96 protein-coding genes and 1 pseudogene (2 of these 97 running past the window's edge) are annotated in these 115,343 nt (G+C 60.7%); 49 read left to right on the top strand and 48 right to left on the bottom strand.

Going from position 1 to position 115,343, the window contains the following annotated elements:
* Positions 1 to 1,501, top strand: the 3' portion of a protein-coding gene (paaZ, locus tag ACZ5J0_RS15245; protein ID WP_464093443.1) for a phenylacetic acid degradation bifunctional protein PaaZ. Its footprint begins 599 nt before the window's first position; only the last 1,501 of its 2,100 coding nucleotides appear in the window; the start codon falls outside the window, past its left edge; the stop codon is at positions 1,499 to 1,501.
* Positions 1,502 to 1,742: 241 nt separating this feature from the next.
* On the opposite strand, the gene ACZ5J0_RS15240 is transcribed toward paaZ, so the two are convergent.
* The 3 genes from ACZ5J0_RS15240 to ACZ5J0_RS15230 are packed head-to-tail and all read right to left on the bottom strand — an operon-like array spanning position 1,743 to position 4,198.
* Complete coding sequence (locus tag ACZ5J0_RS15240; RefSeq protein ID WP_062071921.1) at positions 1,743 to 2,345, bottom strand: TetR/AcrR family transcriptional regulator; 603 nt, start codon at positions 2,343 to 2,345, stop codon at positions 1,743 to 1,745.
* Between the two features lie 37 nt (positions 2,346 to 2,382).
* On the bottom strand, positions 2,383 to 3,732 hold the full coding sequence (gene paaK / locus ACZ5J0_RS15235) for a phenylacetate--CoA ligase PaaK (protein WP_464093442.1): 1,350 nt from the start codon (positions 3,730 to 3,732) through the stop codon (positions 2,383 to 2,385).
* A 7-nt stretch (positions 3,733 to 3,739) separates the two neighbouring features.
* Positions 3,740 to 4,198, bottom strand: coding sequence for a hotdog fold thioesterase (locus ACZ5J0_RS15230; RefSeq protein ID WP_464093441.1), 459 nt, complete (start codon positions 4,196 to 4,198; stop codon positions 3,740 to 3,742).
* A 108-nt stretch (positions 4,199 to 4,306) separates the two neighbouring features.
* Between ACZ5J0_RS15230 and ACZ5J0_RS15225 the strand changes: the two genes are divergently transcribed.
* Complete coding sequence (locus ACZ5J0_RS15225; RefSeq protein WP_142938137.1) at positions 4,307 to 4,885, top strand: GNAT family N-acetyltransferase; 579 nt, start codon at positions 4,307 to 4,309, stop codon at positions 4,883 to 4,885.
* Here ACZ5J0_RS15225 and ACZ5J0_RS15220 read toward each other — a convergent pair.
* Entirely contained in the window at positions 4,878 to 6,431 is a 1,554-nt protein-coding gene (locus ACZ5J0_RS15220; protein WP_142938138.1) for a putative bifunctional diguanylate cyclase/phosphodiesterase, read from the bottom strand. The genes ACZ5J0_RS15225 and ACZ5J0_RS15220 overlap by 8 nt on opposite strands.
* A gap of 2 nt (positions 6,432 to 6,433) precedes the next feature.
* Positions 6,434 to 7,486 (bottom strand): hypothetical protein, encoded by a 1,053-nt coding sequence (locus ACZ5J0_RS15215; protein WP_464093440.1) that lies wholly within the window; start codon positions 7,484 to 7,486, stop codon positions 6,434 to 6,436.
* Positions 7,487 to 7,593: 107 nt separating this feature from the next.
* Here ACZ5J0_RS15215 and ACZ5J0_RS15210 point away from each other — a divergent pair, with 107 nt between their 5' ends.
* Positions 7,594 to 7,764 (top strand): hypothetical protein, encoded by a 171-nt coding sequence (locus tag ACZ5J0_RS15210; protein ID WP_017199100.1) that lies wholly within the window; start codon positions 7,594 to 7,596, stop codon positions 7,762 to 7,764.
* Positions 7,765 to 7,932: 168 nt separating this feature from the next.
* Here ACZ5J0_RS15210 and ACZ5J0_RS15205 read toward each other — a convergent pair whose 3' ends face one another.
* Positions 7,933 to 9,576 carry an ATP-binding protein gene (locus ACZ5J0_RS15205; protein ID WP_142938140.1) on the bottom strand — a complete coding sequence of 548 codons (1,644 nt, stop codon included), beginning with the start codon at positions 9,574 to 9,576 and terminating at the stop codon, positions 7,933 to 7,935.
* Between the two features lie 218 nt (positions 9,577 to 9,794).
* Between ACZ5J0_RS15205 and ACZ5J0_RS15200 the strand changes: the two genes are divergently transcribed.
* Positions 9,795 to 10,178: a DUF7793 family protein gene (locus ACZ5J0_RS15200; protein ID WP_166841768.1), complete on the top strand. Its 384-nt coding sequence runs from the start codon at positions 9,795 to 9,797 to the stop codon at positions 10,176 to 10,178.
* Between the two features lie 19 nt (positions 10,179 to 10,197).
* Positions 10,198 to 11,007, top strand: coding sequence for a class I SAM-dependent methyltransferase (locus tag ACZ5J0_RS15195; protein WP_223940805.1), 810 nt, complete (start codon positions 10,198 to 10,200; stop codon positions 11,005 to 11,007).
* Between the two features lie 60 nt (positions 11,008 to 11,067).
* Here the strand turns inward: ACZ5J0_RS15195 and ACZ5J0_RS15190 are convergent, their stop codons facing one another.
* Entirely contained in the window at positions 11,068 to 13,287 is a 2,220-nt protein-coding gene (locus ACZ5J0_RS15190; protein ID WP_464093439.1) for a S9 family peptidase, read from the bottom strand.
* Between the two features lie 192 nt (positions 13,288 to 13,479).
* On the opposite strand from ACZ5J0_RS15190, the gene ACZ5J0_RS15185 reads away from it, so the two are divergent.
* From ACZ5J0_RS15185 to ACZ5J0_RS15165, 5 genes are read left to right on the top strand one after another with little or no spacing between them, the layout of a single operon-like run.
* Entirely contained in the window at positions 13,480 to 14,277 is a 798-nt protein-coding gene (locus ACZ5J0_RS15185) for a glycosyltransferase (protein WP_464093438.1), read from the top strand.
* A complete protein-coding gene (locus tag ACZ5J0_RS15180; protein WP_464093437.1) occupies positions 14,274 to 15,737 on the top strand; it encodes a glycosyltransferase family 4 protein in 1,464 nt (487 codons plus the stop codon). Before ACZ5J0_RS15185 ends, ACZ5J0_RS15180 begins: the two co-directional genes overlap by 4 nt.
* 40 nt (positions 15,738 to 15,777) lie before the next feature.
* Positions 15,778 to 18,810 carry a hypothetical protein gene (locus ACZ5J0_RS15175; protein ID WP_464097200.1) on the top strand — a complete coding sequence of 1,011 codons (3,033 nt, stop codon included), beginning with the start codon at positions 15,778 to 15,780 and terminating at the stop codon, positions 18,808 to 18,810.
* Between the two features lie 2 nt (positions 18,811 to 18,812).
* Complete coding sequence (locus tag ACZ5J0_RS15170; protein WP_464093435.1) at positions 18,813 to 19,958, top strand: glycosyltransferase family 4 protein; 1,146 nt, start codon at positions 18,813 to 18,815, stop codon at positions 19,956 to 19,958.
* On the top strand, positions 19,959 to 20,777 hold the full coding sequence (locus ACZ5J0_RS15165; RefSeq protein WP_464093434.1) for a PIG-L deacetylase family protein: 819 nt from the start codon (positions 19,959 to 19,961) through the stop codon (positions 20,775 to 20,777).
* On the opposite strand, the gene ACZ5J0_RS15160 is transcribed toward ACZ5J0_RS15165, so the two are convergent.
* Positions 20,769 to 21,689, bottom strand: coding sequence for a GGDEF domain-containing response regulator (locus ACZ5J0_RS15160; RefSeq protein WP_142938147.1), 921 nt, complete (start codon positions 21,687 to 21,689; stop codon positions 20,769 to 20,771). The genes ACZ5J0_RS15165 and ACZ5J0_RS15160 overlap by 9 nt on opposite strands.
* Positions 21,686 to 25,162, bottom strand: coding sequence for a hybrid sensor histidine kinase/response regulator (locus ACZ5J0_RS15155; RefSeq protein ID WP_464093433.1), 3,477 nt, complete (start codon positions 25,160 to 25,162; stop codon positions 21,686 to 21,688). The genes ACZ5J0_RS15160 and ACZ5J0_RS15155 overlap by 4 nt, the downstream gene beginning before the upstream one ends.
* 218 nt (positions 25,163 to 25,380) lie before the next feature.
* Between ACZ5J0_RS15155 and ACZ5J0_RS15150 the strand changes: the two genes are divergently transcribed.
* The 3 genes from ACZ5J0_RS15150 to lepB all read left to right on the top strand — a co-directional run bounded on the left by ACZ5J0_RS15150 (position 25,381) and on the right by lepB (position 27,292).
* Complete coding sequence (locus ACZ5J0_RS15150) at positions 25,381 to 25,803, top strand: VanZ family protein (RefSeq protein ID WP_464093432.1); 423 nt, start codon at positions 25,381 to 25,383, stop codon at positions 25,801 to 25,803.
* A 96-nt stretch (positions 25,804 to 25,899) separates the two neighbouring features.
* Positions 25,900 to 26,541 (top strand): hypothetical protein, encoded by a 642-nt coding sequence (locus ACZ5J0_RS15145; RefSeq protein ID WP_464093431.1) that lies wholly within the window; start codon positions 25,900 to 25,902, stop codon positions 26,539 to 26,541.
* A gap of 28 nt (positions 26,542 to 26,569) precedes the next feature.
* Complete coding sequence (lepB, locus tag ACZ5J0_RS15140) at positions 26,570 to 27,292, top strand: signal peptidase I (RefSeq protein ID WP_142938151.1); 723 nt, start codon at positions 26,570 to 26,572, stop codon at positions 27,290 to 27,292.
* A gap of 13 nt (positions 27,293 to 27,305) precedes the next feature.
* On the opposite strand, the gene ACZ5J0_RS15135 is transcribed toward lepB, so the two are convergent.
* Complete coding sequence (locus ACZ5J0_RS15135) at positions 27,306 to 28,262, bottom strand: LCP family protein (protein WP_464097199.1); 957 nt, start codon at positions 28,260 to 28,262, stop codon at positions 27,306 to 27,308.
* 524 nt (positions 28,263 to 28,786) lie between these two features.
* Between ACZ5J0_RS15135 and ACZ5J0_RS15130 the strand changes: the two genes are divergently transcribed.
* Positions 28,787 to 29,800 carry a LysM peptidoglycan-binding domain-containing protein gene (locus ACZ5J0_RS15130; protein ID WP_464093429.1) on the top strand — a complete coding sequence of 338 codons (1,014 nt, stop codon included), beginning with the start codon at positions 28,787 to 28,789 and terminating at the stop codon, positions 29,798 to 29,800.
* Positions 29,801 to 29,810: 10 nt separating this feature from the next.
* On the opposite strand, the gene ACZ5J0_RS15125 is transcribed toward ACZ5J0_RS15130, so the two are convergent.
* On the bottom strand, positions 29,811 to 30,407 hold the full coding sequence (locus tag ACZ5J0_RS15125) for an arsenate reductase/protein-tyrosine-phosphatase family protein (RefSeq protein ID WP_464093428.1): 597 nt from the start codon (positions 30,405 to 30,407) through the stop codon (positions 29,811 to 29,813).
* Positions 30,408 to 30,596: 189 nt separating this feature from the next.
* Between ACZ5J0_RS15125 and paaA the strand changes: the two genes are divergently transcribed.
* The 6 genes from paaA to ACZ5J0_RS15095 are packed head-to-tail and all read left to right on the top strand — an operon-like array spanning position 30,597 to position 35,532.
* Positions 30,597 to 31,592 carry a 1,2-phenylacetyl-CoA epoxidase subunit PaaA gene (gene paaA / locus ACZ5J0_RS15120; protein WP_024817856.1) on the top strand — a complete coding sequence of 332 codons (996 nt, stop codon included), beginning with the start codon at positions 30,597 to 30,599 and terminating at the stop codon, positions 31,590 to 31,592.
* The gene (gene paaB / locus ACZ5J0_RS15115; protein WP_142938155.1) at positions 31,592 to 32,023 is read left to right on the top strand and encodes a 1,2-phenylacetyl-CoA epoxidase subunit PaaB; all 432 of its coding nucleotides are present in this window, start codon (positions 31,592 to 31,594) and stop codon (positions 32,021 to 32,023) included. Before paaA ends, paaB begins: the two co-directional genes overlap by 1 nt.
* A 26-nt stretch (positions 32,024 to 32,049) precedes the next feature.
* Positions 32,050 to 32,967 (top strand): 1,2-phenylacetyl-CoA epoxidase subunit PaaC, encoded by a 918-nt coding sequence (paaC, locus tag ACZ5J0_RS15110; RefSeq protein ID WP_142938213.1) that lies wholly within the window; start codon positions 32,050 to 32,052, stop codon positions 32,965 to 32,967.
* Positions 32,968 to 32,972: 5 nt separating this feature from the next.
* On the top strand, positions 32,973 to 33,530 hold the full coding sequence (gene paaD / locus ACZ5J0_RS15105; RefSeq protein WP_166841754.1) for a 1,2-phenylacetyl-CoA epoxidase subunit PaaD: 558 nt from the start codon (positions 32,973 to 32,975) through the stop codon (positions 33,528 to 33,530).
* 8 nt (positions 33,531 to 33,538) lie between these two features.
* Positions 33,539 to 34,744, top strand: coding sequence for a 1,2-phenylacetyl-CoA epoxidase subunit PaaE (gene paaE, locus ACZ5J0_RS15100; protein WP_464093427.1), 1,206 nt, complete (start codon positions 33,539 to 33,541; stop codon positions 34,742 to 34,744).
* Positions 34,745 to 34,752: 8 nt separating this feature from the next.
* Positions 34,753 to 35,532: an enoyl-CoA hydratase/isomerase family protein gene (locus tag ACZ5J0_RS15095; RefSeq protein ID WP_464093426.1), complete on the top strand. Its 780-nt coding sequence runs from the start codon at positions 34,753 to 34,755 to the stop codon at positions 35,530 to 35,532.
* Positions 35,533 to 35,587: 55 nt separating this feature from the next.
* On the opposite strand, the gene ACZ5J0_RS15090 is transcribed toward ACZ5J0_RS15095, so the two are convergent.
* Both ACZ5J0_RS15090 and ACZ5J0_RS15085 read right to left on the bottom strand, forming a co-directional pair.
* Positions 35,588 to 36,037: a hypothetical protein gene (locus ACZ5J0_RS15090; protein WP_464093425.1), complete on the bottom strand. Its 450-nt coding sequence runs from the start codon at positions 36,035 to 36,037 to the stop codon at positions 35,588 to 35,590.
* Positions 36,038 to 36,049: 12 nt separating this feature from the next.
* Positions 36,050 to 37,609, bottom strand: coding sequence for a chitinase (locus ACZ5J0_RS15085; protein WP_464093424.1), 1,560 nt, complete (start codon positions 37,607 to 37,609; stop codon positions 36,050 to 36,052).
* A gap of 157 nt (positions 37,610 to 37,766) precedes the next feature.
* Between ACZ5J0_RS15085 and ACZ5J0_RS15080 the strand changes: the two genes are divergently transcribed.
* A complete protein-coding gene (locus ACZ5J0_RS15080; RefSeq protein ID WP_464093423.1) occupies positions 37,767 to 40,136 on the top strand; it encodes a glycosyltransferase family 2 protein in 2,370 nt (789 codons plus the stop codon).
* A gap of 74 nt (positions 40,137 to 40,210) precedes the next feature.
* Here the strand turns inward: ACZ5J0_RS15080 and ACZ5J0_RS15075 are convergent, their stop codons facing one another.
* Positions 40,211 to 42,679, bottom strand: coding sequence for a choice-of-anchor L domain-containing protein (locus ACZ5J0_RS15075; protein WP_464094737.1), 2,469 nt, complete (start codon positions 42,677 to 42,679; stop codon positions 40,211 to 40,213).
* A gap of 446 nt (positions 42,680 to 43,125) precedes the next feature.
* A complete protein-coding gene (locus ACZ5J0_RS15070) occupies positions 43,126 to 44,652 on the bottom strand; it encodes a GmrSD restriction endonuclease domain-containing protein (RefSeq protein ID WP_464093422.1) in 1,527 nt (508 codons plus the stop codon).
* A 94-nt stretch (positions 44,653 to 44,746) separates the two neighbouring features.
* Here ACZ5J0_RS15070 and ACZ5J0_RS15065 point away from each other — a divergent pair, with 94 nt between their 5' ends.
* Entirely contained in the window at positions 44,747 to 45,211 is a 465-nt protein-coding gene (locus ACZ5J0_RS15065; protein ID WP_464093421.1) for a hypothetical protein, read from the top strand.
* A gap of 131 nt (positions 45,212 to 45,342) precedes the next feature.
* Here ACZ5J0_RS15065 and ACZ5J0_RS15060 read toward each other — a convergent pair whose 3' ends face one another.
* Positions 45,343 to 46,152: a hypothetical protein gene (locus ACZ5J0_RS15060; RefSeq protein WP_464093420.1), complete on the bottom strand. Its 810-nt coding sequence runs from the start codon at positions 46,150 to 46,152 to the stop codon at positions 45,343 to 45,345.
* Between the two features lie 251 nt (positions 46,153 to 46,403).
* Here ACZ5J0_RS15060 and ACZ5J0_RS15055 point away from each other — a divergent pair, with 251 nt between their 5' ends.
* Positions 46,404 to 47,867: a protein adenylyltransferase SelO gene (locus tag ACZ5J0_RS15055; protein ID WP_464093419.1), complete on the top strand. Its 1,464-nt coding sequence runs from the start codon at positions 46,404 to 46,406 to the stop codon at positions 47,865 to 47,867.
* A gap of 73 nt (positions 47,868 to 47,940) precedes the next feature.
* Here the strand turns inward: ACZ5J0_RS15055 and ACZ5J0_RS15050 are convergent, their stop codons facing one another.
* The 5 genes from ACZ5J0_RS15050 to ACZ5J0_RS15030 all read right to left on the bottom strand — a co-directional run bounded on the left by ACZ5J0_RS15050 (position 47,941) and on the right by ACZ5J0_RS15030 (position 51,329).
* Positions 47,941 to 48,120 (bottom strand): hypothetical protein, encoded by a 180-nt coding sequence (locus tag ACZ5J0_RS15050; RefSeq protein ID WP_464093418.1) that lies wholly within the window; start codon positions 48,118 to 48,120, stop codon positions 47,941 to 47,943.
* A 153-nt stretch (positions 48,121 to 48,273) separates the two neighbouring features.
* Positions 48,274 to 48,690, bottom strand: coding sequence for a MarR family transcriptional regulator (locus ACZ5J0_RS15045; protein ID WP_464093417.1), 417 nt, complete (start codon positions 48,688 to 48,690; stop codon positions 48,274 to 48,276).
* Positions 48,691 to 48,792: 102 nt separating this feature from the next.
* Positions 48,793 to 50,010, bottom strand: a complete 1,218-nt coding sequence (locus ACZ5J0_RS15040) for an FG-GAP repeat domain-containing protein (protein ID WP_464093416.1) — start codon at positions 50,008 to 50,010, stop codon at positions 48,793 to 48,795.
* A 99-nt stretch (positions 50,011 to 50,109) separates the two neighbouring features.
* Positions 50,110 to 50,622 carry a hypothetical protein gene (locus ACZ5J0_RS15035; RefSeq protein ID WP_142938169.1) on the bottom strand — a complete coding sequence of 171 codons (513 nt, stop codon included), beginning with the start codon at positions 50,620 to 50,622 and terminating at the stop codon, positions 50,110 to 50,112.
* A gap of 125 nt (positions 50,623 to 50,747) precedes the next feature.
* A complete protein-coding gene (locus tag ACZ5J0_RS15030; protein ID WP_464093415.1) occupies positions 50,748 to 51,329 on the bottom strand; it encodes a DUF1349 domain-containing protein in 582 nt (193 codons plus the stop codon).
* 159 nt (positions 51,330 to 51,488) lie between these two features.
* Here ACZ5J0_RS15030 and ACZ5J0_RS15025 point away from each other — a divergent pair, with 159 nt between their 5' ends.
* On the top strand, positions 51,489 to 52,151 hold the full coding sequence (locus tag ACZ5J0_RS15025) for a hypothetical protein (protein WP_142938171.1): 663 nt from the start codon (positions 51,489 to 51,491) through the stop codon (positions 52,149 to 52,151).
* 2 nt (positions 52,152 to 52,153) lie between these two features.
* Positions 52,154 to 52,381, top strand: a complete 228-nt coding sequence (locus ACZ5J0_RS15020) for a helix-turn-helix domain-containing protein (protein ID WP_142938172.1) — start codon at positions 52,154 to 52,156, stop codon at positions 52,379 to 52,381.
* Here the strand turns inward: ACZ5J0_RS15020 and ACZ5J0_RS15015 are convergent.
* From ACZ5J0_RS15015 to ACZ5J0_RS14990, 6 genes are all read right to left on the bottom strand, one after another.
* Complete coding sequence (locus tag ACZ5J0_RS15015; protein WP_464093414.1) at positions 52,283 to 52,876, bottom strand: nucleotidyl transferase AbiEii/AbiGii toxin family protein; 594 nt, start codon at positions 52,874 to 52,876, stop codon at positions 52,283 to 52,285. The genes ACZ5J0_RS15020 and ACZ5J0_RS15015 overlap by 99 nt on opposite strands.
* Positions 52,843 to 53,349, bottom strand: coding sequence for a hypothetical protein (locus tag ACZ5J0_RS15010; protein WP_142938174.1), 507 nt, complete (start codon positions 53,347 to 53,349; stop codon positions 52,843 to 52,845). Before ACZ5J0_RS15010 ends, ACZ5J0_RS15015 begins: the two co-directional genes overlap by 34 nt.
* Positions 53,350 to 53,567: 218 nt before the next feature.
* Positions 53,568 to 54,575, bottom strand: a complete 1,008-nt coding sequence (locus tag ACZ5J0_RS15005; protein WP_464093413.1) for a hypothetical protein — start codon at positions 54,573 to 54,575, stop codon at positions 53,568 to 53,570.
* A gap of 127 nt (positions 54,576 to 54,702) precedes the next feature.
* Positions 54,703 to 55,701 (bottom strand): class C sortase, encoded by a 999-nt coding sequence (locus tag ACZ5J0_RS15000; protein WP_464093412.1) that lies wholly within the window; start codon positions 55,699 to 55,701, stop codon positions 54,703 to 54,705.
* Positions 55,702 to 55,710: 9 nt separating this feature from the next.
* Complete coding sequence (locus ACZ5J0_RS14995; protein ID WP_464093411.1) at positions 55,711 to 57,213, bottom strand: SpaH/EbpB family LPXTG-anchored major pilin; 1,503 nt, start codon at positions 57,211 to 57,213, stop codon at positions 55,711 to 55,713.
* A gap of 91 nt (positions 57,214 to 57,304) precedes the next feature.
* On the bottom strand, positions 57,305 to 61,312 hold the full coding sequence (locus ACZ5J0_RS14990) for a DUF7933 domain-containing protein (RefSeq protein ID WP_464093410.1): 4,008 nt from the start codon (positions 61,310 to 61,312) through the stop codon (positions 57,305 to 57,307).
* Between the two features lie 716 nt (positions 61,313 to 62,028).
* Between ACZ5J0_RS14990 and ACZ5J0_RS14985 the strand changes: the two genes are divergently transcribed.
* Positions 62,029 to 62,454, top strand: coding sequence for a hypothetical protein (locus ACZ5J0_RS14985; protein WP_464093409.1), 426 nt, complete (start codon positions 62,029 to 62,031; stop codon positions 62,452 to 62,454).
* Positions 62,455 to 62,969: 515 nt separating this feature from the next.
* Here ACZ5J0_RS14985 and ACZ5J0_RS14980 read toward each other — a convergent pair.
* The gene (locus ACZ5J0_RS14980; protein ID WP_464093408.1) at positions 62,970 to 64,169 is read right to left on the bottom strand and encodes a glycoside hydrolase family 26 protein; all 1,200 of its coding nucleotides are present in this window, start codon (positions 64,167 to 64,169) and stop codon (positions 62,970 to 62,972) included.
* A 71-nt stretch (positions 64,170 to 64,240) separates the two neighbouring features.
* Between ACZ5J0_RS14980 and ACZ5J0_RS14975 the strand changes: the two genes are divergently transcribed.
* The gene (locus ACZ5J0_RS14975) at positions 64,241 to 64,699 is read left to right on the top strand and encodes an SRPBCC domain-containing protein (protein WP_464093407.1); all 459 of its coding nucleotides are present in this window, start codon (positions 64,241 to 64,243) and stop codon (positions 64,697 to 64,699) included.
* Positions 64,700 to 64,790: 91 nt separating this feature from the next.
* Here ACZ5J0_RS14975 and ACZ5J0_RS14970 read toward each other — a convergent pair whose 3' ends face one another.
* Positions 64,791 to 65,162, bottom strand: a complete 372-nt coding sequence (locus tag ACZ5J0_RS14970; protein WP_464094760.1) for a hypothetical protein — start codon at positions 65,160 to 65,162, stop codon at positions 64,791 to 64,793.
* Between ACZ5J0_RS14970 and ACZ5J0_RS14965 the strand changes: the two genes are divergently transcribed.
* Positions 65,080 to 65,913: a potassium transporter TrkG gene (locus ACZ5J0_RS14965; RefSeq protein ID WP_464094736.1), complete on the top strand. Its 834-nt coding sequence runs from the start codon at positions 65,080 to 65,082 to the stop codon at positions 65,911 to 65,913. The genes ACZ5J0_RS14970 and ACZ5J0_RS14965 overlap by 83 nt on opposite strands.
* Positions 65,914 to 66,703: 790 nt before the next feature.
* Positions 66,704 to 68,725, top strand: a complete 2,022-nt coding sequence (locus tag ACZ5J0_RS14960) for a putative Ig domain-containing protein (RefSeq protein ID WP_464093406.1) — start codon at positions 66,704 to 66,706, stop codon at positions 68,723 to 68,725.
* 306 nt (positions 68,726 to 69,031) lie between these two features.
* Here ACZ5J0_RS14960 and ACZ5J0_RS14955 read toward each other — a convergent pair whose 3' ends face one another.
* Positions 69,032 to 69,358, bottom strand: a complete 327-nt coding sequence (locus tag ACZ5J0_RS14955) for a helix-turn-helix transcriptional regulator (RefSeq protein ID WP_464093405.1) — start codon at positions 69,356 to 69,358, stop codon at positions 69,032 to 69,034.
* Between the two features lie 109 nt (positions 69,359 to 69,467).
* Entirely contained in the window at positions 69,468 to 70,559 is a 1,092-nt protein-coding gene (locus ACZ5J0_RS14950) for a TerC family protein (RefSeq protein WP_464093404.1), read from the bottom strand.
* A 205-nt stretch (positions 70,560 to 70,764) separates the two neighbouring features.
* On the opposite strand from ACZ5J0_RS14950, the gene ACZ5J0_RS14945 reads away from it, so the two are divergent.
* From ACZ5J0_RS14945 to ACZ5J0_RS14935, 3 genes are all read left to right on the top strand, one after another.
* The gene (locus tag ACZ5J0_RS14945) at positions 70,765 to 71,595 is read left to right on the top strand and encodes an alpha/beta fold hydrolase (RefSeq protein WP_464093403.1); all 831 of its coding nucleotides are present in this window, start codon (positions 70,765 to 70,767) and stop codon (positions 71,593 to 71,595) included.
* A gap of 475 nt (positions 71,596 to 72,070) precedes the next feature.
* Positions 72,071 to 72,892 (top strand): alpha/beta fold hydrolase, encoded by an 822-nt coding sequence (locus tag ACZ5J0_RS14940; protein WP_464093402.1) that lies wholly within the window; start codon positions 72,071 to 72,073, stop codon positions 72,890 to 72,892.
* A 1,232-nt stretch (positions 72,893 to 74,124) separates the two neighbouring features.
* Positions 74,125 to 74,391 (top strand): alpha/beta fold hydrolase, encoded by a 267-nt coding sequence (locus ACZ5J0_RS14935; RefSeq protein WP_464093401.1) that lies wholly within the window; start codon positions 74,125 to 74,127, stop codon positions 74,389 to 74,391.
* 503 nt (positions 74,392 to 74,894) lie between these two features.
* On the opposite strand, the gene ACZ5J0_RS14930 is transcribed toward ACZ5J0_RS14935, so the two are convergent.
* The 5 genes from ACZ5J0_RS14930 to ACZ5J0_RS14910 form a co-directional block, all read right to left on the bottom strand.
* Positions 74,895 to 75,101, bottom strand: a complete 207-nt coding sequence (locus ACZ5J0_RS14930; RefSeq protein ID WP_464094735.1) for a VanZ family protein — start codon at positions 75,099 to 75,101, stop codon at positions 74,895 to 74,897.
* A 504-nt stretch (positions 75,102 to 75,605) separates the two neighbouring features.
* Positions 75,606 to 76,226 (bottom strand): LPXTG cell wall anchor domain-containing protein, encoded by a 621-nt coding sequence (locus ACZ5J0_RS14925; protein ID WP_464093400.1) that lies wholly within the window; start codon positions 76,224 to 76,226, stop codon positions 75,606 to 75,608.
* Between the two features lie 176 nt (positions 76,227 to 76,402).
* Positions 76,403 to 78,262, bottom strand: coding sequence for a DUF4012 domain-containing protein (locus ACZ5J0_RS14920; protein WP_464093399.1), 1,860 nt, complete (start codon positions 78,260 to 78,262; stop codon positions 76,403 to 76,405).
* 3 nt (positions 78,263 to 78,265) lie between these two features.
* On the bottom strand, positions 78,266 to 79,579 hold the full coding sequence (locus ACZ5J0_RS14915; protein ID WP_464093398.1) for a UDP-glucose dehydrogenase family protein: 1,314 nt from the start codon (positions 79,577 to 79,579) through the stop codon (positions 78,266 to 78,268).
* 42 nt (positions 79,580 to 79,621) lie between these two features.
* Positions 79,622 to 81,064, bottom strand: a complete 1,443-nt coding sequence (locus tag ACZ5J0_RS14910) for a sugar transferase (protein ID WP_464093397.1) — start codon at positions 81,062 to 81,064, stop codon at positions 79,622 to 79,624.
* 349 nt (positions 81,065 to 81,413) lie between these two features.
* On the opposite strand from ACZ5J0_RS14910, the gene ACZ5J0_RS14905 reads away from it, so the two are divergent.
* The 3 genes from ACZ5J0_RS14905 (at position 81,414) to ACZ5J0_RS14895 (ending at position 84,359) form a co-directional block, all read left to right on the top strand.
* Positions 81,414 to 82,463, top strand: a complete 1,050-nt coding sequence (locus ACZ5J0_RS14905) for a glycosyltransferase (protein WP_464093396.1) — start codon at positions 81,414 to 81,416, stop codon at positions 82,461 to 82,463.
* A gap of 164 nt (positions 82,464 to 82,627) precedes the next feature.
* Positions 82,628 to 83,011, top strand: coding sequence for a thiol-disulfide oxidoreductase DCC family protein (locus ACZ5J0_RS14900; RefSeq protein ID WP_464093395.1), 384 nt, complete (start codon positions 82,628 to 82,630; stop codon positions 83,009 to 83,011).
* Between the two features lie 565 nt (positions 83,012 to 83,576).
* The gene (locus ACZ5J0_RS14895) at positions 83,577 to 84,359 is read left to right on the top strand and encodes a hypothetical protein (RefSeq protein ID WP_464097198.1); all 783 of its coding nucleotides are present in this window, start codon (positions 83,577 to 83,579) and stop codon (positions 84,357 to 84,359) included.
* A gap of 107 nt (positions 84,360 to 84,466) precedes the next feature.
* On the opposite strand, the gene ACZ5J0_RS14890 is transcribed toward ACZ5J0_RS14895, so the two are convergent.
* The 9 genes and pseudogenes from ACZ5J0_RS14890 to ACZ5J0_RS14850 all read right to left on the bottom strand — a co-directional run bounded on the left by ACZ5J0_RS14890 (position 84,467) and on the right by ACZ5J0_RS14850 (position 95,239).
* Positions 84,467 to 85,780 (bottom strand): O-antigen ligase family protein, encoded by a 1,314-nt coding sequence (locus ACZ5J0_RS14890; protein WP_464093392.1) that lies wholly within the window; start codon positions 85,778 to 85,780, stop codon positions 84,467 to 84,469.
* Positions 85,780 to 87,264: a lipopolysaccharide biosynthesis protein gene (locus ACZ5J0_RS14885; RefSeq protein ID WP_464093391.1), complete on the bottom strand. Its 1,485-nt coding sequence runs from the start codon at positions 87,262 to 87,264 to the stop codon at positions 85,780 to 85,782. The genes ACZ5J0_RS14890 and ACZ5J0_RS14885 overlap by 1 nt, the downstream gene beginning before the upstream one ends.
* Before the next feature lie 56 nt (positions 87,265 to 87,320).
* The gene (locus ACZ5J0_RS14880; RefSeq protein ID WP_464093390.1) at positions 87,321 to 88,457 is read right to left on the bottom strand and encodes a polysaccharide pyruvyl transferase family protein; all 1,137 of its coding nucleotides are present in this window, start codon (positions 88,455 to 88,457) and stop codon (positions 87,321 to 87,323) included.
* Complete coding sequence (locus tag ACZ5J0_RS14875; protein WP_464093389.1) at positions 88,442 to 89,344, bottom strand: glycosyltransferase family 2 protein; 903 nt, start codon at positions 89,342 to 89,344, stop codon at positions 88,442 to 88,444. Before ACZ5J0_RS14875 ends, ACZ5J0_RS14880 begins: the two co-directional genes overlap by 16 nt.
* A gap of 8 nt (positions 89,345 to 89,352) precedes the next feature.
* Positions 89,353 to 90,399 carry a polysaccharide pyruvyl transferase family protein gene (locus tag ACZ5J0_RS14870; RefSeq protein ID WP_464093388.1) on the bottom strand — a complete coding sequence of 349 codons (1,047 nt, stop codon included), beginning with the start codon at positions 90,397 to 90,399 and terminating at the stop codon, positions 89,353 to 89,355.
* Positions 90,396 to 91,424, bottom strand: coding sequence for a glycosyltransferase family 4 protein (locus tag ACZ5J0_RS14865; protein ID WP_464093387.1), 1,029 nt, complete (start codon positions 91,422 to 91,424; stop codon positions 90,396 to 90,398). The genes ACZ5J0_RS14870 and ACZ5J0_RS14865 overlap by 4 nt, the downstream gene beginning before the upstream one ends.
* A 143-nt stretch (positions 91,425 to 91,567) precedes the next feature.
* Complete coding sequence (locus ACZ5J0_RS14860) at positions 91,568 to 92,983, bottom strand: tyrosine-protein kinase domain-containing protein (RefSeq protein WP_464094734.1); 1,416 nt, start codon at positions 92,981 to 92,983, stop codon at positions 91,568 to 91,570.
* A 489-nt stretch (positions 92,984 to 93,472) separates the two neighbouring features.
* Positions 93,473 to 94,616 (bottom strand): annotated as a pseudogene (gene wecB / locus ACZ5J0_RS14855) (non-hydrolyzing UDP-N-acetylglucosamine 2-epimerase).
* A gap of 158 nt (positions 94,617 to 94,774) precedes the next feature.
* On the bottom strand, positions 94,775 to 95,239 hold the full coding sequence (locus tag ACZ5J0_RS14850) for an Lrp/AsnC family transcriptional regulator (RefSeq protein WP_043806261.1): 465 nt from the start codon (positions 95,237 to 95,239) through the stop codon (positions 94,775 to 94,777).
* Positions 95,240 to 95,410: 171 nt separating this feature from the next.
* Here ACZ5J0_RS14850 and pdhA point away from each other — a divergent pair, with 171 nt between their 5' ends.
* From pdhA to ACZ5J0_RS14820, 6 genes are all read left to right on the top strand, one after another.
* Entirely contained in the window at positions 95,411 to 96,628 is a 1,218-nt protein-coding gene (pdhA, locus tag ACZ5J0_RS14845) for a pyruvate dehydrogenase (acetyl-transferring) E1 component subunit alpha (RefSeq protein WP_166841700.1), read from the top strand.
* Positions 96,625 to 97,713: an alpha-ketoacid dehydrogenase subunit beta gene (locus ACZ5J0_RS14840; protein WP_464093386.1), complete on the top strand. Its 1,089-nt coding sequence runs from the start codon at positions 96,625 to 96,627 to the stop codon at positions 97,711 to 97,713. The genes pdhA and ACZ5J0_RS14840 overlap by 4 nt, the downstream gene beginning before the upstream one ends.
* Before the next feature lie 2 nt (positions 97,714 to 97,715).
* On the top strand, positions 97,716 to 99,209 hold the full coding sequence (locus ACZ5J0_RS14835) for a dihydrolipoamide acetyltransferase family protein (RefSeq protein WP_464093385.1): 1,494 nt from the start codon (positions 97,716 to 97,718) through the stop codon (positions 99,207 to 99,209).
* A 281-nt stretch (positions 99,210 to 99,490) separates the two neighbouring features.
* On the top strand, positions 99,491 to 99,895 hold the full coding sequence (locus ACZ5J0_RS14830; protein WP_464093384.1) for a VOC family protein: 405 nt from the start codon (positions 99,491 to 99,493) through the stop codon (positions 99,893 to 99,895).
* Positions 99,892 to 100,173: a winged helix-turn-helix transcriptional regulator gene (locus ACZ5J0_RS14825; protein ID WP_464093383.1), complete on the top strand. Its 282-nt coding sequence runs from the start codon at positions 99,892 to 99,894 to the stop codon at positions 100,171 to 100,173. Before ACZ5J0_RS14830 ends, ACZ5J0_RS14825 begins: the two co-directional genes overlap by 4 nt.
* 65 nt (positions 100,174 to 100,238) lie before the next feature.
* Positions 100,239 to 100,898 (top strand): maleylpyruvate isomerase family mycothiol-dependent enzyme, encoded by a 660-nt coding sequence (locus tag ACZ5J0_RS14820; RefSeq protein WP_464093382.1) that lies wholly within the window; start codon positions 100,239 to 100,241, stop codon positions 100,896 to 100,898.
* Between the two features lie 16 nt (positions 100,899 to 100,914).
* Here ACZ5J0_RS14820 and ACZ5J0_RS14815 read toward each other — a convergent pair whose 3' ends face one another.
* Positions 100,915 to 101,703, bottom strand: a complete 789-nt coding sequence (locus ACZ5J0_RS14815) for a hypothetical protein (protein ID WP_464093381.1) — start codon at positions 101,701 to 101,703, stop codon at positions 100,915 to 100,917.
* Positions 101,704 to 101,935: 232 nt separating this feature from the next.
* The gene (locus ACZ5J0_RS14810; protein ID WP_223940734.1) at positions 101,936 to 102,403 is read right to left on the bottom strand and encodes a MarR family winged helix-turn-helix transcriptional regulator; all 468 of its coding nucleotides are present in this window, start codon (positions 102,401 to 102,403) and stop codon (positions 101,936 to 101,938) included.
* A gap of 62 nt (positions 102,404 to 102,465) precedes the next feature.
* Here ACZ5J0_RS14810 and ACZ5J0_RS14805 point away from each other — a divergent pair, with 62 nt between their 5' ends.
* The gene (locus ACZ5J0_RS14805; RefSeq protein ID WP_142938207.1) at positions 102,466 to 102,834 is read left to right on the top strand and encodes a VOC family protein; all 369 of its coding nucleotides are present in this window, start codon (positions 102,466 to 102,468) and stop codon (positions 102,832 to 102,834) included.
* 72 nt (positions 102,835 to 102,906) lie between these two features.
* Positions 102,907 to 103,119 carry a DUF4177 domain-containing protein gene (locus tag ACZ5J0_RS14800; protein ID WP_142938208.1) on the top strand — a complete coding sequence of 71 codons (213 nt, stop codon included), beginning with the start codon at positions 102,907 to 102,909 and terminating at the stop codon, positions 103,117 to 103,119.
* Positions 103,120 to 103,137: 18 nt separating this feature from the next.
* Here the strand turns inward: ACZ5J0_RS14800 and ACZ5J0_RS14795 are convergent, their stop codons facing one another.
* Entirely contained in the window at positions 103,138 to 106,101 is a 2,964-nt protein-coding gene (locus ACZ5J0_RS14795; RefSeq protein WP_464097197.1) for an RCC1 domain-containing protein, read from the bottom strand.
* Between the two features lie 90 nt (positions 106,102 to 106,191).
* On the opposite strand from ACZ5J0_RS14795, the gene ACZ5J0_RS14790 reads away from it, so the two are divergent.
* The 6 genes from ACZ5J0_RS14790 to ACZ5J0_RS14765 form a co-directional block, all read left to right on the top strand.
* A complete protein-coding gene (locus ACZ5J0_RS14790; protein ID WP_464093380.1) occupies positions 106,192 to 107,877 on the top strand; it encodes a polysaccharide pyruvyl transferase family protein in 1,686 nt (561 codons plus the stop codon).
* Between the two features lie 93 nt (positions 107,878 to 107,970).
* Entirely contained in the window at positions 107,971 to 108,843 is an 873-nt protein-coding gene (locus tag ACZ5J0_RS14785; RefSeq protein ID WP_464093379.1) for an MBL fold metallo-hydrolase, read from the top strand.
* 114 nt (positions 108,844 to 108,957) lie between these two features.
* Positions 108,958 to 110,043, top strand: coding sequence for a hypothetical protein (locus ACZ5J0_RS14780; RefSeq protein ID WP_464093378.1), 1,086 nt, complete (start codon positions 108,958 to 108,960; stop codon positions 110,041 to 110,043).
* Between the two features lie 98 nt (positions 110,044 to 110,141).
* On the top strand, positions 110,142 to 112,004 hold the full coding sequence (locus tag ACZ5J0_RS14775; RefSeq protein ID WP_464093377.1) for an LPXTG cell wall anchor domain-containing protein: 1,863 nt from the start codon (positions 110,142 to 110,144) through the stop codon (positions 112,002 to 112,004).
* 749 nt (positions 112,005 to 112,753) lie between these two features.
* Entirely contained in the window at positions 112,754 to 113,971 is a 1,218-nt protein-coding gene (locus ACZ5J0_RS14770) for an MFS transporter (RefSeq protein ID WP_223940721.1), read from the top strand.
* A gap of 257 nt (positions 113,972 to 114,228) precedes the next feature.
* Positions 114,229 to 115,343, top strand: the 5' end (the start) of a protein-coding gene (locus ACZ5J0_RS14765; RefSeq protein WP_464093376.1) for a S8 family serine peptidase. Its footprint extends 1,669 nt past the window's final position; 1,115 of the gene's 2,784 nt are visible here — the first part of the coding sequence; it begins with the start codon at positions 114,229 to 114,231; its stop codon lies off the right edge, out of view.

Below are 115,343 nucleotides of genomic sequence, written 5' to 3'. Positions count from 1 at the left end.
GGGCTACGTTGCCGCCGCAGCGGTCAAGGCAATCGTTGAGTCCGGCATCCTGCCCGCAGGTTCGCTCCAGTTGATTTCCGGTTCCGCCCGCACCATCCTGGACGAGCTCGACTACCGTGACCTCGTCTCCTTCACGGGCTCGGCATCCACTGCCAACTCGCTGAAGGGCCACAAGAATGTGGTCCAGGGCGGCGTCCGTTTCACGTCCGAAACCGACTCCCTGAACGCCGCAATCCTCGGACCAGACGCCGTTCCGGGCACCCCCGAGTTCGACGCTTTCATCAAGGCAGTTGTCACTGAGATGACCGTCAAGGCGGGCCAGAAGTGCACGGCCATCCGACGCGTCATCGTCCCGCAGGAGCTGACGTCCGACGTCGCAGCCGCCATCGGCGCGCGCATCAACGAGCGCGTCGTGATTGGCGATCCCCGCGCCGAGGGCGTCACCATGGGCGCCTTGGCGTCGCTGGAACAGCTCGCTGACGTTCGCGCCGCCGTTCAGTCCATGCTCGACGCCGGTGGTGAGCTTGCGTACGGATCTCTCGATTCGCCGTCGGTCACTTCCGTCGGCGGCACCGTAGGCGTAGTGGAAGACGGCGCGTTCATGTCCCCGGTCCTCCTGAGCTGGGCAGACGCCGAAGCCGAAGAAGTTCACTCGTTGGAGGCCTTCGGGCCGGTTTCCTCAGTGATCGGGTACTCGGATCTTTCCGACGCCATTCGCTTGGCAGCCCGTGGTTCCGGCTCGTTGGTGGCATCGGTCTGCACCAACGATCCCGCTGTTGCTCGGGAGCTGGTGCTCGGCATCGCTGCCCACCACGGACGCGTCCACATGCTCAACCGTGAAGACGCCCGGTCATCCACGGGCCACGGATCCCCGGTCCCGCACTTGGTCCACGGCGGCCCCGGGCGTGCCGGCGGCGGTGAGGAGCTTGGCGGTATCCGCTCTGTCATGCACCACATGCAGCGCACAGCCATTCAGGGATCACCGAACATGCTGACCGCAGTTACCGGTCTTTGGCACACCGGCGCTGACCGGAACTTCACCGTGGAGACCGAAGGCGAGCACCCCTTCCGGAAGCACCTGTCCACGTTGCGGATCGGTGATGCCGTGCGTTCGGAACTCCGTGAGGTCACTCTCGAAGACATCACTGCCTTCGCCAACTCCACTGGTGACACGTTTTACGCGCACACCAACGAGGAAGCCGCAGAAGCCAACCCGTTCTTCCCCGGCATCGTGGCCCACGGCTACCTGCTGCTGAGCTGGGCTGCCGGACTCTTCGTTGAGCCCGCTCCGGGTCCCGTGCTGGCCAACTATGGCCTGGAGAACCTTCGCTTCATCACCCCTGTTGCCGCCGGCGACTCCATTCGGGTCACGCTGACAGCCAAGAAGATCACGCCTCGCGAGACCGACGAATACGGAGAGGTAGCCTGGGACGCCGTCCTGACCAACCAGAACGACGAAATTGTGGCCACCTACGATGTCCTGACCCTCGTGGAGAAGTAACCCTCTCGCACATCCCTCGGGTTTGGGCGGGTCCCTCTCTCAGATCCCTCGGGTTTGGCCGGGACGCTCTAGCAGCAACGACAAAACGCCTTTCCGCTTCAATGCGGAAAGGCGTTTCGTCGTTCCGGAGGAGGGCGGCCGATACGAATTTCACGACGACGGCGGCACAGGGCATCGTCACGCCCGCCACCGTGGGATGTGAGAGAGGGGTGGCCGAGAGGGGGTGGGATGTGAGAGAGCGTCAGGCGGCCGTGTGGAGGCCGTCGAAGGCCATGGTGATCACGTCGTCGGCGAGCTTTTCCGGGGACAGCGAGCCGCCGGGCTTGTACCACTCCACGATCGAGTTGATGGTGCCGAACAGCAGGCGTGTAACGGTGCGGGGATCAATGTCCTGGCGCAGGGAGCCGTCTTCCCGGGCAGCGGCAATCAGCTCGGCCACTTTGTGGTCGAAGGCGCGGCGGCGTTCCAGGGCGTTGCGCTCGATCTCCGTGTTGCCCCTCAAACGCAGGAGCAAGGTCACGAACGGCAACCGGTCCACCAGCACGGCAATGGTCTGGCGAAGCACGAACTCCAGCCGCGCATCAGCAGGCCCGGATGTAGCGGACGGCTCCTCCAGGATGGCTTCCAGGCCACCCAACGCGTGGTCCAGGGCGAGCTTCAGCAGATCGCCCTTGGACGGCACGTGGTGGTAAATGGCTGACTTTGAGATCCCGAGGTTCTCAGCCAGGATGCCCATGGACGTTGCGTCGTACCCGTGGCGGTTGAAGACGTCGACGGCGATGCGGAGCACCGACTGCTGGTCATAACCGGGCCGTCCGCGCTTGGTGGTGGTCTCAGTAGGCATGCTGGCATTTTCTCACGATCTCAGTGGTGGAAGGTGCTCAGCCCTTGGGTCGCATGTCGTAGATCCGGCGAAGCTTGCCGTTGGACCGTTCCAGGGAACCGGGCTCTACAACGTCTACTACGCAAGATGACCCAACGTGAATCTTGATCTGCTCGCGCAAGGTGTGTGCCGCCGTCGTGCCTGCCTCGGACGGGACGTTCTCGCGGCGCTCGATCTTGACGGTCAGCGAATCCATGCGCTTGCCTTCGGGGCGGGTGATTTCCAGCTGGAAGTGCGGGCTGAGCTCCGGGATGCGGAGCGCGATTTCCTCGATCTGTGACGGGAACAGGTTCACGCCTCGAAGAATGATCATGTCGTCGCTGCGGCCGGTGATGCGGCCCATGCGGCGGTGCGCGGGACGTGCGGTACCGGGGAGCAGGCGGGTGAGGTCCTTGGTGCGGTAGCGGATGATCGGCAGCGCTTCCTTGGTGAGGGAAGTGAAGACGAGCTCGCCGGGTTCGCCGTCGGCCAGGACTGTGGAGTGGTCGAACGGATCGATGATTTCCGGGCGGAAGTGATCCTCCCAGATGTGGCAGCCGTCCTGCGTTTCAACGGCTTCGCCGGCCACGCCAGGGCCCATGACTTCGGAGAGCCCGTAGATGTCCGAGGCCTTGATGTTCATGGTGGTTTCCAGCTCGTGGCGCATCTCTTCAGTCCACGGTTCGGCGCCCAGAACGGCGTACTTGAGCGACGTGGACGTGGGGTCGATGCCTTGGTGCTGCATGGCATCGGCGATGGTCAGCAGGTATGTGGGTGTGGCCAGAATGGCGTCCGGCTTGAAGTCCTGGATGAGCTGGATCTGGCGTTCGGTCTGGCCTCCGGAGATGGGAATGACGGTGCAGCCGAGCGCTTCAGCGCCTGCGTGCGCGCCCAGGCCGCCGGTGAACAGGCCGTAGCCGTAGGCGTTGTGGACCTTCATGCCGGGGCGGACACCGGAGGCGCGGAAGGAACGGGCCACCAGGGTTGCCCAGTTGGCGAGGTCGTTCTTGGTGTAGCCAACAACGGTGGGCCGGCCGGTGGTTCCGGAGCTGGCGTGGATGCGTGCCACTTGGTCCTGCGGGACGGCGAACATGCCAAAGGGGTACTCCAGGCGGAGGTCTTCCTTGGTGGTGTACGGGAATTTTCCAAGGTCGCTGAGCTCGCGGAGGTCCGAGGGGTGCACGCCGGCCTCATCGAACTTCCGTTTGTACAGCGGCACGCGATCGTAGGCGTACGCCACCGTGTGCTGGAGGCGCGTGAGCTGCAGGGCCTCGAGTTCGTCGCGGGAGATGGTCTCTTCACGGTCCAGCACGGCGTCGGCCTCCTTGGAGGAGGAAGCTGCGGGTGCGGCCACGGTGTTCTGCGTCATGGGATTCCTACTTCCTGGAGATGGTGCGGCTGCGGCCACGGAACTCAGCAATGAGTTCTCCGGGCTCGGTGTCGGGGGCGGCGTCGGCGTTGGTCGCGTAGATCTGGATGTCGTAGAGGCCGCTTCGGCCGGTGCTCGCACGGCGGTTGGCGACGGCGGTGATCACCTGGCCTTGGAACGCGGGCTTGATGAAGTTGATGTCGACGCCGGACGCCACCGTGATGTTGGCGGCTTGCTTGGGCGTGGGGTTGGCCGGGTTGCAGGCCAGGGCGAAGGCTGTGTCACCGAAGGCGAAGATCATTCCGCCGTGGGCCATGCCGAATCCGTTGAGCATTTCCTGACGGAGGTGCATGCGGATGGTGGCGTGGCCGTCGTCGAGTTTGAGGACCTCAATGCCCATCCATTCAGACGCGTAGTCGTTCGTCAGGATGTGGTGCTGTGCACCGGAGAGGGTTGTTTCAACCATGCGTCATTGCCTCCAGCTTTATTTACCGAATGTTCATTAGGTAATCCCAGATCGCGCCACGTGTCAAGGCTGGACCACGAATCGCCTGCACCTAGTAGCCTCGGAAGCATGCCCGAAATTGAGCTTCCCATCACCACCGATCGACTCATCCTGCGGCGCTTCGAGGCCGAGGACCTTGAGCGGTTCCATGGATACCAGTCCCTTCCCCAAACTGCGCGGTTCCTCCTACGTAACGAGCTGAGCAAAACCAAGTCCATGGAAGTCCTTGGCCGCTACGCGAACTTCGAGTTCCAGCAGGAAGGGGACTGGGTGTGCCTTGCCATCGAGCGCCAGGACCATCCGGGTCTGATGGGCGAGGTTGTGCTGAAGTGGCTTGAAGGAACCGGGCAAGCTGAGCTGGGCTGGATCCTCCACCCTGATGCCCAGGGCCACGGAATCGCCACTGAGGCAGCGGAGGCCGTGCTAAGGCTGGCCTTTGAGAAACTGTCATTCCACCGCGTGGATGCCAAGCTGGATGCCCTCAATGAAGGATCTGCCGGCGTCGCCAAACGCCTGGGTATGCGGCTTGAAGCAACTCTGGTGGACAACTGGCACTACAAGGGCAAGTGGGCCACGGAGAACATCTACGCCATCCTGGACTCCGAATGGCGCACCCGGCACCACCCTTGGACGCGGACCATCAGCTGACGGGCCAGGTCTTGTGGTGCTTTAGTTGTTCGGTCAACTGCGCCTCAGGCAGCGGACGGCTGAAATAGTATCCCTGGCCGCTGGTGCAACCGATGCTCAGCAGATACTCCGCTTGCTCAGCGCTTTCGATGCCTTCCCACACTGCCGCCAGTCCGCAGGCGCGGATCAATTGCAGGACAGCAGCCAGGAGAGCCGGTTGTGCGGGGTCGCTGCCCAAGGCCGAAAGGAGCGTCCGGTCCACTTTGACCGTGTCCACGGGCAGTTGGCGCAAGTAACTGATGGAGGAGTAGCCCGTGCCGAAGTCGTCGATTTCCAACCCCACTCCGAGGCGCCGGAGGCTGTTGAGCGTGTAACGGTCCAGGTCGTTTCCTTGAATAACAGCACTTTCGGTCAGCTCCAGGACCAGCAGCGACGGGTCCAGTCCGGCTGAAGAGAGGGCCTCGCGTACGTCCTCAATGAACTCCAGCCGCTGCAGGTCCGCCGCTGAAACATTGATGCGCATGCTGAAGTCGTGGGCCGAGGTCAGGGGGTCGCTGCGCCATTGTTTCAACTGCTCGACGGCGGTGCGGAGCACCCACCCGCCCAGATCGGAAATCATGCCCGTTTCCTCGGCAATGGGGATGAACTCGTCGGGCATGATGATCCCACGGGTGGGGTGGTTCCACCGGACCAAGGCTTCCACGCCCTCAATCCCGCGGGTGTCCAGCCTGATGATCGGCTGGTAATAGAGCACCAACTGAGAACCGGCGATCGCCTCTTTGAGTTCGCCCACCATCTGATTCCGCATTTGCCGGGCAAGCAGCATGTCAGGTTCGAACACCTTGAGCTTGCCGCGTCCGTTGGCCTTGGACTCGTACATGGCAATGTCCGCTTCCATCATGAGTTCCTCCGCACGATGGCCAGGATCGGCCATTCGAAGACCCATGCTGACCCCGCAGCGAAGGTGTTGGCCCTCAATCTCCATCACATCCGCCACAGCGGTGAGGATACGGCTGCCGATGGCGCTGGCCTCCGAAGGCGTCACGCCGGGAAGCAGGACAGCGAACTCGTCTCCGCCCATGCGCGCCACCATGTCCTGTTCGCGAACCGCGCCGCTGATACGCGTGGCTACTGTTTCCAGGACCTTGTCACCGATGGTGTGCCCCAGGGAATCGTTGATGGCTTTGAACCCGTCCATGTCCAGCAACAGGATTGCGGGCCGTTGGTTGCCCAGCACGCCATGAGCCTGGGCCTCGCTCAGGGCGTTGGCGAAAGCGGAGCGGTTGCTCAAGCCTGTCAGGGGATCGGTCATTGCCATCCGCTGCATTGCCAGATGGGCTTCATTGAGCTGCCGTGTGCGGGCCTGCACCCTTTGCTCGAGTTCTTCGTAGACGATCTGCAGGTCTTCGGCCAAGAGGTTGGTCCCCATGATCACGGCGTCAATTTCGTCCCGGGCATCGGACACTTCAATCCTGGTGTGCAGGTCACCCGCGGCCAACCTCACAATGCCCTCAAGAAGTAGCCCCAAGCGGGGGTCGTTCGCGGAGTACGATTCTGCGTCAGGCATGCTCACTTCCCGTGTGGCCCGCCCCGGCGACTGACACTTTGCCGAAGGTGTTCGCGGACGGCTGCGCTGCGCTCCGGCAAGGCGGCCTGTTCGAAGAGTATGGCTGCTTCTTCGAATGCCGTGAGGCTTTCTTCAAGTCGTTGTGATTCCAGCAAAGTCCGCCCAAAAAGAAAATGCGCTTCGGCGGATGTTTGCGTAGCCAAAATAGAGGAGCGGGCACACAGCGGTTCCAGGATGGCCAAAGCTTCATGCATATCACCGGCCAGGTAATTCCAATGAGCGCGGACCAAGGACATTTCCAGGTGGTCCCGCTCGGATCCACCCACAATGTCGGTAGCCAGTTCTGCCCGCTCAATGCAGCGAAGTGTGGCCGCGTCACCGAGTTTTGCCTGCAGGCGCATTTCGGCTGAAGCGCGGTTGAAACGTGCCCACAAATCAACATCTTTGGACGGTGAAAGCCTTTCGGCGGCCAGATCGTGGTACCGGCCCCCATCCGCTACCCGGTCCGCCAGAAAAGCAACGTTACCGATCACCCAATAACCCTTGCCCGCTGTGTCTTCATCAACGTCGTCGGTAATCAAGGTCTCCAGGACAAGACATTCCCGCCATGCATCATCCAGCAGCCGGCTCTCCGCCAAGGCCGCGATCAGGGCGCGCTGGGCCAGGACCTGGACGTAGAGGAGATCGGGGTCCGCGGCAGCGAGTTTTGCCGCGTCTGCTGCCACGGTTGCAGCTTCGGCAAGCCGGCCTAGGCCTTGCAACCCAATGGCCACCATCGTTCCAGCCTTGGCCCCGAGCTCGGGGGAGGTAGCGGTAAGACTGTGCTCATTCAGTGTGATGGCCAGTGCCAGATATTCTTCGATGCTTCCTTGATCGCGCAGGCACTCCGCCTGCAAGTAGCGCATGTTCCACCAAGCGGTTTCGTCGCCGGCGTCGCGGGCCAGTTCGGCAGCCTCTGCAGCCAGACTGAAGGCCTCGTCAAAGTCCCGCACCTTCCATTTGGCGCGTGCATTGAGTCCGGCAACAAGGTGGGGGGCCAGGTGTGGACTTTGCATATGCCCATTATCCATGTCATTGCGGAAGAAAAGCTCGTATAGTTTGCCCCGTGACTTTATTCAAGTCACGGTCAACAAATTCGCATCAGTACGAAAGGGCATAGCGGATGAAAAAATTTGCGGCAACCCTGCTCATGGCGGCGGTTCTGGCAGTCACCGGTTTCGCTGCCCCGGCCAATGCCGAGCCTACGCAGGACAGCACGGCAATTGGCTGGTGGCCGAACAGCACCACCACAGGTAAGACGAACACCACCAGCATCGGTTGGTGGCCGAACTAAACATTGGGGGAGCGCCTCTCAAGGCCTCATTAGCTGAATTGATGCCCCGGGCTGCTGCCCGGGGCATCAGTTTTGTTTCGCCAGATGTCGACTATTAGTGACGGGAGCCCAAATTTTTTGGGCCCCGCGTTGACTCGGATGTCACAGCCGCTGGCTCGCAATTCACAACTACGGCCCGCCCACCGGCAACTCCACCGACACCGTGGTCCCGGACCCAAGGATGGAGTCGAAGGCCATACGTCCCATGTGACGGCTGATGATGTCATTGGCGATTGCCAGCCCCAGTCCGCTCCCCGGCACTGCCGCTGAGGTGGCGTTGGAAGCGCGGTAGAACCTGGTCAGGATGTGGGGGAGGTCGTGCTCAGGGATGCCAAGGCCGTTGTCCGCTATCCGGACGAGGGCTGCGGGGCCGCCATCCTCGAACGCGGACATGGCGCTGGTGATGCCAACGCGGCCGCCCTCGGGGGTGAACTTGATGGCGTTGGCCACGATGTTCGTGAACACCTGTTCCAGCTTGGCTTCGTCTGCCGTGACCTCAATATCCTCGGCGGCCTCCGTGAAGGACACGGAAACGTGGCGGGATTCGGCCAGGGGACGGAGCGTTGCCACCACCACTTGGAGGAGTTTGTCTATATCAACCGGTTTGAGGTCCAAGTTGCTGCCGTCCTGCATGGAGACGGTGAGCATGTCCTCAATGAGCCTGCGCAGGCGGTTTGAGTTCCGGGCTATGACTTCCAGCATTTTCCTGATGCCGTCGGGAACCGGGCCGCCGGAACCGTCCTGGATCATGTCCAAGTAGGCGGTGATGGACGTCAGGGGCGTCCGCAGTTCATGGTTTACGGTGGCCAGGAAGTCAGTCTTGGCCTTATCGAGCTGCCTTAGCTGGTGCAGGACGCGCTGTTGGGCGCTGATGAGGTGGCCTTGGATGAGCCCGTGGGCTACGTTTCCGGCGACGTGCTGCATCAAGGCGATTTCCGGACGGGTCCAGTCGTGCCGCTCCTTCACCGTGGACAAGAGGATGATTCCCATGGCGGAGGCGCCTTCGCCCACGGGAAGCAGCACAGTGGAGACCGGCTTGAGCTCTCCGGACCATCCTCTCAGTGCCTTTGCGATTTCTGAATCGGGGAATTCGCGGTGGTCCTCCACAGCCAGGACATCGGCGTCGGACCATAGCTTGTTGGCCGTCTGGGTGATGATGTCCCCGCTCTCGCCTAACTTGGCGGGCAGGAGCGGCAGACCGGGCCGGTTCCATTGTGCCCGGATACTGGGTACCCGTTCATCACGGAAAGTGGCGAACCAGACGTGGTCCACGTCCAAGGCCTCACCAAATCCTCGAACCACGTGCTCTGCGATGAGTTGCGGATCGTTGGTCTGCCGGATTGCCGAAGAGACGTTGCGGAGGCTTTCCCGCAGCGCTTCGACTTCGCCCCGGGAACGTGAGCGTTCCCGTGCCCGGCCAATCAGGGTCTCCACCCGGTGGACCAGTTCCCCTGGACGCGGGGGGTTGATGACGTAGTCCGCTACGCGCCAGGACTCCACTTCTTCAAGGTCCACCGACTCCTGCTCATCAAGAAGGAGCAGCACGGGAGCTCCAAGGATGCCCAGTCCATGAGCGAGAGCGTTCTCCGCCACCACCACCGAGGGGTGTTGCTGTTGAAGGTGGTGGGCCATGGACGCAGAATCCTTGGCAGAAAAGACCTGGAAACCCGCGGCGTGTAGCGCGGATGTAGTGGCCGCCATGCGGTCATGGTTGGAGTCCGCTACGACTGCCGAACGCGAGGCATGCTGTTCCCCGGCAACGGTCTCGCCCACTGAGCCCCTTCCGTTCCACCACTTGTGCGCATTATTTCAGGATTTGGCAACACACTATCAGCGGCATCGCGGCCAGCGGCCGCCCAACCGGAAATGTGCTTTTGAGTCGCGGGTCACACCTTTACTTTGGCTCCGGGATTAGACAGCCTTGAGGGAATGAGCGAGGGGCGATCCATTCCGGGTTTCCCTGCAGCTGCCTTGAATGTGCGAGGAGAATTGTGGACCACCCAGCTACACCGCAAGACCACCAGGAAGTGATGTTCGAATTGGAGCTCGAACAGCCAGGGATACTGCGCCTGACATGGCCGCGTGGCGCCCGGATCCAGGAACGGGACGCGCAGAGGGCCATGGACAAGGTCAACGAACTCTGCGGAACGGACAGGCACCCCATGATTGTTGACATGGCAACAACGGACGATGTCACCAGGGGTGCCCGATCAGTTTTTGCCAAACCCTGCCAGGCGTCCCGGATCGCTCTCTGGGGTTCATCCCCGGTGGACAGGGTTATTGCCAATTTCTTCCTGGGCATCATGAAGCCGCCATGCCCTACCAAGTTCTTCACGTCCGAAACAGAAGCGTTGGAGTGGCTGGTGGAGGCGTAGCGCCCCATATATTTGGAGCATGATCTCCGCTCTCCGAAAGTACCTGCTGATACCCCGGCTCATCAGGCTTTCCTCGGCCGCCCCCAAGGATCCGCTCACGGCCTGGGACCAGTATTGGGGCAGAATCCGTTCCACCGGTGCCGCCGGCGATGTCCTGTGGGACTCGGGAAGCGCTCATGAATTGAACAGCTATCTTCCCCACCTGCAGCTGTTGGATCCTACGATCCCCATAGTGGATGTTGGGTGCGGGAACGGCAGTTTCACCCGGCTACTGGCCCAGCATTTCCCGCACGCATTGGGGCTCGACTACTCCGCCAACGCAGTGGACCGCGCACGGCAGGAAGCAGCAGGAATCACGACGGCGTCGTTCGCCGTGTGCGACATGACGGCACCTGACGCTGCGCAGACGGTGGGAAAGGCCCTTGAAGCTGCGGGCTGGACGGGAAACGCAAACGTGTTCATCCGAGGTGTTCTGCACGTACTGGACCGCAATGGCCAGGCCGCTTTGGCCGCAAACCTGCTGCCCGTCGTCGGGGCCCGCGGTGGCGTTTTCCTGGCCGAGACCAACTTCCCGGGCACCCCCGTGGACTATGTCAGCCACCTCGGGGCCACACGGAAATTCATTCCGGCTCCGCTTGAGGGAGCCATCCGGGGACTGCCTATGCCTGGCCGCTTCGGTGCTACGCAACGGGCAAAGGCCTTCCCGACGGCGGATTGGAACCTCGTGCGGGACGGTTCAGCGAGCATCGAGACACGCCCGTTGAGCAACCCAACGTCTCCGGATCTCATCCCTGGCTACTACGCACTGCTCAGGGCGCACCAAAGCTGAGGTTAGCGCAGCTGATGCCCCCGGACAGGCTTCATGAGGGCATCACCTGTACTAAAACTCTTATTTGAGTCCGGCCCCGGGGAGCAGCTCCGTGGCACCGAGGGAATCGGCGATGAATGCGTAATCCCAAGCCCGCTCGCGCCACTGAACGTACCGGCCCGATGCGCCGCCGTGGCCACCATCCATTTCGATCTTCATGACGATCGGCTCGGAACCGGTGGATGCGGAGCGCAGTGCCTGGACCCACTTGGCCGGTTCAACGTACAGCACCCTGGTGTCGTTGAAGGACGTCACGGCAGCGATCTTGGGGTAGGCCGCAGCCTTCACATTCTCGTACGGAGTGTAGGACTTCATGTACGCGTACGCCTCGGGGTCCGTGATGGGGTTGCCCCATTCCTCCCACTCCAAGGCTGACAGCGGAAGCTCAGGGTCCAGGATGGTGGTCAGAGCATCCACGAACGGTACCTGCGCCACCACGGCAGCGTACTTCTCCGGCGCCATGTTGGCCACCGCACCCATGAGCAGTCCGCCGGCGGATCCACCCATTGCAGCAATACGCGAAGGATCAACCCAGCCGGAGCCTGCCAGCCAGTCCGTGGCCGCAATGAAGTCGGTGAACGTGTTCTTCTTGGTGAACTTCTTGCCATCCTCATACCATGTGCGTCCCAGTTCACCGCCCCCGCGGATGTGGGCAATAACCATGACGATTCCGCGGTCAAGAAGGGACAAGCGGGCCACGCCGAAGCCGGGATCCATGCTCATTTCGTACGAGCCGTAGCCGTATACCAACCCTGCGGCTGTGCCATCCTGCTTGACCGAAGCGTGACGAAGCACTGACAGCGGGACCTGGGTGCCGTCGTCGGCCGTTGCCCATTCGCGGGTGGCGACGTAATCCGCTGCCGAGTAGCCACCCAAAACAGGGCTTTCCTTGCGGAGCAGCAGCTCGCCACGGGGCTGTTCGGCTGTAGGCAGGACGAAGTCGTAGACGCGGGACGGCGTGAAGTACGAGGTATAACCCATGCGGATCACCGGGGCTTCGTAATCAGAGCCGGCAACACCTGCAGTGTAGAGCTCTTCATCGAAGGCAGGCTCCACGGGCGTCCCCTGAGCCGCCGTGCCCAAGCCTGCCAGCGGGATCACCTGCACGCGCTCAATGGTGTCCTTGCGGACGGACAACACCAAGTGCGTGGACGTCACTCCCGCGCCGTTGACACGAACGGCGTCGGAGTGCTCGACGACGGTGCGCCAGTCCTGCTCAGCCAGCGGCTTGGTGAGGTTGGCCGGGTCCACCAGGCTCACCATCGAGTTGATGGCGTCTTTGTTGTGGGTGAGGAGCAGTGTTTCCTTGCCGTCCAGCAGGAAGGGCTCAGCCTCGTAGAGAACCTTGTGGTCGCGGGAGATGACGGTGGTGAGTCCGGCGTCGTAGTCCTCGAAGCGGAGCAGCCGCGTTTCGCTGAACTCGGAGCAGCCGACGCTCAGCACCAAGTGCCGGCGGTCGGAGGAGAGGTCGAAGCCGAGCCACATGGCGACGTCGTCCTCCTGATAGATGACTTCATCCTCGGCCACTGGCGTACCCAGACGGTGTGCTTTCACCTGGTAGGGGCGCCACGAATCATCCACGACGGTGTAGAAAAGGCGGGTTCCGTCCGGGGAGAAAGCAACCCCGTAGAAGATGTCCTCGATGATGTCCGGGAGGAGCTCGCCAGTGCGCAGATCCTTGATCCGCAAGGTGAAGCGTTCGTCTCCGGAGTTGTCCACCGCGTAGGCGTACAGGTTGCCGTCGACGGTCACGGCGGCACCGCCGACGCTGAAGAACGGCTGGCCTTCTGCCTCGATATTGCCGTCCAGGAGTACCTCCTCACCGGGAAGCGCGACGCCTGCGTCAACTGCCGGGGGAGTCCAGTCCGCCACAGGATCGCCGGTGTTGTTGGCCAGCACACGGCACTGGATGCTGTACTCCTTGCCCTCCACCGAACGGCTGTGGTACCACCAGCCATCCTTGCGGCTGGGTACGGAGAGATCCGTTTCCTGGGTCCGGCCTTTGATCTCCTGGAACATGGCCTCCCGCAGTGGCTCCTGGTGCGCCGTGACCGCTTCCTGGTAGGCGTTCTCTGCTTTGAGGTGGTCAACAACCTCGGCTGATTCCTTGTCCCTGAGCCACTCATAGTTGTCCACGAAGACATCGCCGTGATGTTCGCGGCGGGTGGGAATCTGCTGGGCGACAGGAGGCTGGAGTGTAGTTTCCTTGGCAGCGGCAGGGACGGAAGAAGTGTGGCTCATGTGGCCACTCTATAGACGGGCTCTGACACAGAACCAGCAATTTCGCTCAGAGCGGCCGGGGTGCGGGCGAATTGTGAGAGTGGCCCATGACTTGGAGCACAACACGCCGGACCAGCGTCATGACTTGCCTAGTGGCAACACTCCATAGTGCGAGCACGATTTACGCCCCGTTCCCGGATATTGGAGATTCAAATGGTTCCGCTTCACGCGCATAGTGTTCAGATCGGCAGGAGGGAAAGTTTTCAGGCAACGCGGCATCCAGACTCTTTGCGTCGCTCCTACGTAGATCTCGAAGTCATTATCCCGGCTTACAACGAGGCCTCAAGGATCTCCGGCACCCTGACTCAAACCGTGGATTTCCTGGCAGTTCAGCCATGGTCTTCGCGCATTGTGGTGGTTGATAACGGCAGTGTGGACGACACCGCTTCGGTTGTCCGCCGGATCTCCCGGGAGAAGGGAGACTCTGTGCCTATCTCGCTGGTGGGCTGCTCCCGTCGCGGAAAGGGGGCGGCTGTCCGGCGCGGCCTCCTGAGCGGGACGTCCAAGTACACGGGTTTCTTTGACGCCGACCTCGCCACTCCTTTGGAAACGCTCACATTGGCCATGTCTTACCTTGCCGGCGGCGCGGCGGCGGTGATCGCCTCCCGCTACGCCCCGGGTTCCACCCTTGTTGTGCCTCAACACCTTGGGCGCCGAATGGGTGGCACGGCTTTCCGGGCACTGACCAAGTCAAAGGTCAAAGGCATCCAGGACACCCAGTGCGGGTTCAAGTTTTTTGAACGTGACGCGCTCACGACTGCCATGGTGCAGTGCCGCAGTATCGGATTTGCCTTCGATGTTGAACTGCTCCTCAGGCTTCAGGACAACGACGCCGGCATTGTGGAACTGCCCGTGGCCTGGACCGATGGGGCAGAGTCCACGTTCCGCCCCTTCCAGGACGGAGTAGCCAGCTTTGCCTCGGTGATCCAACTTCAGAAAGCAGCATCATGACGGACTCCCCAACTGACATGAATTCACCCACCATGCTCGCTGGAAAGCACGTGTTGGTTCTGAATTGGCGCGACGTCATGCACTCCCAGGCCGGCGGTGCCGAGCAGTACATGCATGAAATCTCACGCCGATGGGTGAACAGCGGAGTTCGTGTCACGTGGTTTACGGGGCGCGATGCCGGTCAGGCGGCCGAGGAGATCATTGACGGCATTCGCCTTCTGCGCGGCGGCGGAGCGCTCTCCCTTTATGGACAGGCAGCACTGAGGCTCCTGCGCACCAACGGACGGTTCGATGCTGTGGTGGATTGCCAAAACGGAATCCCGTTCTTCTCTCCGTTGTTCCTGCGCAGAGACATCCCGATCGTCCAGCTGGTCCACCACGTTCACCAGGATCAGTTCCGCACCCGGTTTTCTCCGCCCATGGCCGCCGTGGGCCGCTTTCTCGAAAGCACCGGCGCCAAGACGGTCTATGGGCAGCGAGCCATGGTGGCAGTATCCCCTTCCACGCGCATGGAATTGCGGAAGCTCGGATTCTCGGCCCCCATCCATGTGGTGCCGAACGGAACCATCGATATCCCACCGGCTGTTTCCACGCGGGCCGCTGAGCCCACCATCGCCGTCGTGAGCCGCTTGGTGCCCCACAAACGGTTGGACCTCCTGCTCGGCCAGTTTGCTGTTGCGGCGCGGAAGCTTCCGCACCTGCGCATGGACATCGTCGGTGACGGGCCGGAGCGGGCACGGCTGCAGCAACTGGCAATGGATCTCGGCCTGGTCCACGCCGTCACCTTCCACGGATACCAATCCGACGACGTCCGTGATGCTTTGCTGAGCCGCTCCTGGATGACGGCTTCCACGTCCGCTTCCGAAGGCTGGGGTTGCTCGGTGATTGAAGCAGCAGCCTGGGGAGTGCCCTGTTTGGCTTTGAGGGTTCCGGGTATCAGGGATTCCGTGGTGGATGGCCGTACCGGATGGCTGGTAGACAATCCCAAGGATTTTGGCGCCGCCATAGTTGATGCAATGACCGAGTTGGCTGCGCCGGAGGCCGCCATCATCGTCTCCGGTGAGTGCCGTGAATGGGCCCGTTGCTTTACATGGGATCGCAGCACCAAGCTGCTCACCGGGGTGCTGTTGGAGGAAATCATGATGCAGCGGGACGGCGGGGACCCCCTGGCCCGCCACTCGGATCTTTCCACTCTGGTTCAGTTCGAATTACCGGTTCAGTTTGAGGAATCCGGCGATGCCCATTTCGCCGCCGCACTGAGGCCGACTGATGAGTATGCAGTGGCTGACGGCAACGTATCCATCATCATGAAAGGCCGCGATGAATTCGAGGCCTCCGCTGCGATGAAACGGCTCGGGGTGGTTTCCGCGGAGATCCACTCCGCGGGCCGCAGTACTCTGCTTGCCGGGCCAGGGAGTGTCTTCGCCCCGGCCGATGCCCTCGATGGTCGGCAACGGTAACTGATCAGTGGTTGTATCCGATCAGACAATGACCCCGATAGTGAGCTTGAGACCCAGGGCGGAAGGTAGGAAGGGGACTCCGCATCAGGACGTCAACATAGCCCAAAACAGTGGCTTCCTTGCTGTGTCAGCCGGCCTCGTGGGAGTGGTGAGCTATGCGTGTTCCCTGCTCATGGCCAACATGCTGGGCACAGCGGACTACACACAATTTGCGGCCGCCGCCATGATCCTTGGCGTGGTGGGAATCGTTGCCAACGCGCTGGTGCCGCTGCCTCTGTCACATGTGGTGGCCGTACACCGGCAGGGGTCCCGGGAGCGGCAGGACGGCGTGGCCTTCTCGGTGTTCGTGTCCTGCCTGGCCGGACTGGTCGCCGCCACCATCACAGGCAGCGTGACGCTAGCCATTGCTACGCCGGAGCTGGCTGCTGCGGTGGCTCTCGCCGCTTTTGCCATTTTCGTGGTGAACGCGCCCGCCGGTTGGCTTCAGGGGGAGCTGCGCTTCACGTGGTACGCCGTGTCCACCATGGGCGAGGTGGTCCTGCGGTTGCTCTTCAGCCTGCTGGTCATTCTGATGGCATGGGGCGCAGGGGGAGCGGTCCTCGGCTTTGTGGTGGGTTGCCTGGCACCGTTGGTGGTGCCGTGGGGCTTCTATCAGGATCTCCGCTGGCGTCCCCGGGTGTTGCTTCAGAAGTGGCGATGGGCTGAAACCAGTGATATCGCGTCGGTCCTGTGTGTGGTGTCCGTGCTGGTGGGTGTGGATGTGGTGGTGGTCGGCTTCCTGGATAACGGCTCTGTTGACGCGGCCGGATTCCAAGCGCTCGCCACCATCGCCAAGGGCCCCGTCTATGTGGCCGCGGGCACGGCATTGGTAGCATTCCCGCTTTTGCGCGCCCCCGGCGTGAAGCCTGGCGAGGTGCTTGGTGCTTCCTTTGCCTCCTTCGGGCAGCTTGCGGTGGTGGCCTTCGCCATCATCGCTACTGCTCCGCCCATGATGTCCGGGCTGATTGTTCCGCTGAAGTACCACGGATCGCTCCACCTCCTGCCATGGCTGGCGGCTTCCGGCCTCGGCTACGCCGTCCTGATGGTGCTTTCCACCATCCTCCTTGCCATGCGCGCTTACCGTCGCTGCCAAATAGGTCTGGCGTGTGCCTGTGCCCTGGTGATTGGCGGGCTGTGGATTGGTTGGCAGTTGAACGCTGTCACGGGCATGGCCGTTGGCTCGGCTGTTGGGGCGGTGATGGCTGGCGTGGTCCTCGCAGTCCTGGCGCGTCCTGTCCTGGTTGCGGCCCGCCCCGGACGTGGTGCCGGCACGTTCCTGGTCCTGGCCGGCGTCCTGATCGTGATCCTGGCATTCGTCGGGCAGGTGCAGCCCCTGGTCTGGTTTGCTGTCGCCGCCATCAGTGGCATCACCGTTCTTGCCTACCAGCGCGGCATTTTGCCGCACAGGAATGACTTAAGGATTTCCCGACGGCGACAGGTTGGCAGGCGCAGCAAGGCTTCAGGCCGCCGGGCCAAGCCTCAACCGCTGTCCCCTGGCCCTGTGCGCGGGTGGAGGCTCCGGGGGCGTTCCAGCAACCTGACAGCATTCATCGCTGTGGTTGTTGTGGCGTTCGGCGTCCGTGCCCTGGGCCTCGAGCGCGGCTTCGAGCTGTGGGTGGACGAGATGTTGTACGTCCGGCTCGGTGAGTCCGTGGCCGCCGGAGAGTTCCCTACTTTGCCGGACGGGCCTTTCTTCCTCCACCCGCCCGGGTACTTCCTCCTTGAAGCCGGGGTGGTGAAGATTTTTGGGATTACCGGCCAGATAATTGAGGTGACGCTTCAGTTACGTTGGCTCAATGCGGTGATGGGTGCTGTAACAGTGGGTCTCGGCTTCCTGCTGGTCCGGAAACTGGCAACTCCTACCGCCGCCTGGCTCACGGCGGTGCTGCTGGCGTTCGAGCCGTTTATTTTGCGGAACAACAGCCATGCATTCCTTGAAACCACGGCCATGGTGCCGGGACTGGCTGGGCTGCTGCTCCTGGTCTCACCCCGGGGTTCGCAGCACAAACCGTTTTCCTTCCTCAGGCTCGCAACGGCTGGGCTCTTGCTGGGGTATTCCATCCTTTGCAAGGACTTCTTTTTGATCTGCACGGTGGCGCCGGTGGTTGCGGCAATGGTGTGGAAGAAGTCGTTCCCTTGGCGGAAGGGTCTGATGGTCACGGGCTTTGGCTTTCTGCCTTACGTGGCCTATTTGGTGGTGGTGGCCGCACACGGGCACTTTCCAAGCTGGGTGTGGGCCAAGAGCAATGGTCTGGTGCGCATGTCCGGCGTGGAGAAGACCACCGGGTTCACTTCCGAGGGCTCGCCGAGCATCGTGTCCAGGCTCATCGAACAGAGCGGGCATTTTGGGACCAGCTATTTCTTGTTGGGTCTTTGCCCGGTGGTGGGTTTGCTCTTGTGCTTCAGCCACCACCCCGGCCGCCGTCTCATGGGGTTGGCCGGCGCGGCTCTGGGTGCAGCGGGCGTATACAGCGCAGTGTTCGGCACTTTTGAGGAACAGTACGGTTACGGCGTCATGGTGGCCGGAGCCATTTGTTCTGTGCTGGTGGTGGTGGAAATCCGGGAGAGGTACCCCAAAACCCGTCGAACCCTGGCCGTTATCAGTGTCTGCTACGTCATGCTGACCGTGATCTTGGGGCTTCGCACGGCACTAACCCTGGATAACGGCTTCGTCCGGGCAAATGATTGGATCCAGGCCAACCTTCCTGCCGACGCCAGGATCAGTGTTACCAACAGCACCGGTCACTTTGCGTATATGCATGATTCCCGGTTCGGGATATGGCCCTCCGCACCACTAATGAAACAGAACGGCGTGAGTTACATCCTCACCCAGTCCAAGCCCACCAGCCAAGGTTACGGCTATGCAAACCCCACCATGCTGGCCTGGCTGAAAGAGCATGCGACTCCCATGGTCACAACGGCCGGCCCCACCAATGGGGAAACCACTATCTGGTTGGTGGATCCCGCCGCCCTTGATGTGGCAGCTGAGGATGGCATCGGCGAGCCTTCGAAAGAATTCGGGACGGAAAAATAGCGATGAAAGTTTTGCATCTGGGCTTCGAGGATCCCCGCATGCCCGGGGCAGGGGGAGGGTCTGTTAGGACCCACGAAATCAATCGCCGCCTGGCGGCACAGGGCTTCCGCATCACTGTCCTGACCACCCGGTATCCCGGCTGGCAGGAGCGTGTGGAGGACGGCGTGCATTATGTCCCCATCGGCATCGGATCGGGAAAGAACCGTTTGACCAGGTTGGTTGCCTATGTTGTCCGGCTGCCGTTGGAGGTACGGAAACGCCGTCCGGCTGCCGAGCTGGTGGTGGAGGATTTCTTTGCGCCCTTTTCCACCATGGCCGCACCCCTCTGGACCAAACGCCCCACCATCGGCGTTGTCCAATGGCTTCACGCGAGGGACAAGGCGCGGCAGTACAAGCTACCTCTGCACTGGATAGAGCGGCTGGGCGTCCGGAAATACCGCAGGCTCATCTCCGTGTCCCAGGGCATCGCGGCCCGGCTCAAGCAACTGAACCCGGACGTGCAGGTGGATGTGATCGGTAACGGCGTGGACCCAGGTATATGGAACACTCAGCCGCACCTGGGACAAGATGTCCTCTTTCTGGGGCGCTTGGAGTACGGGCACAAGGGCCTGGACCTCCTTCTGGAAGCCTGGGCTATCGCCTGCGAGCAGGTGGAGGGTAACTTGCTGATTGCCGGCACGGGCCCGGACGAAGAACGGTTGCGCACGTCCATTCAGCAAGCGGGTCTCTCCGATCGCGTGCGGATGCTCGGATGGCTGTCCGGCGACAAGAAGTTTCAGGCACTCAGCGACGCCCGTTTGTTGGTTGTGCCGTCCCGGCACGAGACCTTCGGACTGGTGGCCATCGATGCCCTTGCGGCAGGCACTCCGGTGATCGCCTTTGATATTCCCTGCCTCAAGGAGATCGTCCCGCCGGGCACGGGGTGGATCGTGGAAGCGTTCGATGTTAAGGCCCTGGGAGAAGAGATTGCCCGCCGCTATTCACAGGCGGGGTTGGCGCACGTGGCTGAGCAGGGACGAAAATTTGCCGCCGGTTATAACTGGGATGCGCTCGCCGGGATGCAGGCGCGGACCTACCACAGCGCGCTTGCCCACCTCAATGAACTTCAAACCCGGCAGCAGCCTGTCCGCCACGTTGAAGGGTCCTGAATGCCGTTTCCGTCACGAGTTGAACGTTCCATGGCAGGCGACGCGCCGTGGCTGTTTTTGTCACCCCATCTTGATGATGCTGTGTTGTCATGCGGTGCGCTGATTGAAGCACAGGCCCGAGGACGCGAGATTATCGTGGCCACGATCTTCACCGAGGCAACACCGGCACCGCATACGCGCGCAGCACGGTCCTTCATGCGCCAATGCACCGTTCCGGACGCCGGGGAACTGTTCCAGGCGAGACAGTCCGAGGACCGCGCCGTCTTGGAGGACATGGGAGTGCAATCCATACATTTGGGGGAGGTGGACGCCCTGTTCCGACGCCGACGCAAGCCATTAGCGATGGGGAGCAGCGCATGGGACCGCCTGCTCCCGGAGCTGACTCACCGGTACCCCACCTACAGGTTTGATATCGCGCACGGAAGGGTCGCCAAAGGGGATCGGACACTCATCCGCCAGCTCCGCACCGACGTCGCAGTTCTCATGGCGCAAACCCAAGCCGAACTGCTGTTTTGCCCGGCGGGTGTGGGGAAGCACGTGGACCACCTCATCACCCGCGAGGTAGGCAAAGGACACCCGGAGAACCTGGTGATGTATTCAGACTTTCCCTACGATCTGACGGCCGGCCCGGATGAACGGTGCTTGTCCGCTATGGGATTCGTTCCGTGGACCTGGGACGAGGGCCTTGACGCAAAACCCGGGCGCATCAGGCAATACCCCACACAGGTAGATGCACTGTTTCCCGGCGGAGTGATCCCACTGAAACCGGAAACATACTTTGTGCCCGGCCGTGGCGGGCCTAGGGCGCGGTCATTCTGAGCGGAGGGCACCAGCCAAGGACACCCGGTTCCGGCCGGAGGCCTTTGCCGCGTAGAGCGCCAGGTCAGCTTCACGCAGGAGTTGTTCGGTTCCTGCCCGGTGACCGGCGGTAAAGGCGGAGATTCCAGCGCTGATGGTCAGGACGCCGTCGGGATCGCCGGAATGTTCAATCCTCAAGTCCTGCACTGCGGACCGGACACGCTCCATGACAGTCCTTGCGCCGTCCACATGCTGATCGCGCAGGACAAGGAGAAATTCCTCGCCGCCAAACCTGTAGACGGCATCGGACTTTCGTACCGCGCCGGCCAGCGTCGACGCAATGGCAATCAGTGCGGCGTCGCCCGCCTGATGGCCGTAGATGTCGTTGTAGCTTTTGAAATTGTCCACATCCACCATGGCCAGGCAATAGTCGTGATCCTTGTTGCCCCCGCCGTGCAGCGTGCCGAGGTCTTCGGCCAGCTTCAGGCGGTTGTGCAGTTTGGTGAGGGGATCGGTCCGTGCCTGCTCTGTCAGCGCCGAACGGTACCGGGCAAGGTCCGCGTGCAAGGAGGTAATGCGGTGGGCCGCAAGGAGACGGATGTGAAGGCTGAACGGATCCAGTGGTTTGGTGACGTAGTCGTCAGCTCCGGCTTCCATTCCGGCCAGAACGTCTTTCCGTGAACCGTGGGAGGTCACCAGGATCACGTAGGTGTAGCTGTCGGCCTCGGCCGCACGGATGGCGCGGCAAAGATCCAGCCCGTTGAGGCCGGGCATCATGAGGTCTGTCACCACAGCTTCGGGGCTGTGTTCCTTGTAGAGTTCCCAGGCCGAGTCGCCGTCCACGGCCACGATGCACTCATGGCCGGACTGTTCCACGGCGGCTTTGGTGATCATCCTGGAGATCTGGTCGTCGTCAGCGATGAGGATTTTCATGACGTTTCCCGCAGTGGTGCTTCCCGCACGTGTGCCCCCGTTAGTGTTCGTTCCAGTGCTTCGTCCACGCGCGTGAGTTCGGCGCGCAATTGGTCCAGTATTGGCAATCCGCTGGCTCCAAGGTCTGGTCCCGCAACGTGGCCCAGCCGTTCCAGTTCCTTGCACAGGCCGGCGGCACCGGCTGCTCCTATATTGGCGGCCGCACCGGCAAGCTTGTGCGCTGCGGACTCCACACTTGCGGCGTGCCCGGTGTCCAGCGCCCATCGCAAGGTCTCCAAAGCTCCTTGGGAATCCTGCCGGAAAGCCTTCACGGCTTCAGGCAACAAACCCAAACCGTCGGCGGGCCCGAGCTCGCGGAGGATCTCCAGTCGCGCCAGGTCAAGGACAACAGAGCCCGACGCCGGTGCTTCCGCCGGCTGCTGCGCTGCCTCCACCACGGCGTCCGTCGCCGCAATAGCGTTCACCCCGCCAGCCGCCGTCGACTCTTGCTCTTGTTGCGGTACCCAGCGCGAGAGGACCTCAGAGAGTTTGGCCAGATCCACGGGCTTGCTGATGTAGTCATCCATGCCAGCAGCGAAGCAGCGCTCGCGGTCCTCGTCCAGGGCTCCGGCCGTCATGGCGATGATGGGGATTCTGGCGGCGTGGCCGTTGCGGGCACGGATGGCCCGGGTCGCGTCGAAGCCGTCCATGACCGGCATGTGGCAGTCCATGAGGACCGCTGCGTACTTGCCGGACAGTGCCGCGGACACGGCTTGCTCGCCGTCGTCCACAATATGTACTTCGTAGCCGAGGCGGTTGGCCATTCCGCGCGCCACCAACTGGTTTACTTCGTTGTCTTCGGCCACCAACAGCGTCCCGAGGCGGGGCCTGGGATCCGAAGTTTCAACAACGGCAAGCACCGGCGGTGAAGCCGCACCAGCGCTCTTGGTGGCCAGCACGCGCAGGAGGCGGTTGTAGAGCTCGGAGCTGCGGACGGGTTTGGTGAGGTATTCGCGGATTCCGGCTGAGGTGAGGTCGCTTCTTTCCACCTGCATGGTGGAGGTTAACAGGATGATTCCCGGGCCGCCGGAGCCGTTGGCGTCGTTCTTGATGTTGCGGGCAAGTTGGAGCCCATCGGTGTCGGGCATGCACATGTCCACCACCGCGATGTCGTACGGGTGGCTTGTTAGGGCAGCGGCACGGTATTCGTCCAGGGCGGACGCGGCGTCGGCAACGGAGACGGGAAGCATGCCCCAACTGGCCAGTTGTGTTTCCAGCACCAGACGGTTGGTGGCGTTGTCGTCCACCACCAACACCCGGCGGCCGGCCAGCGTGGCAGGTAGGTTTTCCGTGTCGGAGGAGGCCGGGCCAAGGGGCAGTTCAAGGTCGAACCAGAACCGGCTGCCCACTCCGGGCTCACTGTCCAGTCCGATCTTGCCGCCCATGACTTCGGTGAGGCGCCGGGAGATTGCCAAGCCGAGTCCGGTTCCTCCGTAGCGGCGGGTGGTGGAAGCGTCTGCCTGGGCGAAGGATTCGAAGAGCCTCTGATGATTCTCGGCGCTGATGCCAATGCCGGTGTCCCTGACCTCGAAGCGCAGTGATGCGTTGTTCGCGTCTTGGGCGAGGACTGAGACCTGGACTTCCACTTCGCCGGTGGGGGTGAACTTGACGGCATTGGATGACAGGTTCAGCAGAATCTGCCTGATGCGGCCGGCGTCGCCCATCAGACGTGCCGGCACGTCCGGGTGGCAGTAGGAAATGAGCTCCAGGTTTTTCCCCTGTGCAGCTTCCACCACCAGTCCCGCTACTTCCTCCACCAGCGCCCGGGGGTCGAAGACGTTGATGTCCAGGTCCACTTTCCCGGCTTCCAGCTTGGAGAAGTCAAGGATGTCGTTGATCAAGGTCAGCAGGACCTCGCCGGCGCCTTTGACTCCTTGGGCGTACTGCCTTTGTCCTTCGCTGAGGGGCGTGTCCATCATGAGCGAGGTCAGGCCGATCACCGCGTTCAGTGGGGTGCGGATCTCGTGGCTCATGGTGGCCAGGAACTCGGACTTGAGGCGGCTGGACTCCAACGCTGCCTCGCGGGCTGTCAGTAGTTCTTTCTCGGCAGCTTTGCGTTCGGTGATGTCGCGGGAGATGGTGGCCACGCCGCGGATGCCGGATTCACCCCGCACCGGGGACAACGTCACGGACACCGGAATGACTTCGCCGTCGCGGCGTCGCCTCTGGCTTTCGTAGTTCTGCACCTCACCGCTTTGTGCGGTGCTTTCCAAGGCGAGGCGTTCGTTCTCCATCAGTTCCTGCGGAACGAAGAAGTCTCCCTTCCGTCCGATTGCTTCAGAAGCTGGGTAGCCGAAGATCCTCTCGGCACCGGGGTTCCAACTGGTGATCACGCCGTCGGGGGTTTCGCCGATGATGGCGTCGCCGGAGGAATTCACGATCGCCCCCAGCCCCTCCAGCTCTGCGGTGCGTTCGGCCACTTTCGATTCGAGGTCACGGGTCAGCGTCACATTTTCGACGACGATCAGCACCTGCCGCACCATCACAAAGACAATCACCACCAGCCCGGTGAGCAGCAGGACGCGGTCCTCCCCGATGGGGCGGCTGCGGGAGAAGAACACGGCACTGAACACGGGCAGGTAGGGAAGCAGCTCAAGGGCTGCGGCGTAAACCCGCCCGTCTTTTTGCGTGGTGCCGGCTTCCGGAAGCAAGGGGCTCAGGGCCACCAACAGGAAGGCCAGTACCCACCCCAACGCCAAAGGGGATCCCGTGACACCGGATACGCCTTGGAGCGTGAAACTCATATACGCCATATCCGTGATGGCGAGGACCCAGAAGCCAATTCCCAGGCTCAGCCAGGGAAGCCTGCGGCCCCGGGCTGCGCGCATGGTCAGGACGATCACCACGGAGACCATGAAGACGTCTGCGATGGGATAAGCCATCTGTGTGGCCTGGGCAAAAGCGTCCTGGCCGGTGGCCCCGGCCAAGGGTCCCAGCACGGAGCTCCACGCAATGAAGAACGTAGAGCTTGCCACTACTCCTGCGTCCAGGATGGTGCGACGCAGCGGGATGCGGCGCCCTTGGCCTTTTAGCAGCAGCACTAATCCGATGGAGGTGGGCAGCGCGTACCAAACAAAGCCGACATCCGCGAAGGACGGGAAAGGGTACTGGTGGTTCAGGGTGATGCCGTTGATGGTCCAGACTGTTTGACCGGCGCTCCAGATGGCCAGGCCGGCCACGATGAACCAGCGACCCGGATTGTTGTCCGGGTTTCTCCGGCCAGCAAGGGCAGCGAGGGTATGGGTTGAGAGCGCGGTGAGTGCAGCCAGAAGGATTGCCAGGTCGCCGGCGAGTTGCGCCGTCGTGGTTCCTGATCCGCTTGCCAGACCGAAAGCCAGCAAAACCAAACAGACCCCAACAGGCACCAGGAAGAGCGGCCAACCATGCCGCAAAGCCGGGCGCGTATGAAGAACCCCGTGCTTCACTCCTGCCACTGAACCCCCGCCTTCAAAAGTGGCCCCACCAAAAGCGAACAAACGCGTTTATCCAGCGCTGAGGAGAGCATACGCCGAAAAGCCCGGTTGAGGGATGGATCACACTCATAGTCCATGCGTGTTGGGCCACCAGGGCGGCAGCCCGTTCACTCCTATAGTTGGTGTAGTTCACTGCCGCAAACCCCAGACGGCGCCGGAAGCCTCAGGAAAGGCCAGAAGTGCTTGTACGGCAGTACGCCACGTGGTGGCTAAAGACCCTTTTCGTCGCCTACCTGGTTGCGCTCGCATTTGTTGTCTTCCTGCCCGCACGCGAAGCCAGCACGGTCACAGGTTTTGTGGGGGTCATTGCCGGCTGGCTTTCGGTTCTCGGCATTCCACAGGAGGCGGCGGGCATCGGAGTGGAATTCATGGCGAACATCGTCATGTTTGTCCCTTTCGGGGTGTTTGTCCGGCTGCTGAAACCAACGCTGTGGAAGTGGTGGCCGCTTGCCCTTCTCGCTGCTGCATCGTCCGGGACCATCGAAGTCGTTCAATTGCTGATACCTGGGCGGGTGACTGCTTGGTCGGACATCGTTGCCAACACCTTGGGGGCCTTGGCGGGCCTGGTGGTAGCCAAGAGGCTCGCGTCCACTATCCGGTAGAAGTGGGCTGGACAGCCTAGCCCTTCCTACTACAGCAGCTGTTGCCCTGCGTCCCGGGTATCGTAACGTCGGCTCAAAATGAGTGAAAGAAGAGCGATGAGCAACGAAGGTACCGTTTCCAAGCCGCATGCCCGTCGCGCTGTGGTTAAGGGTGTGGCATGGTCCATGCCCGTCATTGCTGCCGCCGTTGCGGCCCCCGCTGCGGTAGCCTCCGTGAATACCTTGGGCCTTGCCTTCACCGCTTCCTCCACATCGCTGCTCAGCCTCCGGCTACTGGACGGAGCCAGTGCACTCACAGCCCAGTCATTGGTCACCGTCCCCACCATCCTTACCCTCACCAACGGCCCCGGAGCGGTCACGGACAACGCTCTGGTGACAGTGTCGATTTCCCGCCCTACCGGCATCAACATCCCGGTTGGCCGGGCTCGCGGATTCGGTGTGTACTCCTTCAACGGGACAGCCACCACCGCCGGCCAGCGCACTACGACGTACCAGTCCGCGCCGGTCATCGGACAGTACGGCTTTCCCTCCACCACGTGGAGCAACAGCGTCCCCATTACGGTGGCGAGCAACGGCACACTGAATCTGCCGATTGTTTTCGGATTGGCAGGCACCAGCACCGGCGTGTCCGTCAGTTTGCTGGCCTTATTCCCGGTCACCGTGACCGTGGTCATTGGGGGTCGCACCCTGATCGCAACCAGTAGCATCTCCGTTCCGATCGGTGCGGGCATCCTCTAGACCTTCAACGCTGATCCTTTCCGCAAACATGACTCCCAAGACGGTGAAAGCCCGTACGCTGCTCCGCTCGCCATGGATTCACGTCCTGCTCGCACTGATGGCGGTGTCGCTGGTTCAGGGATTCCTTGTGAAGGTCTACTCGGTGCCGTCGGGCTCCATGGAACAGACACTCAACGTCGGTGACCGGGTGCTGGTCAACCGCACCGCTTACACCGGCTCGGAACCCAAACGCGGCGACGTCGTTGTTTTCAGGAAACCGGCGGGATGGGGGCCAGCGCCCCAACGCGGCACCCTGCGCACAGGAGTTGGCTGGTTTGGTGAGGTGACCGGAATCGGCCCCGCCAACACCGAATACCTGGCCAAGCGGGTGGTCGGTTTGCCCGGCGATGCTGTGGAATGCTGTGACGTCGGCGGACACGTCACAGTCAATGGTGGGGCCGTTGCGGAACCCTACGTTTTCGAGGATCTCGCGTTCATTACCGGCAGCACGGACTGTTCGACGACGGTGAGGTCGCCGCGCTGCTTCGGGCCCATCCTTCTTGGCGAGGATCAGTACCTGCTCTTGGGCGACCACCGCTCCCGGTCCGAGGATTCCGTTACCGCCTGCCGGGCCGCGGGGTCAACGGGTAGCTGCGTCAAGACTGCCGGCCGCGCAGACATTATTGGCCGTGTGGACGGATTCCTGTTTCCGTTCACCAAGTGGGGAAGCGCCCACACCATCACACAGCCCCTCACCAGCGCCCAGCGATGAGGGCCCGATTTGCTCACTGTCCTTTATCAAGGGCATGCGCCACGATGTACGTGCCCAATTGGTCCTTGGAGAGTGCGGTGGCGATGTCCGCGATCGCCGTGGTGTCAGCCAGGACAATCGACTGCCCGTCCGCTGAGGTTCCCGTGCCAAGGGTGGGAAGGGTAAACATCACTATGTCCTGGGCCCGGACATCCTTCATGGACAGGGAGAGACTGCCGATCGCAGCAGCATCAAAGTTCTTATCCACGCTCACGAACGGGGACACCGCCGTGACCATGTTGCTGATGGTCACCGGATTGGTCAGTGTTTCGCGGGCAATGATTTTGCCCATCACGGACTTGAGGTATCCCTGTTGGTTTCGCACACGTTGGTAGTCGCCATCACTGAACGCCAGTCGCTCACGGACGAAGGCGAGGGCTTCATCTCCATCAAAGGTCTGCTTGCCAGCCTTATAGGCCTGTCCGGCCATGGGTCCTGAGCTTGGCGCAAACGGAATCTGCACGTCCACCTCCACGCCGCCAAGAGCATCGGTGAGGCCCTTGAAGCCCTCGAAATCGATCATGGCTACGTGGTCGATGCGTTGATCAAAAAGCGTCTCCACAGTTTGAACCATCAGGGGGACACCACCGTAGGCGAGGGCGGCGTTGATCTTTGATTCGCCTTTTCCGGGAATATCAATCCACAGATCCCGCATCAGGGATATTGCATAGGCTTTTTTTCGGTCGGCGGGAAGGTGTACCAACATCAGAGTGTCGGCGCGCTGGTTAGTGGCGGCATTGGTTTCAACGTCCATGTCAGAACCGCGTGTATCACTGCCCATCACAAGAATGTTCATTGCCGTGTTGCCGTCGGCTTTCTGCGGCCGGGTGGACTCTTCAGGAAAGGCATTCTCAATCCTGGTAGAGCCTGAGTTGAAAGTTTGTATCAGCGTGAATACATAGGCCCCGGCAATAAGCCCAACAACAAGCACTGCCGCCGCGAATCCTAAAAGCACATTCCTGGCGGTCTTCCTACTCTTTGGACTGTGTGAACGTCGTTCCGCGGAGCGGTTTTGGGCAGGGGTGGGGAGCGTCATGTGTTCCTTGGTGTTGGCAGCAGCAGCGAGGGCTTGGCCCAACGTACTGCGGCGGAGCGCTGACGAGCCGATTGCTGATCCGTTTGATCCATGCCCGGGAATCAACGATTACTGCCTGCTGGACGACGTTCCAGGCCGGTTGGAGCAAGTAGTCCATTTCCGGAAACTGCGTAATGCCCAAGTAACCGTTCCGGCCCTTGGGAGGAAAGTCGAGTAGTTCCTACTCGTGCACCGGGAACAGCCCATTCCTACTATTGAAATTCGTAGGGTTATTGCACTTCCGTTCCTCCGGCTCAGCGGTGGACTGCACCCCCGCCCTTTGTGGGTGGTGCTCCTCCCAATACGTAGCTGCGCTTTCTCATTTGGGCCAAGATCGGCCTGCATTGCGCGGTCCAGAGCCATGGATTCCGGGGTTTCCCATGAATATGAATGACTTAGATCTTCAAACTTCCCTCACAACCAAGAGCGGTGGCGATGTTCGGCAGCCGCAGTCCACAAAATCCAAGCTGTTGATTGCCGGCGCAGTGCTCGCAATATTAGCTCTGATTCCCTTGCTTTTCGGCGTGGTGAACTGGGCGACGCAACCGGCAGGTGATGTTGACCAAACTGTTTCGCAGGACCAAGTCCCGTTCTCCAAAGGCGACGGGGCCCAACCGCCTGCAGCCCTGCCTGTCCAGGACGTGGAAGCAGAAGCTGCGCCGCCCGCAGCTGCAGTGCCCGCAGCGGTTCCTGCACCCGCAGCCCCGGCGCCGGAACCCGCAGCGCCGGCTCCGGATGCTGTGGAGGCACCGATAGTGGCGGCCGTCCCTGCAGCGCCGGCTGGTGACCCCAACCTCTACACGGTTGCTTCGGGGGACACGGTTGGTTCCATAGCTTCCCGCTACGGTGTGGATGTTACTGCCATGTTGGCTGCCAACGGCCTCAGCGCCTATTCGGTGATCGTGCCGGGACAGGTCTTGAAGCTCACCGGACCGCCTGTGGCGGTAGTCGCACCAGCACCAGCACCAGCACCGGCTGCTCAGGCTGCACCTGTCCAGGCACCAGCCGCGGCCGCTCCCGCTGCTCCAGCCCCAGCTCCGGCACCCGCTCCCGCTCCGGCGCCCGCCGTCAGGACCATCTACGTAGCAGGAGCCGGCGGGCAGTCCATGGTGGACGCGTGCATCGGGCCGATTCACTACACGCCAACCAACGCCTACGCCACGTTCATAACGGAGCATGATTTCTGTGGAGGATGGGGCCGGTTCTCCGGCATCAGCGTGGGGGAAACCGTCTCCATTCCGGGTTACGGAACCTTCACGGCCACCGGCAGGGGCCAGGTACCCAATCCGGGAAGCACCAATGACGTGGCAGCAGTCTTCGGCGGATTTCCCGCAGTGGTCCTGCAGACCTGCATCCCGGGCACCAGTCAGATGCTGGTGATTGCGCTCAACTAATCAGGAAATACTAGGCCGGCGCCGTCAGGCGCGCGAACCGGAGGATGCCCAGGATGGCCGGGGCCAGCTCATCCTCCATCTGGTGGTAGACCTCTTCCGATCGTCGGTAGGGGTCTACCACGTCGTTGTCTGCAGGATCGGAGGGCAACGCGAGGTGGCGGACGGAGGCCGCGCGGCTGGGAAGTGCGCGCCAAAAGTCCGTGATGTCTTCGGCCGGGGTAGTATCGCCACGGTTCTCCAGCACAGCCAGCATGCGGGCAAATTCGCGGACGGTGAAGGTGCGCTTCAACAGGGACGCATCCAGCTGAAGGACCTCGCCGCGGTGCTTGGATGTCATGGCCAGCACCAGGTCGGTTTCTTTGAGGATCCGGGGGGTCAGTTGCCTGGCTGCGAAGTCGTCCGGGCTGCCGCGGAATGTGCTGATGATTTGGGCTGAGAGCGGCTGGATGGGTTCTCCCACCATGGCCCGCGTTCCGGCACTGCGAACCTCAAAGGAGCCGGGGCGTACCTGGTTGAGCCCCGTTTGCAGCAACCGTTCGGCCACGGGGGAGCGGCAGATGTTCCCTGTGCAGACGGTGAGAATCCTGAACGGCTGGGGCGATTCCACGTAAGGCTCTTTTCTAGCGTTGATGGGGGACAACTGAGGTCCCACCCCAAGTTAACACGGCGGGCAGCACGGATCTTGTCAACAACGCGGAGCCGCTGAATCAAGTCCAAACGCGGGAACGAACGCTTGACTGAAATCACCCGCTCCGCATATTCTGAACGAACGGTCGGTAATTTATTAGGAGCAACCATGGCATCGCAGAATCTGCAGTCAGTGCCCGCTGAGCTGTCCCCGGAAGAGCAGGAGCGGGAGGCGGCCGGTCAGGCGTATTTTGATCGCATCATTTCGGAGGACTCGCGCATTGAACCGCGCGACTGGATGCCGGCGGCTTACCGCAAGACTTTGCTGCGCCAGATCTCGCAGCACGCACACTCGGAAATCATCGGCATGCAGCCGGAAGCCAACTGGATCACCAGGGCGCCGAGCTTGAAGCGCAAGTCAATCCTCATGGCCAAAGTTCAGGACGAGGCCGGTCATGGCCTGTACCTCTATTCGGCCGCTGAGACCCTGGGCCAGTCCCGGGACCAGATGATGGAAGACCTGATCGCCGGTAAGGCCCGGTACTCGTCCATCTTCAACTACCCCACGATTTCCTGGGCAGACATGGGAGCCATCGGTTGGCTTGTTGATGGCGCTGCCATCTGCAACCAGGTGCCCTTGTGCCGTGCCTCGTACGGTCCTTACGGTCGCGCAATGGTGCGCATCTGCAAGGAAGAGTCGTTCCACCAGCGCCAGGGTTTCGAAATCCTGCTTGAACTCTCCAACGGCACGCCTGCGCAGAAGCAGATGGCCCAGGATGCAGTGAACCGCTGGTACGCACCATCTCTGATGATGTTCGGCCCGCCGGATGACGATTCACCTAACTCCAAGCAATCCATGGCCTGGAACATCAAGCGCTTCAGCAATGACGAGCTGCGCAGCCGGTTCGTGGGCATGATGGTGGAGCAGGTCCGGGTACTCGGCCTGACCCTGCCTGATAAGGACATCCGTTTCAACGAAGAAACCAAGAAGTGGGAGCACGGACCTTTGGACTGGAACGAGTTCAAGGAAGTCCTGGCCGGCCGCGGTCCCTGCAACTCGCAGCGCGTCGAGCGCCGCCGCGAGGCACACGAAAATGGTGCCTGGGTTCGCGAAGCCGCCGTGGCCTACGCCCGCAAGCAAGCACAGAAAGAGAACGCAGCATAATGGCTCCTCACGGTAACCCGGAAGCACCGGCCAGCGCCGCCAGCGAAATCAACCGCGAGGCCCCCAAGGTTGCGGCCACCACCAACGTTGAAAGCACGACGACGGCACCAGCCTCAGGCCCGGACGTCGCCTCGCATGGGGCAAAGGAAGAGTCTCCCTGGTCACTCTGGGAGGTTTTTGTGCGCTCCAGCCGCGGCCTGTCCCACGTGCACGCCGGTTCCTTGCACGCACCGGATGCGGCCATGGCCCTCCGGAATGCCCGGGACCTCTACACCCGCCGCAATGAAGGTGTCTCCATTTGGGTTGTCCCGGCCGAGGCGATTTCCTCCAGCGATCCCGATTCCAAGGGTTCCTTCTTCGAATCCCCGCAGGGCAAGGATTACCGCCACGCAACGTACTACACCAAGAGTGAGGGCGTGAAGCACCTGTGACTACCGAAGACGTGAGCACCAAAGACGTGACTACCAAAGATACTGACTTCGCAATCGAAGGCCACGGCGACATCTCCGTTGGCGTGCACGGAGCAGGTGCGTCCGGTGACGGTTCGGCAAGCGCCACCCGCATCACGCCGGGCAACGCATTGCGCCCGGAGGACATTGCCCTTGAGATCAGCCGGGGACAGGTCAAGCCCACCGACGATGTTGCAGAGTTTGCCCTGCGCATCGGCGACGATGGCCTGATCCTCGCCCAGCGCCTGGGCCACTGGATTTCCCGGGCCCCCGAGCTTGAGGAAGACATTGCCCTCGGCAACATCGCACTGGACCAGTTGGGCCATGCAAGGTCGTTCCTGACCTATGCCGGTGCCGCCTGGGGCAAGTCCGAGGACGACCTCGCGTACTTCCGCCGCGAACACGAATTCCGTTCCGCCCACCTGTTTGAGCAGCCCAACGGCGACTTCGCGGTGACCATCGCCCGGCAGTTCATTGTGAGCTTCTACCAGTTCGAGCTCTACACCAAGCTCATGGAGTCCACCGATCCCACCATCGCTGCCATCTCCGCGAAGGCCGTGAAAGAGGTGGATTACCACCGCGACCACAGCGCACAGTGGGTGCTTAGGCTCGCCGGCGGCACTGATGAGTCCCGTGCACGCATCATCCAAGGCTTCAAGCTGGTGTGGCCGTATGTGGACGAACTCTTCGAGGATGACGATCTCACCACCCGCCTGGCTGAAGCTGGAGTTACTGTTCAGCCTTCCAGCCTCCGTGCGGAATTCGATCGCCTCACCGGCAACATCATGGCCGAGGCAGAGCTGGAAGTTCCCGGTGTCCCGCAGTCATTGGGCGGCGGGCGGCACGGCAAGCACTCCGAGTTCCTGGGCTACATTCTGGCTGAAATGCAGGTCCTGGCCCGCGAGCATCCAGGCGCGAGCTGGTGACCAGCATGGCGATGCAGTCAAAGACGGCTGAGCAGCGGGCCTGGGACATCGCGTCCACGGTCTGCGATCCGGAAATCCCGGTCCTCACCATCGAGGACCTGGGGATTCTCCGCGGCGTTCGGGTTGTTGAGTCGCCTGAGGCGGCCACCGCAGATGGCCAGCACGACGGCGGCACCGCAACTACCGCCGTCGAGGTCACCATCACGCCCACGTACTCGGGTTGCCCGGCGATGGATGCCATTGGTGACGACCTGCGGACAGCCTTCCAAAAGGAGGGTTACGCGAGCGTGCACGTAAACCTGGTGCTGTCCCCGGCGTGGACCACTGACTGGATGACCGAGTCCGGCAAGGCCAAGCTGGAGGAGTACGGGATTGCCCCGCCCAGCGGCATGGCTGCCGCCGGGGGCCACTCCGGTCCTATTCGCCTGAGCCTGGCTGTGAAATGTCCGCAGTGTTCGTCGTTGAACACCAAGGAAATCACCCGCTTTGGTTCCACATCCTGCAAGGCGTTGTTCGTCTGCCAGGACTGCAAGGAACCGTTCGACTACTTCAAAGTCCTCTAAGGAATTCCATGACCACCGAAACCCAGACGGCCAGCCGCCGTCGTGCGTCTTTCCACAACCTGACCGTCGCGGAAGTCCGGCGCCTCACGGACGATGCCATTGAGGTCACGTTTGGTGTTCCGGCCGAGCTTGCCGGGCAATACGACTACCTCCCGGGGCAGTACGTCGCCCTGCGCGCCACGCTGCCGGATGAGAACGGTGAGCCGCACGAGGTCCGCCGCAGTTACTCGATTTGCGCAGAGCCGCGCAGCTTTGACGACGGCAGCAGCGAGATCCGCGTGGCCATCAAAAAAGACCTGGGCGGCCTTTTCTCCACGTGGGCCAACGCCGAGCTCAAAGCCGGGGATGTCCTGGATGTGATGAGCCCGCAGGGTGCGTTCATCTCCCGGCACGGCAGAGACGGCGCCTCGGTTCAGCACAACGTCATGAACTCCATGAACCACCCGGAGGAGCTGGCGGGGGAGCCGGGCAACTTCGTGGCGATCGCCGCGGGTTCGGGCATCACGCCGGTCATCGCCATCGCCCGGACGCTGCTGGCCGCCAATCCGGAGACAACTTTTGACCTGGTGTACGCCAACAAGGCTGCCATGGACGTGATGTTCCTCGAAGAGCTGGCGGACCTGAAGGACAAGTACCCGTCCCGCCTGGCATTGCACCACGTGTTGTCCCGCGAGCAGCGCATTGCGCCGCTGATGACCGGACGTATCGATTCCGAGAAACTTCAGGCCCTGCTCAGCAGTGCCATCCGTGCCGAGGACGTGGACGAGTGGTTCCTGTGCGGGCCGTTTGAGTTGGTCCAGTTGTGCCGCGACACCCTCGCTGCCCGCGGCGTGGAGCCCGAGCATGTTCGGTTCGAGCTGTTCACCACGGGCCGTCCGGATCGTCCCGAGGGCAACGCCGGCCGCCCGGTTGTGGAGGACGAGTCGCAGGACACCTACAAGATCACCTTCACCCTGGATGGGTTGACCGGTGATGTTGCCAGCCCCACCCACGCCCGCGAGTCCATCCTCAACGCTGCATTGCGCGTCCGCCCGGACGTTCCGTTCGCGTGCGCCGGTGGCGTTTGTGGCACCTGCCGCGCCAAGCTGATCACCGGTACGGTGACCATGGATGAGAACTACGCCCTTGAACAGGACGAGCTGGACAAAGGCTACGTCCTCACCTGCCAGTCCCACCCCACCAGCGAAGAAGTTACCGTCGACTTCGACGTCTAAGGAGTCCCATGATCGAGCTCTCCATTGCCAACGGCATTGCCGAAATCGTCCTCAATTACCCGGACAAGCTGAACTCGCTCAACGAGGACGCGCTTGCCCAGCTGGACAAAGCGTACGACGACGCTGCTGCCGCCGCCTCACGCGGTGAGGTGCGGGCGCTGCTGCTTCGCGGAGAAGGCCGCGCCTTCTGTGCCGGGCGCGACATTTCAGGGGTGACACCGGAAACCGATGATGCCCAGGCTTATCTTGGCGGACTTGTTGAACCGCTGCTGAGGAAGATGGCTGCGTTCCCGGCGCCCACGTTTGCCGCCGCGCACGGCGCCTGCCTGGGGGTTGGGCTGGGACTGCTGCTGGCCACGGACGTGGTGTATGTGGCGGACAATGCCAAGTTCGGTTCACCCTTTGCCAAGCTTGGGGCCACGTTGGACTCGGGCGGGCACTGGTACTTCACGGAACGTCTGGGCATGCACCGCACGCTGGACTTGATCTACACCGCGGACCTTATTTCCGGGGCGGAAGCCGTGGAGCAGGGGATGTTCAGCAGGGCAATGCCGGCGGATGTTTTGCTGGACGAGACGCGGGCCATCGTTTCCCGTGTTGCCGTCGGCGCCACCGAAGCCTTCAATGCTTCGAAGGAACTGGTGGCGCACATCCGCGATCAGCGCCTGGGCCTGTGGGCATCCATGGCCGAGGAAAACTCGGAACAGGCACGGCTCTGCAAAACCGACGATTACGCCGAGGGTTTCCGTGCGTTCCAGGAGAAGCGGGCGCCCGTTTTCAAGGGGTGACCGGTGGCCGCGGCCGCGACTACCGAAACTCTTCATGCACTGAGAAGGCTAGGATTCACCAACTGAAGGTGTTGGTGATTGCACGGTCGGTCTTGTAGTCGGCCTTATCCGGATAGGCCCAGCGAAGGATTTTGTACTCGTCTCCCCGCTGTATCGCTTCAATGGCAACAAACTCTTGGTTTCCTGCCCGGTTGAACTCCACCACTATTCCGAGAATCTTTTCTTTCCCGGGGATCAGCTGGTAGATCTTGGGCACCCACATTATTGGCTCTTGGTAGGCCCCTTGCTTGGCAGCTGCTTCCGCTTCGCTCTTCTTACAGTCCTCCACGCTTTGTTCACTGGAACTGTCCAGGTGCTCGCAGAATTTGCCGTTGTGACCCGCCAATGAGTAAGCGAAGGTGGTGCCGAGATCGCTGGCTTTGGCGTCGTCGTGCCCCTGAGCGCATCCACTCAGGACAAGGGTGGCCGCTGCAAGCAATGCCACCGCTGTCAGGTACTTCCTCATGCTGTGTTGCTCCTATTTTGCTGCCTGGCCGGCAAGCACCTTGGCCAATTCTTCGGTGCTTAGTTTCCTCCACGCCGAATCCGTTGAGCCCTGCAATGCGGCTTCCGGACTCTGCGTTTGGACCCACCATTTGGCTTCGAAGACTCGCTGCTCCAGCATCACCCGGTCGCCCTTGTGGTAGACGGTTGTGGCAGACCACGCAGGGTAAGTTCCTGGGGGCACAGTGACCTCAGGCTTGGGCCGGTCGCCGGGTAGGACTGGCCCGATTAGTTTCCAGGGGGCCGCTGCCCGGTCCGGGACGGGGTCATTGGGAACGTCTTCTTTTGTCCACCACTTGGCCTCGTAGACGTTGCCTTGCCACACGATCCTGTCCGACTGCACGTATGTGGCTACCGGCGACCACACCGGATAGGGGCTGGTGGCTGGGTCATCCACTACGGCGGTGGCAGTGGTGGTTGGCAGCATCGGGCTGGGTGAGGCTGTTGCTTTGGAGCCAATGTCTGTACCCAGGACGTCGGAGAAACGCGCGGCGCCTTGTGGCACACCGCTGCAGGCGTCGGACACCACAGTCAGGGTGGGGTAGTTAGGCCCGCATTCGGCATCCCGGTTCAAGGACCACATGGACATGCGGCCAACACCCTTGCCCTGCGCGAAGTCGTGCAAACCCTGGGCGTCGGACAGGGTGAACACGTCAGCCACAATGTCGTTCTGGCCGATCATGGGGGTCAGCCCGATCTTGCGCCACAGGGTCTGTGCACCAAGACTCTGCTTCGCCGCCGAGTAAGCATCGTCCAACTGGGCATGCGTTGCCTCGGCGGCCGCGATGGAGGCCTGCAGCATCGACTGCCCGGCCACCCTGCTTTCGCCATAATCCATGGTCATGATGTTCACACCGGCCAGTTCCACGCCGCCGGAGAGCATCTGAGCGACGGCGGCCGTCCCGTCCGCGGTCAGCCCCGATGGGGCCACGGGTAACGTCAACCAAACGGACAGGCTCTTGCCCTCGGCCTGCCGGTCCTTCTGTAGAGCGGAGATGGCTTTGGCTTGCCGTGCAAGGGCGGCTTTGTCTGCCAGGGCGGTGCCCTCGATGTCCAGGTCAATGGTGTTGAGCTCGTAGCGTTCAACCACAGTCGAATAGGCCTGCTGGAGCCGTTCGTCGTCCCTGCACGCGGTGGCGAGTTCCTGGTTGGACAACCCGCCGAAGGAAACAGCTATATCGCCGCCGGTCTGCCGGAGGCGGGCTATGCGCCGGTCAAGATCAAGGTCTGAAGCGGCTGCGTCCAGGCTGTAGAAGGATCCCCATGAGGGGGTGCATCCGTCCTTGGCATCGGCCACGATGAAGGACAGGACTACTGATTTGCTGGTGGCGCCGGCCGGTTGCTCAAACGCGTACCGGGGTGTTGCCGTCACATCAACGTATCCCATGAAATGCGATGGTGACGCTGCCGCGGCACGGGTATCGGTGTAATTACGCCAGGAAACCACGCCGGCACCTACAACTACCGCTACGACGGCCAGCAGCACGGAGAGCCGAACCCAGGACAACTTTCGCCCAGGAAAGTGCTTCGACATTATTCCCCCAACATAATAAATTTCCCTAGACCGCATTGGAATCCAAGGCTCCTGTTATCGATTACTATAAGGGCAATTGGCGACGCTTCTGACACGGAAGCGGACGTTCAACCGGCTATGCGGCCGGAAGGCGCGTTTCGCAGTCTGATGGGGAATAATGACGGACCAGTTGGTTGATTTATCCGACGTCGAGCGGGATCCCAAAGAGCATCCTGCGGACCGTCCGGAAAATGCAGGTAGGAAGAGGCAATGGGGGTCTGAGCGGCGGTCTGAACCGTTGGCTATTGTTCATCCGACGCCGTCTTCCCGGAAGATCGTGCTCGGCAGGCTCGCCATGCTTGTGACGGTAGGGGCTTGGCTCTACTACGTGGTTTCCACCATTATTCGGCAGTTTGTTGACAACCCGAACTCGGGATTCCGATTCGGATTTGAGTCCATTTCCTACCTCATTGTTGTGACGTTCTTGACCTTTTCCGCCTTGATGTACCTTATGGCGCGGCAAGGGGCGCTGTACCGGTTCAAGGAGCATCGCAGGGTACCCCGAGGCGAACTTGACGCCCACTTTGCCAACTATAAAGAGGCCGTGACGGTGTTGGTGCCCTCCTATGCCGAAGAACCGCAGGTGGTCAGGGGAACGCTGTGGTCGGCTGCACTCCAGGAGTTTCCGGATTTGCGGGTGGTCTTGCTCTTGGACGATCCACCGCACCCTACTGAGCCGGAAAAGATTCACCGCCTTGAACAGACCAGGGCGCTGGCGGGTCAGATCGCGGATGCTTTGTCCTCCCCGGCGGAACGTGCGAACAAAGCCCTGAATACCTTCCGGGAGAGGCGCGGATTGCTCCTTCAAGAGGGGAGCCGGGGCGTAAATCAAGCAGACAAAGCCCATGAGCTCGGTCTCCTGATTGCGGAATATGAAGCGGCCGTGGAGTGGCTGGAAGCGATGGCTGAAGCCGAGACTGTAGAAGACCATGTGGACGAGTTCTTTGTGGACCTGGTCATCATGGGACTGGCACGTGAACTGAGGCTCGTTCTGTTGGCGCTGGACGCCGCAAAAGCCCAAAACACGGCGCCCAGCCCCGAACGGATGGAGCAGCTTTACCTACGGCTCACGTGGATTTTCAATGTCCGCACTGAGACTTTTGAACGTAAGCGCTACGCCAGCCTTTCCCACGAGGCGAATAAGGCCATGAACCTCAACGCCTACATCTCCCTCATGGGTAAGCGGTGGCGGCGGGAAGAGACAGCCGGGAGCGTGGTGCTTCGCCCGTCCCTGGTTCCGCGTGAAGACGATGTGTTGGTTCCGGACAGCACCTATTTGCTGACATTGGACGCCGATTCTCTACTGCTGCGGGACTACTGCCTGCGGTTGGTCTATTTCCTGGAATCTGCGGGCAACGAGCGTGTGGCAGTTACGCAGACCCCGTATTCGTCGTTCCGCGGTGCGCCCACCCGCATCGAGAGGATTGCCGGTGCCACCACGGATATTCAGCACATCCTCCATCAAGGAATGACGTTCCATGGAGCCACTTTCTGGGTGGGTGCCAACGCGATTATCCGCAAATGCGCCATTGAGGACATCGTTGAAGTTGAAACGGTTGGCGGGTTCGAAATTCGAACCTATATTCAGGACCGGACCGTCATTGAGGACACGGAATCCAGCATTGACCTGGGAACCCACGGATGGACCCTGGTGAATTATCCGGAGCGTTTGAGTTACAGCGCCACGCCGCCGGACTTCGGTTCCCTGGTGGTGCAGCGTCGACGCTGGGCAAATGGCGGCCTGCTGATCCTTCCCAAGCTCTGGAACCAACTCTCGCAGCGGCGAAGTCAACGCCAACGGATACTGATCCGCGAGGTTCTCCTGCGCGTCAATTACATGGCGTCTATTACCTGGGCCAGCTTTGGGCTTCTATTCCTCTTGGCGTACCCCTATGACAGTAGGCTCCTCAGCCCTGCAGTCTTCATTGCCGCCCTGCCGTACTTCCTCTGCATGGGATCCGATCTCCGCGATTGTGGCCACCGCTTCAGCGACATCTTCCGCATCTATGGCTTCAACCTCATCCTGCTGCCGGTCAACCTGGCCGGTGTTTTGAAGTCTCTCCAGCAGGGCCTCACAGGGGACAAGATTCCCTTTGTCCGAACGCCCAAAGTCAAGGACCGGACAGCTGCCCCCGCCATCTACGTCCTGATTCCGTACGCAATCGTCGCGTTCTCTGTCCTGACGGTTTGGCGGGACGCCCAACAGGGCAATTGGGGCAACGTCGCTTTCGCCTCACTGAACGCGGTGTTGGCCATGTGGTGTATCCAGGCATACATCGGCTTGTGGAACTCCGTGGTGGATGTTGTCCTGGGGGCGGTCAACTGGCTTTACGTTGAACCGAAGAAGAAGGACAAGCCGGAATCGTTGGTTGTTCCCAAGACTCCCGAGGAAGTGGATTGGGAATCCATCCTCTACCACGGTGACCGCCGGCTTAACCGTGACCTCCGCGGCGGGACGGACCGCCGTCGTCGAATTTCACTGCGGTAGTCGATTTACGGAGGCTTATCAAAAAAACAGGGCCTTCCGCCTGATGGCGGAAGGCCCTGTTTTGTTGATCGGATCTAGTCGGACCAGATGCCTCCGTCGAGCAATGCCACGGCACTGTCGAGGATGCCGTCGCTGGTGTCAGCAACAGCAATTTCCACGGTGACAGGAACGCCCGGTTGCACCGGAACTGAACACGTAAGGGCGGTGGTCATACCGTCCATGGTGGTGTTGAATCCGCTTGCTCCGGCGGTGTTGTCAATGTAATAGCTTTGGTTCGTGTGATCGTTGACGTTGTTGACGCTGATCGGGGTTTGTGTCCCGGGTACCAACGCGCAGTTGGTGCCGTTGACAAAGACGCCCATGACGTCGTTGTAGTTGCTGCCTACATACTCCGGGTATTCTTCGCTGGCGAAGAAATACCGAACGTGGAGGGTGTCACCGGAGGGAACAACTTTTGCCCAGTACGAGGCTGCATCGAATGTGGGCAGACCTCCAATGAATTCGGACAATGTGGTGTTACCAGGGGTTCCCAAATCGCTGGAAGCCTCCTGTCCAGGTGTTCCCACTGAGTTCTGCATGTTGCCTGTTGACAGGATCCACGCAGCACCACCAGGGCCGTAGTCAGTGGCCCGGCCCCACTGGGATGAGTCCCCGGCGCCGCCCTTTTCCTGTACGGCAATGCCGTCACCGAAGACTTCTTCGGTGACGTCCTCAACCGGCGGCGTCACGGGCTTGCAGAGGTCGCCTTGCCAGAGGACAAGGTTCTTGGTGAGCTCCTTCTTCCACTCATCTGTCAGCTTCATGCCAAAGACCTCGACGCCGGCAATCACGCCTATCCGCCCTGCCAGTCCCACCTCGTGGGCGCACGTTTCAGGCCCGGTGGCGTACTTTGCATAGGCATCGAAACCACCCGTGAGGCCAGCAATTCCGTACAACTTGGCAGTCAGTGTGGGGCCGATGGTTACGGAAGACTCGCTGGTCAACTGCGGTCCTTGGAACGTTGCCTCAGCGTTGCCGCCGTACTCAGCTACAGGCTGGAAGTTGCCGTCCTTATAGGACATACCAACCGTGGTGGTGGCAGATGCCGCCGCCGTGACGAACGTATCTGCCGTCCATTCGCTCTTGGCCTTGAGATCAATGGAGGAAATGAACTGGATTTCCACAGGCACAGGACCCACTTGGACGTGAGCCCAGGTGTTGACGGTTCCCAGGTTCTTCTCGGCCGTGCCGGTCAAAGTACCCGTTGCCCTGGCTGTCGTTTCAGCGGACAAGCCCGTGTCCAGCGTGAACTTAGCCTGTTTGAGTGAGGCCCAGTGGATATCTACTTCCGCGTTGACATCGGAACTGACGCCGAATTCGCTGCTGAGTGCCAGCGTGCCGGTGCCCTCTACGTCCACCGTCTTCCACGCTGTACCGGTTACGGATTTACTCAGGGTGTCGGAGAACTTGAAGGTCTTCTCGAAAATGGGCAGTGACACGTCACTGGCTGTGGCCAGTTCATCTGCCGGAATTCGCCCGCCATTGCGGTTGAAAGGAGCAGCGGATGCCTGGGCGTTGTCGATCACTTCGACGCCGTCGGCGGGAAGGAACTCTTGCTTGACGATGGTGGTGGTTGGCGTCACCAGGCCGTTGGTGTCGTAGATGGCGTCAGGCAGGGTGGCTTGCTGAACAACGGCTGTTTGTTTGCCGTCGGGGGCATTAGTGACCTGCTGGACCCGAACCAGCATTCCGTCAGGGGTGAATTCTGAGAATCCGGATACAAGTACGTTTCCGGGATCGATATCCGGGGCACCCGCTCCTACGGAGTTGAAGGTGATGATGGTATCGCCCTGAACGTACTTCTGTGCCAAGGCGGCGCTGTCAATGATGAGCGTATCCGGCGAGGTGACCACGCCATCCTCTGCTGGTGGCAACGACAACCGGTAAAGATAGGCCGCCATGGCATCACGATTGATGGGCGAAAGCGGACGGTAGGAAGCAGTACCGTCTCCGTTGTCCCAACCCGTAGCGATTCCCTTCGCATGGAGCCAGGAAATCTCAGTGTAGAACTGCGTGGTGCTGCTGATGTCAGAGAACGGAGGCGTGGTTGGTGCTTGGAATTCAGGCTTATTTTCAAAGCGATAGAGGAAGGCCGCCATCGCATCCCGGTTAATCGCGGATGTGGGCCGGTACTCCCGTTTGCCGTTTCCCACGTCCCAGCCAGTGGAGATTTGTTGCTGATGCAGCCAAGCCATTTCCTTGTAATGCTGCTGGCCCGGACTGACGTCTTGGAACGGCGAGGTGCCGGGTGCCGTGAACTCAGGGCTCCCTGCTAGCCGGTAGAGGAATGCCGCCATCGCGTCACGGTTTATGGCAGTGAGGGGGCGGTATGTTCCATCGGACCAGCCGGTGGAGATTCCCTCATTTGCCAGCCACGACATTTCTTTGGCGAACATCATGCCTGCGGGGACATCGGTGAAGGTAACGGCTTTTTCGGTTTCACCAGCGGCGGTAGCTGCTGTCTGGCCTGTGAGGACCAACGAAGCACAGAAAAAACCAACCATCACGGTACGGCTGGATCGGGAAAAGCGCTGTCTTTTGTGATGCCCCGCAGGGGGTATGGGCGCGGTGGGGTCAGGCGATCTGCTCAAGGGGCGCTCTCTCATAAAACGTCATGTGCCCGTCACCAATTGCCTCACTGGTGATGGACCTGGGTGCGAACGGAAATTTTTATGTTGCTTTAGTTGCAATACTGAGCTATTGCGGTGGGCTGGTATCAGCATCTTTTCACTGGGTGTGTAAGTACGCTGGTGCGGTGATCATAAAGGCTTTTTAGTAAATAAGTCCATAAAAGTGCTCGATATTAATTTCCAGCAAACGGCAGGGCAGCCGGTAAGCACCACGTCCCCGATGGCGGCGTTTCTATATCGAATCGCGGACAAGGCCCGCTAAGGCGTCGCAAAAGCGGGTCCGGCTCATAGTGAGCCGGACCCGCTTTTTTGGTGGCCCCTTACGGGTGGCCGGGCAAGGTCTCGCAGGCGATGCGGTCCTTGTCTGAGTCCAACTTCGCGACGTCCCCGTACCACGGGTAGTACTTGTCGAACCATGCCTGGGCGGCCTGCCACGTACTGAAACTCGTGCATTTTACGCTGTCACCCGGATTTGCCGGTGGCTGCGGTGTTACCGGCGGCGGAGGTGTGACCGGAGGCTGCGGTGTTACCGGCGGCGGCGTCACGGGAGGCGGCGGCGGCGAACAGGTGCTGCCCGTGATGCCACCGTTGCCGCCGTTGACGAACCGGTACATGAACGCTGCCATGGCGTCACGCGCCACTGGCTGGACCGGGTTGTAGGCGCGGCAGCCGTATCCGATGTCCCAGCCGGTGGAGATGCCCTTGGACGCCAGCCACGTGATTTGTTGGTAGAACTGGCTTCCGACCTGGACGTCCACGAATGGAGAAGTGCCAGGAGCAGTGAAGGCGGGGTTGCCCCCGAACCTGTAGAGGAAGGCAGCCATGGCATCGCGATTGACCGGGCTGAGTGGGCGATAGGTTGTGGAGCCATCCAGTTCGGTCCAACCCGTGGAAATGCCGCTCGCTGCGAGCCAGGTGATTTCCTTGTAGAACTTGGTCGACGGCGTGATGTCGGCGAAGGGCGACGTCGCCGGGGGTGTGAAGCCAGGTTCGCCGGCCAGTCGATAGAGGAAGGCCGCCATGGCGTCACGGTTCACGGCAGTAAGTGGCCTGTAGGTTCGGCTCCCGTCCGCTTCCACCCAACCGGTGGAGATGCCTTGCGAGGCGAGCCATGCGATTTCCGCGTTGAATTGTGTGGACCCAGTGACGTCGCTGAAAGTGACGGGGCCTGGGTCAACGGGTGTGCTTTCAACCGCGATGGTTGGCACAGCAACCGTGGTGGTTCCGCAGCCGCCCTGCAATGTGGACGAAATTGCCGCCGATTCAGCCGCATCCACAGTCAACTGCCAACGGTATTTTACGAGGACCCAGTCCGTGACGTATCGGCAAGCAGTCCCAGCCAGTGGAGGCATCCACTCTGCCGGATCGCGGTCGCTTTTGGACTGGTTCACATTGTCTGTCACAGCTTCCAAGGCCACGTTTAACGTGAGGTCGTTGGCGTAGTCGCGCCGCTGCTCGGCCGTCCAGGCGCTCGCGCCGGAACCCCACGCCTCGGCGAGGGGGACCATATGGTCGATGTCGACGTCGGACGCTACAGTCCAGGTGCCGCCGTCGTACCAGGAGTTCCATTGCCCCGCAGCTACGGTGCATCCCGAGCTGAACGTCACCGGCGTCAGGGACTCCTGTTGGAGCACTTCGGAGCGTGTGTCGCAGCCGTCGCCGTCAGCATCTATCCAATGCTGAAAGAGGTCGCGGTTATAGCCGGTGTTCGTTTCTGAAGTGACAGATAACGATGAGAAAAGAGTTGAAACGCTGGCCGTATCTGAGGCCATCGCGGTTTGCGGCATGAAGACAGCCGCCGACGCGGTCAGCGAAAGGATCGCCAACCACGAAAGTGCCTTGGGCATCTGGGTTCCCCATATTCGATTTTGTGCGCTCTGAGCAGCGCATTCTTTGGGATGCTACCCGCAGAAACGTCCTGGGCAAGGTACGTCGCGGCTCATGGACCGCGTGGCGGGCAGTTATCGTGGACAAATGTGGCTCCGCAAACATCCCTATTTAGCACTGGCCATTGGCTACCTTTTAGTCTTCGTGTTCACAAGCTGTGTCTGGCTCATTGTGGGCTCGAATGACTTGGCGGATTCCCTGTCCAAAGCGTTCATTAGTACCTGGATTTACGTTCTACTGGCGCTGTTCCAGATCAAAAATCTGCGTAAAACACAGAAACGGCTTGATGAAGCCGGGCAGTTCAGGGCCTTCATCCGTTATCCCGACTCTTTGCCGGGGTCACTCAGCGGGATATGGAACCAAGGTATTGCAACACCGGCTCCGGGGTCGTTGCGTTTCCAGCCTGCTGTGTACGAAAACCTGGAACTGTCGGGTAGGTCCACGGAGCTTAACGTGGTGGAAGTTTTGCCGGAGCGCCGGAAAGTGACCGGCAAGGACCGCAAGTACATGCCAGCGTAGGGGTTCCGGGCCATAACCTTGGTGACAGAGACAAACAAAGTAGAACTCGCCGCGAGCCCCGAATCATTGGACAAACTGATTGAAATCGCGGGGCGGGTTTCCATCCGGGCTCCGCGAATGGGTGGATAGTTTCACATCTGCTCAGAGCTGAGCCGCGGCTGCCGCCTGCTACCAGCCACGCGACGGACGAGTAGGACGGCGGACCCAATCGGCGCCAGGAACGCGGACATCATCACCACGGGGAGTCCCACCACGGAAGCAGCAAGACCCATCATTGCCACCACAGTGATGCGCGTAAGTCGGCCGCCAGCCACCAAGCCACCCAACGGCAGTGCGATGGCAAAACCCATAAGGGTTGCTGCAATGAGGATGCCGTTCCACTGCAAGGTGTGGCCGGCTCCCAGGAGCTGCGCGCACCCTTGGACAACCATGGACGCGCATCCAAGAAGAACAGACCACGGCGTCGTGGGCCCCAAGCGAGGGGCAAGTACCCGTCCCGCAAGAACCAGCAAAGGGATGCTGGCGAACGCGCCGTAGGCCAACCCGAGGTTCATGGCGTGGGTGGAATCCGTGGCAATGGGTGCCCAGGTACTCCCCGTAACGGCAAAGACCGCACACGCCAGCCCGACCACCAGCAGTCCCAGCGCCGCTCCGCCCACAACGCGGCGGCTCGGTGCAACCACTTTCCGGGGAACTACGCGTGGAGGGACCACGTCCCGCGAGGCGGCGGGCATGCCCTGTCTCAAGGCCACCACCAGCAGCACCATGGCTCCCAATGTTCCCATCATGGGAGGCATGAACATGATTGCCCCGAGAATGAGCGCCAGCGGTGCCGCCAGGACAACGGCTTGTAAGAGTCGGACGGGATGCGAACGCCGGCTTGCCAGCAAGGAGTAGAAGGCAACAGCCACGCACGCCGTCCCGGCGATCCACCTGTCCATGGGAGATGGAAGGTGTTACTGAAGAAGAGGGCCATACCGCCCAGGAATGCGAGCAAGGACGTGGCTGCAAGCCCCACGGCCCACCCTCTTGTTGCTGGAAAACGACGCACTTGCGCAGATGAAGCCACTTATTGCCTAACTTTTTGGCGGAAACCGCCCCCATTGATCTCCCGCCATATGGCAGTGGTTCACATGCTAGCCGGGGATGGACCATCATTTCGCGCCGTGTACAGCATCTATATCCTTGAGAGATGAGTGAAGTCGCGCATTCCACTGTCGCCTTTGAGGGCCGTTTCGCCCGGGAGCTCCCGGAGCTGGCCATTCCTTGGCAGGCGGAGGAAGCACCGGATCCGCAGCTTCTGGTGCTCAACCAGCCACTCGCCGTCGAACTTGGTTTTGATCCGGATTTTCTCCGGAGCCCGGAGGGCGTACGGCTGCTGATCGGTAATACCATCCCGGAGGAAGCTACACCTGTGGCCCAAGGGTATTCGGGTCACCAGTTCGGTTTCTATTCTCCGCGTTTGGGGGACGGGCGCGCGCTTTTGCTCGGTGAGGTTGCCTGCGCTGACGGGAAGCTCCGCGATGTCCATCTCAAGGGTTCGGGGCGGACGCCGTTTGCCCGGAACGGGGATGGTTTGGCCGCGGTGGGGCCCATGCTGCGGGAGTACATCGTGAGCGAGTCGATGTCTGCACTGAACATCCCCACCACCCGGTCCCTAGCGGTGGTCGCCACCGGGCGGCAGGTTCAGCGCGAGACTCTTCTGCCGGGGGCCGTCCTGACGCGGGTGGCCAGCAGTCACCTGCGGGTGGGCAGTTTTCAGTACGCCAGGGCCAGCAATGACATGGATCTGTTGCGGCGCCTGGCTGATCATGCGATCGAACGGCACCACCCGTCGTCGGGCGGTGAGAGTAACCGGTACCTCGCGCTCCTGAAGGACGTGATTTCTGTCCAGGCGAGACTTCTGGCGCAGTGGATGCTGGTTGGGTTTGTACACGGCGTGATGAACACGGACAACATGACTGTGTCCGGCGAGACCATCGACTACGGCCCGTGCGCTTTCATGGACGGCTTTGATCCGGGGGCGGTGTACAGCTCCATTGATGAAATGGGACGCTACGCCTACCGTAACCAGCCGCTGATTGCGGAGTGGAACCTGGCCCGGTTCGCCGAATCAATCGCGGCTTTGATCCATGAGGATGAGGAGCAAGCGGTGGAACTTGCCGTTGATGCCCTGGGCGGATTCCGCAAGGAATACAGCGCCACATGGTTCAACGGTATGAAGGCCAAGCTTGGGCTGGCTGAGGAGATTGACGACGCCGTCGCCTCGCCTTTGGTGGATGAGCTCCTTGAGTTGGTCCAAGAGGCGCGCGCAGACTACACGTCGTTCTTCCGCAGTCTCGGCAAGGCGGCCCGCGGGGATGTTGAACCTGCACGCCGTCAGGTCCTGGATTTGGCTGCCTTCGATTCGTGGCTGGCTCGTTGGCGGGATACCGTCCCGGACGCCGACGCCATGGACCGGGTCAACCCGATCTACATCCCGCGCAACCACTTGGTGGAGGAAGCTCTTGCTGCTGCAACCGCGGGGGACACGCGCCCAACGGAACAGTTGCTCGCAGCTTTATCTGACCCCTACAGCGAACGCCCTGGCTTGGAAAAGTTCGCCGAGCCTGCACCGGAGAGCTTTGGCCCGTACCGGACTTTCTGCGGTACATAGGGCGGTTGGCGGTTGAAGCTGCTGACAGGCTAGCGACGCAGCCGCCAGGCCGGGTCGCTAGCCGTCGGCTTGCTCAGCTCCAGGCCGCCCGAACCACCATGTCTGCCCCTGCAGACAAATGGTTGCCGGTGTGCCCTGCATCCAGGACGCACACGTGCTCCGATTCGTCGGCGCTTGTTGATACCAGGCATTCTGCGGCCCTGAAACTCAGAAGTTCCACTGGAAGGCTATCGCCTATTTGAAGTTCACTCATGACGCCCTTTTTGCTTGTCCGGGCATCACGCTCTTTATGGCTAGCCCGGGGTGGGGAAGAGAATTGTCCCCTCGGATCGCCGGGCTTCATCAGCGGTTGACTCAATACTGCCTTGTTTGGCGGAGTTTCGTCTACGCAGCCTATCCTCAACCGTTAGTTGAAGTTTGTATGCCGCACGATTGCCAGCAATTCTTCACGGAGCCCCTCGGAGTCCAGATTGATCACGGACAATACGTTGTCCTCCTGTTGGTGGGATTGCTCCAGCAGTGACCGGCCCAGGTCAGTGATTGATATCAGTTGGCTGCGTCTGTCGAATCTGTTGGGTTGACGGCTGATGTACCCACGCGATTCGAGTCTGGTCAGTAGCGGGCCCATGGTCTGGGCCTGCACGCGGACGCTCCGGGCAAGATCCCCGGGCGTAATGGGTCCTGCCGTCGCCACGGCGTCAAGGGTCAGCACCGCTGGATAGGTCAGCCCCAGCGGACGTAATTTGTCGTTCCATGCCAATTCCACAAGCCGCGCCGCAGTGGACAGCAGCCGGCTGGTTGGCCATCGTTCCATATCAGGCATTCAGGCACCCCCACGCTTCCGAATAGTCAGGTTGCTTACTAGGTTACATTAGGCCTGTGCTGCAATCGGACGTGGCGGTGAACGATGGGGTCCCGCGGCTTCTTAGATCAGGCTGCTGAAGATGTTCCAGCCGTTGCCGATCTGACCTTGGTTGAAAAGCGAGCAGTCTCCTTCCATGCCGAGGTTGGCGTAGCTGTAGAGATTTCCGTCTCGGTTGTAAGCGAGGAGGTCACTGCGGGAAATGTTGTATGACTTAATGAAGGGGCCGGCGCTGCTGATTTCGGGCATTTCGTCCCAGCCGTGGCCCACCCTCGATGGTGTACTCCAGCCGCCCTGTCCATCCGTGGGGTACTGGAAGAGGATGCCGTTACGGTCGCGGGCGAAGATGTCCGCTGTCCCGTCACCGGTGGTGTCTCCGGCGGCAATGATCTTGTCGAAGATCTGCCAGCCTGAGCCCACCTGAGAGGGGGCAAGCCAGCCGCCTTCGCCGTCGCCGGGGTAGAGATGAAGCTTGCCTTGACGGTCGCGAGCGAGGACGTCGTTGATGCCGTCACCGTCGAAATCACCCGGTCCCACGATTGAATCGAAGATATTCCAGCCGGCACCGACTTGAGAGGGCGCCAGCCAGCCGCCTTCGCCATCACCGGGATAAAGATGGAGGTTGCCGGTGCTGTCACGGCTCAGGACGTCGTTGTGTCCGTCTCCATCGAAGTCGCCGGGGGAGAAGACGATGTTGAAGATATTCCAGCCCGTTCCCACCACCCGGGGTTCATCCCAGGAGCTGGGGAATTGGAGAAGTTCCATGCCAGGTCCCCAATAGACCCAGTTCGGCTCGTATGTCCGCGGATAGAGAACAAGGTCGCCGTCGTCAGTCCGTCCCAGCAGTTCAAAGTTGCCGCGGCCCGTCCACCCCATGGCCCGGTTGGACGCGGCGACGGGACGCGTCTCCCTGCTGTGGAAGACCCTCGGTGTTTCGCACGTGGTGTGGACATTCATGGAGATTCGGTTGCCCCGGTCCTCCGGGGTTAGCGTGAGGAATTCCCCTTGCCGCTCGGTTGGCAGAGGAACGCCGTTACTGAGCCACTCAAGGATGAATCCGTTAGGTGCTTCCTCGGTCTTGCACTTTTGGAACTGAGTGATGCCCAAGGTCAGCTCGGAACCCACGTAAGGCAAACCCACAATGGGCGGCACAAAAACGTATGGCGGTGTGGGCTCTGATGGCGCTGTGGCTTCGGCTGGTGATACTCCGGCAACGGCAGCGGGTCCCACCAACACTGCGGCAAGTACAGCCGATTTCACGGCAGATGCAAAAGTCCCCAAGATTCCCCCAGCTCCGCCCATTCAGGCTCCGATTTGAGCTGAGCATAGCAGTCCGTCGGTGGCCTCAGAGCGGAGCAAAGCGCTGTGGAGCGTGTCAGGCTAGGAGAGCTCGTACGCGGATCGTCCTGCGCCTTGATCGGCACTGTGAACATGGAGGGCGTGCCGCATGGCTTGGCGGTTTTCTTCGGCAAGGTCAGGTTGACCGGCGACGCGGTATAGGTCTGCCGCCCATTGAAACTCATCGGCGGCAGCACGGAAGCGGGCCTCGTCGAAGAGTCTCCGGGCAATGTGGTGACGAACGTAGGCTTCCTCTTCGGGGGACCGGACTGTTCGCAAGGCTTTTTCGTGGAGCACGGCGGCATCATGCCAGCGGTACTGGCGCTGATGGATGTGGGCGAGCACCAGCAGCAGCTCCCGGCGGTCAGGCGAGTTCGGTAGCAGCTTGAAGCCTTGGTCCAGGGCTTCAGCGTCCCGGCCGAGTAATGCCAAGTACCTGACTCGTTCAACGGGTGGACAATCGCCTTCCAGCGCAGCTTCCAAGGCTTGACGGTTGATCACCACGTCGCGGAACGTCGTAGGGTCAGTGCGCCAAAGACTTGCAGTATCTTCCACCGTGATGTGCCCCCCATAGGCTTGTTATGGAGCCAACTGAGTCGCAGCACTGTCAATGCCAGGCTGCCGGAAACTCCATAATCTCATGAACGGTGAAGCCCGCAAGTTCGCCGGGCTGGGTGGCCTCAGTGGAGCTGGCTGTCCGGGGGCGTAGCCCGCCAGGAGTGAAAGGGGACGGTCAGCCCTGAGCGTGTTGGTGCGCAGGTGAACGGCCCGGCAGCGGCCACCAATTCGGGTGCCAACGGCACAACCCGCACCAGTTGGAGGTCGTTGCTGCCTGCAGCGGCACGGATGGTGAGGGCGTCGCCGGAGCGGCTGACCCGAATGCGGACCCGGCCACCGTTCCATTCCGGAACAGGTGCTAGGGACCAGTCCGAAAAGCGGTGGGTAACCACCGCGCCCAGTTGAGCGGCGCCGTCGGCGAATTCCACGCCAGCCTTAATCCAATGCTCGGCGCTGATGCGGACGAAGATGCCCGCTTGGTCGAACTGTTGGGAGAACGCGGCCGTGAACTCAACCTCCATAGCGCTCTCCTGCGCGAAGGGGGCCAGTAGGGCGTGTTCGGTGTCGTGGATGAAACCGTAAGACGTGACGCGCCAAGCGTCGCTGCCTTCGGCGGCGGTGACCAGGAGGTCGCCTTCCTGCTCGACGACGGCGGCTGGCTGGTTGGTCCACTCACCGCGGTTCCAGGGGATGTCAGTCGGCACAGGACTCCTTGAGGTTTCAGCGCATGAAAGTTCCAGTGCTTCTAGGCAGCTGGCGTTTGGATCAGCGTATTCGATGCGGACTTTCCGATTCCAAGGACATGCGGCAAGCAGACGTGTTATCGTTTATCAATATATTGATAAACGATAAGGAGCGGGCGCGTGAAAACTGCATTCTCGACCAAAACGTCGGTTAACGTGGTGGCAAAGGTGGGCTTGTGGCTCCTGCTTGTAGCTGCCTGTGGAGTCGCTGTGGCGGCGATCCTTAGGCTTGTGTCCACAATTGGATATGCGTTTGCCGGGGTGACCACGGTGGCATTACCAACCTTGGGCATCAGCAGGACAGATCCCTCCGCTCCCAGCATTCTTGGCCCCAAAGTTCAGCAGGTTCTCCATGGAGGCAATATCGACCTCGTCCTCCACGACCTTCCTGGAGACGCGCTGGTCCTGAATACCGCAGCCGCGGTCCTCGGGCAGCTAACCACTCTGCTGGTGTGTGCGGCCGTGATCATGCTGTGCTGGCGTTTGCTGCGGGGGGTGCCGTTCGCACCGACACTAACTCGTTCTATCTCCATCATGGGTGGGGTGCTTGTCCTGATCGGGGTGGTTGTTCCGATTCTTCAGGGATTCAGCAAACTCTTGATCGTAGACAGCTTGGACAATGTGCTCACTGTCGAGAGTCCAATTGGCAAGGGCAATCTCGACTACTACATAGTCTTCAGCGTCGACCTCCTGCCAGTGGTATTGGGGGTCGCCCTTCTGCTCCTGGCCGCTGTGTTCGCGAAGGGTGCGCAACTGCAGCGCGACACCGAGGGGCTGGTATAGCGATGGCTCCGGCTAAACAAGCCGACGAGGACATGATTCATTGCCGGCTCGATGAGCTTCTGGAGCAGCGGGGTATGACGTTGACAGACTTGAGCCGGGAGGTAGGGGTTACTCTCGCAAATCTCTCCGTCCTAAAAAATGACAGGGCTAGGGCTATCCGTTTCTCCACCTTGGCAGCCATCTGCCGGGTACTTGAATGTGAGGTCGGCGACCTGCTCGTCATCGACTAGGGCCAGGCAACGAGTGGTTTGTGTCTTTCCTGTCAGGGGCGCTGGTCCTATGAGGTCCACGGGTTCTGCTGGTGATCCCGACCGGGGGTGTTGGCTTATGTTCTCTGCGAAGCCGGTGAGGGTTTGGTCCAGCTGTGGGAGCTCAGCTTGGGGCAGCCCGTACTTGGTGAACTCCGTGGGGTCGAGGGTGCGGTGGCCAAGATCAATCACGACGGTCGTTTCAGCCTTGGTCACGGTCAGGCTGGCGAACTCTTGGTATTGGCGAGTGACCTCCACCAGGTACCCGGCCCCAGCTAGCGTATCCGTGATCTTGTCCACGGAGGCTGCGAAGGTCTCCGGGGTGTGGCTGCGGTATTGGGCAAAGAGATCAATGTCATCGGACATCCGGCTGGTGACACCGTGTTCGGCAAGTGCCTGACCGCCGGCGAGGATGAACCCGTCAGCGGCGAGAACGGAAAGGGCTATTTCTGTTGCTGCGCGTTGAGCGTCGTCCATGCCGGATGTTCCTTGCTTTCGCGGTGGGTGGGCAGCTGGGCAAACGCGTCATTCCATAGCTGCCGGCAGCGGTTCGGGAGGCGCATGGAGGGCCATAAAGTAATCAGTCTGCCGGCGTTGATGATCCGGGCCATCTCCTGGGTGGAGCCGGAGTTCTGCAGCGTCAGCTGGTAGAGCGTTCTGCAGCGGGCGTCATCGGCGACGTCGTAGTGACGCTCGGGTCCCCAGTCCAAGTGGATGGGTAGTTCCACAACGCCGGATGATGGGCCGTTCAGTTCTTCAAGGGAATCAGGGACGAGGTAGAAGAGGGAATCGGCGATGGTGTGTCTGGCCTCTGGTCCGTGGACGTACTCTCGAAGGCCGGCGCGGACTCGTTCAGCGACAGTCGTCCCTTCTCTGGCCGCTTTGGCGTGTGCTTGATTCCATAGCTCGTCCTCAATACGGACCGAACGTCTGGGCGTACCTGCCGACATGGTGACCTCCCTATAGGGGCCTCTTCGGTCCTATTCTACAGGGGTGTCATGACACCTCAACCTGCCGCGCAGGGTCCTGGTACCGCGAGCTTTCCGCACTTGGGCTATGGCGCGATTCCGGCCTGAGGACTCCAGCGTTTCCTCGGCGGCCAGCATGGCCACCGCGATACCCGCACACCTTTCTACGGGCGTGCGGGTATCGGGCGGGGCCTGAGCCGTTACTCCGCGTACTGGAGGCTCGTCAGGAGGGCCTTGAGCTTGCTGTACTGCTCGGTTTCCATCCAGGCCGCGGCGCTTTCGGGGGTCATGGAAACTTCGATGTTGGTGGTGGCTTGGGCTCCGCCGTTGCCCATGATCAGGAAGCTGCTGGCCGAGGTGCTGTCCGGGCCCTCAGTCAGTAAGTCATCTGTCACCACACCCATGAAGTAGCGGGTGTATTCGGTGTCAAAGGGGTACTCGTCCTTGAAGAAGGCGAAGTGGGAGGCTCCGTGTCGGCTATTGAAGCCGGTCAGTGGCTGGGAGTCCAGGATGGTGCGGTTCACGGGCCCGCCCACCACGCCGCCGTAAATACCGCTGGTGATCTGCGCAACCTCAGCGCCCGTTTCGTCATGGATGTGCGCTGTGACTGTTTCGTAGTGCTTACCGTTCAAGTCGAAGGGCAGTCGCTCGGTTTGAGCGGTCCAGCCCGCCGGCAGCAGGAAGGAGATGTGCCCGTCCGGGAACGTGTACAAGCCGATCTGCGGGTAATCGGGCGAGACGTGAGGGGTTGACGGTTCGGTGGGTGTTATCGGCGCTGGTTCTGGCGCGGAAGGAGCAACGGTCGACGGCGGATTGGTTGCCTGCGGTGCCGGTTCCACCGGCGGCGCGGGTACAACAGGTGGCGCCGGAACAACAGGTTCAGCGGACACTGCGGGAGTTGTCGGTGCTGCCGGAGACGGAACGTTTACTTCCTGCACGGGAGTGATCACGACGGGAGCATTGGCCAGGGGAACAGCGACTTCCGGCTGGCTGACTTGTGCGGAGGGGTTGTGTTCGGAAACCGGAGCAGCAACTACTTCTTCCAAAGGGACTGCGGGGAGATCCACCAGGCTACTGGTTTCTGCTGCCGCAGTGGTGAATGAATTACTGGCGACCGGGGTAGCCGGTGCGCAGGCGGCGAGCGTAAGTGCCAGGGTCAGCGTTGCGAGAGTGGCGTACTTGGCATGTCCGGATCGACGGTACTTCATTTTGGGTTCCTTCCCCCACGGAGTGATGGAGCAGTTCTCCTGCTCATACATGTTGTTTCCGGCAGGGGAGGATTGATTACACCTGGGGTAAAAAAGTTTGAACAGAATTGTCCGGGGGCACATCTGGTTATGAATTTGATTCAATGCTCCGCCGCACAACCCGCGGCGGCCGTCCAGAAAGCCACACGTAGGTGCCCGCCGCCACGATCACTCCGCCGGCGGTGACCAACCACCACGGAAAGCCGGGGATGTCCGGTCTCTGTCCGGCTGCGTCAACGTCTGACTGCGGGGTGGGGATGACGCGCTCACCGGTCACGAGGATCCGGTGGCTATTGATGCCCAGAGGGGTGCAAGTAACCAGCGTGAGAAGGTCTTTGCCGGGCTGGATGAGGAGGCTTTCGGTGTCTTCGGGCTCAACTACCAGGGTTTCGATGACCCGGTATGTCAGGACCTCGTCGAATACCTCAATGGTGAAAGTGTCGTCCACCGCCACCTTGTCCAGATTGGAGAACAGCTCCGAGGTTGCAAGTCCCCTGTGCCCGGTGACTACGGAGTGAGTGGATGGTCCGCCCACGGGGAGCGCGGTGCCTTCGAGGTGACCGATGCCGTGTTCCAGGACGGTCTCGCTGGTGCCGTGATAAATCGGCAGATCAACGTCAATGGAGGGGATTCTGATGCGGGCCATGAGCCCTTCGGAATCTCCCCGAAGCATGTCGAGGTATTTTTGCTTGTCGGGCTGGGCGTCATTTGCCAGAGGCAGGCGCTCATTCGCCGCAATAGCCGCTCCACTGCCACTCAGGCCCTGGTTGTAATCCCGCGCCTCGGCGATCCGCTCACGCAAGGTTTCAGCGCCCAGGTCTCTGATTCCCTGCGTTAGTTTGTCAATCTTTTGTGACTGCTCCACTGCGCTGAACCAGGCCGCCGCGGGAGGGTAGAGGAGTAGACCTGATCCGGCGATGACTGAAATGGCTACAAGCAACGGCAATAGCGGAAGCCGCCAGCGCAGTAGCCGCTTCCGTTCGCGCCTGGTGAGCCCCGACGTCGGACCCTTACCAACCGGTGGTACTTCTTCGCCCGGGAACAGCGAAGGCGGGACGCCTTTTTGACGCCCCGCCTTCGTATTCACAGTGCTAGATTACGCGGTTGCCGGTGCCAGAGCGGCACGACGACGACGCGCGGCGAGGATTCCGGTACCGAGGGCAATGGCTAGGAGACCAATGCCACCCACGGTGAACCAGAGCGCACCGTCACCACCGGTGAGGGGGAGCGCGAAGGCCGGAACCTGATCGTGCTCGAACTCAACGTAGTTCTGTACCGGCGCTGTGGTGGAGCTGGGACCGGCCACAACCTGGGTCTGAACCTGGCTGGGCGTCGGCAGCTGGAAACCGGCCGGCGGAGAGATTTCACGCACGTAGTAGTTACCCGGCGTGATGATCGGGATGGCTACGAAACCGTTGGCCGCAGTTGTCCAGTTGGTGATGCCGTTGATGGACACCGGGTTCTGGCCAAGGTTGGCGTCGTTCTGGTTCAAGAACACTTGGTACACGGCCCCAGCGAGCGGGGTACGTACATTGCTCTCGTTCTGGTATGCGAAGACGGTGAGCTGGCCGATCGGTGTGCTGCCGGTGACCGTCTCGGTAGCGCCGTTCACAACGCTCGTGGCCGTGTTGGTGATGATGCCGTTGGCCGGGATGGTCACTGCGCGGCTCAGCACGGTGAGCGTCACGTCTCCTCCGGGCAGGGCTGCCAGGCGGGTAAGCCCCGTGGGAGTGAAAGTAGCAGTGAGGTTCCGGCTGGTGGCGTCATACACCAAGGTGTAATCCGTGCCCTCCACGAAGTTTTGGGCGACGTTGGCCGCGTTTGCCACCCGCACGCTGGTGGGAGCAACGCCGGTGGGGCCTGTTGCGAGGTATTCGAGTTCCACCGGCAGCGTATCCGTGAGGGTGAAGATGTCCAAGGTGTCGCCACCCGCGAGCGTAGGCACATCAGAGTTGATCGCCCATCGAATCAGATCCGGGTTGCGGGCTTCCACTGAGTTAGCAGGAGCCGGGACACGGGTCTTGGTCAGATCCGTAACAGCGTTCTTGGGGTACGCGTGAACGTCGTAGATCCACTGGTTCGCCGGTGCGCCGCCCGGGCCCGTGGGGAACGGCAGGGTGACCAGGAACGGTGCGGCCGGGTTGGTGGCCCCGGCCGGCAACGCGGTCTCCGTCACGAGGTAGAGACCGATGGGAAGGGTGTCGCCGTTGTTGAACGTGGCCACACCGTTGGTGCCCGTGGTGGCTGTGTAGGTATCAGCAACGGTGACTCGTCCGGCAGCCGTCGCGGGGGTCAGCGCAGACACCTGATCCCAGCCTGCGGGCGTCGTGAGGTCTACACCCTGGACCAGCGCAGCGGTGAAGGTTGCGCCGGCAAGCGGCGTGCCGGGAACTGTCACTTCCTGGCCAGTGCCGACTGTCTGACCGTTTTCGGGACCCAGAGCGTACTTGTGAAGGGTCAGGGTGCGGGCGATCGAGGGATCGATGTTTCCCGGTTGAGTGACGGCTGCCGCTGGTGCGACGGCGACAAGAGTCGCCGCCGCGCCCAGCGCCAGCACGCCGGCAGCGGCCGAAAGCCGCTGAAGGAGGCGGATGGACATGTGATTTTCTCCTATGAGTGAAGTGAGGGTGAGACCGAATGAAACGAGTGATTGGAATCTTGGACGTCGGACTGGGAGGTGGAGAAGCGCATCACCGAGAGGCGCCTCGCATTCGTCGACGCCCATGCCACACCGAAAGAGCCAATGCCAGACCAAGCACCAGCCCCCCTCCGATGAAGAATGCGTCGGCGCTTGTACCGCCGGTGAGCGGTAGTCTTGTTGGCTCCACGGGGGCGTTGACGAAGCGGTAGACCGCCGTCTGTCCAGCCGCTGGAGCTGAAATTGTCCGTGACGAGACCGGGGTCCACGTTGACCCGGTGAGCAGTTCGAGACGGAGTTCCTTATAGGCGATTCGCCGAGTGGGATCGGTGGCAGCCTCTGTAAGTGTGTAGCTGTGGCCCGGCCTGACATCAAAGGTGTTCGCCGGATTGCCGGAGGCCACATATTCGGCGCCTATGCGGCTCTCCGTCGGGAGGGCGGAACCTGCCAAGACCGCTGGGGTGGCAGTGACCCTCCAGTCCTGGGCTTGGAAACCCGGTTGCGGGTTTTGCACCTGTTTGACCAAGGTGATGGCCGCCGTCGCGTTCGTTACGGTGCACGTGACGGATGCCGTGGCCGGTGGGGTGATGTCTCCGGCAGAGGTGACTTCCACTGGGGCGCCAGTAGCAGTGAGGCATCGCCAAGTGCCGGTCTGTACATAGGTGGCAGGACCGCCGGTCTCGGCCAAACGGTAGGTGACGCCTGGAGTAACGGGAACTCCTGAAGCCGCTGCCGTGCCGGATCGCCCGGAGGGACCGGGAAGCGCTCCGTTGGGGCCGGCGGCACTCAGAGTCCAGTCGGTGGGCAGCGCGGATCCAAAGCCCACTTCTTTCACCAGGGTCAGTGACGCAGTAGGGCGGTTAATGAGGGTGCATTCGACCGCTGAGCCGGGAGCTATGGCTGTGAGGCTTGCACTGATGTTCGTTCCGGTCTGGTTGAATGTGACCGCGCGGTTGGCACCGTTCACCGTGCATGACCCGCTGACGAACGCGTAACCGTCCTGCTGGGTTTCCGAGACCACCAACGTTGCCCGTGAGGCCGTCGAGCCAAACAGGACAGTCCAGCTGGCCTGTCCCGCGGCATCGGTTTGCTGTCTCGGTGCCAAGCTCGGCAAAGCTGTCGCGGTGCCGGTGGTGGCCGTCGCCGTCGTGCCCACGCTCCAGTCCACGCCGGGGCGCGTGAGTCCGGAGAACTCCCGGATGGTCTTGGTGATCCGCACGCTGGACACCGGAGAAGGTGAGTTGAAGTAGGTGCACGTCACGTTCGCGCTGAGTCGATTCGGCATGGTGACAGTGCCCGTGGTGGTGTTTCCGCTGCTCAGCCGCACGCCATCAGACCAGCACTCATAGAGCGTGGTGTAGACGCCGATTGCGGAAGTGGACCCGGTGGCCATGGCTTCGGAGATGGTGATGGTGTTCCCGATGACGGTGGGGAAGGGCCCGATCTGTGCCTGCTGACGCCCGGTGGCCGCCCCGGTGGTTGTGGCCGTGGCGAAAGCTGTAAGAGGTGATCCCGATGACGCTGTCAGAGTGAACTGGTCACTCGCCGCTTGGCGTCCCACCACGTTCTTCTGCACAGTGATGGTCGGTGGAGATGCGCAGCCGGCGAGGTCCACTGAGTTAACTGCCACCCGTGATGTGCCTGGGACCCTGGTCCATGTGGTGGCGTCGAACTCATAGGCGCTGCCGGCGTTGGAAAGATAGACGGTGCCGCGGGGCGAGAACGCGATGCCGTTGATGTTGGCGAATGCGGCATCCGTGCCGGTTGTGGGCTTGGTGGAGGAAGCGCTCACCGCCAGTGTGCCCCCGGATGCTCCCGCGAGTGCCTCAGCGGACACCGTATAGATGGTGGCACTATTGGTGGAGTTGATAGTGGCCGCGCCCACTACATAGAGATTGCCTCGGGCGTCAAAAGCCATGTCGCCGTTGCCATTGGGTGCCGTGCCCGTGGGGAAGGCACCCACATAGGAGAAGCGTGTGGCAGCGGGGTTAGATTCGGTAAAACTCCAGATGTAGAACTGCGAGTTAACGAACTTGCCAAAAAGATAGCGTCCCGTGGAGAGGTCGATCGCGCCTGCAACAATGCTTCCGTCCACCGTGGTCCCGCCTGCGACGGTGGTGTATGCGGTATTCGCCAGTTTTTGGAAGCCTCCGCCGGGGGTCCATTTAAGAATTGAAGCGACGTCGCTCGCGTCCGTGGAACGGTCCAAAGCGTATGCCAGGCTTCCGTCAGAGCCGACGCCCAGGGCATTTGCCGCCGTCACGCCGGTCCAGCTTCCCACTGAGGTCAGTCCGCCTGATACAACATCGCCCTGTTCCAATCCTCCGGCAGCTGTGATGGAGTAAAAGTGGTTCGAATCGCAGAATAGCCGGGTTGCTTGGACAGTGTTGGTAAAGGTGCAGAGGACTTCGATTCCCACTTCGTCAGGGATGGTGATGGTGCCCGAGGCTCCCGCCCCTGATGCGATCACTGTCCCGGCCCGGGTGCATTCGTAAGCGTTGGAGTAGCCCAAGCCAGCGCCGGAGGTTTGTGCCTCGTGGATGGTGTACGTGGAGCCGGGCTGAACCACTGAGCGGGTTACCTGCGCCGCTTGGATTCCCGTGGCCGTGCCCGTGGTGGTGGCTGACGCCAGCACGGTGGTCCCGCTTCGCAACGACAAAGTGAACTGGTCCGTAGGAGAGCCCCGCCCAGGGAGATTCTTACGCACCGTGATGGTGGTGGCAGGTGCCACTACCAGGCTGTCAGCCGCTGAAGGGATCAGCCCTGACGGCGTTACTGTGCCGCTCGTGTAGGTTGCGGCGCTCGCGGCCACCACGGATACCGAGATGGTGCACGAGGTTGTTCCCGCCGCGAGGTCACCGCCTTGGACCGAAATGGTACCCGAACCCGCCGCTGCAGTGACGCCGAAGGCGGTCCCGGCAGCGTTAGTGCACGTGCCCGCAACCGCGGGGGTGGGGGCTACCGTCAGCCCGGTCGGGAGGGCGGTTGAGAAACCCCAGTCCGTCTTGGCTAGCAGGTCCGTGGTGTTGGTGATCGTATAGGTCAGAGTGCTGGGGACTGTGGCTGTGGCGGTGGCAGCATCGAATGCGACGTCCAAGGCCGGGGTGACATCGAGTATGCGGATGTTGTCCACGCCAAATCCGCTGCCTGTGCCGGTTACGGTGTTGACAAGCTGCACTTGGGCCGTGGAGATCTGTGCGGGTGTGAGGAGCGCAGCGTTCGTTCCGTTGTTGGTGCCTGCCCGGACAGAGGCGGACCATGCCGGGTCCACGATGCCGGAGATCGTGCCCAGGGTAGGAAGCGCTGGGGACGTGTAGTAGACGTTGCCCGTCCTGGTGCAGGGGACCACAGGGGTGGTGTAACCGCTCAGAAGGGTAGTGGAGCCTGAGACGAGGTTCAGCGAAAGCGAGGCGTTGTTGGTGCCGCATTGGGTTCCCACCGCGTTCATTCCCATGGCGTAGAACCGCGAATCGGGTGCGGTGATGCCGGTTCCTGCTATGGATTGAAGAACTGTGGTGCCGCCGGCAACAGTGGTGTAGGGAATTGAAACCAGTGCGTGATTGCCCTGGGTAGTGGCGGTGGATCCGTTGGCAGGTGCTGTTGCCGACGTGGAGCCAACAACACCGGCGGACACTTGGCCGAGGACGTCTGCCATGCGCCGGGCGTCACGTGCAGCGAGGGAGGACTGCCCTACCGTGAGAAGTGGCTGAGTGGGGCAGAAGGCGGCATTCGGGAACGGGGAGGAGTAGTTGACAAGGACACCTGTGCAACTGGTTCCACTTCGCCAGCCTGTGGAAGCCGTATATTTGCTCGACGAATATGTAGGAAGTCCGCTGGCCGCTGTGGTTAGTCCTTGTTCGAAGGCCTCGATCCAGACTTGGCGGGATGTCTCCGGCACGCCGGCAGCAAAGATGCTTGCGTCTGGGGTGGCCATTGCTTGGGCGTCTGTGCCGGACGTAGCTGGGGGTCCCCGGCCGGTCTGGGCCACGGTGTGGTCACCCGGCAGACCTGGCTCGGTAGAGGCGGTGGTCCCGGGATGTGGATCGGGTTCCGATGACATGACGGGTTCGACTGTGGCTGGCTCTGGCTTTTCTGTGGTCGGATCGTCAGCGGTGGCCGGTTGGGTTAACGGCTGCCCAGGAGTCGGCGACGGCGATGCAGCCGGCGTCGGATTTTCAGTGACCGCTGGGGCTTGGGAAGCGTCGGTGGGTTCGGGCGGTGACGACGGCTCCCCAGGCGTACGAACAACATTTGCTGCGGCAGCGACGGGGGCGGCGAGAGGTGCCCACCCACCCAGAACGACCGCGAGGGCAGCCGCGACGGCAAGAATGCCGGTCCTACGACGCGCGCTCGATGGGGCACTGAGGTGCCTCCGGGCGTTTGAGTGTTCCAACAGTGTTCAGCGACTCTCCGTGAAATGGTCGTAGTTGAAGACGACCGCAACGGAAGGGACGCAAACGTCACCAGTTCCGAGGAAGAGCCCCCCAACTCAGGAGTCGGCGAGCGCTAGAGGCTCGCTGACACGATGAATATAGCGCATTAGTTAAGCCCGCACAATTGTGATTCTCGCAACGTAATTCAGCAGCTTGGATATGCCTCATCGGGGCCTGAACTGGGAAGATGTCAAGTCAAAAACCACCCAATTCGGGTAACTTCCGTTTCTTCAAAGCATGGCGAGTGCCTTTGAACAACACCTTGCTTGCGCCGGCCAGCATATTCCGGACAATCCGTTGTTTCTGGTGTGAAACACTAAATCTCGGACTGGAAGGACAGATCATGTATTCAGACCGCGAGCGCCACAATGACGCCGTGTATGCCGAGCACAAGGCGGCGGTTGCAGCAGGGGAGAAGCGGGTCCTTCTCAACACCAAAACCGGCGAACTTCACAGCTACCCGGCGGACGAGATTGGTTTTGCGCCTGGCCGCGGTCATGCGCAGGTCAGCACGTGGTGGGGCATGGGGATTCTGGCCGTGGTTGCCGCCATGCTCACGGTTTTTTCTGTGGTGCTGTTGCTGGCGCCGCTGGGGCAAGGGCAGGGACCGATGTGGGGTGCGCTGTTTCTGACTGCTTTGGCTGGTGGCTTCACGTTCTATGCGGTCACGCTGTCCGTTCAGGAGTTCCGGGCTTCGCAGCTCCGCACGCTGCGGAGCTCACCTAAGCCGAGTTCCACCGGCAGGGTAGATATTCCGTTGGAGCACTAATCAAAACCTGCCTTGGGGGACAACGGAATGCGTTGTGAAACAAAAATAGGCTTTGCTCTGCTTGCGCTGCTAACTCTGACGGCCGCGGGCTGTGACGAGCGCCCATTTACCCGCGACTATGCCCGGTCCGTTCCAAACTCTGTGATTCAGGGGGGCGAGAAGCCGGACAGGACGTGGGAGTACGTGGACCGGGACGGCGTATGCAGGCATCTCAACGCCTGCGAAGACCTGAGTCCGTGGAACGGTGCCTACAGCTGCAACTCAACCGACGGCGCAGTTGAGTTGAGCTACTCAGCCAAACGCATGCGACATCCCACGCTCCTCGTCGGCGACGAGGCGGTGCCGCTGTTCTGCACCAATAGCGGATTTTGGGGCGACGGGCTGAGGTTCTGTATACCGGCGTCGGACCCTGCGGTCCCGCCCCAGCCGGTTCCGCGTCGCGATAAGTCCTAACCTGTTTTCAACCCTGAGTAGCCAAACGTCGACGGCGGCTGGTTCTGTCCTGTGGCCCTAGCTCAGGAAGCCGCGCGTTCGGCGGGTGTGCACTTCTCAGGGGTCTCGGCAAAGGTGAACCAGTCGGGGAGCGCTGCGGTGTAGGCCTCCCGAACCAGCGGGTCCTTGGTCGCAGTCCAGTCCACGGTGGCCTTGACCTCTACTTCGTTCTTGTCCCACTCGAACCAGTTGATCATCTTCAGGGCGGGGGAGTCCTTGGGGATGGCGGGATCGAAGAGTTGGCCCCACCAGGCTTCCTTGATCGCCAAAACGTCGGCACCCTCGCCGGATGCCACTGTGAGAGCTGCAGTTTCGGGGATAGCCACTGGCTTGTTCCGGGCGGTTCCATAGTCGGCATAGAAGTCGGGGACGGCCAGATCGTTTCCGCCGGCTCCGTTGTAGGTGCCGGTGAGCTGCTGAAGGAATTTCCCCGGTTCCGGGATGACGTTTGCGCCCCACGGATAAGTGTTACCCCAGTGGTAGAGGGACATGCCAACCCAATCCACGGCATTGTCGCCGGGGTAGTAGGGCGCGTAGGGATCGTCAGAGCCTGTGATGGCTCCGTCTTTGTCAGTGTCCAGGGTTGCGAAGTCAGGGGATCCGGTCACGGCTTCATATTTGCCGCCGCTGAACGGGTAACCGCCGCCGTAGTTGGGTGCCCACATCATGGCGGTGCCGGCAGCCTTGGTGTGGACCGCTTCGGCCACCAGTTGGTACGCGGCGACGTATGCGGCCGGTTGCTGACCCCAGGGGTACCAGGAGCCGTTCATCTCGTGGGCGAACCTCACTATGACAGGGACGCCTGCGTTGTTGAATCGGGCCAGCGTTGATGCGAGTTCGTCTGCTTTCTCCGACGTCACTGATGCCAAACCCTGTTTGGGCTCCAGAGTGAGGAGCATGGTTCCACCATTGGCACGGATCTGTTCGAAGGCTGCGTCGACGTTCTCTTTGTCTTTCTCTGACATGGGAAAGTCGGTGAAGGTCACTGTAACGGCCGGGCGGCTGCCAAGATTGGCCGCATACTGCTCCAGGGTCTCGTGCTCCCAATCGAGGTTCACGCCGGCAAGAATCCCGTCCTTTGGCGCCAACGGACGGGTGGGCTCACACACCGGCAGGGGAGTAGGTGAGCTGCCCGGCTGCGGCCCGGCGCAACCTACAACGACGCCGCCCAACAACGCGCCGGTAGTGATCACAGCGCCAAACTTCCCGAGCCCCCAAGTCATGGCTTTCAATGTAGCAGCGCCGCTGTAGCATCAGAAGCACCACCGCATTTCGCGCGTTAAGGAGACCGAAAATGCCTGAAACACCTGACGGTTCTGCCACCACAATCAGTAAAACTTTCAGCCGTGAAACCCGGGTCTCCATCACCATCGACGCGCCTCCGTCCACTGTGTGGCGGCTTCTCACTGATGCCAAAGGCTATCCCGCATGGAACTCCACGGTGGTTTCGGTGGACGGTGAAATCGCCCCGGGATCAAAAATCAAGCTGGTCTCCACGCTGGATCCCAGCCGTACCTTCACACTCAAGGTCAAAGAGTTCCAAGCCCCACAAAAGCTCGCCTGGGGTGACGCTCTGGGAACCAGGACTTACACCATCACTGAGACTAACGACGGGCGCTCCCTCTTTGAAATGGCCGAGAAGATCGGCGGTCCCGTCTTTCCGCTCTTTGCGTCAAAGATCCCGTCCTTTGACGCGAGCTTCACCCGGTTTGCGGCAGACCTGCAGGCGGCGGCCGAAAAGGAAAAGGAATAACGACGGCGCTGCTGCCGCCGGCTACGGGACGAACCAGCAACGGAACGAACCAGCTACGGAACAAACCTGTAGCCCATGCCCGGCTCGGTGATCAGATGCCGGGGGTTGCCACGCGGAACTGGACTTCGGCTGGAAGGTGGCCGCCGGCGTCGGTGACAAATTTCCCGACGGCGGACGCCGCACCTTTGCGGATAAGGCGCCCGTCCACGTCCAGGCCGCTCATACGGGTGCTGGCCGTGAACTCCACTATGGCGATCTCCGAGTAACTGTTGCGGAGACCGGCGAGATCGGGGCCCTCTACTCCCTTGGCGTCAGCGAGTTCCACAATGGAACGGCCTTCCGGGGTTTCGTCGGCGAGGCTGGACAGCCGGGCGGCGGTGATGAGTTGGTTCAGCTGGACGTCGTTGGCCGGGAAGAAATTGACGGCCGGCTTCGCGGAGGACCCTTGGATCATCGTTCCCATTTGCGCTGCCATCATTGCCGGGGGACTCGGTTTCCCGGTGATCATCCAGTTATTCAGGAATCCCTTCAACGTCAAGAACTGGACCATTCACCTTCGCCTGACCATCTTCGGCTATGTGCTGCTGTTTATTGCAGGCATCGTGCTCTTCGGTGCCTTTGAGTGGAACCGTCCGGAGACGTTAGGTCCTTTGAGCTTTGGCGGCAAGATTCTGGGGGCGCTTGGGGGAGGAGTTTTTCCCCGGACGGCAGGATTCAACAGCATCGACTACGGGGCAGCCACTCCCGAAACCCTCATGGTCACCAACATCCTGATGTTCATTGGCGGTGGCAGCGCAGGAACGGCCGGCGGAATCAAGATCACCACCTTCCTGGTTTTGGGGTTTGCCATGTGGAACGAAGTTCGGGGACGCGAGCACGTCACCATCGCACACCGGTCCATCAGTTCTTCCACCCAACGCCAGGCTCTCACTGTGGCCCTGCTGGGCGTGGGAGTGGTGATCCTTGGGACGCTGTTGCTCCTCATGTCCACCGACTACAGCCTGGAGAAAGTGCTTTTCGAGACCATCTCGGCGTTCGGAACCGTAGGGCTGAGCACGGGCATTGCCTACAACCTGCCTCCCACCGCCGAATGGGTGCTGATGGCGTTGATGTTTGCCGGCCGTATAGGAACCGTCACGGTTGCCTCAGCCATCGCCTTGGCATCCCGGCCAAGGCTTTTCCAGCTACCCGAAGAGCGGCCCATCATCGGCTGATAATTTCAGCCGGTCTGTTCCCGGGTTGTATCAATCCGTAGTGCGTTTTCAGCCGCGGGATTTCAAGGAAAACGGGCTCCCACAGCAAGTAGCCAGCTCTCGGATACGGCAGAAAGTCGAGTACCCACTACTCGTGCCCGGTGAGTACCCCATGGACTTAACTGATCTCAGCGGCTCATGAACTACCTCCAATAAACCCCCAATAGTTGGCGGTTGTACGAACCGCAGGCCGGGGCCGGACACAGTACGCAGGTACAGGTGTCCGGCCCCGGGGCCTAAAGCGGCCGGCCACGGTAACACGGCGTCGTCGGACGGAAAGATCCCCAGTCATCCGGATCACTGGTGAGCCGGATATGGTTCAACTCATGAACTGCGGGAAATATTTCGCAAGTTTAGGCCCCCAAAGAATCAGGCGGTCACGCGCATGCTACGTTTTCCCCAACGTTTGCATTTGGGGGTGCATCTGTAGCTCCCCCCGGAAGACAGAGGCTCGGGCATGGGATCTAAGAAAACGCGGCGTTTGGCGGCAACCGTTGTAGCAACCTGTTTTGTGAGCGGGCTAATGCAGGGCCCAGCCCTGGCTACAGCACCTCCTTCCGTGTCGTTTGAACAGGAAGATGTAACGCCTTCTGCCGTAAGTGGTTCGGGCCAGCAGTTCACTGATGTTCCAACAACTGCTCAATTCTTTAACGAAATTCAGTGGATGGGCTCGAAGGGTATCTCTACGGGGTGGGCCCAACCAGACGGTACACGTCTTTACCAGCCGCTCCTTTCCGTTAATCGGGACGCGATGGCAGCCTTCATGTACCGGCTGGCCGGATCCCCGCCGTTCACGGCTCCCGCGATCTCCCCATTTGCCGATGTACCTCCCACAGCGCAGTTCTTTAAGGAAATTACCTGGCTAGCGGCGCAGGGTGTCTCCACGGGATGGGTTGAGTCAGATGGCTCCAAAACCTACCGCCCTCTTCAGCCGGTAAACCGGGACGCAATGGCAGCATTTATGTATCGCTTGGCGGGATCTCCCGCGTTCACGGCTCCCACGACGTCTCCGTTCGCTGATGTCCCTCCCACAGCGCAGTTCTACAAGGAGATCACGTGGTTGGCGTCCACCCAGATCACCACGGGTTGGACGGAAGCTAATGGCTCCAAGACCTACAGGGCGCTATCGCCCGTGGCCAGGGATGCCATGGCGGCTTTCATGTATCGGTACGACGAGATGAAGAACCCGCCACAAACAAGTCCCCTGGAGCTTGGTTCAAGATGGCCATGGGCTGGTGTGGGGGAGCCATACTATGGCTCGCTATCGGCTTCCGGTGGTACATATCCTTACACCTTCTCCATCTCGGGTGCGGTCCCAGCCGGTCTCACCCTCAACACGTCCATCGGGCAGCTAAAGGGAACACCGTCCGCGGCAGGAACCTTTGCTCTGAAGGTCACAGTCACAGATGCCAAAGGCGTCAAAAAGACGGTGGACACCCTCTTCGGTGTTTCGCCCTCGCCTCTGGCGAACATCAAGTCAGTGACTACAGGAAATAGCTCCGTCTTTGCTGTCGGCAAGGACGGCCGCGTCTGGGCTTGGGGGTTGAACTACCAGCAGCGTTTGGGCTTATCCACTCTGGCTACAAACACGGCGGTCGTCTCGGCTCCTTTCCAAATTCCTGGTCTGACCGACGTGCAGAGTGTCACAGTGAACAGGGGAGGCACCTCAACCACTGCCTTTGCGGTAAAGACCGATGGCTCCGTCTGGGCGAGGGGCAGCAACAAAGAGGGTCTATTCGCTGACGGCACCACAATAGATGCCACAACCCCGGTAAGGATTCCCAATCTCACTGGGGTCAAGAGCATCGACACGGCTATACCTCCATCAGGAGTCGGCAGCACCGTGTACGCCACCAAAATTGATGGAACTGTGTGGGCGTGGGGTGCAAACGGTTACGGTCAGCTCGGTAACGGAACAACGACACCCAGCACAACGCCTGTGCAGGTAAAAGGCCTTTCAGGAGTTCAGAGCATCTCGGTCCCTCGAGGAACGGTCTATGCCCTGAAGACTGACGGAAGCGTTTGGGCGTGGGGCGACAACCATGGTGCCGGCCTCGGGTCAATCCAGGTGGACAACACAGGGATGAATCTGTCCTATTCGCCAACCCCGGTTCAGGTGACGGCGTTAGCGGGGGTCACCTCACTGGCAATGATCGACGACAATATTGTCTTCGCTTTGCAGAACGACGGCACCGTCTGGGCATGGGGCTATGGGTACAGCGGAGAACTTGGGAATGGGATCAAGGACTACTCACCCAATCCGGTGAAGGTCCACGGCCTGACGAACGTCAAGGCAATTTCCGCGAGTACGTCATGGCTCGGCGGCGGAGGTGCGGGCCATGCCCTCAAATCCGATGGCACTGTATGGTCTTGGGGTTCGAATGGGGATGGCCAATTGGGCAACGGCGTCGCAGGCGATTCGTCGGTTCCGGTTCTGACGGCAGGGCTCTCGGATGTTCGTGAGTTCGCATCCTCCACGTACGGGGCAGCAACGTTTGCGATTACTACGGCCGGGGCAGTCTGGTCATGGGGCGGCAACTCGTCCGGTCAGTTGGGCGACGGGACAACCACTCCGCACGGTTCATCCGACCCGTCACTCCTACCCAAGCAAATCGCTGGCTTGCCGCCTGTACAGAGCATCAACTTTGACGGCGGTTCAGTATTCGCGCTCACTGTTGATGGTCCGGTATGGGGTTGGGGGCAGAACGGCTTTAGCCAGCTCGGGAACCGCGACCACACTGAAGTGCTGGGCCCGGTTCAGGTTGGTTGGTAAAACTCCGGCGCACCGTTTATTGAATACGCCACCCGTTACCCGAAGAAAGTGACGGCGTTCGAAGGCATGGATACCAGTGTCCCCGGACAACCCGGCATGGACACCAGTTCCCGACGGGCCTGATGTGCGCGGCAACGAACCTAGGCCTGATTCCGGCTGATCAGCGCTGTGTCAGCAGCCAGCGGGCGATGGGTCGTAGTTGCTGCCGACACTTCGGCCTCTATCCGAACCCCGCATGCCAAGCAATCGAACAGCCGTGGCTAGCCGTCACCCGCGCCCAACTGCAAACGCCCGCGCTGAGTGCGATCAGTCGTCCTCGGTAGACGCCGAAGGTGCATGAGGGGCGAGTAGGAGGATCAGCTCGTCAATTTCATGTGCTGATGTGCTGGGGTGTCGGAAGTGTTGGTGGGGTTCCAGGGTGTAGTGGGTGCGGCGTCCCACTCGGCTGCGGTGAAGATACCCTTCGTTTTCGAGGTCCTTGAGTATTTGAAGTGCCGCACGTGGTGTGATCCCAACACGTTCAGCTATTTCCGTGACCCTGATCCCGGGGTCTGTGGCCACGGAAAGCAGGACGTGTCCGTGGTTCGTCAGGAAGGTCCAGCTATGCCGTTTCCGCGGACGCGGGGGCGGCATAGCTGGCAACGCTTCCTTCGAGCTCATTGGGAGCGACGCATTTGTTCGCAGATGCCCCGCCGGCGTTTCCGTGACTGATAAGGACACATGGCCCGGTGCGGGTCAACGCTCATTTCTTGTCTCCTTCGCTCACTGAGGGGCGGTGTTCCCCGCTGCCCTGAGGGTGTTCCTGTGGGGTGTGCTGTTTCTTCGTCCAGCTGTTTCGCCAGAGTGGTTCCAGTGCTTCGAGTTCTTGGGGTGTGGCTGTCCCGAAGGGCGGTTTTGCTGGCGCGGGGAGTTCTTTGCGGCCTTGTCCCCGGGTAGCCCAGAGGCTCATGCCGATGGATACGCCCAAGATGGTGGCGATGACGGCGAGGGAAATGGGGGTGGGAATGTAGTAGATGTCGATTTTGAGGAGCATCTTGATGCCCACCCAGATGAGAACGAGTGCGAGGCCGATTTTGAGGTAGATGAAGCGGTGGATCAGGTCCGCGAGGAGGAAGTACATGGCTCTGAGCCCGAGGATCGCGAAGGCGTTGGCGGTGAAGACGAGGAAGACTTCGTCAGTGACCGCGAAGATCGCCGGGATGGAGTCCACGGCGAAGATGATGTCCGTGAATTCGACCAGGGCCAGGACTGCTAGCAACGGGGTGGCAAGAAGGACGCCGTTCTTCCGGATGAGGAATCTTTGGCCGTGGAAGTCATTGGTCATGGGGACCTTTTTCCTGAACAGCGCCAGGGTTTTGGACTTTTCCGGGTCGAGGTGTTCGTTGCGGTGCCGGATCATTCGGTAGCCGGTGATGAGGAGGAAGGCTGCGAACAGGTAGAGCACCCATCCGGCGCTGGCGATGATGGCTGATCCTGCCGCGATGAAGATGCCGCGGAAAATGAGAGCCCCCAGCACGCCGAAGAACAGCACACGGTGCTGGTACTCGCGGGGGACGGCGAAGTAGGTGAAGATGATGGCCCAGATGAATACGTTGTCCACGGCGAGGGACTTCTCTATCAGGTATCCGGCGAAGTACTGCTGACCGAATTCGGCTCCGTAGAGTTGCCACACGAGAGCGCCGAAACCAACTCCAAAGGCAACCCACACCGCTGACCATAGGGCTGCTTCCCGGACGCCGATTACGTGGGCTTTGCGGTGGGCGAATAAGTCCACGGCGAGCATCAGAACAATAACGCCGAGAACGGCTAGCCACGCCCATAGGGGAACATTCATGAGGAAACCTCTTCCAGTCGGTGAACCAACTGGAGGTCTTTCCCAGCCACTTTCAAGAAGTGGCCTGTCCCGCCGGGCCGTACACGGACGGCCGGATTGACGACGGAACATTGGGGGATACTCCCCTCCGTGGAAATAGTGAACCATGCTTCACCTATTGAGGCAACAGGGCCAGCCTGACAAGCCGCGAGCGTACGCTGGTGTCATGGAGTCCGTGGTCAGGACCGTAGCTTTGAGCACCGGGATCAGTGTGCCCTGTTTCGTGCAGGGGAACCTTGAGCAAATAGCCGACGACGGCGGCGCACCGCTGCTGCTATTGCATGCGTGGGGTGAATCCCGGCGGAGTTTCGGTCGCCTCATTGCCTCGCTTCCGACGTTTGCGATGGTGGCGCCCGATCTGCGCGGTCATGGTGAGGCGGACAAGCCCGAAAGCGGTTATGCGTTGCCCGAAGTAGTTGGGGACGTAGTTGCCCTGACGGATGCTTTGGACGTCAAGCATGCGCATGTCTTGGGCTCGTCCAGCGGGGGATACGTGGCACAGCAACTCGCTGTCACTCATCCAGATCTTGTAGCATCCCTGACGTTGGTTGGCACACCCCTGAGCCTGCATGGAAAGCCACCATTTGCTGACGACGTAGAGGGGCTGAAAGATCCGATCTCAGAGGACTGGGTTCGGGATTCCCTATCTTGGTACAGATTGCTGCACGCCGTTCCCGCCTCCTACATCGACGACCGGGTAAAAGACGGCCTCGCTATGCCGGCATCAATCTGGAAAGCTTCGTTGCGCGGATTTTACGAAGCCGTTCCTCCGACGGAAACCGGCCACATTTCCGTCCCCACACTGATGCTCTGGGGCGCCCACGACCACTTGGTGCCCCGACAGCACCAAGAAACCTTGGCTAGACGCATCAACGGTGCACGATTGAAGATCTACGAGGACACCGGTCACTTGGTGCTTTGGGAGTGTCCGGAGCGCGTGGCGGTGGATGTGACGAGCTTCCTGGGAGAGCTATCCGAACGTCCGCGACTTGGCTGAACGTGTGGCTGTGCCCAGTTCCCCCGGGCCTGTTGTCCGCTGCGAAGAACCTCGGATTGCTCCGGCTGATGACCACAGTCTCTTACGCCCAACGACACCTCCTGGAACTACACCGCCCACGCCCGTGAGCAGATGCGGATGCTCATCGACCGGAACTCTGTCTAAGCTACTTATCTCAACGAGATGGGCATCATCAAGAGCAGCTTCGAACGAGGCTGGGTACCGGCATATTCCGAAGGATCCGCCGCTGTTGTTGTTCGTGGTGGCGGAAAACGGGAAGGTCCCGGAATGGCTTAAGTTGCACCACAGCCCGCCCGCGAGCGTCACTAACGGCACCGTGGTTCCCCTCCCGGACGAGCACTACCTCCACCACACGCATGCGGGGGGAGATCGCGGATGGGGTTAGGGAGTGGGAGGCGGAGCGGGGGTAGGTCTCACCTTCCTGTCAGCGGCGGGGCGAGCGTACGCTGGGGCCATGGAGGCCGAGGTCAGGACCGTCTCTTTGAGCACCGGGATCAGTGTGCCCTGTTTCGTGCAAGGGAACCTTGAGCAAACAGCCGACGACGGCGGCGCGCCACTGCTGCTATTGCATGCGTGGGGCGAATCCTGGCGGAGTTTTGGTCGTCTGATTGCCTCGCTTCCGACGTTCGTGATTATGGCGTCTGACCTACGAGGTCATGGTGGTGCGGACAAGCCGGTAGACGGCTACTCGCTGTACGAAGTCGCTGAGGACGTCGTTGCTCTCATGGACGCCATAGGCGTCAAACAAGCTCATGTCCTGGGGTCATCCAGCGGTGGTTATGTTGCGCAGCAACTCGCTGTCACTCATCCAGATCTTGTTGCATCCCTGACCTTGGTTGGCGCACCCCTGAGCCTGCATGGGAAGCCACCATTTGCGAACGAGGTCGAGGGACTCCGCGACCCGATCTCGGAAAGCTGGATGCGCGAGTCTTTGGCGTGGTATCGGCTGCTGCACGCCGTGCCAACCTCATATATCGAGGATCGGGTCAAGGACGGTCTCGCCATGCCGGCCTCAATCTGGATGGCTTCCTTGCGGGGATTCTACGAGGCCGTTCCTCCGACGGAAACCGGCGATATCTCCGTCCCCACTCTCATGCTTTGGGGTGCCCACGATCACCTCGTGCCGCGACAGCACCAAGAAACCTTGGCTGGCCGCAACAAGGGCGCACGATTGAAAATCTATGAGAACACCGGTCACCTGGTGCTGTGGGAGTGTCCGGAGCGAGTGGCAGAGGATGTGACGAGATTCCTCGGAGAGCTGCCCAAGGGCCAGTAACTTTGCAGAACATTCATCCGTGCAGCCGCAAAGCAACCAGTGTGGTTCTCTATGGTCATGGCATCCTTCCGAAAACCGACAACTCCGGCTGGTGAATCGGCGGAACTAGGTCAGCCCCCTTTCAGCAGACCGAACGAAACCCGAGTCGGCTGGATGGTGGGTGGCGGTCGGATTCTGCTCGGTTACGCCGTACTTACGCCAATTTTTGCTGTGCTGGCAGCCGGAGGCGGAGGCGGTCCCCTTGGGGTTCTTTTAGCCCTAGGTTTCGTCCCCGCGCTGACAATAGTGTTAACGTCCTAGCAGGGTGGCCCGTGCGCCGCATCCCTAGAATTCGGCAATGGTGGATCCGTCACGGCGAGATCGCCATGGTCGGCCTGGTTTTCAGCGTTGGACTAACCTTGTACGGCTACGCCATGGGATATGACGTAACTGTGATGGATCCGGAGCTTTCCATTCCCATCACTCTGTATCAACCTGAGTGGGCCTACTCCCTGCCCGGCTGGTTCATGACCTCTTTCTTCGCTACGCACATGTGGATTCCTCAGCGTTGGAGAAAGCGGAAGGTGACTTGAGTTGCACCACCGCCGGGCCTCTAGCGTCAACGACGGCACCGTGGAGGCTCCATGGCCGACTTCGTTATTGAGGACGCGCAAGTCCCTTGAGAAGTCCTGCCAATACGGGGGCCCGAGAGCCGGGCGACGTGGATACCAGATGCTTATTTCACAAGTGGCGACAAGGTATCTAGGAACAACGAGCGGCCGCTATAGGCGAGACTGTCTAACCTTTTGCCGGCGGAACGCTGCAACCGCCACAGCCAAGCAGCGGAGATTAGGGACGCGGGGCTCAGTGCTGGGTCAGCACTATTGCAGTTACTGCGATGGTTGCAATGAGCAGTAACGCGAGGCCAACGTAAGCGGGCCACCTCGGCTTCGATTTGTGCGGATTAATGTCTACGTAGGGCAAGAGGCTTCCTTTCAACCAGCAACATTGCTGTTTCGGTGCGGTGAGTTATTGGGTCTGCACAAGTGCACCCAGGGGATCGTGGCAGCGGCACGCCCCTGTTTGGGCAACAATGAATGGGCGTGCCGCCCGAATCATCATAAGGCTACTTTTCAAGATGCCGGAATGTTTCGCAGTCGACACATTACGGGCGGTTGCTAGGCCAATGAAGTACAAGGTCAGGAATGTGGCCCTGAGCGCCGGAATTAGCGTGCCATGTTCTGTTCACGGGAGTGTCGGCGAGACCGCCCGGGACGACACCCGGCTCCGGACATGCCCGGGGACGGTACTCACTCCGTGACGTTGTGAGGGATGTGGTGGCACTGCTGGATGCGTTGGGAATGAACCAGTTGCACATTTTGGGCTCATCCAGCGGCGGATGCGTTGCGCGGCAAAGGCTGTTGGTTCTCGTGCTCGTGGCCGAGCTGATCGCGGATAATTTGGTGCCCTGGCAGTGCCCATTGCGCGTGGAGGCGGAAGTGATTAGGTTTCCTACTTAGCGTCAAAAGTGCGAGACTCGCGGATCGTCTGCACGTGCCCCTTCAATCTCGTCTCCTGTGCGCGGCTATCAGCATCATAGAACCACCACTGGCTATTGCCCTCGATCGCACTTGCGGCCACGATGACTTCTTCACTTTGGAGTCCCTCATTGATGATGTACTTTGGCATATTTTCCCCAACTCTGTGCAAGCAGCACAGTCCAGTTATCCAATCGGGCACATTAGCAGTTCCCATGTATACAGCGACGGCAGGATGGCAGCAGCCCTCCCTGAAAGAAGCCGCCCACATCAAGCTTGGGCAAGGGCGCGATGTGGGCAGCTTCGGCCCCATAATAAGGTCACTTAGGAAGCTCGAAGGAGATTTGCCATATATTTTCGCGAATTATCCGCATTATAAGAGGGATGGTCATGTCCGAATGGGGAGCAGTGCGACGCGAAAAACTGTCGTACCTGCGAGGGCCGGTGAGCTGAGATACAAGAATCTCTGGTGGGCTGGCATGGGCTTATGCCTTGGCCGGTCTGGGCCGAGTGACTCGAGTTAGCAGGCGGGCACAGCCGATACCCATGACAGCACCGCAAGTATTCGTGACAACATCCAGAGGGCTTGCAAAGCGAGCTGAAATAAATAGCAGCTGCCCGGCTTCCATGGATAGGGATGCTAACAGCCCTATGGCCGCGAGGTGCCACCAAGGTTTTGCCGGCAGGGCCATGGCGGCCAAAATGCCAAGGGGAATAAACATCGCAACGTTGGCTGAAGACTCAACAAAATGATAGTTAAACCAGCCGGGGGCACCGTGTCTGTGGAGATATTTGAGGGCAGCCGTCAGCGTGCCAAAGATTGGTTTGTCTACGGGGGTGGGCCAGAAACCAACAACAGCCAGACCCGTCAAATAGGCTGTCAGGGCTATTCGCCAGGGGAGTGGTGTGTTCAAGCGCGCCCTCATGAAGTTCGAATAAGTGCCCAAGCGCTGACGCCGAGGGATACTACAGCCAGAAGGCAAAGCAATGCGTATTGTGGGAATTCCGGAGGCAGTTGAGGCCTACGAACCTGGGGGATGCGCAGTCCAATATGCCACCGTCGCCTTCTCCAATGTCGCCCCATGGTTCCTATGGATACCACAGGCAGACTTCCTTGGGGAAACAAAACAAAAAAATAAGGGTGGCTTGCCAACAATAACTTGTTGGCAAACCACCCTCACGTGGTTCTGGCCTGGTTAGGCAGAAACCTCGGTGCCCTTTGCGCGACGGCGAGCTACCACGACGGATGCCGTGCCGGCTGCCAGTGCGCCTGCGCCCACGAGGGACCACAGGATGAGGCTGGAGTCAGCGCCCGTGTTGGCCAGCGGCACACCACCGGTGTTTGCCAATCCGGTACCCGTACCGGTGGTGCTGCCCGTGTTGGAGAGAGCGGCGCCGCCGACTACTACCGTTACCGGTCCGACGGTGACGCCGGAGGAGTTGCCGGTAGCCGTAAGTGCGTATGCACCGGGCTCGTTGATGACGATGGAGGCGGCGAACGCGCCGTTTCCATCAGCGACAGCGCCCAAGGTGGACGGTGCCAACGGAATGCGTGCGGAGACCGACAGGCTACCGGCGGAAGCGCTGCCGCCGCTGGCTGCAGGCGTCCCCGTCGGGGTGATCGTGATAGTGATACCTTCACCGGGGGTAAAGCCGGTACCGCTGAAGATAAATGCTTCGCCCGGTGCCAAGGAAGCGTCAGAAACGGCGACGCTGGGTTCTTGTGCTGGGTAGTTGGCGTTGTTGGCTACGGCCGGTACTGCGCCGAGAAGTGCAATGGAACCTGCGAGCGTAAGCGCTGCAAGAGATTTCCTCATGTGTGTCCCCCCTGAGACTTTTGTGGTACGACGTGGTGTTTGGAGATTTCCGAGACCCTACGAGACCGTAAGAGAAACCTCATGTGCTGCTGCCCAGATAGAACTTACCATTTTATGGTTGTCAGCAGCAAAGAAAATCCAAGCTCGTTACAAAGGATTAACGTACCCGTCTTTCCCTATTCACAAGGAGTCGTCTGCGGAGCCAGCAGTACATCCTTGAGCGGTTGGACCGTAGGTGTGACAACTATTTCAGGCTGGGAGTGCTGAACGATGTGGCCGAAGTTGAACTCTAAAGTCGTGCTTTCTCCCGGGGCTAAGCGGATGGTGGAGGTTCCAACGCCTCGTTGGCTGTGCCGCTGCGCAGCAAAAGGTATCTTGACACCATCTTTTACAACCGTGTCAATATTTGCCTGTACTGGCCCATAGGCAACAACATTGGTTTGCACAGTGCCCGCTGGAACTCCGAACGCGCCTTCGCCAGTCACATATGCGGGCAATGACGTTGCGGCATCAATAGGTGCCGTATTGGTACTTGTAACCCTGACAGCTACCTCCCGGTACCCATCCCTGGTGCAGTCCTTAACTACTTGCACGCTGCGCTTCATCCAGTAGTCCATTTTGGCGCCGGTGCCGTCATTGAAGTAGACACCAAACTGGGCAGGCGGGATGGCGACGCCCGTTACCAGGCCGCCAATGGAGTACTGCCCGATGGTGGCCTGTTCCGCGTCGGTAGCCGACCACAAAAGGATCCGGCGTTCCTCAGCACCTTTGGTGAGGGCATCCATCAGCTTTTTTGGATCCGTCTTTCCTGAAGACAAAGCGCCAAAGATCTCTTTGGCGGCCCCCGCGAAGTAGACGTCCTGGAGCTTTGGCTGCTCGATCTTCATGTACGCATCGGACAAGAGTGTTTGAACCACATTCTTGCCGGTGAGTTCCTCCGGCAGATCGCTGCCGATCTGCTGAACGATCGGGTCTGTGATTTTCACTGGACCAGTGGCTTCGAGTATGAAGCTCAGGGCAACTGGGTCGAGTGAAAGTACTCCATCCAGTCGTTCACCGGTACTTTTCTCCCACATAGCTTGGGCAGTGCTCGCTGTCGTGGCAAAGTCCGGAGTTAAGTTAACATCCTGCATAAATCTGCCAACCCGGGCGGTATATATCGACTGCTGTTCAGCATCGATTGCGATGGGTGGCACGAATGCCCCGAGGGCTGTCGCACTTGTTTGTGACTCCAGCTTCAAACTACCTTTGTCCACGCTCAGTACCGCCAACGCTCCGGGAATACCGCCGGTCGCACGAGATTCGGCGTTGTTTTGCATTAGCAGAAGGTAGCGGCGTGGGCTTTCCGCTCCAAGCATCGCTGGCGCCAGCGTGGCCGCGCTGGATGCTGAATTCAGGTCCTTGCTGAGTTCCGACAGTTCCGTCCGTGCCTCTGTCAGGGGACCAACGATCTGAGGGAGAAGATTTCCAGTGTCGATGTTGTCCAAGCGTTGGGTTGATTCACGAACTGCGTGAGCGGCAGCCTGGATGCGAGGGGTGGCTTCCCTTAAGGGTTCGAGATTCATCCCGGAAGCGGTCGGAGTGAGGGTTTTCCAGTCCAATGATTGGAAGGCGTTGACCAACGGCACCGCTGCCAGCCGAGCTACATCGTCGGCCGTCATGGCGACTTCGCTGGCGGCTTGCAAATTTGGCCCGAACCAAGGCAGCGCGGAGGCGGCCTTCCAAACTGGGTCTGAAGATGCTTCCCTGGCGGCGCTGGTGTGATCCACGAGCGACTTGGAGATTGCATTGGCACTTGCGGCGTCGTTATTGGCGATCGCCTTCTTCAGGTCGGGCAGCAACCCGGTGGCGGCCGTTAGTTCGTTCTTGACAGTGCTCGCCTTGAATCCGAGCCAAGCCGTTGCCCCAGTTATCACCAGCAGGATGCCAACTGTCCACGATCCAATGACTAATCGCCTGCGGCGAACCATGGCCTTGGAACGAGTCGGCTTCGTCCGTTTACGAATTGGCCGTACATTTTCACTTCCTGAGCTCATGGACTACGGCCGTCCAAGTCCACGGTACTGCCATCCGGCAGCTCGCCATTTGGCTGGGTCGAGGACGTTGCGCCCATCGAGAATCCGGGGCGTGGAAACAACTTGGCTAATCACGTGAGGGTCCAGATCCCGATACTCCTGCCATTCAGTGAGCAGCAGTACAAGATCGGCATTGTGAAGTGCAGAGTCGACGTCCGGGATGTACTGAAGCTCAGGGAACCGACGTGCCGCGTTCGTTAAGGCCTTGGGGTCGGTGACGGTGACAACGGCACCCTGCAACTGGAGTTGAGCAGCAATGCTCAGTGCCGGCGAGTCGCGAACGTCGTCGCTTTCGGGCTTGAAGGCCGCTCCCAGAACCGTGATTCGCTTCCCAAGGAGGCCGTCGCCGCAAAGTTCGCGGCTCAACTCCACGACCCTCGTCCGACGACGCATATTGATCGCGTCGACCTCCCGGAGGAATGTCAGCGCTTGGTCGGCTCCGAGCTCTCCTGCTCGGGCCATGAACGCGCGGATGTCCTTTGGCAGGCAACCGCCTCCGAAGCCAATTCCAGCGTGAAGGAACTTGCGCCCGATTCTGTCGTCCATGCCGATCGCGTCCGCAAGGCGCGTCACGTCTGCACCAGCTGCTTCGCATAGTTCAGCCATGGCATTGATAAACGAGATCTTCGTAGCAAGGAACGAGTTTGCGGCAGTTTTTACCAATTCCGCTGTCGGCAAGTCCGTCACCAACCTGGGTGTGCCTGTGGCGAGAGGCGCCGCGTAGACCTCGTCCAGGACTGCTACGGAGGGATGTTCTTCGGAGCCGTCCGGAACCCCGTAAACAAACCGATCGGGACCCAGCGTGTCAGACACAGCATGCCCCTCGCGGAGGAACTCGGGGTTCCAGACAAGGTGTGCTTCCGGCTCTTGCTCGGCGATGAGCTCGGCGAGCCTGCCGGCGGTTCCGACTGGAACCGTCGACTTCCCCACTACCAAGTCGCCTGGCCTCAAGTACGGCAGGAGCCCCCGGGCAGCTGCATCGACATAAGTGAGATCTGCGCCATTTTCACCCTTTTTCTGTGGCGTTCCGACGCAGATGAAGTGCACGTCGGAACCCGCTGCTGCCTCCAGATCGGTGGTGAACGTGAGCCTGCCTGTTTCCTGCACGTCTCGCAGTAACTCGTCAAGACCGGGCTCGTAGAACGGCGCAGTTGCCGAGGAAAGCTGGGCGATCTTCCGCTCGTCCACGTCGATGCCGATCACCTCGTGACCAAGCTTTGCCATGCATGCGGCGTGCACAGCCCCGAGGTAGCCGCAACCGATGACGGAAATACGCATGTGAGTTTGTTCCTTTCGCAGTAACTGCGTTGGAGGGAAGGATTAGTAGGCGCCGGTGCTTCTGAAGACAGCGCGGATGGTTCGGAGGATGATAACGAGGTCTCCAGCAAGGGACCAGTTTTCGACGTAGTAGAGATCCAATCTGACAGAGTCCTGCCACGACAGATTGGACCTGCCGCTCACCTGCCAAAGTCCGGTCAGCCCGGGCTTGACCAGTAGGCGGCGACGGACATCATGCTCATAAGCTGCGACTTCACTGGGTAGCGGAGGGCGAGGACCCACCAAGCTCATGGACCCACTGAGGATGTTGAATAGCTGAGGAAGTTCGTCCAAGCTGTACTTCCGCAGTACGCCGCCAACTCGGGTTACTCGGGGGTCGTCTTTCATCTTGAAGAGCAAGCCACTGCCCTCGTTGCGCTTTTGAAGTTCCACGAGGCGATCTTCCGCGTCAACCACCATGGATCGGAATTTGAGCATCTGGAAGCGTGCGCCCTCCATACCCACGCGATCTTGCCTGAAAAGAACCGGGCCAGGGCTCCCAAGCTTTACCACCAAGGCGATTCCAAGCATCAAAGGGGAAGCCAAAATAATAAGGAGTCCGGACATCACGACGTCGAAGAGTCGCTTGGCTACCTGCTGGCCACCTTCAAGAGTTGGCGTAGTGACGTGAATCAGCGGAAGCCCGGCAACTTGTTGCGTATGAATACGCGGGCCGGCGATATCTGTGAGTGCAGGAGCCATGATGAGGCTGACATTTCGGGACGCGAGTTCCCAGCCGAGGTAGCGCAAAGACTGCGGAGTCAGCTGAACCCCAGCCGAGACTGCTACGGCATCTGCTTTGCACGACTCAATGGCATCAAGGATCAGTTGTGGTTCCGGTTTGTTCCCCAAGATGGGCAGCCCCGAAGATGGTTCGTGTGTTTGTATTTCACTGGAGCCGGGCGAATATGCGGCCACGGGAAGATAGCCCGCATGTGTCGACTTGGTGAGGGATGCGGCCAGATGGGCTATCGCCCCTTCACCGCCGACCAAGAGCAGCCGATTCATGCTTTGTCCACGCTGACGATTTAGATGCAGGTGCTGGCGAACCAACCAACGTGCCACCAGGAGTCCGCCCAGCCCGACTGGCAGCGCTATGCCGACGTATCCCCGTGCTGTGTCGATGCCGAACGCATAGGAAAATATGGCTAATGCACCAAAAAGCCACAATGAGGCGGCAGCAACTCGTTTATATTCCTCTGCCCCGGAGCCAAGTACTCGATGATGCCGACTAGTCCACGCACCCAACATCGCCCACCAAACGACCGCCAGAAGAGCTGAGATCCAAATGTAGGCGTCTGCGGTACTCGACGTGCTGAGCCCGTTGTCTACGCCGAAGCGCAGAACAAAGGCGCCGGTCACTGCCCAAACAACCACAACAGCGTCGACCACGGCGAGGAGCCGTGACGCTCTACCGCGCCAATCGGTGTCCTGACTCGATGTCATCTCGTCCCCAATAATCTGTGTCAAGGCCGCCGTATCCATTGCACTCTGCGCGAACGCGGGTTCGGAAAATTTTTGTGACAAGCTGCTTTACCTAGACCAGGGCAAGCTACTTGTTCAGCAGATCTGCTGCCGTAATAATCGCTGATTCGCGGCCTTCCGTGCAAATAAGTCCGCAAGCTGGGCTCTTGGTCGAGAGGCTTGTGAACAGCGCATGTCGGGAGTGTGACAAATGAGTCACTTCAAGTCTCAAAGTTGCAACCCCAGCTGAAAATTTTTCGACATGCTCTATATTAGAGCCATGGGGCTGGGGTCTAGCATTAAATCGGTCGAGGGCGCATCAGTGCGACCCGTGGTGCACGTCACAGAAAGCTTTGGGGGTGGTGTGGCTGCTGCCATACGCGACTATTGCCGTAATTATCCTGCGGCTGAACACCACCTAGTGTATGCACCTCGAACAGATGCGCCGATCGAGGCTTCTGATATAAGCGAGTTCGCATCCGTCACCCGGCTTCCGGAGGGTCATCTTCGACGAATCACCGTTCTTCGACGATTACTGAAAGGTCACCCGGAAGCCGTTATTCATGCGCATTCAAGCTTTGCCGGGGTTTATGTGCGGGCTGCGGTTGCTAAGAGTCATCAACGACCCATCGTTTACACCCCGCACTGCTATGGCTTTGAAAGGCGCGATACGGGGATCGCGCAGAGGTCTGTTTTTTGGGTTTTGGAGTGGCTGTTTGCCTTCAACACCACCGCATTCGCTGCCTGCTCGCAGCGAGAAGAAGAACTTTCCAACTGGCCTCTGACGTCGGCCAGGGCGGTACATGTCCCCAACGTAGTCTCCGGTGACATTCCAGTTACAGACATGCACATTCCCTCAGGACGCATTATGCGCGTGGTGGGTGCAGGGCGGTTGGGTCCGCAAAAGGACCCCGCGTTCTTTCGTGACTGCGTCGTCGCTCTACGCAATGCTGGTTATGAAATCGAGGCGACCTGGATAGGCGGGGGCGACGCAGATACGGAGCTCATGCTTGCGTCCGCGGGTGTCGTCACAACTGGATGGCTAACACGGCAAGGTGTGCTTGAGAACTTCAAGGCGGCGGATGTATACATACACTCAGCCAGGTGGGAAGGTTTTCCCATCGCTGTACTAGAAGCGTCGACCATGGGAGTCCCGATTGTGGCCCGAGATATCTCCGCCTTCTCGGGTGTGGATATCCCGCTTCTCATCGGTTCGCCTATAGACCTGGTTGAGGCGTGGCCTGACCTTCAATCCGCCTCCGTCCGGCGGGACATGGTGAGGTCAGCTACTTTGGCTCTCGAGCACTGTAACGATGGCGAACAAGCAAGAGCACTGCAAGATCTTTATGGCTCTCGACTCCCGGTCACATCCCGTCTCTAAGAGAGCTTCTCTCGAATGGTGGCAACGAAAGCTACGCCGCCGCTCGCGGCAGGAATGGCCTGAGTTGTTAAGCAATCACCGATTCGTTGATTTAGTCGCGTTCCACTCCTTGACTCATAACTACATAAACCTGAACGCCTGCAGGGCAAAGATAGGATCGCGGTATGAATGTGGGGAACGTAGTGCTTGAGAGGACGTTGATTTATGATGCTGATTGCGGGTTTTGTACCCGATCAGCACGATGGCTTGCCCATGGGGGGAACGTAAAGATCCAACCATGGCAGGGCATTAGTGATCTCGATGCCATTGGACTGAACGAAGAGATGGTGGAGACAGCGGCCTACTGGGCGGACGGTGGCGCGGTCATTGCCGGCGCTGAGCAGGCAATCGCTAAGGCGCTGATTGCCAAAGGATCTGGATGGCAATTAGCTGGACGCTTCATCCTCCTGCCTGGAGTGAAATGGGTGTCGTCGCGGGTCTACAAAGTAATCGCGAAGAATCGTCATGCGATGCCCGGTGGGACTGACGCATGCCGGCTCCCAAACTAGCGAGACGCAGACTAGCCGGGGTGATTCTCTTCGGTGGTCTTCTGTTGGTTCAAGGTGTGTACTCCTTCGCAGTAGAACCGGAACCATACCCTGCCATTCGAATGCCGTCCTTCGGTGCCGCACCCACGAAGGACGGGCTGTTTCCGAGCCGAATGGTCACTATTAAGGTGACCTACGTAGATGGGTCGACTGGAAATCCCCGGGTCTCTGAGCTGATGAACGGCGTCAGATTCTCTTCAGCGCGACCGACTCTCAACTTTGCGCTCGCCCCCGGGAAATCAATTGATGAGCCCACCCGTTCCTGGTTAAGAGATCGGGCCAAGGACGTCGGCCCGGGTGCTGATCCGGCAAATGTAGAGATCTGCTGGCAAGATGCCGCGGTTGACATTCGGAATGCCCGCGTTGTCAATGCGGAACCTTGTGAGACAACGGTGGTGTCATTTTGAATCGGATCATAGACACAGCCGCTGGGTGGATTGACCGCCTAGCGGATTCATATCGAGTCCAGCCGAGGTACCTCGGTGTCATTCGTATCTTGTTTGCACTCCACGTGATCGTATTCCCCGTGGACTACACGTGGACTGCCAAAGTCCCGGATTCGTTCTTCCAGCCTCGGCCCGGCCTGTTTGCCTGGATGACAGCAGCCCCAGACCTCTGGTTTATGGTGCTTCTGCAGGTTGCCCAAGTTGCCTTGGCAGCGCTTGTGCTCGTGGGATTCAAGACCTTTCACGTATCACTTTGCCTCACCATGATCATGATCATCGGTGCTGGCATCACGCATTCATTTGGCAAGCTCGATCACTTCATCCTTTATGAAATCTTCCCAGCTTTCATGGCATTCGCTGGGTGGGGAGCGGCGCTTTCCTTGGATGCGCGGATGGCGCGGGGGCGCACGTCTAAAGGCTTGCCAATGCTTCTGTGGGGGATCACGGTTGCTTTTGCACTCTTTAGCGCCGCGCTCCCCAAAATGCTTGCTGGTTGGCTGGACCCGGCGAAAGAGGCCAGCCGGGCATTCATCGCTCGCGACCTGGCAGAAGCCGAGAAGCTTGGGCCGATGGTGGATTTAATCTTTGCACTGGATAACCATCTCTTTTGGAAGTTCATGGACTACGCCACAATCTTCGCTGAAGGGTGGCTCGTAGTCGCCGTCTTCATGCCCAAGCTTTTCCGTCTGGGCCTCTTGGCGTTGCTGACCTTCCACGTTGGGGTTTACCTGAGCCTGGGTATCGACTTCGCAAGCTATTTCCTTCTATACGCCGTCTTCTTCTCCCCGCTCCTCATATGGGTTCAACGACAGTTTTCCCGTCAGAGCGGCAGACACAGAGAAATGGCCCAACGCATCGAGTGAAGCGACGGTCTGGGGGCCTTTCCTGCACTGCCGGCTATCGCAGTCCGAGCTATTTTCAGCCCGTTACATCCCGCGCCCGCGCCTACAGGCGATCCAGCCTTCGGATTCTAAACCCGTGTAGTCGAGTTCACTGAGGTCTCGTCCCTCTCAGATGGACGAAGGCCACTCGTATGGAACGATGCCACGTAGGCCAGGATCAAAGGGAGCCAGTACTGCTGCTGATCATAGAAGGCAGACCCGAGGGCGTAGACGATCACGGCAGCCATTATCGCGGCCTCCGGTCCTTTTTCTCCCAGAACCATGGCTCGAATTATGCGGACCGCGATAGCAATCGATATGGCCGATATAGCTAGGAACATCGCGAGGCCACCCTGGTACCAAGCATGCAAGATGTAGTTGTGTACCACGGTGATGCCGTTGTAAGTGCCTTGATTAGTAGGATCCATGCCGACCCCGACCAGTGGATCTGACTTAATGTAGTCCCAAGCAAATGCATACGTCTGCTGACGAATACCCAGAGATGCCACGCCAACAGATTCGCCCGTTACCACGTCAATCCGGTGATTGACCGGAGCCAAAAGCGCGGTCGGATCAAAGCCAGCTGCAAAGAACAAGACCACGGTGGCTGCCAGTCCCAGGGTTCCCAGTAGGAGGCTACGGACTCCTGCGCGATAGACGATGATCAAAACAACGGCTGCTGCTCCCAAAGACAGCAGGGAGCTCAGACTTCCAGTAGCTATCAATGCGCCCAAATTGAGGCCCGTGAAGAGCAGAATGGTTAATCTTTGTGTGCCGCGAGTGGAACGGAACATTGCAACTATGAGAACCAGGGCAATGACGCACATGAGGCCCTGCACGTTTGGATGCCCGGCCAGCCCGTTGGCTCGGCCGCTGTTTGCTGCGGCCCCGAGAACACGCAAACCAGCAACTTGGGCCAGGGCTGCAGTTGCGGACACGGATTGGACGCACAAGAAGGCAATTGCAATACGTCGTCCGAACAAAGGTGATGTCGTGAAGTAGTAATTGAAGACAAACGGTGCGAGCGCCACCAATGCAGCCAAACCTACGGCTGTCCGGAGGCTCGCGGAAACGTCGCTGGACGTTCCAGAGATGGCGCCGGCCAACACAAGGAGCGCCGCCGAAGCCACCCAAACTATTGCGTTAGGTAGCGCACGGACCCGGCCCATCAGAAGTGGCAACACGAGCAGCACGATGATTATCTGGGGAAGCCAGCTAAAACCTGATTCGGCGATAAATCGATATACGGGGATGATTCCACCGACTGCGATCCAGATGAAGCTGCCTATCCGCCCATCGGACGATGCAGCTTTGACTGTCCGTGGAGATCCCGGTGTGGAGTGGCGAAGCGCGTACTTCGGACGAAGATAACCTTGGCTCACTGTATTCTTCTCTTCCCGCATCAGCGAGCCTTTCTAGCTACCATTCGCACTGAGTGCGCAACGGTCCGGACGAACGGGAATACGAGGTACGACAGCGCTCCATATACGAGCATTCCCAGAACGCCAGCGCCGAGTGCAAACCAAGAATTATCGATGAAGATCGTGGACGCGATGCCAATGGCGGTTACAGGGACCACACAGATCAGAATGGACTTGATTCCATTTTTCAAGAGTGGGGCCATTTCGGTGTTAGTTGCCCTTCCACACCACCAGAGGGACAGCATCCAGTTGACGAGGTATCCAGCAGAGTGACCGATCGCGACACCTAGGGCACCCCACGGCAGCCCCGCGAGCATGCAGATCACTATCAGAGGCTGGGAGACCAAGTAGAAGCGGAATTGAGCTCCGGTTTTGTCCTTGGCCAAGAAGATCCAAAAAGTTATCTGGTTCAAACCCCGGAAGACGCCACCTACTGCCAAGGCCTGAAGAATTGGTGCCATGGACGTCCAATTCGGGCCAAAGACAATATCTACCAGTGGGAGAGCCAACCCGCATGCGACGCCATAAATGATACCCAGCCCGACTCCACCGACCAGCTGTCCTTGAAGCAGGAATCGGTTGAATCGGTCCTTGTCATGAGCGACCCGGGTCAGGACCGGTACCGCCACTCGCGTAAGGGGCGCAGCGAGTTGACTGAGGGGAAGCATAAGCAATTGATAAGCGCGCCCGTATACGCCCAAGACGGTTGGTCCCCAGAAATATCCAAGCGAGAGGTTGTCTATGTTCTTTGTTACGTAGGCGACTGCTTGCGACCCGAAGACACCCAGGCCAAAGCTCATAACATCGCGAATCGACGTTCGCCGAGAAGGCCACCCTGGCCACCAGCCAGAGAGCGCGACCGCAAGCACCATCCCGACGAGCCCGACAACGAGTTGCTGGACAACAAGAACCCAATAGTCTGCCGCGAAGAGCCATGCGTACCCAATGGCGCACAGAAGGCCCACCAAGGCGGGGACTGTGTCAACAATTGCCAGCCGCTTGAACCGCATTTTTTGATTGATCCGTGCGCGAAACTGCGTTGAGAAGCCTGAGAATACGAAGGTAAGTGACAACCAGATGACGATGTTCTCGAGCGCTGGCTGTGAAAAGACCTGAGCCACCGGCTTGGCCAGAAGGTACGCAGCGCCACCCAAGATCAAACCGAAAGCGGTGTTGATCCAGAAGAGGTTCGACATCTGCCGGTGAGATAGCCGCACGCTGCGGGCGGCAGCCATCGACAGACCGAAGTCCCTGAACAGCTCGCCCAAAGCCACGAGGCTCAAGACTATGGCAACGAGGCCGAAGTCGGCCGGGGACAGCAAACGTGCAAGGATGACCGTCGAAGCGAGCAGCACAACTAACCGGACCAGTTGTCCGGCTATCGTTGCGGATGCTCCTCGGACGGCCTGCTTTCCGAGCTGCTGGTTCCGACGCGAACTGCGTGTTGGGAGTTCGTCTGTTGTCATTTTGGTCGTTCCTGTCTAAAAGCACTTTCCCAAACGAAGGTGATGTGCCGGATGCTCTAGTTCGCAGGCAGGGTACGACGAATGCCCTCAGCAGTTTCATCCAAGTTCTGTCGGGCGGTGTCCACGGCATCCTTCAGACCACTAGCGAGTAGGGCCAATTCTTCAGCTGTCGGCACCGTCAGAACATCTGCGGAAGAACCTTCATGGCGTCCCACCCAGTCAAGGCCAACGACTTTGAAATGCCTTCCGATCTTTCCCTTGGAAGACTCCACCCAGCCAAGGGGAACGGCGCCTTCCGTGGCCGCGACGATAAGCCCGTGAAGTCTGTCACCCACGACGATGGCCGATTGGGCATACAGTCCGCGGACTGCGGCCTCTTGTTCGGCGTGATCTTCATGGTCCCAAGCCAGCAATCCCGCACCGAGTTTGTCCGCCAGCTCCGTAGCCCGTGAATCGTCTCTCTTCACCTGCACAACAAGGGTGGGTTCGAGTTGGAGAGTCTCAGCGAGGTTCTTAATCCAATTTATCCACTCAGTTGTGGGTGCTTGACGGTCACCACGAAGAACCACCGCCATTTGGGATCGGGATCCGTGGTCCTGCCATTTCGAGGTTGGGTCACCCAGAGCGAAGGCCCAGTCTGGTGACGTGCCTCGGTTTATCACTATCGCCTCGGACCCTGGCTCCCGCCAGCGCACGAACACGCATGCTCGTGCGGCAGCCTTGTAGGCAAGAACGAGACCGGGCTTGGTTGAGGGCACACCAGCGCCAACCCAGATACCGCCCCCGCCACGAAGCCGGCAAATCATTGCCAGCAATGCAAGCGCGGATAGCCTGGCAGCTCCCTTGCGGGAGACCGGAACCTCTCCTGCATTCAGAGCAACAAACGTGGGACGCTTTAGCGCGCTCTTGAGGGCGTCGCCGTACCATTCCTTGAATGATCTAATTTGGCGGTCATCTGGCTTGAGGCCCAAACCGGACGAGAAGCCTTTGGAAGCTGGCCCTGACCAGACATGAAGTGATCCAAGCTGGCGCAACGCATCCAGATACGCGCGTCGGAGGAGTGAATCGCCAATGTTGTCGTCCTGGCCCGTCGCCCATACAAAAACTTCTGGGGTGGTCGTTAGGCTTTGACCAGTTCGTTCGGTTGGCAGTGAACGAGCCGCAGCGCTGCCTTGGTTTAGTTCCGTTTCCATGGACGTCCCTTCAATTTTTTCAATGCCGCTGCAGGGTTCTTGAGTATCCAAGCAAAGATTGTGCGCGCTGCATCGATACGTCGGCCCGAAGACCAATGAGCCCTTGCCACGCGAACGAGAGCGGCCATTTCCCGATCGTTCTGTGTCATTTCTTCGATTTCAAGACCAAGGTGTGACGCGTAGTGCCGTCGAATATCCTCTTTGGCCTCGATGGCATCGATAGCGGAAACAACAGATTTACCACCCGCGAGACTGTAACGGCATGTGGGGTCGCTGCGTACATCAATGCCCCCCACCATGGAAAGCCGGATGAGCATCTCGTAGTCTTCGGCGAACCGTGGCTTCAAAGCCGCTGGCTGGATGTTCTGTGACGCCTCATAAGAGGAGCGCCGAACAACTGCCGCGCAGGGAGGCCACGGCCCGTGCCCCACCTTTAGCAGCGACTCTGTAGTCACTGGACTGAATCGAATGGGAAATGGACGTTCCTCACCCTGAGTGGTCAAGCCCACCACTGTGCCGGCTGCAACAGCGAGCTGGGAGTCACCTGTCATCACTTCCAGGGAACGCTTCACGCCGTCAGGTATGAGTTGATCATCGGCATCCAGAAACACGATGTACTCTGCCGTGACAGAGCGGGCGCCTTTAGTCCGAGCCTGCGCAGCGCCTGCATTCTCTTGCCGAATGCAGACTGCGCCGGCCTTTTCCGCCACGACATCGGTGCCATCGTCCGACCCATCGTCAACAACAATTACTTCGGTAGCGCCGCTGGCGAACGCCGATGAGACTGCAGACTCAATCGTCGCTTTGGCGCGAAACGCGGGGATTACGACGGCGAGCGTACCGGACCCCACTTCTGCGGTGGTGCCACTTGTCTGTTCTCCGGACATGTCCACCCTTAGAGTTTCGCGAGTTCTTGGATATCGCCGATCAGTTGCGTGCGTGCAGCAGCTGCTCCTGAACGGGAGTCCCGGAGCCTACGGTCATAGTCCAGCCGCCGCTCAGGATCGGCCAGTAAGCCTTGTATCAATGCCTGGACTTTATCGACATCAAATGAATTGACATTGAAGACGTGGTCAGAGAGGCCAAGATCATCAAATGCGCCAAATCCCTTGCGTTCGTAAGCGAGGTGAACCACCCAGTGGCCTGCATTGATCGCCATCAGCGCTGCATGGAGCCTGACAGCGACAACCACGCGGCGCTGGCCGGTTGAGCCCAGGAGTTCTTCTTTGGAGAGTGTTCGATCCGGACCCAACGAAGCCATAGCGGATGTGTCATCGTTGCCTGCACCACGGCTCTGGACGTAACCATCGAAGCTGCCGATTCTTGCCGCCAAAGCTTTTACCGGATCACTAATACTGCCCCGGACAGACCTGACGCTAAGAACCGGCTTGGAAGCAACCGCGACGTCCTGTCGAGTTACGTAGGTGCCGGTCATCGTAGCAAGGTCCTGGATCCTTACAGCGTTGGCAAGTTTTAGTTCGTGGATACTCCGATCGTCGCGGAGATATACCTTATTCATTCGACTCAGGAAGTGCTTTGCTAGCGGCAGTGAACCAAAACGGAGTGGCCCTATGCTTTGGGGAAGATAAGCCACCGGGACTTTGGCTCGGCTGGCCTTTACCAACTGGTACCCATGTGCTGCAATCATCTTCAGCGCCTCCACGGGATGACCGGCGCGAATGTAGCCACCTCCGACGCCGACTACCAGATCAAAGGTTGAGAGTGAATTGAGGGCCTTTCGCAGTTCTGGTGAGAAGCCCTTTAGCTTCGGCGAAGCATCCAGAATATTGATGCCGGGGAGGTTGAACGTGTTGGGGTGCAGCGCGGCTATCGTAATATCGCATTCCGAGAATGCTTCCCGCAGCAGCTCGATGGTCTCTTCGACCAGGAGGCCGTCTCCAGCGTTTGTTGCGCTGTAAGCATGGAGCACAAGAATTCTCAACGTTGCACCAATCGGTTATAGGTTTCGAGGTGACTGTCGATGCTTTGCGACCAAGTGAATCGCGATGCCCATGATCGGCCTTCTGCACGGACGCCGCTCTGCCAAACGTCATCTGACAGGGCTTCGACCAAGCTAGCTGACATGCCTTCCGCATCCAAGGACGACAGCTCCCACGCGGGGCCTGCCACTTCAGCCAAAGAACCTCTTCGGGAGGTGGCCACCGGAGCTCCAGCCGCCATGGCTTCGAGAACGGGGAATCCGAAGCCTTCATAGAGACTTGGGAACACAAAGAGAGAGCATCTCTGCATAAGGGCGATACGGTCTTGATCGCTCACAAATCCGACGTAATTGACGGCCGATGAGGACTTGATGACTTCCATCGCTGCATCGAAGTTCCAGGCGGGTCGTCCCGCTATAACCAGTTGTATCCCGAGGGCGCGCATTTCAGGGGTTTCAAAGGCGCGCACTAGCTCGACGATGTTTTTTCTGGGTTCGATATTGCCAAGGTAGAGCGCAAAGTGCTTTGGTATCTTCGCTTCCGTCTCTGGGGAGAGGGCGGCCGGGGAGCTGAAAGCCTCGCTGTCGATCCCATGGTGAATGACCTTGATGGATTCGCGATCAATAGAGAACACGTCGGCAATGTCATCAGCGGAAGATTCGGAGACGGTGATGACTTCGTCCGTGCAGTCGATGGCCTTCTTGACGCGATAGCGCCACTGCGCTTCCTGCCGTGAGTTCCTCGCGACGGTCGTCCATCGACTGGCAACACCATGCACGGTTACAACTGATGGAACCGTAGTTCGGACAAGCGGACCCGTATCCGCGGAGTAGTGCAGGACCGAGGACCGTCGGGGAAGTACGCCCCAGGCGCTTTCCAGCATCATGGTTACAAGGGCGTGCGGTCCGCTCGGAATTGTACCGGTGGCAATGCCGCGCTCAGTCAGGCTGGTTTTGAGCTGCCGAGCATAGGTCGTATTTCCGCCAACGTGACGGTTAACTATTCTGTCTGGGAACAGAATTTTCATGGTTCCCCCGTGTTTGAGTCTAGGTTCAAGAGAAGGCCGTAAGAGTGCGTTTGCGGCCTAGGTGAGCTGCCAAGTGGGTGGGCCCAGTGCTGATCCGATGTGGGGCCGTCAGACCTCAGCGTGGGCCATATATTCGTACAGAGTCAGCTTCGCTGAGAGAGTTCGTAGGCGTCAGTTGGTTGTTCGCCCTTCCGACGCCTTTCGTTCGAAACCGGCATGCGACGGACGCCATTCTCCGCGCTGGCGGCGGCGATTTCGTCGTGGGAGTAGTAGCTGTAGGCGTAAGCGTCCGGACCCTTCACGGGGAGCCGATTCAGGACAACACCGAGGAGCTTCGCGCCAACCATTTCAAGGGCATTCAAAGACTTGGCCAAGTCCGTTCGTTGCACCTTCTGTGCACCGATGACGAGCAGGACGCCGCCGACATGCTGCGAAAGAACCGCTGCATCCGTGACCGGCAATAGTGGCGGAGCATCAATGATGACCGTGTCAAAGGCTTCTTCCAAGCGGAGGAGGAGGTCGCTCATTCCCTTGGACCCGAGCAATTCGCTGGGGTTTGGCGGGATTTGCCCGGAAGTGAGCACATACATCTTGTCTTCGCCCCAGGGTTGGATCAGATCGCCCACGTCAGTCTGGCCCAGAAGGGCTGTGGTGAGGCCGGCGTTGCGGTCTAGTCCCAAGTATTCACCGACCATGGGGCGACGGAGATCCCCATCAATGAGGCAGACTGACTGACCCGCTTGCGCTAGTGCGATGGCGAGGTTGATCGAGGTCGTTGTTTTGCCCTCGCCGGGGAGCGAAGACGTGATGAGGACGGTCCTGGCCGTGCCACCAACATTTGCAAACTGCAGATTGGTTCGAAGCTGCCGGAATGACTCGGCGCGTGGGCTCTGATGCTTCGCCTGCGTCAACAGGGGCTTCTTCGTGGCGTCCTGGTCGAACGTGATGCCGCCGAGGAGAGGTACATCGGTGATGTCGCGGAGGTCCGCTTCACCACGCACTCGGTCGTCGAGCTTGGTTCGAAGAAGTGCGCCACCGACGCCTAGTATGGCGCCGCCAAGCAGCCCAACAATGAGATTGAGACGAGTGTTGGGAGCAGATGGCGAGGTGGGAGCCTGAGCCGGAGTGATAATCGACAAACCAATGGGTGAGGCACCACCCGTCTTGGGCTTTTCCAACGTCTCGATGGCCTTTATGAGGCTGTTCGAGATGGCTTCGGCGATTGCGGCCGCCTGAACGGGCGAGGTATCGGAAACGGAGATGGAGATAAGCACGGTGTTGAGTTCCGTCTCAGCTTCGACCTTCTTAGCCAGCTCGTCTGTAGTCAGATCTAGTCCGAGTGCGTCGATGGCCGGCTGAAGAACCACAGGAGTTCGTATTGTCTTTACGTACGACTGGACCCGGGCCTGGCTAAAGGTATTACCCTGTTGCAATTCCTGAACCGAGCCGGAGCTTTGTAGAGCCACGAATAGCTGCGTGTGTGCCTTATATGTGGGCTGCACCAAGATTGAAGCCGCTGCCCCGATTAGCAAGCCAGCCATTGTCGCGGCAACGACCAATACCCAGTTTCTCCTCAGGATGCGGAGATAGTCGTGAAGATCCAAGCCGGTTCCCCCTGTAGATGCCTGGAGTCTGCCGGGGGCATGTACCAGGACGGCATTATTCCTATGGTTAGTCACATCATACCGTCAGATCCACGACCGGCTTATCCCGGGTGAACGTCATGGAGCGACATATGACAGGCTGGTTGCGTTGATGTCACAGAGCATGCTTACAGCCGTCTTTTGGGGGAAGCAGTGTCGCATCTTTACCCTGCCACCAGGGCTTTTTTGCCCCGGGGTTACTAACCCTTTGCCCCAAAGATGCGGCATCCTGTGTACATCAAACCATCGACAAAACAGTTAGTTGATGGATTGTCATTTTTCCCATTTCGGATGTCACAACGCTCGTCTCAAATCAGTCTGTGATGCATCTTGCCGTTGACTTCCGCCGCCATACTTGGCCACATGCGCGCTTTGCAAGCAGCTCTCTAGGGGCCAGAGGCGGATTCAGTAGGCCCGCTCCATCCCGAACTCCTCCACCCGACGCCCCACACCCAGCAGCTCAGCAATCGCCGCGATCGTTCGCTCTGACGCCAACCCGTCCCCATAGGGGTTCACGGCATTCGCCATGGCCTCAAAATGTGAAGCATCGTGAAGCAGCCGGCTGACCTCGGCCACAATGCGCTCCTCGTCCGTGCCGATCAGGGCCACGGTGCCGGCTTCCACGGCTTCGGGGCGTTCGGTGTTGTCCCGCATCACCAGCACGGGTTTGCCCAGGCTGGGTGCTTCTTCCTGGACTCCACCGGAGTCGGTGAGGACGATGTGGGCCAGGGAGAGCATGCGGGTGAACTCGCCATAGGCCAGGGGCTCGGTAACCACCACGTTTCGCCTTGCCCTCCAAAGATGGAAGCACGGCTTCGCGGACCACGGGGTTCTTGTGGGCGGGAAGGACGATGACCAGATCCGGCTCCGCGTCCGCGATGCGGGCGAGGGCCCGGCCGACTCCGCGCATGGCGTCGCCCTGGTTCTCCCGGCGGTGCGTCGTCACCAAAAGCACACGGCTGCCACTCGCGGCAAGGGATTCCAGCTGGGGATCGGAGAACGGAACCTGCTTATCCACAGTAGTGAGCAGAGCGTCTATTACCGAGTTGCCCGTCACCACGATGTTCTCCGCGGCCACGCCCTCAGCGAGGAGGTTCGCCCGGCTGGTACTGGTGGGCGCCAAGTGCAGGGATGCGATCTGGCTGGTGATCTTACGGTTCGCCTCTTCCGGGAACGGCGAAAGCAGGTTGCCGCTGCGGAGGCCGGCTTCAACATGGATGACGGGAATGCCGTGATAGAAAGCGGCGACAGCGCCGGCAGTGGACGTAGTGGTGTCGCCCTGGACGATCACCGCGTCCGGCTTGGAAAGAGCGAACAACTTATCGAGCCCGCTCATGGTGCGGGTCATGATGTCCGTGAGTGACTGCCCGGGCTGGAGAATGTTGAGGTCGTGATCCGGAGAAATGCCGAACAACTCGTTGACCTGATCCAGCATTTCCCGGTGCTGCCCGGTGAAGGTAACCACGCACTCAAAGAGGTCCGACTCCATCAACGCCCGCACAATGGGAGCCATCTTGATGGCTTCCGGGCGAGTCCCAAAAATAGGCATGATGGTGTGCACGATTTCCCCCAAATGACCGGCCCCGGAGGGCGCTCGAAACTAGTGCAATCCTAGCCGTTCAGAACACCAAGGAAGTGAGCAGATCAGCCACAGGACACCCGCCAGAACGCTGGCCGCCAGCGTCCAGGCGAGCTTTCGTTTGAACGTCACCGGGTGTCTACGTCCTCGAACACCAGGAAGGTTTGGGTGTCCAGGATTCCGTCCATGGATTGGAGCTGATCGAAGATGACGCGGCGGAGGTGGATGTTGTCTGTGGCGCGGACGAGGAGGATGACGTCGAAGTCGCCGCCCACCAAAGCGATGTGATGGATCTCCGGGATGGCCCGCAGCTGTTCCTTCAACTCACGCCACGAGTGCTGCTGAACCTTCAACGTCACGTACGCCGAGGAACGCAGGCCCGCCTTAATGGGATCCACCAGTGCCGTGAACTTGGTCAGCACGCCCTCACCCGTGAGCCGGGCGATCCGGGAGTAGGCATGGGCGCGGCTGATGTGGACGTTCTCCGCCACCTGTGTGATGGACATGCGCCCATCGGTGGTCAGCTCGCGGATGATGTCCCGGTCCACACTGTCCAGCGGTACGGCGGTCTGCTCCGCCTCGGCCTCGCTCACTGGCTCTCCAATTCGTCTACAGCACGGGCACGTTACCCAGCTCACAATTGCAATTCGTCTTTCAGACTACCCAGTTTAGGCAATGGCTTCCATGATTTGGCCGAAAGCTGGATACGAAACAAGCCCGGGGAACATACTGGAAGCACATAGTGGCTAAAGAAGGACGGACCAATGACGATCCACGCAGATCACTCTGCGCCGGAAACGGCGGTAGAGGACCAAGCTGCTGACGTTCGGACAAAATTCGGCATCAGCGTTGAGGACTACATGCTCCCCGCCCGGCACCAGATCCAAATGGTGAACCCGGACGGCACCCTCCGCTCCCATGACGAGCAAGGCACCGAACCCGGCCACGAATACCCCACACCCAGCGATGCTGAACTTATGGCCGCGTACGAGCAGCTCGTCGTCGGACGCCGCGTCAATGATCAGAACTCTGCGCTGGTCCGGCAGGGCCGCATGGCCGTCTACCCCTCAAGCCACGGCCAGGAAGCTTGCCAGGTTGCAGCCGCCATGTGCCTGAGCGAAGGCGACTGGCTGTTCCCCACCTACCGTGACGCCGTCGCCGTCATGACCCGCGGGGTGGATCCCGTTGAGGTGATGACCATCTTCCGTGGCGACTGGCACGGCGGGTACGACCCCAGCGCGCACAACGTCGGCATCCAATGCACCCCGCTGACCACCCAGCTGCTCCACGCCGTCGGCGTCGCTCACGCTGCCAAGCTCCGCGGCGAAAACACCGTAGTGATGGCCATGTGCGGCGACGGCGCCACCAGCGAAGGCGACTTCCACGAGGCACTGAACTTCGCCGCCGTCTTCCACCTGCCCGTCATCTTCTTCGTGCAGAACAACAAGTACGCCATCTCCGTGCCGCTCAGCCACCAGTCCGTGGCTCCGTCGCTGGCCCACAAGGCTGTTGGCTACGGCATGGCCGGTGAGCGCGTTGACGGCAACGACCTCGTGGCACTGCTCGCCGTGATGGACCGGGCCGTGAAGCTGGCCCGCGAAGGCTCCGGCCCGCTCCTGATCGAAGCCCACACCTACCGAATGCAGGCCCACACCAACGCCGACGACGCCACCCGCTACCGCCCGGACAGCGAAGTTGCCGAATGGCAGGCCAAGGATCCGCTGGCACGCATGAAGTCCTACCTGACGGACAAGGGACTCTTGGACGCCGCCGCTTCGGAGCGTATCGCCTCGCATGCTGAAGCCGTGGCCACCCAGCTGCGTGAAGGCCTGGGCGAGGACGTTCCCGTCCAGCCGCTGGACCTCTTCAAGTACGTCTTCGATAAGCAAACGCCGCAGCTGAAAGAACAGTCAGAGCTGCTGGCCAGCGAACTCGCCCGCGCTGAAAGCGCCGAAAATACCGGAACGGAGAGCGCAAAATGACCGTCACAACCACCGTTAACGGCAACGTCAGCGCAGCCACCGCCAGCGCCGCCGCTTCCGCCGCGGCCACCGCCGAAGCCACCGGCCCGCAGAGCCTCACCATGGCCAAAGCGCTGAACACCGCCATGGCCGACGCCATGCGGGCAGACTCCTCAGTCCTGGTCTTCGGCGAAGACGTCGGAATGCTGGGCGGCGTTTTCCGCATCACCGACGGCCTCATGGCCGAATTCGGCGAACAACGCTGCTTCGACACCCCGTTGGCAGAATCCGGCATCGTCGGCATGGCCGTAGGTATGGCAATCAACGGCATGCGCCCCGTGATCGAAATGCAGTTCGATGCCTTTGCCTACCCGGCCTTTGAGCAGATCGTCAGCCACGTAGCCAAAATGCACAACCGCACCAAGGGCAAACTCAAAATGCCCATGGTCATCCGTGTTCCCTACGCCGGCGGCATCGGGGGAGTGGAGCACCACTGCGACTCCTCCGAGTCCTACTACGCCCACACCGCCGGCCTGAAGGTCTACACCCCAGCCACCGTGGCCGACGGCTACCGCATGCTCCGCGAAGCAATCGACTCCGACGACCCCGTCATGTTCATGGAACCCAAGAAGCTCTACTGGTCCAAGGACCAGGTTGACCTGGGTGCCTTGCGAGCAGAGCACGACGCCGGAACCTCCACCGAGGGCCGCGCAGCTGTTGCCCGTCCCGGCACAGACGCAACACTCATCGCCTACGGCCCCTCCGTTCCCACCGCGCTCGCCGCTGCAGCTGCCGCCGCCAAAGAGGGCCGCTCACTCGAAGTCATCGATGTCCGAACCCTCGTCCCCTTCGACGACGAAACCGTCTGCGCGTCCGTACGCAAGACGGGACGCGCCGTCGTGATCGCCGAAGCCCACGGATTCGCCTCCGTGTCCTCCGAGATCGTTGCCCGCGTCCAGGAACGCGTGTTCCACTACCTAGCCGCTCCGGTACTCCGCGTCACCGGCTTCGATGTCCCGTTCCCGTCTCCCAAGCTGGAGCACTACTACCTGCCAAGCGTCGACCGTATCCTCGACGCCGTCGACGACCTTCAATGGGAGGACTGACCATGAGCTCAGATATGCAGGTCTTCAAACTGCCCGATCTTGGGGAGGGCCTCACCGAGGCCGAACTGGTGAACTGGCTCGTTGCCGTGGGCGACGAGATTGTGGTTGACCAGCCCATCGCCGAGGTCGAGACCGCCAAGTCCATGGTTGAGGTGCCCTCGCCTTACGCCGGCACCGTGGCCGAGCTGCACGGTGAAGCGGGTCAAACGCTCGACGTCGGCAAGCCGCTGATCTCGATCGCTCGCGCTGGTTCTTCTGCGGCTTCGCCCGCTGCCGCGGCTCCTGTTCCGGCTGGTTCTGTTGATCCTGCGCCGGTGTCCTCAGGTCTTGACGCTTCGCCGGCCGCGGAAGCTGCCGCCGAGACGTACCGGACCGAGGAGAAGGCCGGATCTGGCAACGTGCTCATTGGGTACGGAACGCCCGGAGGAGTGACCGGTGGGCGGACCCGACCGCGGAAGGCGAGTGTTTCTGTTGCTTCTTCAGCTGTTGAGCCTTCAGTTGAGCCTGCTGCTGTGCCCTTGATGGAGCCTTCCGTGGCCGGGACGCGGATCCCTGGCAAGCTCAGTGCTGTGATCTCGCCGCTCGTCCGGAAAATGGCGCGCGATAACGGGGTTTCCCTCGACGCCATTGAGGGCTCTGGTTCCAGTGGGCTGATCATGCGGCGGGATGTGGAGGCGGCTATCACTGCGCCTTCTGTGCCTGTTGCTGCTCCTGCTCCGGTGGCCGCCCCTGTTGCCGCTCCTGCTATTGCTTCTATTGATGCGGGTGCCGTGGACAGCCGGACTGGTTTGTCAGTCTCGGCTCGGACGCCTGTCCGTGGGGTCCGCAAGGCCGTGGCCGCCAACATGACCCGCAGCCGCTCGGAGATCCCCGAAGCCACCGTGTGGGTGGACGTGGACGCGACCGCCCTGTTGGAGATGCGTGCCGAACTTAAGAAGCGCGCGCCGCACGACACCCCTGGCTTGTTGGCTTTCATCGCCCGTTTTGTCACGGCTGGGTTAAAAAAGTATCCGGCCTTGAACACGCGCTTTGAAACCGCTTCGGATGGCTCGCAGGAGATCGTTGGGTTCGACGGGATCAACCTCGGCTTCGCCGCGCAGACCGACCGCGGGCTCGTGGTTCCTTCTGTCCGGAACGCTCACGAGCTGAGTGCCCGCGAACTGGACGCAGAGATCCGCCGACTCACCGCCGTCGCGCGTGACGGAAAGGCAACCCCCACGGAACTGGGCTCCGGCACCTTCACGCTGAACAACTACGGTGTGTTCGGTGTAGACGGCTCGGCCGCGATCATCAACTATCCCGAGGTCGCGATGCTGGGCGTGGGCCGCATCATCGACAAGCCCTGGGTGGTCAACGGTGAGCTGGCCGTCCGCAAGGTCACCGAACTGACCCTCGCCTTCGACCACCGCGTGTGCGACGGCGAAACCGCGGCAGGCTTCCTCCGGTACGTGGCCGACGCAATCGAGAACCCGGGCGGCGCGCTCGCGGACATGTAACCCTCTCTCACATCCGATCCCCAATTCGGGATCCCTCTCTCACATCCCGAGGGTTTGAGCCGAACGCTCTATCAGTTCCCGGGGGTTTGAGCCGGACGCTCTATCAGTTCCGGGGGTTTGAGCCGAACGTTCTCTCACATCCCTGCGCGTATAGGACCACTGGCGGGCCGCCCATTCCGGGTAGCCCGCCAGTAGGGCCGAATCGGCTCCCAAAGCACCCCAGAGTCATCACAACCAGCAAGGTCTTGACGCGGCACTTGCATTTTGCAAGTATGGGCCGCATGAGCCTCTTTATCACATGCCCGGTCGAAGACGTCGAGCGCGCGACAGCTTTCTATAACGCCCTCGGCTGGACCCTCAACACTGAGATGTCCGATCACAACGTGTCATGCTTCGCGATCGCCCCCGAGCAGTACGTCATGCTCGGTAGCCGTGAGATGTACGCGAGTGTCGGTGGCGTCGAGGAGTTGGTGGGTGGACCCGAAACCCCCTCGAAGGTCACAGTTTCATTCGATCTCGACAGCCGAGAGGCGGTGGACGAACTCATCGAACGCGCCAGTGCCGCTGGTGGCCGGATAGGTGACACCGATGACTACCCCTTCATGTACCAGCGCCAATTCGATGACCCTGACGGCTACCACTACTCACCGTTTTGGATGAAGCCGGACGCCCAGCCGACCGCGTGAGCAACCTTGCCGCGGCCCTCGACATCGTCGGACCACGGTGGGCATTGCTTATCGTGGAGCGGCTGCTCGACGGGCCACAGCGTTACGGCGATCTGCACCGCGACCTCGGGGTACCGACCAACATCCTCGCGACCCGACTGCGCGAGCTCGAAGCCGCCGGTGTACTGTCCCGATTGCCGCTCCGGCATAACACCCGGGCCTACGCGCTGACCGATAAAGGGCTCGCCTTGCGCGAGGCGATCGTCGCGCTGGAACGCTGGGGCGGATGCTGTGCTTGAATGCGTCTATAAGAAGCGAGCGTGGGATTGAACCCACCACACTCATGTGGAGGAAGCAGGAAGTTATGGGGAAACTTTCGGACGGCCATCTTTGGGCCCTGGTTCACGCTGAGCGCGAAGCGCTGATGGAGGACTTGATGGGCCTTAGTGTGGAACAGTGGCGTCACAAGACCCTGTGCGGGCAGTGGGATGTGGAGAAAGTAGTCGCACATCTCACGGCAGCGGCGAGCCTTAACCAGTGGCAGTGGCTGCGCAGCATGCTCGGTGCGCGTTTCCGCCCCGACGTGCATAACCAGCGCAGGCTTGAGGAGCACCGTGGTAGCACCCCGGCTAAGACTTTGGACCGGTTTCGCTTCGTCATTCACAGCAGTATCGCACCGTCCTCCGATATACCGGCGTATCTGGGGGAGGTAGTGGTGCATGCCCAGGACATCCGTCGGCCCCTGGGACTTCCACGCACTCCGAGCATTGACGCTTTGACGCCCGTCGCGGAGTTCTACGCCCGCCGGGACTTTGCGGTCGCCAGCCGCACGCACGCCGCCGACCTGCGGCTGGAGGCGAGTGACGGTCCCTTCTCTTCAGGTACAGGACCGCTGGTTACTGGTACGACCCTCGCCCTGGTGATGGCGATGGCCGGACGTCATCCCTACCTTGAGGACCTCAAGGGTCCCGGCGTTCCTACTCTTCGCTCACGCCTGGACATCTCGGCCGCGAGATCCGCCTAGTTCCCCAGCCGCCCGTTCAGTTACTGGGCCCGAACACCATCGAGTCGAAAACGGCGCGTGCCTCTCTCATCAGCTCCGGATCGAGCGATTCGTGGAATTGCACCACCCAGCTCACAGCGCGCTTGCCGTTCACGTCCACCACCCGGTAGGTTTCGCGCTCAGCGGCGCTCGAGTACCAGCGTGTGCATTCGTTTGAGAATCCAGAGTGGATGCAGAACTTGTCGCGATCGCAGCCTGTGATGTCCACGCCGCCCTTGACGAAATGGTCGAACTCGAAGCCGGAGTAATCACCCACTTTGACCTTGACGGGAGGGGTGCTCGCCGTTGACGTCTGCGCCGTCAATGCGTCGACGAAGCTCTTAACCGACGGATCGACCTTGACGAGCGCGCCCTCCCAGGCGCATGCGTCGGTCGGTACATAGTCGGAGGGCCACCAACCCACGAAAACGCCCCATTCATCCGGGTGATTAGGGTCGTCTTTGGCCACAGCATCGCCCTCGTCAGTCGACCAGCCGGCTGGGACTGTGATCTCGAAAGGCGCCGAGAAGCCCTTGACGAGGACCCGGTAGGTTCCGGCGTCGAGGTTGCCACTCTCCGGCAGCAGTGGGACTGTTTGGGGGGCGCCACCTTCAGTCTGTGCCGGGGCCGTGCGGGCCTCCGTCGTCGAAGAACTTGGGGACGGGAGGGAGGCGTCGTCGGGCTTGGAGTCACACCCTCCGAGGCATCCAATGAGTGCGATAACCAGCAAAGGTAAGAGATAGCGCCGTCTTTGAGTAGCCAGATCCAGGGGTGTCATGGGGCTCACCGATCCACCAAGCCGCTTTGGGGTACTGCGAGGCCCCGCAGCTCAGTGGCCTCGCGGGCGGCCCCAGATGGGATGCCCTCGGCTCAAGTCTCCTCCGGCACACAACCCATGACAATAAGGGTTGTTAGGAGATCAGTTACGACGCAGGCAACCCCATGAAAATGACAGGAGCCCACTGAAATCAGTGGTGTGGCTACTACCAACCGCAGGTCCCGGCCCCGGCTGGATGGTCCTACTGATTCTCATGGGTGCCATCCAGTGCGTCGTCGCCCAATGAATGGATCATGCTTCGCAACGCCTTGAATGCGGCCTTTTGTTCGTCGTGCGTCATGCCAGCTAGCATCCTGTTTTCCACCTCGCGGACCGCAGCGCTCGCCGTCGAAAGGCTGCTCCGACCCAGCGGAGTCAGCTGCGCAGGAAGGACTTTTCCTACTCGGGCCTCCGCAGGGCGGGTCACGTAGCCGTCGCGTTCCAAGGCTTGGAGCAGTACATTCATGGATTGTCGGGTGACGAACGCGCCGCGGGCCAGCTCGGAGTTAGATAAGCCCGGGCGCTGCGCCAGGAGTTCCAAGCAAGAGTAATGGGTAATGGTCATGCCAAGTGGCCGCAGCGCTGCTTCCATGGAGGCGCGAAGGGCACTCGACGCTTCCTTCAGTAGATATCCCAGTGACGTGGTGAGGTCGATCCCGGGTTGACTCATGTCAGTATTCTGACATAGATTCCTCGTGTCAGATAACTGACAAAAAATCATAGGAGCATCACATGCCCGTCACCGGCCCCGACTTCATCTCACTCCAAGCGCGCGACCTCGACGCGTCTCAAGCGTTCTACGAGCAGTACCTCGGCCTTGTCCGCTCGCAAGCAGGGCCGCCCCACGCCGTCGTGTTCGACACGAAGCCGATCACCTTCGCACTCCGCACCATCGCTCCGGGGACGGACCTGACGTCCGTTGATCAGCCGGGCGTCGGCGCCGCAATCTGGCTGCACGCCACGGATGTCCAGGCTATCCATGACTCGCTCCTGGCCGACGGCCACACCATCGTCGCCGCACCCATGGACGGTCCCTTCGGACGCACATTCACGTTCGCCGATCCCGACGGCTACCACGTGACGCTTCACGACCGCGCCTGAAACCCAAAGGTTCCCCACCGGCGTCGAGTAGCCTTGCACGCAACCGTCCAGCAACCGAAGGAAGTGGCGCAAATGCAGCAATACGTGGTTCTCCAGGTGATCCTGAAAGAAAAAATGTGGGGCGCCGGTTCGGGCAACCTGCCTTCCCTGGAAAAGGCCATCAACGATCAAGCCGCTAAGGGTTACAGGCTCCACACCATCACCACCGCCAGCAGCGGAAGCAAGGGCATGATCGGCGGCGGCGATCGCATACAGGCGACCATGGTGTTTGAGCGCGTCGGCTAGGGCTCCATGCATGCCGGATCAGAAGGCCGGAACTTCCTGCGGAACGTAAGAGTCTGCAGTTGTGCCGTTTCCTAGTTGTCCCAGACCGTTCTCTCCCCAAGACCAGAGTCTTCCGTCGCCGGTTAGGGCATAGGACGTGTAGAGGCCTCCAGTGACAAACTGGACACCGTTTAGCTGCTGCACGCGAACCGGTGCGGTTGCGTTGTTTCGGGTGCCATCTCCCAGCTCCCCTGAATAGTTGTACCCCCAGGCCCAAAACTCATCTGCACCGTTGGAAGCGAAGGCGCTATTAGTGTTAGCCCCTATGCTTTCCATGCCACTTAGCCCGGGGATCTGAACGGGAACATCGCTATATCCCTGGTATGTTCCGTTTGCCAACAGGCCAAGCCCGTTGTGACCCCAAGCCCAGACGGTTCCATCGTTGCGAAGGGCAAGGGCGCCATAGCTGGTGCCCACAATGTCCCGCACTCCGTCCAAGCCCGAAACCCTGACCGGTACCAAGGAGTTGGCGGTTGTTCCGTTGCCTAGCTGGCCCTCCCCGTTGTAACCCCAAGCCCACACTGTACCGTCGCTTTTTAGGGCGTAACCCGAATTTCCGCCGCCCGAGATTTTGGTGACATCCGTGAGACCTTGCACCTGAAGGGGTGTACTTCCTGTCCCCAGAGTGTGGCCTTGCCCTTGCTGGCCTTTGGTGTTGTTACCCCATGCCCAAACAGTGCCGTCGGAGTGCAACGCGTAGGCTGTGTTCCCGTTAGTGGCGATACTCCTGACGCTGTTCAATCCCTGGACCTCCAGTGGAACCGATGAATATTGCCCACCACTTGAGTTGCCAAGCTGGCCGTAATAGTTGCTCCCCCAGGCCCACACGGATCCGTCGCTCTTGAGGGCGTAGGTGTTGTATCCGTATGCTGCGACACCTTTGACCTTCCGAAGTCCCAAAACCTGAGCGGGCACGTAGGTGGCATACGCATCGGAGCCTGTCCCCAAATTTCCGGAGGCATTGAAACCCCATGCCCACAGTGTCCCGTCAGCTTTCAGAGCGAAGGCGCTCTCAATCCCCGCCGCCATGCCGATGACGCCGGTTTGTACTGGGTCGGACGGTTTGACTACCGGGGTGTTTTGGCAGGGGTTTGCGGTGAAGAGGGGCCAGGTGTTGGTTGCGGTGGCTTTCCATTCGCCGAGGTCGAAGCCGAGTATTTTGATGCCTGCCAGGACGCCGAGTCGGCCTTCGACGCCGAGTTCCAGGGGGCAGGTCCAGGTGAGGTCTTGTCCGCTGGCGGCGGTCACGGTGATGGTGGTGGTCGCGTAGGGGCCGATGCCGAAGGTGATCCCGGCGATGCCGTAAAGCTTGATGGTGGCATCGAAGTCCAGGGATGCTCGTGCGGTCAGGGATGCTGAGGCTTTGTATTCGTTTTCGATTCCTGCGGTGGTGGGTTTGTCGTTGACCAGGTTGAACGAGCCGTTGTTGTATTTGAAGCCGTGGTTGCTGGTGACGGTCTGGGATGAGGAGAACACCACCTCGGCGTTTCCGTCCAGGGAGAAGTTCGCGTTCATGGTCGCGTTGCTGGTCACTACTACCGGGACCGGGCCGGCCATGAATGTAAACGCGGAGTTCAGTTCGCCCAGTTTGGCGGTGACCTGGCCTTTCAACGATCCCTCGGCCGTGAGGGAGTGTTCGGCTTTGATGGAGGGGGTGATGACCACGGAGACTTCCTTCAGGCTCAGGAAGGCGGTCTCCAGTGTCATTTTCGCTGTGGCTTTGGCCGTGACGGAGGACTTCAGGGTCACTGACCCGTCACCGGTCAAGGGCGCGTCGGGTTTGCCGAACTCGCCCTTGACGGTCCTGCTCAGGACCATGGATTTGTTGAACACCTCCGCAGCTGCCGCCGCGTAGGGCCGGGCCATATCCGGTGTGGTTCTGGTTGAGGTGGAGGCCGTGTCGGGTTCAACCACGACGTCGGGCGCGGGGATGAACTCGGAACTCACCGGGGTGCCGGTCACTTCGAGCAAACCTCCCGTGGAGACCACGGCCTCGGGCACGGTGGCGGGTTTGGTCTTCACCAGGGTGGTTCCGCCCGGGTCCCTCACTACCTGGACCACCCGGACCAGGAGCCCGTCCGGGGTGCCGGTAGTAGCACCGGAGACCAGTACGTCATTGGGTTTGATGTCCGTGGCCTGATCCGAAGGCAACGCAATGGTGTTGGTGGACACCTGGGCGGTTTGGAGTTGGGCGGGTTCCAGGACTTCAACATCCGGGGCCACCGTGACCGTCCCCGCTGCAGGGTTTCCCGGGTCGGCCGGGGTTTTCTGGCCCGCGTACCGGTAGAGGAACGCGGCCATCGCATCACGGGCGATCCCGTCAAAGGGCCGGTACTGACGCGCCCCGTTACCAGCATCCCAGCCCGTGGAAATCCCGGCCCCGGCCAACCAGGTGATCTCCGTGTAGAACCCGCCACCGGCGGGAACATCCGTAAAAGGAGACACCGGTGGGGCCGTGAACGCTGGTTTGTCAGCGTACCGGTAAAGGAACGCGGCCATCGCATCACGGGCTATCGGAGACAACGGACGATACTCACGCACCCCGGAACCAACATCCCAGCCCGTGGAAATGCCCTCCGAAGCAAGCCAGGTGATTTCCTTATAAAACGCAGCCTCTACCGGAACATCCGTGAACGGCGACACCGTGGGCGGTGTGAACGCCGGAGACCCGGCATGGCGGTACAAGAATGCGGCCATCGCGTTCCGGGCAATGGACTCCAACGGCCGGTACTGCCGCACCCCGCCGGTGTCCCAGCCCGTGGAAATACCCGACGCGGCCAACCACGAAATCTCCGTCGCGAACTGCGACTCCGCCGGCACATCCGAGAACGACACCACGTTCTCCACCACCGGATCCGCAGCCACCGCCGACGGCACCACCAACAACCCCGGCACCACCACCACAACAACAGCAACCAACCACGCCACACCACGACGAAACACCGCAACCCCCACACACCGGCGACACCCAGAAAACACTCAGACAGCTAACTAGATGACATAACTGACGGTTGAAGCAACAGAAATAGCATCATGACGCTGACTTTTCGCTTGTCTTCCCGGCAAACCCGCAAGAGCCAACCCGCCCTGACAAACCCGGTACGCTGGAAGCTGTTTTTTGCGTCCAACCACCGGAGTGTCGTGCGAGTTGTAGTTCTTGGGGATATTGGTCAGCCCGTTTATCACGTGGGTGACGAAGCCATGACCCATGCCGTGGTGGACGAACTGCGCGCCAGGGGAGTGACGGACATTGTGCTGTTGTCGCGGGACCCGGAGCAGAGCACCAGGATTTTTGGCACCGAGTCAGTGAAGACCTTGGAGTTCCCGTGGCCTCCTCACCGGCGTGAGAGGTACCTGCGCGAGATCAAGGCCATCCTGGAAGGGGACATGTCTGCCCTTCCCGCCGAGGACCAGGTTCATGCACTCATTGAGACCATGAAGGGTTGCGATGGCGTAGTAATCGCCGGTGGCGGGAACATGACTTCCCCCTACGGCTGGCTGCTCTACGAAAGGGCAGCGGTGGGCGCCATCGCCAACGCCTTGGGCAAGCCGCTGGTCATTTCCGGGCAAACTCTTGGGCCTGTTCTGACGGGCCCTGACTATGACACGGTTGTGGAACTCTTCCGCTCAGCAACGCTCACCAGTGTCCGCGAACAAACCTCGTGGGAACTGATGCGGAACGCCGACGTGCCGGCCGGGTTGACGCTCGACGACGCGAGCTTCTTTGAGGTGGACCACGCCCTTCCGGCCGCCCTCGAACTGGATCAGGTGACATACAAGCCCCAACCGGGCCGACCTTTCCTGGTAGCCACTTTTGCGCCCGGCACCGGCGCCATGGACAAGGATGCCTTCAATCAGCGGATCGCTGAGGTGCTGGACAGAATCGCCGACGCCGGCAAGCTGGATGTTGTGATGATCGCCCACATGTCGCACCCGGGCCAAGCTGACATCGACATTGAAACCCACCAGGACATCCGGCGCAGGATGAACACGGAGAACGTGATGGTCTGCGGTCAGCTGTCAGCGGAGGAGTCTGCGTCGTTGACGATGCAGGCCGAGATAGTGGTGGCGAGCCGGTACCACCCGATCGTCTTCGCACTGTCCGCAGGCGTTCCTTGCCTGGGTATCGCCGTGGACTACTACGGTGAGGTGCGGATCGGTGGGGCACTTGCAAACTGGGGTCTCGGCCACACCATGCGTTCCCTCCGCCACTTGGCCACTCCGGAATTCGATGCTTTCGTAGACCAGTTCCTGGCCAGCAACAATGACATCCGTTCATATCTGAAGCAACTGAGCCCCGCCCAAGGCGAGTTCCAACGCGAGTGGTGGGACGCCGTCGTCGAGACCCTGCAGGGGGCCCGACCAGAGGCGCCGGTTCTTGTCAGCCCGGAACCGGCCCTTCCGGAACTCGCCTCCGGTGAGCACCCGTCCGTGGCTAAGCTGACGGCCAACAACGAGCTGCACATCGGCCACCAGTCGGTGGAGCTCTATGGCCTGACCCACATTCTGGAAGACACCCGTGGAAGCCTCGGCGCAGTGGAAGCGGACCGGGACCGGCTGCGGGACGACCTGAATCACCTCACCGGAACGCTTGCCGCCAGGGAGTCTGAACGCGACCATCTTCAGACTGAACGCGACCAGCTCCAGGATGAGCTTCAGGTGCTGAAGTCTTCCCTGCTGGTGCGGGCCGGCCGAAAGCTCAGGCTGCTCCGACGCTGAGGAACGTTCGCCAGCCTTCCAGCATCCGCTCGGGTTCCGTGGGTAGAGTAGAGGCCTGAACATCGCCGGATTGCAGTGGATACGGAGCACGAATTGTCAGCTTGGCTAGAACTTGGACCGGACAACTACGTCTTGGAAACCGAGGGATCGTTACTCAACACCGGGCTTGTGGTGGGCTCTGAACTCGCCATGGTCATCGACACCGGCTGCGGCCCGCGCCAAGGCCGGGAGATCCTCGCTGCAGTTCGCGAAAAGACCCAGCTTCCGCTGGTTGTGGTGAACACCCACGCGCACTACGACCACTTCTTCGGTAACGCAGTATTTGCCGACGACGGCGTCACGGAGTTTTGGGCGCACGCCAACTGTGCGGCCGCTATAGAACGCAACGCCGACAACCAGCGACGCTTCGTAGCCACCAACGAACCCGAGATGGCTGCGGGGGAGGGCGACGCCGTCGACATCGTGGTCCCCAACGCCCTGGTCCATGACCAGCCTGTCCTCGTTGACCTTGGCGGTATCACCGCCACGCTGTTCTACCTGGGCCGGGCACACACTGACGGTGACCTCCTTGTTGGCACCAACTCCACCCTGTACGTAGGTGACCTGGTGGAACAGGGCGCGCATCCCTCGTTTGAGGACTCGTACCCGGAGGAATGGGCGGATGCCCTGCGGCACATCTCTGCCCTGCGCCACCGCTACGAGTTCCTTGTCCCGGGCCACGGCAAACCCGCCAGCGATGAGTTCGTGAAAACCATGGCTGACACCATGGGAACTGCAGTCCGGCAGGCAACCCAGTCCATTCGCGATATGCCCTCCGATGCCACCAAAGCCATTCCTGTGCTGCCGTACGGCCCGGAGCAATCACGCTGGTTCATTAAGAGGCTTCAGGAAACCAACGCCCACGGACGTTCTTCAGCGGGCACTCCGGACTTCGGGCCGGAAAAGACGGGTTTTTATCCTTCGTAAAACAAGCTTCCTTACAAATTTGTCATTTTCTTTACTCCCAACCATGGACTAACCGCTTAATGCCGTCCTAGGATGAAGGCGACCATTGGTTCGCGACTACCTGGGGGTGTCGAGATGACGGGTTCACGCGTGTTTCCGCGTGCTACCAGCATTCTCCGCTCCGTCATGGTCGCTGGCGCTGGCACCGCAATCTGGATGGCACTTTCCGCTTCGGCCGCAAGTGCAGATACGGGAACCTCTGACAAAACCCTTCTTGGATCTGTCACGTCCTCAACATCGGTGAGCATCCCGGTGCCGAACGTACCTCTACCGAACGTGGTCAAGGGACTGGTACCCACCAACCAGATCAACGTCCACGTGCCTGCCGTGACGCCCCTCGTGGAACACGTCGGCGGCACGGTTGATCATGTGGTTTCAGCCGTCCCGGTGGTCAATAACGTGGTCCCGTCAGGCACTGCAGGAACTGTGGTGAACACGGTGGTGGCTCCTGTCACTAACACCGTAGACCACACCGTGAACGTAGTTGTTCCGCCGGTGAACCAGGTTTTGGAACCTGCCCGGCTGGAACCTGTCACTGAGATAGTGTCCCCGGTTGTGGACCCGATTGTCGGCGTTGTGGACGGTGTTGTAGGCACCGTGCTGCCGCCCGTCGAAGCCGTAGTTCCGCCAGTAGTCGCTCCGCCTGTTCCGCCTGTGGCAGTTCCGCCGGTGGTGGCGCCTCCCGTCACGGCACCCGAGACTCCCGCTGTGCCGGGAACCGACGCTTCTGTTGCTCCCGCTGCGGCGGAAGCCGGCACTTTGGCGACTACCGGCGTCGTACATTCCACGGGCACAACTCTTCTTGAGACCGGCAAACTGGACCCGCGCGTCACTCGACCAGGAGTGAACGCCAGCGCTTCAGGGCTGCTGAATCCCGCACGAAACTTCGGTCCCACCGGGATCACGGCGGTGCTCGGCGGTGCCTCCTCAGCCGACGATCCCGCCGCGCCTGCGGACCTGACTCCCGACCGCGCAGCAGTCCCCGGCAGCCTCACGGGAGCCGGCTCCGGGAACTCCCAAAACGGTCCACCCAGCCCCGCAGCAGCATTCCTGCAGGGCGCCCTGATCATCCCCGTCGACGCTCTTCCCGGCCTGGCAACGGCCGGCACCGAACAACATCCAACGCCGGTGTGCTTCGACCCCGGCTCCTCTCCTGACTAGTTCCTCCACCAGCCGCACAGCTCTTCGCGGCAGACGGTCATTCAGGCGATCCGTCACTCGGACGCCCTTGGGAACAACGTCTTCAGGAGAGAACCACAATGAACACGACCATACGCAAGTGCCTCATCGGCACATGCTTTGCAGGGGGCATGATCGTCCTCAGCGCCACAGCGGCAAACGCCGCTGACACCACCAGCGGCAAAGACGGAATCCTTTCCGGCACGCAAGTGGTTGCACCCGTAACAGCGCCGATAAGCCTCGGCGGAACATCACTTGGACTATTGGGGGATTCAGCAGCTACCGTCTCGGCACCTGCTGCAGGTTCGAGTGCCGCCGGCGCGGGCCCGGCGCCCACGGCCACCACCAACGGTTCCAACAGCATCGGCTCCGGAACGCAGATAGTTGCTCCGGTAACGGTGCCCATAAACCTGGGCTCGTCATCAGTGGGTCTGCTGGGGGGCTCCACTGCGACGAGCTCAGCCACACCTGCCGCTCCAGCCGCACCTGCGGCTCCCGCGGCTGCAACAAGCCCGACGCCGGCAGCCAGCACCAGCGGTTCGGACGGTATCGCCTCGGGAACCCAAGTAGTGGCACCGGTGACAGTGCCGATCAGCTTGGGTTCGACCTCAGCTGGTGTACTTGGCGACTCCGTTGCTACATCTTCAGCTCCTGCGCCGGCCCCTGCTGTGGCTCCGGCCCCAGCCTCAGCACCGGCGCAGGCAACCACGTCGGGGGGAGAGAGTATCGCATCCGGCGCTCAGGTAGTGGCTCCGATTTCGGTCCCTGTTAACATCGGAGCCACTGCCGTGGGTGTTGGCGGAGACTCCTCTGCTACCTCCGGCTCAGCTGCTTCTTCTGGTGCGTCGGCTCCTTCGGGTGCTTCGACCTCGGGTGCTTCCACTTCCGGTTCAGAAGGCATTGCCTCAGGTACGCAGGTTGTTGCTCCTGTGACGGTGCCGATCAACGTGGGTTCCACCTCCGCTGGTTTGTTGGGCGACTCATCTGCCGCGAACACGGGTACCGGCACCGGTGGAACTGCTTCGGCAGGCACCGCGTCCGGCAGCACCACCACCGGCAGCGATGGAGTTCTTTCCGGCACCCAGGTTGTTGCTCCGATTACGGCTCCCGTAACCCTCGGTTCCACCTCGGCTGGTTTGCTGGGTGATTCCTCCGCTACGAACACTGGTACCACTGGTGGAACTGCTCCGTCGGGCACCACGTCCGGCAGCACCACGTCCGGCAGCGATGGAGTTCTTTCCGGCACCCAGCTGATCATCCCGATCACGGCTCCGATCAACGCGGGTTCCACCTCGGCTGGTTTGCTGGGTGATTCCTCCGCTTCGAACACCGGCACCACTGGTGGAACTGCTCCGACGGGCACCACGTCCGGCAGCACCACCTCCGGCAGCGATGGAATTCTTTCCGGCACCCAGCTGATCGTCCCGATTACGGCTCCCGTAACCCTCGGTTCCACCTCGGTGGGAATTGGTGGGGGATCGACGGCCACTGTGAACCCTCCGGTTGTGAATCCTCCTGTGGTGAACCCTCCGGTGGTGAATCCTCCCGTGGTGAATCCTCCCGTGGTGAATCCTCCCGTGGTGAATCCTCCGGTTGTGAACCCGCCGGTTGTGAACCCTCCGGTGGTCAACCCTCCTGTTGTGAACCCGCCGGTTGTGAACCCTCCGGTGGTCAAGCCTCCTGTTGTGAACCCGTCGGTGGTCAATCCTCCTGCAAGTGTCGGAGTTAGCACGGGTACCGATACCCAGGCCAGCGCTGTAGTGGCGCAGGGTGCCGCCAAGGGTGCAGGGACGGCCGCAGCCTACACCGCCGTCGGAAGTGCCAACACCTTGGCCAACACCGGCCTGAACGGTCAGTGGGTTCTCTGGGCAGGGGCCATGCTCCTGATGGGGCTCCTGCTCGCAGTCGCTGGCCGCCGTAAGGCAGCAGCCAGCCGCCGCTAAGCCAAGGAAGTAATCTCACTTCGCGTGTAGTTGTTGCGGCTCCGACACCCCGGAGCCGCAACAATTGCGCGCACCCCCCCGCACGCCCCACCCCCGCACCCCCACGCTGCGTCGCTACCGTTAGCGCCGACCGCCCCGGTAAACCCACACCAACGTGTCGTCGCTACCGTTAGCGCCGATCGCCCCCGTAAACCCACACCAACGTGTCGTCGCTACCGTTAGCGCCGATCGCCCCCGTTGCCTCTGGTGCGATTGGCGCGAAAGGGTGCGGCCCTGATCACGAAGGGGAGCGCTGGGCGGCAAAGGGTGCGCAGCGAGGAAAACGGTGCGAGTCACGAAGGGGAGCGCCGGGCGGCAAGGGGTGCGCAGCGCGGAAAACGGTGCGAGCCAGCCGGTCACACGGGCCTGCCCCAGCCACCACCAACCACCAGCATTCACCGACCACGAACCAAGAACCACCGATCACCGCTACCGTTAGCGCCGATCGCCCCCGTAACCTCTGGCGCGATTGGCGCGTAAGGGTGCGGCCCTGACCACGAAGGGGAGCGCCCGGCGGCAAAGGGTGCGCAGCGAGGAAAACGGTGCGAGTCGCGAAGGGGAGCGCCGGGCGGCAAGGGGTGCGCAGCGCGGAAAACGGTGCGAGTCACGAGGTGGAGAGCCCGGCGGCAAAGGATGCGCAGCGCGGTAACAGTGTGAGCCAGCCAGCCCCTCCAAGCAACCACGGTGAGGGCGGTCATAGGATGAAAGGGATGACCACCACCCAAGCAGACAAAAACTTCAGCCTCCGCAGTGTAGCGCTCCCGGCATTCGGGCCAGCTGTGCTCTTCTGTCTCGGCGAGGGGGCTGTCCTGCCGGTCATTGCCCTCTCCGCCCGGGACCTGGGCGCTTCGGTGGCTGTATCGGCGTTGATCGTGACGCTGATAGGCCTGGGATCGTGGCTGTTCAACATTCCGGCGTCGATCATCACCGAGAAATTCGGTGAACGGTGGTCAATCGTCGGAGCGGGAACTGTGGGTGCGATTGCCCTCGGCGCGGCGGCGTTCGCCCCGCAGATGGAACATGGGCTCTGGCTCTTGGCCGCCTCCATGACCCTGGTTGGCATGTCGGCCAGTGTCTTCAACCTCGCACGGCAAAAGTTCCTCACTGAGGCAGTCCCCGTCATGTTTCGGGCGCGTGCACTCTCAACCTTGGGCGGTGTCACCAGGATCGGCCTCTTCATCGGGCCATTCGTGGGCGCCGGCGTCATGCAGTTCGCCGGGATCAGCGGCGCCTATTGGGTGGGCTTTGGTGGCATGCTTGCCGCGGCTGTTTTGTCTCTCACCATTCCGGATCTGGTAGCCCCCGGAACGTCCGACGGCGGTCCCCGGCCCCCGGCGTCGACGTTGCGGAGCGTCGCAGTTTCCCATGCCGGGGTGTTCCTGACGGTTGGCTTCGGCATCCTCCTGCTGAGCGCATTGCGCGCATCGCGGCAGGTGGTCATCCCGCTGTGGGCGGATCATTTGGGACTCGACGCCACCCATGCGTCGTTGATCTTCGGCTTGTCCGGAGCGATCGACATGTTGGTTTTCTACCCCGCGGGGAAACTCATGGACAGGAAGGGACGTCAGTGGGTGGCCATCCCGTCAACGCTGATCATGGGAACCGCTCTGATTCTGATTCCCTTCACGGCCGGATTCGTCCCGCTCCTCTTGGTTGCTTTGCTCATCGGGTTCGGCAACGGCATCAGTTCGGGGCTCATTATGACGCTCGGCGCCGACTTCTCGCCGGACAACGGGCGGAGCCACTTCCTGGGCATCTGGCGATTCATGGCTGACTCGGGTGGTACCGGAGGACCTGTGCTGCTGTCCGGGTTAACGGCCGCGTTCTCGTTGTCGGCGGGCGTCTGGGCCACAGGCGTACTGGGGTTCGCAGCGGCAGTGGTGTTCGCCGTCGCAATTCCACGGCTGAAGCACCGGCGTAATTATTAGCTTTGCGAGGGTGGCTTCGAAACTCTTTTGGCTGTCCGCAGATGCATCTGAAACCTGAAGAAGTTGGATTTGTGCAGTATGCAATAGGTAGGGTCAGGTCGCCTCGCTCGAAGCGCCGGGAGACTCCCAGGGAATTCGCAGGAAAGCCCAAGTGTGGCTAAACTCATGCTGGCCGCAGTCTCGCGGCCATTTTTCCGCGCTCTTGGGGGCGTTTGAGCAGAGGGCGCTGTCTTATGCAGATCCGACGGAGAGCCCGCATGCGCTCTCAAGTAATTCTTGCTGGCATTATCGCGATAGTGGGAGCCAGCTTGCCTGCGCTCCCAGCGGTAGCGGATGAGGTGCCGGCTCCGCCGAGTGCCGCAACTGAACCCACGCCCCACGGGACCGGTGTAATTGCAACGGACCAGTTCATTGTGAAATTCAAGGATCGGTACGGCATCAAGTCCGCGGATCGCCAGGCATCATTTGGACATGCCGCCAGTGCTGTGGGCGTTCCTGTACAAGCTGTCCGAACCACGGCCACAGGTGAAGACGTGGTGAAGACGGACCGGAGGCTCGGAACCGATGAAGCCAAAGAGCTTGTGGCGGCCCTGGCATCGGATCCGAACGTGGAATACGCGGAGCCGGACGTCATCATGCGTGCGTTTTCGGCAGCGCCGAACGATACTCACTACCCTATCCAGTGGGCCCACTCGGCTGAACCCGGAGGGATCCACGTCCGGGAGGCATGGGACTACAGCCAAGGTGAAGGGGCCGTGGTGGCCGTCATCGACACCGGCATCCTTGATCACAGCGATCTAAACCCCAATATCCTGCCTGGCTACGACATGATTAGCACAGCTGCGGTGGCACGTGATGGCAATGGGCGGGATGCGGACCCCACCGACAAGGGCGACTACAGCAGCGCCGGTCAGTGCGGTGTCGGAGAGCCTGCAGAACCGTCGTCCTGGCACGGAACGCATGTGTCCGGCATTATCGCAGCGGTTGCCGGAAATGGGAAAGGCATAGCGGGTGTGGCACCCAAAGCCAAAGTAGTGCCAGTCAGGGTGCTGGGTTTGTGCGGTGGTTACACCTCGGACATCACCGACGGAATCGTATGGGCAGTAGGCGGCAACGTTCCTGGCGTACCGGTCAATCCCAATCCCGCCCGGGTTGTCAATCTCAGCCTGGGAGCGGAGGCTGCATGCCCCTCCGCGTTCCAGAGTGCTCTGGATTTCGCGTCGACACGCAACGCGTCCGTGGTGGTGGCAGCCGGAAACGAGAACATGGACGCAACCTATGTCAGCCCCGCAAATTGCCGGAACGTCATCACTGTGGCGGCCAGTACCCGCGCAAAGCAACGTGCGTATTACTCCAATTACGGGAACAACGT

This window comes from Arthrobacter sp. DualSoilB13 (genome assembly GCF_055389195.1).
This window is presented reverse-complemented; position numbering and strand designations above follow the sequence as displayed.

Coding starts and splice junctions, on each gene's coding strand:
- ACZ5J0_RS14960 (WP_464093406.1), top strand. CDS start 66,704: ATGGCAGCCTTCATGTACCGGCTGGCCGGATCCCCGCCGTTCACGGCT.
- paaA (WP_024817856.1), top strand. CDS start 30,597: ATGGCATCGCAGAATCTGCAGTCAGTGCCCGCTGAGCTGTCCCCGGAA.
- ACZ5J0_RS15180 (WP_464093437.1), top strand. CDS start 14,274: ATGACGGACTCCCCAACTGACATGAATTCACCCACCATGCTCGCTGGA.
- ACZ5J0_RS15240 (WP_062071921.1), bottom strand. CDS start 2,345: ATGCCTACTGAGACCACCACCAAGCGCGGACGGCCCGGTTATGACCAG.
- ACZ5J0_RS15185 (WP_464093438.1), top strand. CDS start 13,480: ATGGTTCCGCTTCACGCGCATAGTGTTCAGATCGGCAGGAGGGAAAGT.
- ACZ5J0_RS15075 (WP_464094737.1), bottom strand. CDS start 42,679: ATGGTTGGTTTTTTCTGTGCTTCGTTGGTCCTCACAGGCCAGACAGCA.
- ACZ5J0_RS15220 (WP_142938138.1), bottom strand. CDS start 6,431: ATGCCTGACGCAGAATCGTACTCCGCGAACGACCCCCGCTTGGGGCTA.
- ACZ5J0_RS15160 (WP_142938147.1), bottom strand. CDS start 21,689: ATGAAAATCCTCATCGCTGACGACGACCAGATCTCCAGGATGATCACC.
- ACZ5J0_RS14810 (WP_223940734.1), bottom strand. CDS start 102,403: ATGAGTCAACCCGGGATCGACCTCACCACGTCACTGGGATATCTACTG.
- ACZ5J0_RS15065 (WP_464093421.1), top strand. CDS start 44,747: ATGGACCGCGTGGCGGGCAGTTATCGTGGACAAATGTGGCTCCGCAAA.
- ACZ5J0_RS14910 (WP_464093397.1), bottom strand. CDS start 81,064: ATGACATCGAGTCAGGACACCGATTGGCGCGGTAGAGCGTCACGGCTC.
- ACZ5J0_RS14900 (WP_464093395.1), top strand. CDS start 82,628: ATGAATGTGGGGAACGTAGTGCTTGAGAGGACGTTGATTTATGATGCT.
- ACZ5J0_RS14925 (WP_464093400.1), bottom strand. CDS start 76,226: ATGAGGAAATCTCTTGCAGCGCTTACGCTCGCAGGTTCCATTGCACTT.
- ACZ5J0_RS14820 (WP_464093382.1), top strand. CDS start 100,239: ATGGGGAAACTTTCGGACGGCCATCTTTGGGCCCTGGTTCACGCTGAG.
- ACZ5J0_RS15050 (WP_464093418.1), bottom strand. CDS start 48,120: ATGAGTGAACTTCAAATAGGCGATAGCCTTCCAGTGGAACTTCTGAGT.
- ACZ5J0_RS15095 (WP_464093426.1), top strand. CDS start 34,753: ATGATCGAGCTCTCCATTGCCAACGGCATTGCCGAAATCGTCCTCAAT.
- ACZ5J0_RS14830 (WP_464093384.1), top strand. CDS start 99,491: ATGAGCCTCTTTATCACATGCCCGGTCGAAGACGTCGAGCGCGCGACA.
- ACZ5J0_RS15170 (WP_464093435.1), top strand. CDS start 18,813: ATGAAAGTTTTGCATCTGGGCTTCGAGGATCCCCGCATGCCCGGGGCA.
- ACZ5J0_RS15010 (WP_142938174.1), bottom strand. CDS start 53,349: ATGTCGGCAGGTACGCCCAGACGTTCGGTCCGTATTGAGGACGAGCTA.
- ACZ5J0_RS15060 (WP_464093420.1), bottom strand. CDS start 46,152: ATGGACAGGTGGATCGCCGGGACGGCGTGCGTGGCTGTTGCCTTCTAC.
- ACZ5J0_RS14880 (WP_464093390.1), bottom strand. CDS start 88,457: ATGGAAACGGAACTAAACCAAGGCAGCGCTGCGGCTCGTTCACTGCCA.
- ACZ5J0_RS15145 (WP_464093431.1), top strand. CDS start 25,900: ATGAGCAACGAAGGTACCGTTTCCAAGCCGCATGCCCGTCGCGCTGTG.
- ACZ5J0_RS15055 (WP_464093419.1), top strand. CDS start 46,404: ATGAGTGAAGTCGCGCATTCCACTGTCGCCTTTGAGGGCCGTTTCGCC.
- ACZ5J0_RS14975 (WP_464093407.1), top strand. CDS start 64,241: ATGCCTGAAACACCTGACGGTTCTGCCACCACAATCAGTAAAACTTTC.
- ACZ5J0_RS15020 (WP_142938172.1), top strand. CDS start 52,154: ATGGCTCCGGCTAAACAAGCCGACGAGGACATGATTCATTGCCGGCTC.
- ACZ5J0_RS15165 (WP_464093434.1), top strand. CDS start 19,959: ATGCCGTTTCCGTCACGAGTTGAACGTTCCATGGCAGGCGACGCGCCG.
- ACZ5J0_RS15080 (WP_464093423.1), top strand. CDS start 37,767: ATGACGGACCAGTTGGTTGATTTATCCGACGTCGAGCGGGATCCCAAA.
- ACZ5J0_RS14875 (WP_464093389.1), bottom strand. CDS start 89,344: ATGTCCGGAGAACAGACAAGTGGCACCACCGCAGAAGTGGGGTCCGGT.
- ACZ5J0_RS15215 (WP_464093440.1), bottom strand. CDS start 7,486: ATGCAAAGTCCACACCTGGCCCCCCACCTTGTTGCCGGACTCAATGCA.
- paaD (WP_166841754.1), top strand. CDS start 32,973: ATGGCGATGCAGTCAAAGACGGCTGAGCAGCGGGCCTGGGACATCGCG.
- ACZ5J0_RS14790 (WP_464093380.1), top strand. CDS start 106,192: ATGACGCTGACTTTTCGCTTGTCTTCCCGGCAAACCCGCAAGAGCCAA.
- ACZ5J0_RS14915 (WP_464093398.1), bottom strand. CDS start 79,579: ATGCGTATTTCCGTCATCGGTTGCGGCTACCTCGGGGCTGTGCACGCC.
- ACZ5J0_RS15195 (WP_223940805.1), top strand. CDS start 10,198: ATGATCTCCGCTCTCCGAAAGTACCTGCTGATACCCCGGCTCATCAGG.
- ACZ5J0_RS14950 (WP_464093404.1), bottom strand. CDS start 70,559: ATGAATGTTCCCCTATGGGCGTGGCTAGCCGTTCTCGGCGTTATTGTT.
- ACZ5J0_RS14965 (WP_464094736.1), top strand. CDS start 65,080: ATGAGTTGGTTCAGCTGGACGTCGTTGGCCGGGAAGAAATTGACGGCC.
- ACZ5J0_RS15225 (WP_142938137.1), top strand. CDS start 4,307: ATGCCCGAAATTGAGCTTCCCATCACCACCGATCGACTCATCCTGCGG.
- ACZ5J0_RS14770 (WP_223940721.1), top strand. CDS start 112,754: ATGACCACCACCCAAGCAGACAAAAACTTCAGCCTCCGCAGTGTAGCG.
- paaK (WP_464093442.1), bottom strand. CDS start 3,732: ATGACGCAGAACACCGTGGCCGCACCCGCAGCTTCCTCCTCCAAGGAG.
- ACZ5J0_RS14970 (WP_464094760.1), bottom strand. CDS start 65,162: ATGGGAACGATGATCCAAGGGTCCTCCGCGAAGCCGGCCGTCAATTTC.
- paaB (WP_142938155.1), top strand. CDS start 31,592: ATGGCTCCTCACGGTAACCCGGAAGCACCGGCCAGCGCCGCCAGCGAA.
- ACZ5J0_RS14835 (WP_464093385.1), top strand. CDS start 97,716: ATGAGCTCAGATATGCAGGTCTTCAAACTGCCCGATCTTGGGGAGGGC.
- ACZ5J0_RS14865 (WP_464093387.1), bottom strand. CDS start 91,424: ATGAAAATTCTGTTCCCAGACAGAATAGTTAACCGTCACGTTGGCGGA.
- ACZ5J0_RS15070 (WP_464093422.1), bottom strand. CDS start 44,652: ATGCCCAAGGCACTTTCGTGGTTGGCGATCCTTTCGCTGACCGCGTCG.
- ACZ5J0_RS14805 (WP_142938207.1), top strand. CDS start 102,466: ATGCCCGTCACCGGCCCCGACTTCATCTCACTCCAAGCGCGCGACCTC.
- ACZ5J0_RS14780 (WP_464093378.1), top strand. CDS start 108,958: ATGACGGGTTCACGCGTGTTTCCGCGTGCTACCAGCATTCTCCGCTCC.
- ACZ5J0_RS14800 (WP_142938208.1), top strand. CDS start 102,907: ATGCAGCAATACGTGGTTCTCCAGGTGATCCTGAAAGAAAAAATGTGG.
- ACZ5J0_RS14995 (WP_464093411.1), bottom strand. CDS start 57,213: ATGTCCATCCGCCTCCTTCAGCGGCTTTCGGCCGCTGCCGGCGTGCTG.
- ACZ5J0_RS15045 (WP_464093417.1), bottom strand. CDS start 48,690: ATGCCTGATATGGAACGATGGCCAACCAGCCGGCTGCTGTCCACTGCG.
- lepB (WP_142938151.1), top strand. CDS start 26,570: ATGACTCCCAAGACGGTGAAAGCCCGTACGCTGCTCCGCTCGCCATGG.
- ACZ5J0_RS14885 (WP_464093391.1), bottom strand. CDS start 87,264: ATGACAACAGACGAACTCCCAACACGCAGTTCGCGTCGGAACCAGCAG.
- ACZ5J0_RS14840 (WP_464093386.1), top strand. CDS start 96,625: ATGACCGTCACAACCACCGTTAACGGCAACGTCAGCGCAGCCACCGCC.
- ACZ5J0_RS15230 (WP_464093441.1), bottom strand. CDS start 4,198: ATGGTTGAAACAACCCTCTCCGGTGCACAGCACCACATCCTGACGAAC.
- ACZ5J0_RS14920 (WP_464093399.1), bottom strand. CDS start 78,262: ATGAGCTCAGGAAGTGAAAATGTACGGCCAATTCGTAAACGGACGAAG.
- pdhA (WP_166841700.1), top strand. CDS start 95,411: ATGACGATCCACGCAGATCACTCTGCGCCGGAAACGGCGGTAGAGGAC.
- ACZ5J0_RS14940 (WP_464093402.1), top strand. CDS start 72,071: ATGGAGGCCGAGGTCAGGACCGTCTCTTTGAGCACCGGGATCAGTGTG.
- ACZ5J0_RS15210 (WP_017199100.1), top strand. CDS start 7,594: ATGAAAAAATTTGCGGCAACCCTGCTCATGGCGGCGGTTCTGGCAGTC.
- ACZ5J0_RS14930 (WP_464094735.1), bottom strand. CDS start 75,101: ATGGCCCTGCCGGCAAAACCTTGGTGGCACCTCGCGGCCATAGGGCTG.
- ACZ5J0_RS14990 (WP_464093410.1), bottom strand. CDS start 61,312: ATGTCATCGGAACCCGATCCACATCCCGGGACCACCGCCTCTACCGAG.
- ACZ5J0_RS14955 (WP_464093405.1), bottom strand. CDS start 69,358: ATGCCGCCCCCGCGTCCGCGGAAACGGCATAGCTGGACCTTCCTGACG.
- ACZ5J0_RS14890 (WP_464093392.1), bottom strand. CDS start 85,780: ATGCGGGAAGAGAAGAATACAGTGAGCCAAGGTTATCTTCGTCCGAAG.
- ACZ5J0_RS14775 (WP_464093377.1), top strand. CDS start 110,142: ATGAACACGACCATACGCAAGTGCCTCATCGGCACATGCTTTGCAGGG.
- ACZ5J0_RS15090 (WP_464093425.1), bottom strand. CDS start 36,037: ATGAGGAAGTACCTGACAGCGGTGGCATTGCTTGCAGCGGCCACCCTT.
- ACZ5J0_RS15005 (WP_464093413.1), bottom strand. CDS start 54,575: ATGAAGTACCGTCGATCCGGACATGCCAAGTACGCCACTCTCGCAACG.
- ACZ5J0_RS15015 (WP_464093414.1), bottom strand. CDS start 52,876: ATGGACGACGCTCAACGCGCAGCAACAGAAATAGCCCTTTCCGTTCTC.
- ACZ5J0_RS15085 (WP_464093424.1), bottom strand. CDS start 37,609: ATGTCGAAGCACTTTCCTGGGCGAAAGTTGTCCTGGGTTCGGCTCTCC.
- ACZ5J0_RS15130 (WP_464093429.1), top strand. CDS start 28,787: ATGAATATGAATGACTTAGATCTTCAAACTTCCCTCACAACCAAGAGC.
- ACZ5J0_RS14980 (WP_464093408.1), bottom strand. CDS start 64,169: ATGACTTGGGGGCTCGGGAAGTTTGGCGCTGTGATCACTACCGGCGCG.
- ACZ5J0_RS15190 (WP_464093439.1), bottom strand. CDS start 13,287: ATGAGCCACACTTCTTCCGTCCCTGCCGCTGCCAAGGAAACTACACTC.
- paaE (WP_464093427.1), top strand. CDS start 33,539: ATGACCACCGAAACCCAGACGGCCAGCCGCCGTCGTGCGTCTTTCCAC.
- ACZ5J0_RS14945 (WP_464093403.1), top strand. CDS start 70,765: ATGGAGTCCGTGGTCAGGACCGTAGCTTTGAGCACCGGGATCAGTGTG.
- ACZ5J0_RS14985 (WP_464093409.1), top strand. CDS start 62,029: ATGTATTCAGACCGCGAGCGCCACAATGACGCCGTGTATGCCGAGCAC.